Source organism: Aquibacillus saliphilus (assembly GCF_020404745.1).
Classification (GTDB): domain Bacteria; phylum Bacillota; class Bacilli; order Bacillales; family Amphibacillaceae; genus Aquibacillus; species Aquibacillus saliphilus.
The window spans coordinates 1-115,343 of record NZ_JAIZAP010000009.1; the positions used below are offsets into that span (position 1 = coordinate 1).

Here is a 115,343-nt window from a genome sequence, read left to right on the forward strand (position 1 = left end):
TCCCATCATTTTAAATGAGTAAGATCCCTCAGAGACGATGAGGTTGATAGGTTCGAGGTGGAAGCGTGGTGACACGTGTAGCTGACGAATACTAATAGATCGAGGACTTAACTAAAATTATAAAGCGTAGACGACCGGTTAAATCCGACTGGATAAGTAAGACCACGTAAAGGCTGGTTTTTAGCCTTGGAGAGGGATTGCTTATAACAGCGAGGATTTGGGAGTCGAAGCTAGAATGATAAAGCGTAAAAATTGATGTCTTGTTCTTCTTATCTAGTTTTGAAGGTGCATAGCCTTTAAATAACAGGAAGTTTCATACCTGTTGGTCTAGTGGCAATAGCGGAGAGGTCACACCTGTTCCCATGCCGAACACAGTAGTTAAGCTCTCCAGCGCCCATGGTAGTTGGGGCTTTGCCCCTGCGAGAGTAGGACGCCGCTAGGCAAGTTTTTAGCCTGTAAGGGATTTTCCCTTACAGGCTATTTTTGTAGTTAAAGTTCACTTCAGAGGTGAAAACATGAAAAACATATCATAATACACACGGAGGGAAATCAAGTCATGTTCAGCCAAAGACAAAAAATGGTATAATGTTTCTATAATTATTAACGAAAGGTGTGATGTCTTATGGTATATAAACTAAATAAAGTTGGAAAAGCAGTAAGTAGAAAAATATTTATGCTAAGGAGATGTCACATTGTAAACTGAAGAAATTGCAATCAGAGGATGTAAACATATCGTCTTTAGAACCTCACATGTTCCACCGAATCGAACCTCACATAATGTAGATAATATCCCTTCGATACAACGGAGAGTATTGGAATGAAGTGATTGTTTCATTAGAACAGTTACTTTTTCAATGAAGGATGCATGAGTGAAACATGGCGTCTGATTTCATTAAGTATAGAAAGGAAAATTTGAAATGGGAATTTTCGATGCACATTTTCATATTATTGATTTCAACTTTCCGATTATCGAAAACCATGGATATACACCACCAAGCTACGCTGTAACAGATTATCAAAATGAAACAGCTAATTTTAATGTATTAGGAGGAGCGATTGTATCTGGGTCTTTCCAAGGATTTGATCAAGCTTATTTATTGAAAGCACTTAAACAATTGGGTCCAGCATTTTGTGGAGTTACACAATTGCCGTTTACTGTGACTGATGATGAAATTATAAGCTTGCATAATAACGGAGTAAGGGGGTTACGGTTTAATATTAAACGAGGCGGTTCTGAAGATTTATCGAAGCTCGATTACTTTGCAAGAAGAGTTTATGATTTGGTTGGGTGGCATAGTGAACTTTACATTGATGCAAAAGATTTACCCGAAATTACATCAACCATTGAAAAATTGCCTGCCATATCCATTGACCATTTAGGATTATCAGAAGAGGGACTACCTCATTTATTAAAGCTTGTTGATAGAGGTATTAGAGTTAAAGCTACTGGTTTTGGCCGAATAGAATTGAATATCGAGAATGCTTTAAAATTAATTTATGCTATTAATCCAGACGCTCTTATGTTCGGAACAGACTTACCATCTACAAGGGCGAAAAGACCTTTTGAGTATGCCGACCTCGAATTATTTCAACGTCTATTTGGGGAAAAAGCCACCGACAAAATTTTGTATATAAATGCTTTAAACTGGTATTTCAAATAATTTAGTTGCAATTGAAATTTCTGGAGTTTGTGGGTGAGTACAGTAAAACTACCGGGAGCAATTACTAAAATAACAGTTTTAGTAATTATAACTATAAAGGACATAAATCTTCTAGCTTCTTCGAAGAAAGCAACGGTCGTTGACTAAGAAATTAAACGGAAACTATTTGTAATTAATAAGAAGGAGGACGAAAAGTGAAAAAGCTTTTTTGTTTAATCATTTTATTATTTACCCTTTTGTTATCTGGATGCGGTTCTGATGCTCCAGGAGACTATAGTTTTTCCTTAATAGAAGAAAAAAATGGTATCGAAGTAACACTAGATCATGTTGAAGAACATGCAAACAACCATTATGCAGTTACGGCTATTCACTACTTAATCACTAATAATACCGAGCAAAATGTCACAATCAATATTGACTTTAATAATGAAGAAATTGACGATACAGAATCCTCGAATTATTTACAAGATGGAAAAGGAAACTATTATTCAGTAATGAGCACAGGTGCTACTCTACTGGATGATAAAGAAAAGGATATAGAAGAAACTGATACAGATAGTAAACCGATAGATAGTCACTTTATAGAGATACCATCAAAGACTGAAGAATTACAAGCTAATATTGATTATCAAGTAATTGGATTAGATAGTTTTGAAACACAAGTATCAGTAGCCTTTCCAAACGGTGAAAATGTTCCATTTATATTCAGTGGAGAACTTAATGAACAAAACTTAATAGAAGAATAACGTTTAAAATTCAGATGTTTATGTGGGATTTTATTATTTTTTTTAAACCATCGCCCTTCATTTAACATCTGAATATTAGAAAGAAAAATGGCTTGGATATATTTCTCCAAGCCATTTTTTACTGTGAAAATACTGTTTAGCACGTCTCTAGTGAACCCGGTAGCAATAGTAAAGATGTTTTTTTCTTTTAAAAGCTTCCTGTTTGCTTAATAGTTCACATTGTCATACGATAGACTTATTTGATTTAATAGATTAGGAGTTGAAAGCATTGAAAGGACTGTTTGAGAATAAATGGTCGGTGATTGGGATAGCTGTATTTTGCTCTATTTTATGGGGAAGTGCATTTCCTGTACTTAAAGTGAGTTATCAAGAACTGCAGATGGCTCCAGATGATATAATTGCTAAGATTGTCTTTGCGGGCTTGCGTTTTTTACTAGCAGGCATCATTGTGTTGGCTCTTTTATTAATTATAAGTCCGAAAAGAATCTTAGTTACCCGTAGGCAGTTTTTAGTTTTAGTGATACTAGGTGTTATCCAGACGACTATTTTATATTTTTTCTTTTATAATGGATTGGCAAAAGTATCTGGCATGCAAGGGGCTATTTTGTCTTCAAGTGGAACATTCTTCACCGTCATTCTTGCTCATTATTTTTATAAAAATGATCGATTGAATTGGAAGAAAACAGTTGGTCTGGTTGCAGGATTTGCAGGAATTGCTGTTGCCAACTGGGGGGAGGGACTCCACCTGAATTTTCAATGGGACGGAGAAGGATTTATGATTATGACTGGTATCATAAATGCAGTCGCAACGATTATGGCAAAAGAGTTAGCAACAGGAATACATCCATTTGCCGTTACCGGTTGGCAACTAAGTATAGGTGCTTCGATAATGCTACTGATTGGTGTGCCACAAATAAGTGATAATGCAATCGTATTTACTCCATTTGGTTTTGGACTATTAATTTATTCTGCAATACTTTCAGCTGCTGCATTCGGGCTTTGGTATTCTTTATTAAAATATAACCATGCAGGCGAAATAAGTATGTATAAGTTTATTGTTCCCATTGCTGGTACCATATTATCATCAATCTTTATTCCAGGGGAAAATTTGAATGTATTTATTATTGCAGCTGTCGCGATGGTTGCCATTGGTATTCTTGCGGTTAATTATAAAGGAAGAAAAATAGCTTCTGACAAGAACAAGCAAGTGAAAATTGAACAGTCATGATGCAGGAACAAAGGTCAAGTGATAGTGAGTGTACTAAATGAATAATTTAGTAAAATAGGTAATGGAGGTGTTTGTTATTCATCAAGATAAACAGGAATCTACGTTACATAATCCAACAGGCAAACAGCGAATCGGATTGGTTTTTCTACTCGCCATGCTTTGCATGTTGGGTCCATTTAATATTGATATGTATTTACCAAGCTTTCCAGATATTGCTGATGATTTGGGCGCTCGTGCGTCACTCGTACAGCTCAGTTTGACTGCCTGTTTAATTGGACTTGCAATGGGGCAAATGGTTATTGGTCCAATTAGTGATGCGAAGGGGAGAAGAAAGCCTATATTGGTATTCATTAGCTTATTCGCTATAGCTTCGCTTCTCTGTGCATTTGCACCAAATATTACCATGTTAGTAATCGCACGATTTTTACAAGGATTCACTGCTTCAGCAGGTGTTGTTCTATCCCGTGCTGTTGTCCGTGATGTGTTTAGTGGAAGAGACCTTACCAAATTTTTTGCGCTTTTAATGATGATCAATGCAACTGCCCCGATGATTGCACCAATCAGTGGTGGAGCAATCTTGCTTTTGCCATTTGCAACATGGCATACGGTTTTCTTCTTTTTATTTTTTCTCGGACTGATCATTGTTTTAACCGTTTTTTTCAACTTAAAGGAAACATTACCGAAAGAAAAACGAATACCAAGCTCGATTGGAAGTTCCGTTCGAACGATGGGAAGTCTATTTTTGGACCGTTCTTTTATTGGGTATGCGATCGTAGTTGCTTTTGTTCAGGGAGGAACATTTGCGTATGTAGCTGGAACTCCATTCGTTTACCAGAATATTTATCAGGTATCCCCGCAAGTATTTAGCATTTTATTTGGGATTAATGGTCTTGCAATTATTTTAGGAAGTGGAGTAGTTGGCCGTTTAAGTGATATTATTAAAGAACGAACCTTACTTCGCGCTGGAGTGATTATTTCTCTTAGTTCGAACACATTACTTCTGATTATGACAATTATTAAAGGTCCACTAGTGATGCTTGTAATTCCAATATTCATTCACCTGTTCACGATAGGAATCATCCTAACAAGTACTTTTACGATAGCGATGAAACACCAGGGTGGTCGAGCAGGGAGTGCGAGTGCGGTATTAGGTATGCTTCCATTATTAGTCGGATCAATCATTGCTCCGCTTGTTGGAATTAACGAGACTACCGCTATACCAATGGGAGCAGCATTATTTAGTACTTCATTAATTGGTTTCATTGCTTTCTTTACACTAACAAAGGAAGAAAAGAGCGAGGAAAAACAAGAAAAGGAAGCTTTGGATGGCTAAGCAGGCATTATAGATACTATTTTTGTAATGTCTAAGAACAAAAGGGAGGAGTCCTCCTTTTTGTTCAAACATATTATTTTAAAAATGTGAGCGCTTTATTAGATGAATAGTTAAAAAGCTTAGAGCGTTACGCTTTTTTATTCGAAAGGAGTGACAAAGTGCCAATCAAATTATGGGAGGACAATGTCCCGAGCCAAATTAATGTAGAAGATTCACCAACAATTACGCCATATCTTGTTGATACAGACGGTGTTAAAACGAGCGCAGTTATTATCTGTCCAGGTGGAGCCTATGCAAGAAAAGCGGACCATGAAGGAGAGCCAGTTGCTAAATGGCTAAATTCACTGGGTATTTCCGCTTTTGTTCTGGACTACCGTGTTGCACCAAATAAATACCCGAGTTCACTTCAAGATGTAAAACGAGCGATTCGTTATGTTCGGGCACACGCGATAGATTGGGCTATCGATCAGGACCGAATCGGTATCCTTGGATTTTCTGCAGGTGGTCATTTAGCTTCAACGGCAGGTACTCAGTATGATTTTGGAGATCCAAAAGCAAAGGATCCGGTTGAAAGGATAAGTTCACGGCCAGATTTGATGATTTTGTGTTATCCCGTAATTACAATGATGAAACCTTACTGTCATCAGGGATCTGTATCAAACCTATTAGGAGAAAACCCATCTGCAGATTTAATAGAATCTTTGTCTAATCATTTACATATAAACAAAGATACACCGCCTACATTTTTATGGCATACTGCTGATGATCAATCTGTTCCGGTTGAAAATAGCTTCATGTTTGCCAGCGCACTAAGACAACATCAGATTCCATTTGATTTACATGTCTTTGAACAAGGTGTTCATGGTTTGGGGCTAGCGGATGAGAATCAGCATGTGAGGAGTTGGCAATCTCAATGTTTACTTTGGCTCCAAAAACACAATTTTGCTTAAGATATCAAGGGACCAACTTATGGAATTATTTTTAGTTATTTGTTGGTAACCCTCGTGGTTATTTGCAGGAGTATTATTCACTTTGTTGAAATCCTTATGTAACAAAGTAACAGAAAATAATAGGATGAGGAGAGATTGCATGGAAGCTAATGAAATAACTAAACCAACAACTATGTGTGATTCATCAGGAAATTTATTAGAAAGTAGTATTGGATGGGCAAGGCATCCTCATATTCAGTGTAATTTATCTGGTCATTACTTAAGAAAGAAAAAGTGGAATTATTGGTGTGTAATGACTAAAGACTTTTTATTTTCAGTAACAGTATCTGATTTGGATTATGCGGCTGTTTTGTTTGTTTATGTGTTAGATATACCAACGCTTAAATTTCAGGAGAAGACAGTGCTTGTCCCTTTTGGAAAAGGATGTCACATGCCTGAGGAAGTAAATGCTTCAATTAATTTCAAAGGTAAGCAGTTGTCCATTTCTCTAGAAGAAAAAGGAGATTCGACTCGTATTCAGGTTAACTGTCCTCACTTCGATGGGAAAAATCAATCTCTTGTAGCTGATGTCACTGTTTACCGTCCTAAGGGACATGAAACATTAAATGTTGTTGTTCCGTGGAGCAAGAAACGATTTCAGTTCACTTCTAAACAAACAGCGTTGCCTGCGACAGGAGTTGTAAATTGGAGCGGACAGGAATACACGCTAAACAGAGAAGAAGCATTTGGGTGTTTAGACTTTGGTCGTGGAGTATGGCCATATCGTTCTACATGGAATTGGGCAGCGGGATCAGGAATTGTTAATGATAGAAAGATAGGCTTAAATTTTGGTGGGCAATGGACAAATGGAACTGGCCAAAACGAAAATGGGATTGTGGTTGATGGGAAACTTAGTAAGATCCATGAAGACATCGTTTGGGAGTATGATTCAAGTAATTACATGAAGCCATGGACGTTGACAACGGAATTATCAGATCGCGTATCCCTTAGTTTTCAGCCTCTATTTGAAAGAAATGCAACTACGAATGCAATTATTATTCAGTCAACCGTTCATCAAGTAATAGGGAAATTTAATGGTCATGTCGTAACAGACGATGGAGAACGAATGGAGATTGATTCCGTGTTTGGCTGGGCTGAAGACCATAAAGCAAGCTGGTGAAGAGATTAAAATCGTGTTCCTTATCCCTAATTAGGAGAGCATATTGACTAAGGTTATCCAGTAGGTATTTCAACAAAAAAAGATGGCTAGATAAGAACATGAGGTGATTAACTTGGGCTTTACTGTAAAAGAGGTATTATCTGAAGGGAAAAAAGGTGATTCTCTGTTAAATGAGGACTTATATGTACTAACTGATCATTTTATTGCTGTGATTGATGGTGCTACTAATGTATCAGGTAAAAGGATAGCTGATAAAACACCTGGGAGGTTCGCGGCAGAAATAATTAAGGACACAATCGAAGGTTTAACAGCAGAAACTACTCTAGAAAAAATGATTTCCCATATAAATGAAAATCTGCAGATAGCTTTTCTGAAATATAATTTAATAAATGAAATAGCAGAAAAGAAGTGGATGGCGCCATCTGCTAGTTTGGTTGTCTATAGTCATTATTATAACGAAGTATGGCAAGTAGGGGACTGCCAATTAATGATTGATGGACAAGTCTATAAAAATGATAAAGAATTGGATACTATTACTGGCAATGCTAGATCACTTTATCTAGAAGGAGAAATAAAAAAAGGAAAAACAATTGAACAACTAATTGAACATGATACAGGCTGGGAATTTATTAGGCCGTTAATTCAACAACAATACTTTATGCAAAACGATAGTCAAAACCAATATGGATATGATGTCATTAATGGTTTTAATGTAGACTTGAACCGCGTGAAAATTACAAAAGTCCAGGTCAATGCATGTGAGATAATTCTTGCTTCTGATGGTTATCCATTTTTAAAAGGTACACTATTAGAATCTGAAAATGCCTTATCTAGCTTGTTAAATGATGACCCACTATGTTTTAGGGTGTATAAATCGGCCAAAGGATTAGTGAAAGGGAATAAGTCCTTTGATGATCGAACCTTTGTGAAGTTTAAAATTAATAATGCATAAAATAGACCGCCTATTTACCCGTTAAGTTAAGTCAGTTTGGTCAACTATTTAGTAAATTACAGTTCCGATATATAAGTGTTTTATGTAGTCTTCTTCTTCAACTGTCGGGTTGCGATACTTTAATAAGGCGAATGCAACCTTGTTTCACTAACCACGTAGTTTTGTTGAATACAAGTATTAAAAGGAGATATTTTGTGAGAAAAATATGGTTTCCGTTATTATCATCAGTTGGGACAATGGCTCTATTATATTGGATTGGAAGTATATTTAATTTATCTCTTTTTAAGTTTTCATTTGTTCTAAACGAACCGTTAGAAAATGGGTTGATTTTTGATGCAAATATTGCAATACTTCCTTTTGCTATCGGCTTAATAGTTGGATTTATTGTGGAACGTATAGTTAAAATCAGAAGCAAGTAATTGACTAACGAGCTACAATGAAAAGAAAGAGATAAAGTGAAGAAAAAAATGGAAATAAATAAGTTCAAATTTTGCTGAAGGTGTTACTCCACTAACGGTTGCTTATCTTGAACAGGGATATAGCCCTTCTTGTGCTAAAGCAGCAGTATAATTGATTAAAAAACATAAATGTATTAGGAGCAGTCAGATGCTTAAATTAGTATGTTTTGGGGACAGTATTACGGCTAGAAAAGAAGGATTGGATACGTCTATCCTAACAACAAAGTTAGCTAAGCAAGTGGACGGCTTTGAAGTTATAAATGCTGGTGTATCAGGAGATAACACTATCGATGCTATATCTAGAATTGAGAATGATGTAATTAAACATAATCCTGATCTAGTAACAGTATTGTTTGGTGCTAATGATGCAGCAGTTCATAAAATAGTGGATTTGGAAACTTATAAAAATAACATTTATAAAATCACTCAAATGATTAAGCCTGAAAGAACAATTTTAATTTCTCCAGCCCCAGTTGATGAAAAGGTACAATTTGCAAGAACCAATGAAGTCTTATTCGGTTATGCTTCAACGGTTAAACAAGTGGCAGTTGATACTGGAAGTCCTTTCATCGATTTTTTTTCTGAAATGAGTGCTTTGGATGACTATACTCAAATACTAAAAGGGATAAGAAACGATGGACTTCATTTTGGAGACAAGGGTTATGATTTTCTTGTTCGTTTATTAGTAGAGAAAATTAGAGAAGTTTGTTATTAACCTAACAGGCGCTTTAACAAAACAAGAGGAACGTAGGATTTATTAAGGTGACGTTCTTCTCTTTTTGGGAAAATAAAAGGAAATGACTGAATTTTATGATAGTTTTTGATAAAAGTGGTGTTTCCAAATACTTAAAAATACTAAGTTAGGACGATTATGATTGAAAAAACATGCAAAAAAGATTCGTTTAATAGGATGGATAATAGCCATTATTCTAGGGTTTCTTGTATGGCAATATCCAGAAAAAACTTCTTTCATAACGATTAATCCTGGAGGAATTATTGTCGTGTTAATTGTTTTTTACTTAGGTTTATACGGGTTACCAAGTTCAAAAAAATCTAAAGATAAGAATAATGAATAAGTAAACAGGTGCAGTTTTTCTTATTGCACTAATGGGGGGTTTTCCTTGAAAAATTTGTATAAAGGGACTATTTTATAAAACTAATTTTGAATTAATCTAGGGTGGCTAAGTATGTACATTGATATCATTTTGAACAGGGTTTTAGATAAATTGAATCTTAAAAACATAAAGCAGGACCATATAACGAGAATTGGTGAAGGTGCCTGGCATACAGTTTATAAGTTAGACAGAATAGATAACGATGACCTTGTCCTAAGAATCAAAAAGAAAAGAGCTTATGGCGAAATACAACACTTTGATGAAAATGAGTTAATTACCGAGTACGAATCTACTAGGGCTTATTACAAGCAAGCCAATAAAAGTTTTCAAAATATCTGTCCTACGTATTTTAAATATTTTATAGAACGTGACTTAGTTTTTACAGCAGAAACCTATATGGGAAATGGACAAGAATTATCGTTGCTGAAACAAATTGAAGCATTTGCTTATGGAAAAAAATTAGGTCAATCCTTTAATCAAATACACAGAAATAAGCCAGAAATAAAAGGCTTTGGAGATTTACACTGGAATGGGAAGTACTTAAGTGGAGGAAATCATCAAAAAATTCAACAAATATGGGAAAAGGATAATAACAGTTACCTTAAGGTCTTAGATTCCTTATATGTTTCTAAATTGAATTTTAATAGGGAAATAGTTAGTGAAAAAGTGAAAAACTTGATTGAGAATAGAAGGAAATACGTTCAAACAATATCATTAGTAAATCAAGATATAACACCAGAAAATTTAATAGTAAGTTTTGATAGAGTATCAATAATTGACCCTTTACCGAAGTTAGATTTTGATTTAAAATACGCAGCTTATTTTGTTTTTTGCTACCAATTTCTCTTACCTTCATACTCAAATTCACCAAGATACTTAAATAATGCCTACGAGGAAAAAAGAAGCATTCTAAATGAAATTGCTGTGGGTTTTAAACAAGGTTACTTCTACAATTGCAATAGTGATGAACATAGAGTACAACTAAAAAGATTAAAGGATGAATATATTTTATGGATGTTACTCGAAACATTTGAGCATTATGAAGTCTTAAACAAAACTCAGCAGAGCGATAAGGTGTCACAGCAAATGGGGAGTAAAGAAGTTATCAGAGACAGGTTAGATTTATGCTTAGATGAGTTAGAAATATTATGTTCTTAATTTATAATAAATTAAGGAAACTAAAGGTTTCTTTATTGATTGTGACTATTTTCACTTAAATAAAAGGGTACGAGAGTTGAATAGGGATAGAGTAATGCTTATTCAATATTAACGCAGAATTGTTTAAGAATGAAAGCTAATATATAAATGAAAGCTAATATATATAAGGAGTGTTTTTTATTAAAGCAATTATTTTTGATTTTGATGGAACCTTAGCCAATACCTTACCGATTTGTTATGTAGCGTTTCAGAGTGTTTTCAAAGAGTTTGATAACAAGGACCTTTCCTCCGATGATATTATAGCAATGTTCGGACCTTCAGAAACTGGAATTATCATAGAAAATTTAAAAAATAAAAATAAGGAAAATGCAATAGAATTATACTATGAAAAATATTTGGAAGATCACGAACAATTAGTAAAACCAAATAGTGAAATCACAGAAATGATAAGGTATTTAAAAGAAAAAGGTATTAAAATGGGAATTGTAACTGGTAAAGCGAGGAGAAGTTTAGATATTTCTTTAAAGGCACTTCATATGGATAATTTCTTTGAAATTATCATAACAGGTGATGATGTTATCCATCCAAAACCTCATCCAGAAGGAGTGGTTAAAGCATTAAATCTATTGGAAGTGGAAAGAAATGATTGTATGTTTATTGGTGACAGTGATGCTGATATTGAAGCAGGACTGAAAGCAAATGTAACGACTGCGGGAGTACAGTGGTTGCCTGACTATCAACCAAGTGAATTTTTAGTCAAACCAAATTATATTTTTGAAAGCGTTACAGGTTTTAAAAAGTATTTAGAAAAAGGTGACCAAAGTGAGTTATAAATGGTTAGAATGGGCAAAGAAGATTCAAGCACTATCACAATCAGGGCTATCATTTTCAAACGATATCTATGATATTGAAAGGTATGAAGAGCTGAGAAAAATTAGTTCTGAAATAATGGAGCAATATACAGATTTAGAAATGGAAAAAATAACGGGGTTGTTTACAAACGAAACAGGTTATCAAACTCCTAAAGTAGATATTCGTGGAGCTGTTTTTACTGACGACAAAATTTTAATGGTACGAGAAAATAGTGATGATAAGTGGTCATTACCTGGTGGCTTTTGTGATATTGGTTTGTCACCTTCTGAAAATATAATGAAAGAGGTAAAAGAGGAATCGGGTTATGATGTAACTGCCAAAAAATTAGTTGCGTTGTTAGATATGAATCAACATTCTCATCCACCTCAACCTTATCATTATTACAAAATATTTATTCAATGCGAATTAACAGGTGGACAGGCGGATACTGGTCTGGAAACCAAAGATGTAAGGTTTTTTTCTGAAAATAATCTTCCTAAACTATCAACTGGTAGAAATACAGAAGAACAAATAAATATGCTTTTTGATTATTTTCGAAATCCAAATAAAGCATCAATATTCGATTAGTTTTAAATATATTTTCACATTTTGTGAATGGATACACTTAAACCAGTGGGCTGCTATTATTTAATAAATAAATTTAAAGGAACAGGATTTTTGTTCAGAACTAACAAGATATACGGAGCGAGCATTTTTACTGTTTTACGCGTAATATTCCGATAACCATATTCAGATATTGGAATTGAGGAAAGGAAGGATAGGTAATGATTAAACCACGTGCCTTAAAAGAAGGTGATCGGGTAGCGATTATTGCACCAGCTGGACCGCCAGACAAAGAGCAGCTGATACAGGGAAAACGTGTACTTGAAAAAATGGGGCTTGATGTCGTCTTTGGACGAAACGTGTTCGATGTAGAGGAGGATCTTGTCAATTTGGATCAAAAGCGGCTTACTGATTTGCACGAGTCCTTTTTCGACCATGCTATACGCGGGGTTTTTTGTGCTAATGGAGGATTCGGAACAGCTAGAATTGCTCCCATGATTGATTATGCAAAGATACAGAGAAATCCTAAGATATTTTGGGGGTATAGCGATATTACATATCTGCTAAATGCAATTCAAAACTTCAGTGACTTGGTTACTTTCCACGGACCGATGGTGGCATCCGATCTGAATGACGAAGATAGAACAATGGAGACAGAATCCTCATTTTTTTCTTTATTCACGGGAGAAACTTCAATCTATGACTCTAGCAATTCGCCCCTCAACACGCTAGCTTGTGGCACAGGGGAAGGACGTTTAGTGGGAGGGAATCTAACTTTACTCACCAATGGTTTGGGAACACCTTATCAAGTGAATACGAACGGAGCCATCCTACTAATCGAGGATGTTGAAGAACCTGCGTTTAGGATTAACTTGATGCTTACTCACCTCGAACAAGCGGGGGTGTTCGATGCTGTCAAAGGTGTGGTCATTGGTAATTTTCAAGTGGAACCAGACGAATATGCGAGATTAGAAAAAGTGCTTCAAGATTTCTTCGCTTGTGCGTCTTTCCCTGTTGTTGCGAATTTTTACATCGGACATTGCCAACCTAATTATGGCGTGCCGCTGGGAGTAAACGCAAAACTCACAACGTCTCCGCCTCGATTGGCGATTGATTCAGGCGTAATGTGAATCTTAAGTATTGAGTATTGAAGTTCTAGATTAAAAGTATTTTTATGAATAGAGGCTATTGTTAAAGAAGAATTTGTTAAACGGAATCAGTGTTCCAACCAGCCTGAAACACGTTTATACAAGTATGGGGTGAACAGTTTAGCTAACGGGATTTATGTCTCACGGGTGCTTCGTTCTACCCCGACTACCGTAATCATAAGACCATATGAAAAAAGGTCAATCAGAAAAATCTGGCTAAGCTTTTATTACGAACGTAGCAGGTTTGTTCAATAAGAAATCACAAGAGAAAGAGCATTTACTGTAAATCAAGAATAGACGTATGAATGTCTCATAAAAATAATGCGAAAAACTGAGACGAAGTACATTAGTATGATTGCACGGTATAATATAAAAATATATGGAGGAATAGTTATGTGGGTAATATTAGGGGCTATTGCAATAGTAGTAACTTTTATAAATCTTTATATGTATGCAGCAGGAAAGGATTATAAGCTCGCTATGGCGTTAGGATTATCATTTACAGCATTAACACTTTGTGCAGAATACAGTCTTGTATCAGAGTGGGTAAAAAGGGAAGATTGGTCAGCTTTAGGGGAAGTACCTAATTTTGAAAGGGTATTATGGTTTTTGACAATTGTTTCTATCTTACTAAATATAGCACCTATACTTTTAGAACGAAAAGTTAAGAAATAATGACTTATTGTCACGCCATTTATATACTATGCAATTATTGTGTAAGTCTTTATATATAACTACAAGTTGAAGAACAGGGTTGCTACTGCAACTCCTTTTCTTATTGAACAAACAAGCAGTAGAGCTAAACAAGAATAATTAACTGAATATTGAAACATATTGGAGGATTATTTCGTATATATGCTTAAATGATTAAAATAAGGGGGAAGTATTTTGCTGAAATATATTGGTATTGGTGTATTCATAACCCTTGTTGCTTTAGTTATTGGGTCTCTTACAGGTGACTGGAACTTATTTTTGAAAATAGTAGGAGTAGCAGCACTTATTCCATTGTTAATATCAGGTTTACTAACAGGGGCTTTTGTAGATGGCGATAGAAATAGGGCTAATTATCACACTGAAAATAAAGAAGATAGACAACAAAAAAATAAATGGGTTATCAGGTTTTTACTAATCAGTACCCCAAACCTCGCTATACTAATTACTTTGGTAGTAATAGGCTTGATGCAAGGTTAAGTTATTTATTAAGGAGGAGGTTATAAATAGGAAAATAACTCCAATCATTTTATATTCTCTCATCGTTATCGCGGCGATCTTTTTTTTGAAAAAAAGTCTAATTGGAATATTATGATAAAATTATTCTAATGTATGTGAACTATGCACTTAAAGTAAAGTGGCAATAATGTTAAGAAGGATTCCAACTACGACGTCTAATATATAAACTCAACTTTTCTTTTTGATAAGGGAGTGACATGTCACTAAAGAAGCAAGTTAATTTAAGAGTGGAATTAACTTGTAAGAAAAGTTTGGAGGTTTTAATTTGAATAAAAAAAGATTGCTTAGCATTGCCTTTTGGATGGGAATACTTGTTATTAGTGTCCTTTATACTTTTTGGTCCGATATGTCTCAACAGAAGCAAAGAGAGAATTTTAAAAAGGATGTTATTTCATATTTGGAATATAATGGATTTTATGAAGAAGCGGATATAGAGGATGTAGTTGTTTTGAATCTCTACGAACAAATTGATATGGAAGACATTGAAGAGTATCAGGCTTTTGTTTTGTTTGAAGATGAAGCAAAGAAGATAAACATTTACTCTTATAAAAAGGACTCAAAGGAATTAATACAAATTAATATTAATAAACAGGTAATAAAACCATTAGAACAATTAGAATAATTGATTGTCTTCAACTATAAGGTGCGTTTTGAAGGTGATTATATAGAGGGAGGTAGTTTATGAGAAAAATTAGTTTCAGTTTTTTAATTCTGTTATTTGTACTTGTTGGTTGTAATCAACAGCCTGACTTTGACATTAGTACAATAAAAGGGAAAGCAGAAGACTACTTTAGACAATTAGATGAAATCGAAACAACAGCGGCATCATTTGATGGTAATAAAGATATTAAGTTTAGACTTATGGTTGAAGGAACACCAACAGAAGAGCAGGCAACGGTCTTGTTTAAAGAAATACTGGACAGTTTTAAGAAATACTCTAAACATCAAGAAATATGGGAATATTACAATGGTTATTTTGATATAAAGAATTACGATGATGGTGTAATTTATGATGCTTCCAAAGTTATAGATGAAGAATTAAAAGTAATATCTAAGTAAAAACAGTTCGTTTATTCGATGGCATTTTTAGGTGCTTACAATGAATTTGGAATAATAGCTTTTGAGGAATTGGACTAAATTTAAAGAGTGCAATAGTAAAACGAGCTGTTGCTGCGATTGTTGAATAAACGAGGCAGGATTGTTTCGTTTTTTTTTGAGGGTTTACCACAAATTCCGGACATATTTTTAGGTTGTTCGCTTTATAAGATGAAGCAGTTTTCGCTTGATAAAATGATGTACATATTTTCCAGTTAGAACCTGTCTTTCATATAGTGGATAGGGTTGAAAGAATTTGCAATCCAATTAATGCAATATTTTTAATTGAGAATAGTTATCAATTGCTGTATATTAAATAGTAACGATACATATAATTGAGTGAGGAGAATAGATAATGCAAATTTACTGGACTAAAATAAATAAGATTATTGAAGAAACGTCTGAGGTTAAAACGTATCTGCTCGACTGTCCGGAAGACTTTACATGGGAGGAAGGTTCCCACACCCACTTCGCACTGGAAGGCTTCAATGCCGGAGATAAACCAAATCGCAGCCTGATTCGCCATATGTCAATCTCGACGTTACCGCACGAAAATTCAATCGGTATCACAACACGCATCAGAGAGCAGTGCTCTCAGTTTAAGACGATTTTAAGAAATCTTGAGATTGGGAATGAAGTTGCACTATTTAAAACCCATTCGAATGTACCGCTTAAAAGAGAAGACAAAAATGTTTACCTGCTATCATCAGGTGTCGGCCTGGCAACTTTCAGACCGCTTGTACTTGATTATTTCGAACGTGCTGACAACGTGAATCAAATTCATTCCTTGAACATTGATTCATCAAAAGATTTCTTATTTACTAATATTTTCGAACCCGCACCTCACAAGAAGTTTACATCACAGTTCGTCGATAACCGTAAAGACTACTATGAAGAAGTGAAAAAACTTGCAGCAGACAAGGATGGACTTTTCTATATTGTCGGTAGCGATGAGTTCCTCGTTCATAACATTGAGATACTGCATGAGCAGGGTATTAAGCCAGAACAGATTATGCTCGACAAGCATGAAAACGTACTGCCTGAGTTTTTATCATCAATTTAAGCGAGACAAAATATTTTCTTGGTAAATACTATATAGATGTTACATAAACGGATGTTACAGTTCAACAACACAGATGTTTTAAAGAGCCAACATACACATTTTATTCATTAAAATGTGTATGTTGGCTCTTTGTTATTAACCTTTAGTGTATAAAATAATTTTTTAGGGAGAAATCGATTGATCCTTCTAGAAATCTCCGAATATGGAACAACACATTCAGTAGATGTAAATACACCCTAAATTAAAAAAATTGACACGTAGCTTTAATAACGAACATAAAGAATACGAATATTCCTTGTTTTACTGTAGGGTACAAAAGTTAAAGTCGATCTTTTTTTTATTTTATAGTTGAAAAATTTTCGATTACTATTTGGAATATTATGTTAACATTATACTGATGATATATGAACTTAAGTACGTAAAGTTAACTAGTTTAACAAGAATTAAGTTGTAAGTAATGAGGTGTTAGAAAAGTGGTGGAGTTGAAAGCAGAAACATCTGAAGTGATTATAGCAACGAGAAATACAAATGTATCAATAAAGAAATTATTAAAATATACTTCTGTAAGTATTGGATGTTTGTGTATATTCATTTTTATTGGATTTTGGACACTCGTACACGAAGAAAAGCTTACTAATGTTGAGGTGTTAGAGAAATTTACAGAAAAAAAGGTGAATACTGAATACTTCATAAAAATTGACGGAGTTAAATTATCAACTAACAGTAACGCTTGGGAGTTAGTTGAGGTAGGAGAAGTATATAATGTTGAATACAAATGGTCACATTCGCAATCAGCAGAAATGGAACATATTGAAAAAGCCGATTGATTTTTTTAGAAGGACAATCGTGTCTGTCTAATAGTACTCACTAGTTAGCGGAATTAAGAAAAATTTAATACGAGGGGGGAGTTAAAATGAAGTATTTATTCTTAATATTGTTAATAGGCTCATACTTATTGGCTTTTTCAATAAATTTAATACCATCAATCAAACATCCTGATTTGACTATCGGCATTTTCAACTTACTGGTAACGATATTGTTTATGGTCTTGTTACTACTGTACTCGGAAAAAGGAAGTAAGATCTTGAAGATTTTTTCAATATTCGGGGTCATATCAGGAGTAATTGTATTTGTCATCACAACATTTGAACACGATATGATTGGTAATGGTATTTTAGATGTAATAGTTTCAATACAGTATCCCTTCTATCTAATCTTTATAACACCTTTGTTTGGCGGTAATATTTTATTTGACCTAAGTTATGGGACATACTCATTGTTGATGTCACTGTTTTATGGAGTTGTAATCGGTTTAACAGTTTATTTTAAAAAGAACTAATTTTAGATTGTTTTAGATATTGTGCTAACGTGTTGAAATAATGGAACAAGCTGACGTTGCCATTGGTTGAACTAACATGGAAGTAGTTAATAAACATTGTTTGTTACTTAATTGGAGGAATAATATACCCAAATAATGAAACAAAAGATGAAGCCTCTAAGATAGTTGTTAATGAAGAATTGGTTTGGAATCTAATCGTGGAAGATAAAGATTATTTTGCAACGTATGGAGATAACTCAACTATAACAGTTTAATGAAAGAAGAGATAAATAGTTTGGGGTGTGTTATGAATATAAGAAAATCAATTCCAGATGATGCTAAAGGCGTTGCAAAAGTTCAAGTTGACAGTTGGAAAACCACATATGTGAATATTATTCCTGATGAGTATTTAAACCAAATGACGTATAAGAGCAGAGAACAAAAATGGAAAGACATAATCTCTAACCAAGCAGTATATGTTGCTGAAACTAATGATGGGGAAATTATTGGGTTCTCTAACGGCGGCACTGAAAGGTCAGGTGTATACCCTAAATACAAAGGTGAATTATATGCCATTTATATTTTAAAAACTCATCAAAGAAAGGGATTAGGTAAATTATTGCTTGAACCTATCATTGAAGAATTAAAACAAAAAAACATATTTTCTATGACGGTTTTAGTCTTAGAAGAAAACAGTTCTCGATTATTTTATGAGTCTCTTGGAGCAAAAAAGATTGATACTGTTGAGATAGAAATTTTAGGAAAAAAGCTAAATGAAATTGTTTATGGATGGGAAAATGTTAGAGCAATAATTTAATTGTGTTATTCAACTATTGAGTGGAAGAGTGAAAGGAAATCGCCAATCGCGGCGATTTTTAGGTATTTTTAAAGACCAATGGAATTTTATGTTAAAATAATTCTAATGATATGTGAACTTATGTACTTCAAGTAAAGCAACAGGTTAGTTAAAAAAGGGGGAGATTATTTGACTTCCAGATTGAAGTCTTTCTTTTCTGGTATTTTATATTGTTAGTTAAGTGAAGGAATTATCGATCATTTTGGTAAAACTACATAAGGGAAAGGGAACTTTCATTAATAAAGGAGAGCTATTATGAAAAATAACAAAAAAATAGTTACAGTAATGCTTAGCGCCTTATTGGTCATATTGGTTGCTTGTGACAACTCAACTAATGAGTTAAGTGCTAAATCGAACAACCAGTCATCAAATAACAGCTCGACTCAAAATGCAGATGATGTGCCAACTAATAAAGATTTAATAGATACTGATCAAGATACAACAGAAAACTCTTCACAAGGTCCTGACAACACCCATCTAAATGAGAAAGAAAATACTTCTAATGATACATCTACGGATTCAAAAAATGGAAAATCATTGGAGTTTAGTAATAGTGACAATGAAATTACTGAAAGTGAAAAAGAAGAATATCTCAAGAAACTTAATAAAATGGAAGAAGCAGATAGAACTTCAGAAGCTGGAACAACAATAGCAGAGTTGGAGGAGCAAGAGACGGGGAGATATAACAAATGGGATGAGGAACTGAACAAAATTTATAAAGTGTTGAAGGAACAACTTAATACAAAACAGATGGATAAATTAAGGGATGAACAACGAAACTGGATAAAACATAGAGATGAAGCAGCTAAAGAATCATCACTAAAATATAAAGGCGGTTCGACCGAATCATTAGAATATATAGCTATGCAAGCAAGTCTTACAAGAGAAAGATGCTACGTGTTAGTTGCAAAATATATGAAGTAAATTCTTAAATTAACGAGTTATACCAATTCATAAGGCGACGGTCATCTCTTTATATAAAGAATTATTGCGATTTTATGTTAAATTTAATTTGTGAATACCTGTACTTAAAAATTCGCAGTCGGAAGAAGATTTGCTTGCTTATACTAATGGTTAGGGGAATTAAATGATGAAAAAAATATTATTCACTTTATCATTGATAGTAAGTTTAATTCTGGGAGGATGTGCATCTAACATACAACCTAATTTAAAAGGTACTTATCAGAGTAATGTAGTAAACGGATATGTAGTTCAAGTAGCTTTTCAAACTGATGATAACAGCTTTGTTGAATATATTGATAATAGGGAAGTTGATAAGGGAACGTATGAAAAAAAACAAAAAAATGTATATAAACTAGAAAGTAATAAACAAAATTTTGAAATTACTTTAAATAATGAAAACTCATTTGAAATACTGATTGATAAACTTAATAATGGGAAACCAATTAAGGTGAAAAACATAGATGACATTCCAATATATTCTTCAACGAAATTTGATGATGTCAACGAATATAAAGCATTATTAAATAAAAATTAAAAATAATGTCTTTTCGGAAAGTTATGTTAAACGTTATTGTTGTTTTGCCCAAAATATAAGGAACCTTAAATTAGTAAGGTTCTCTATCTTAATTAGTAAATTATTTTTTAAGTTTTAGGATTGTTCTTTGCAATGGGACTCCTCCCATACTAACATTTCTCTCGATAAGAAGATAATTTTTTCCGTCTATCTTAAACCTGCTATTTCCTTTGTAATAGACTTCCTTACCTTCATTTTGAAGTTTGTTTTTAATAGCTTCTACATATTCTTTTTGATTGAAATAGCGTTCTTCGAAATCAATTGTTATATTTCCTTTCTTGTAACCCATTAACCAGTTAAATAAGAAAAGAGAACCGATACCTAAAATTATGAAAACAGTGATAGTTATATACATTTATATGCCCCCTTTATACGAAAATACGTATTACTCAATAAAAAGGTTTCATAAAACTCGACGGTCACTGGAAATAACAATTTGCTTATTTCTTTCGTGTAAAGTATATAAACGTCCCTGATGAACTCCTGCATGTGTCATGACAGACAGGTCATGACGATGGGATGAGTGGTGTAGAATAAAAATGCACCCTCTGAAATACGCTATACCAAACGACGGCGGTATCCAGCTCACAGGCTCTTGTAATGGGAGTGGAGGAACAGCCCCAAGACTAACGAGTCAAATGATTATTTACACAAGTTCATTGCACCGATCGGGTAGGAACGTGGGACTTCCACAGTGCGAGCTTTTGGATTAGGAAGTTGAGATACCTTTAAACGCTTACCTATAGCTATCAATAGGTAAACAAGGGATCGTCGATCACGGCGATCCTATTTTTTTATTTAAAGAGTAATTTGAATTTTATGATAAAATTAATATGTGAAAAGCTGTACTTAAATTAACTAGGCAGTTTAGTACAATAAGAATGAGATAATTTTAATCAATCTTGAATGGAAGAAAAAATGAGAAGACGTATTTGATTTTAATTATAAATCAAATGCGTTTTTTATTGCTTTTATTAAGTTGGAAAAAGAAATTAATTCAATAATAATTGGATTTTTCGTTCAATCATTATTGAATTAATTGTTTTGTTTCTGTATAATTTATTTCAACAAGAATATTTATGAGAGGTGATTTTATGGAAATTTTACAGGCGACGAGTAGAAAAAGAGAAACTTATGAAGTCCATTTTGCTTATTCTACTTTATGGGAATGTGCTCTTGGGATTGCCGCAATTACGAATTCACGATTACTTAAAACTTTAGAAAAACCAGCAAGTTATTGGAAAGAACTCAGAGGATCATTATCTGAAAATCTTAATCAGCATTTAGATTACGTTGAAAAAAATAATACTTGGAAAGCACTATTACAATTACTTCATCAACATGAAGGTAATACCCTGGATGAATTCTGCACTAGTGTCAATTTATTACAAGGTACAGAGTTTAAATTTGCTTGTTTACCTTATATCGGGGAAAAGTTTCAGCATATAAGGGAAAAAGCTGCAGCTGGAGAGGAAAGTGCTATTTTAGAATTAAAACAGACAACGAGTGACAATCCTTTTTTCCCTCAGTATATTGAGTTCATTAGTAAAACCGACACACAAAAAGTTAAAGCTCACCTAGTTGAGGTTATGACATTATGGTATGAAGCAGTGATAAGCCCAGATTTAGAACGGGTGAACCAAATTTTGAAAACCGATTACGAATCAAAAAAAATGATGAAAGAAAAGATATCTCCTGAAGAGCTTGTCCAGTGGGCAACGGGGGGAATAAACTATCTCCCTGAGCCTAGTGTTCATAAAGTTTTACTCATTCCACAGTATGTCTATCGTCCTTGGGTTATTGAAGCAGATAGTAAAGATACGAAAGTCTTCTACTACCCAGTAGCTAATGAAAGTCTCTCACCAAATGATAAATATATGCCAAATAACTTTTTAGTGCTCAAGCATAAGGCATTAGGAGAAGAGATTAGACTTCGAATAGTAAAATTGTTGTCGGAAAAAGATTATTCGTTACAGGAACTTACAGAACAGTTGAATATGGGCAAGACTACCATTCATCATCATTTGAAAATATTACGTGCAGCTAAATTGGTAGAAATAATTGAAGGAAAATATTCCTTAAAAGCAAATGTATTAGAACTCCTCTTCAAGGAACTCGAACAATATATAAAACAATCATGAAAAGAGAAGTCATGAATCCTTCTCTATTTAAAAACCGTTCGTTTGTATCTACATGGCTAGGAAATGGAATATCAGAACTTGGTGGAGCATTTGGTACCTTTTGTAATTCAATATTAATCTTTCAACTTACGGGATCGACTATGGCACTTGGAAGTATGTGGATTTTGTATTTTATACCATCACTGATTCTGCAACTTTTTATTGGTCCCTATATTGATCGTTGGAGTAGAAAATGGATAATGATACTCTCGCAATGGACAAGGGGGATCGTATTTGTCTTACCGTTAGCTGCATTACTATCAGGAAACCTTGAAGTTTGGCAAATTTATGCTGTTCAATGTGTAGTTGGGTTAATCACACCTTTTTATGTGCCTGCGAATCATTCAATCACGCCAACTATTGTAGAAAAAGACCAATTACAGTCAGCAAATGCATATATTGATGGAACAGTCCGTTTAATGACCTTTTTATCTCCACTAATAGCTGGAATAGTAATTGAGTATATTGGTGTTCATATTACCCTTATTTTTGTGAGTACTTTACTAATCATGAGTGGTTTTACATTACTTATTATTCAGGAAAACAGAAGTAACATAGAAGTAAGAAAAACATGGTTAGCCGATTTCATGGAAGGGATATCTTTTTTCTTCTCTCAAAAAATAATTGTTTGGTTAGGAGTCTTTTTAGCATTCGTTCAATTTGGAGTAGCAGTGACAATGGTTACAACTCTACCATACATTACGCAAGAATTAGCCGGGACATATGCTGAATATGGATATTTCATGGCTGGATTTCCTATTGGCTACATAGTAGGTGCTTTATTAGTAACACGAATTAAATATAAAAGCCGTAGATATCTCATGCTAGGTTCCCTTTTCATAGGGGGACTAACCTATATTGCACTATGCTTTAATTATAGTATCCCATTAGCAATAACAACAGAAACGATTGCAGGTATAGTAATGGCTATTTTTAGCATCCATAATACAACTATTATCCAAAAAATAGTCCCCAATGACCTGATGGGTAAGGTATTTTCAGTTCGTTTGCTAATTATAAGGGGCGTCATGCCGCTGGGAGTGCTTGTTGGTGGTGTATTAAGTGAAATGTTTGGTGTCAGACCATTGTATCTTTTGATTGGTTTATTAATTTGTATCGTTTCATTAGCAGGAATATGTTTACCATATTTTAAATTTATTGATGAAAAAAGCAGTCAAGAAAAAATGGTTTCTTGAGAGAGATACTTATTCAATAATAAAAATGTTTGAGAAATAATGCACTTAACAAACGGGTGTGTTAATTAAAGAAGGATTAACCACCTTTTTTGTTGAACTTAATAAGATAAAGCGACAGTTTAGTTGATCAAGAAAAGGGCATTTAGATGCTTTTGGGGTATTCGTAATTTAAAGTGGGTGGTTTTATGGATAAGCCTAAGTCTATTCCAGAACGAATACATATTATTGGCTCAATCGGAAAAACAACCATAGCGAAGGTTTTGTCTAATCAGTTAAACATTCAATATTATGAATTGGATAATGTAGTTTGGAAAAGGTTAGATACTGGAGATATTAAAAGAACTGAACAAGAAAGAGATGAGTATTTAAGTTCAATAATAACTTGTGAAAACTGGATTATTGAAGGGGTTCATCACAAATGGGTATCACCTTGCTTCGAACATGCTGATTTAATATTATTCTTAGATACTAATTTCTCTATAAGAAGGTTTAGGATAATTAAGAGATTTCTTAAGCAAAAAATAGGTATTGAAAAAGCGAACTATAAACCGACATTAAAAATTTTACAAGATTTATATAACTACAATACTGTATTTGAAAATAAGAGTAAGAAAAAAATAATTGTTATGCTTAGCCCTTATAAAAATAAATTCATAATTTTGAAAAATAATAATGAGATTACAAACTTATTCAAATAAAGGGTGCAATACTTTAAAAAGGGATCATCGATTTCGGTGAGCCTATTTTTGTATTTAAAGAGTAATTGGAATATTATGTTAAACTCAGAATGTGAACAGTTGTACTTAAATTAACACAGCAGATTAGTAGAACAAGCTGAGCAATCTTTCAATATGAGAGAGGTGATACAGTGAAAAAAATTCTATTGTTTATGTTGTTAATATCCATAATTTCTTTTTCTGGGTGTAGCTCTTCAGTCACACAAGGAGAGTTTGAGGATTTAGAATCAACAATTAGCAAAAAAATGGGTGAAGATATAGCAATCATTGAATTTGAAGACCTTGAATTATCTTTCTCAATGATTATGTATGACACAGAAGATAATATAAAAGAAGCTAGTTGGAATTATGATAAGTTCGATAATGAAAAAAAATTGTCTCTTACAGAAGAAGTAAAGAAGCAGCAAGAGAAAGAGTTTAATAGTGAGTTTTTATATGGACCATACGAGGGAGGAATTCCTCTAATTCGAACAGTTGTTATGAACAAAGAAGAAAATTTGTATAACTTTGAGGATGAAGAATTTAAGGAAGAACAAATAAATGAACAAACAGTTTACTATTATGAGCTGAAAAATAATCAAACACATCAGATAACCATTTTTGTGCCTTTAGATAGAATTGTATATGGCTCACGATTTGAATTAAGTACTGGCGACTTAAACAAAGAAACCACATTTGAATATATAGAAAAACTAATTGAAAAAACACAAGGAAAATAAACATTTTTACTAGGGTTTTCAAGGAACACGAAAAATTAACTTCAACTAAAAGGTGTTTATCTGAAATAATGAGTTGTCCCTTGTTCAGCTAAAGCAGTAGGTTTGTTGTATAAATAATGAAGGGGGAATTCGGTGGAATTTGTTAGAAAATATATCTACATTATATTTTTTGTTGCTTTATTTTTAAATTTTACTATTTGGGATTTTGTTGACAATAAGACGTTTAATTTCATAAAAAACACTCTCCAATCAGCATTTATGGTATTATTCTATATCCTTTTTAACTGGTTCATCAAATGGGCGTGGAATAGTAAAGATTATAAAAAGGGAAAGAACCCAAATAATCATTAACTTACTTAGTAAAAAATAACATTGTGATTACTTACTCTTAAAGTAACGGGGCAATAGTTAAACAAAGGATCGTCGATAACGGCGATTCTATTTTTGTATTTGAAGAAGTATTGGAATTTTATGTTAAAATTAATATGTGAACACCTGTACTTAAATTAACGCAGCAGAAATGTTGAAGAAATATTAAGTGATTTTGACAGGAGGAATAATTATGAGGTTAGAATACCCATTATTTATTTTTATCTTTTTTTTACTTAGTGGATTTGGATACTTTGAGCTTTTTGCCCCCTTGGGATGGTGGCAGTACCTAATAGGTCCCTTACCTATGATATTGGTATTTTGGTTGCTGTTTGACAAGTTAAATCTTAAGGAAAAGAGAGTCGACAATGGAGTCGGATTAATGATTGTACTTTCAGGATTAGTAATTTGGATAATCTTAGATGCTTTTATATTTAACTAGTGCTTTCGTTTAATAAGGCATTCTTGTTCAACTATACAGCAGTTTAGTGGAACTATAAAGCAATCGATAATGAAATTTTTTGGAGACATATGTGAGAAAATTAGGAACATAGGAGGTATGGGATATGAAAATACATCGAATAGATCATGTGGGTATAATCGTCAATGATCTTCCTGCCGCGAAAGCGTTTTTTCTCGACTTTGGGCTTGTACTGTTGGGGGAAGGAGAAGTACAAGGCGAGTGGGTGGAGCGGATAATTGGGCTTCAAGACGTTAAAGAGGAAGTTATAATGTTGCGAACGCCAGACGGTGATGCGAATATAGAACTAGTGAAATTTCACACGCCATCAGATGAAAATGGCATACAACGTCCTTTGGCAAATACCCTGGGTATCCGACATATTGCCTTTGCTGTTGAAGATATTGAAGCACTTGTTAACAAATTAAAAAAGAAAGACGCAGGACTTATTGGTGAGATTCAAAACTACGAAAACGCTTATAAATTATGCTATATTCGTGGTCCAGAGGGAATTATTTTAGAGTTGGCGGAGAAAATCAAATAAAACATGGGTAATTAATGGTATCCGTCCGATATTTGATGGATTTTGAATACCGCCAGTGAAAAATGGAATCACGTCAATAAAGTTGTTCCGCAAGCGGACGCTTTTCTTTAATAAGAAGGCGTCTTTTTCTAGTCCAATCAGATTCTAAAGCAACACATTTAATGGAATAGTTATATTAAGGCGTAGATTAGATTGTAAAGGATTCCATCTAAACTAACAAGGTCTTTTACTTGAATAAAAGAGTATCACTGAAATATTTTAAATAAGTTATGGGGTGTTTAACACCTATGAAATCAGTATTTATTGTATTGGTAGTATTGTTCTTGTTTTCACAAATATTTAATTATGAGCCATTACAAATTTTTTTCGTAGATGTTTTCACATTTATTAGTCAATCAGCGTTTTCTATTATTATAGGATTTGTCTTGTTTGCTTTTTTATTTTTTTGGATTTTTAAAAAGTAAAAATATCATTATATATTTTTGAGTTAAAGGGTACGATTGATTATTGAAGTAATGCAGCAGAAGAGTTGCAGAAGACGTTAATGCTTAACCAAAATTATATGGAGGGCTAGTTATTAAAAATATACTTCATTGGTTGCTGGATGATTATAACAATGATTTAGCTTTACTCTTTACAGGTATCTTGTCTTATTTCTCAACTACTTTTGTTTTGATGTTATTAGAGGTGAATTTAATAACTGAGGTATTGATAATAGTGATTGTATTTACTTTGATACTTAGAACTTTTTATCTCCCTATTAAAAAATTGTTAGGTAAATATAACAAACAACTTCGCATACACGTCCCTTGGATTATATTAGTAATTGTCATAACAGTTATATTTATTGATTTGATATTAAAAAGCTACTTCTGAGTAATGGGTGCTTTCCTTGAATTAGGAATTGTATCCTTGTTCAACTATATGGCAAGTTAGTGAAATTATTGCTGAGCTAACATGATTCCAACTATAATCTATGGAAGGGTTAATAGACCATCATCTATATTTAAGATTAGCCTTATAAGCACGTTTGATAACATATTGTGTACTATTACAAGGACGAGGTATTTGAATAGACATAATAAAAAAAGCGTTAAATTGTTTTTTGAATCTTACGGAATTGAGGGATTGTTAGAAGATTTTTTTAGAGATGGTATTGCTAAGCTTAGAAGGATTATGTAAATACATGATAAGAAAAGCCAGTGCAAGTGACATTGCTTTTCAAAAGATGATGGAACAAGGACAGCTTGAACATTATCAGAGCGAAACTAAATTCATTCGTGAACATGGAAGAGTGGATTTAAGGAAATTTAGACATTAAGCTTCTGTTAACTAATGGGAGATTTCTTTAGGAAAGCAGTGAGTAGGTTAGAGGGATTTTGCAAAAGATAGGTTAGATAAAATATAGGGAGGAAATTTTTATGCCTATCCAAAACGAGGATGAAATTCAACAACTAGCTGATGCTTCGCGGATATTAGAGGAGGCAGCTCTAAGAGCAAAAAATAATGCTGATCCTGCCGAGATGCAACAAATTCAAGATCAATTACGTGAGGTGCAGAACAAAATTCAAGACGCGCGCGGTCAAGCAATTAATGGAAGTGGTACTTCGACTGAGCCACTATTTGATGCTCAGCTGCGCGTGGAAGAAACGCAGCACCAAATGGAACGAGCGCTCATTAACCTAAATGCTCAGCAAGATAATGTTCAACCATAAGAAGTAGAGTAAAGAGCTTATTCCCTAATCATGAAGGGGATAAGCTCTCTTATAGTGAATCTTCTAGCTCCTTCTAAATTTCTATTCCTGCAATCCCCAAGCCCCCAGGTCCAGCATGAGTAGAAATCATAGCTCCGGCTTGAATCCATTTTACATTTTTGAAACCATTTTCGTTTGCGATTTCATCAACCCGTTGTTTGATGCTGTCATCAAGGCCGATGGAGTAGATTAAATAAAGTTGTTGACGGTCAATGTCGTATTGCTTTAAATAATCTCGTATCAGTTTTTCAGAAACTACACTCATTTTCCCGCGATATTTTTTAGTTGAAACAAGTTTTCCATCGATTAGTTCAATCAAAGGCTTTATTTTTAATAATGCTCCGCCGAGATATGCAACATTACTTACTCGTCCACCCGCTCTTAAAAATTCTAAGCTACCGGGAACGAAAGCCAGCCTTGATTTAGGGACGACAGATTCTATTTTTTCTATTAAGTGAGTCGGTTCCATTGTAGGTTCTTTTTCTAACAAGTTAACAGCATACATGACAATAGCTGCTAATCCACCCGTAACGTTCAAAGCATCGATTAGAAACAGGTCATCAAAATCTTTCGCTGCGATTATCGCATTTTGGAAGGAAGAAGATGCCTTTGATGTATAACCAATATGAACAATGATGCAATCAGGAAAATCGACTCTAATCTTCGTGAAAAAGTCATGATATTCATGTGGATTTGTTGATGTTGTAAAGGGTATTTTTTTGGTGCGCTCATAATAGTCATAAATATCCTTTACTGGTAGCGAACCATCTAAATAATCTTGGCCATCCATAACAACGTGCATTGGCACCACTTGAACCGCATGTTTATCAGCTAAATCTTGTGGTAAATCTGCTCCACTCTCTGTCGATAAAATAATTCTTCTCACCGTTCTACCCCCTTCACAAAACAAAGCCAATGATATTTCTATCGCTTGATTATGTTCTACTCTCACTATACATGAAAAGATATAATCATTCGAGGATCAATGCATTTGCTATTGAACGTTTATCAGTTTGTTAATTCGGAAATAAGTATTCTATGTACCAATAAGATGGTGCAAGAATACTGTAAAAACCTATTTTATATATGGGAGGCAATACAATGGTTTCTACTAAAGTTATAAATAAATCTAAACAATACTTGTTACAACAGAAGAAAGAAGTGTTGGGACATCTAAAAATTAATGAAAGTAATTCTAATGAAAAAATGACCGGAGACTTATCAAATTATGATAACCATCCTGGTGATCAAGGTACAGAGCTATATGACCAAGAAAAAGATATCGCCTTAGATGAGCATGCCAAACAAAAAAATAGAGAAATTAATCAGGCATTACATGCTATAGAAAATAAAAATTATGGAAAATGTGAGATATGTGGAAAAGATATTCAGGAAGAAAGGTTATTAGCGGTACCAACCACGTTCAGGTGTAAGAAACACGCTGCAAGTGAATTACGTGAGTATCGACCTGTCGAAGAAGAAATCATGGAACCGGATATTATCAGAAGAGATGCCAAAGCAGAAGCAACGGAATCAACCGCATTTAACGGCAAGGACGCTTGGCAGGCTGTTGAGGAATATGGTTCGTCTGAGACTCCTTCCGATTTTTATCAAAAGCAAGATAGTTATGACGACATGTATATTGATTCGGATCAACTTTCTGGTAGCTCCGAGGAAATTGAAGAATTAGCTGAAACAGATATAAATGGGGAAAATCAAGTAAATAGAAAGAAAAAATCAGAAGCTGAAAGTGAATAGACAAGCTTAATTAGAGTGCCAGGAACTTTTTGTGTGATAGGGAATGATCAACCTCGGGTCTCAGTCATACAGCAGTAAAACACGAACGTTAATTCATTTTTTAGATAGAATATACATTTTTCTATTGATTATCCGAATTATGTTTGTTATATTATCGATAGATAATCTTAAAAGAATTTCTCGTATATCCTCGGTAATATGGTCCGAGTGTCTCTACCTAGTTCCCACTTGAAAGAACTAGACTACGAGTTAAAGTAGATAGTTGTCGGCTCTTTAGTCGCTTCTATCTAATTTGGGCATGACTTTCATGCTTCATTTAATACACTTTAACTTTTGTGGTCTAGAAGGTAGAAAGTACTCTACATTTTCTAGACCTTATTCTGTTGATGGGAGAATATCTTCGTTATCAAAGTGCTTTTCTTTTAAAATAAAAAAGACAAAACTATGTGTGACTGGCGAACGCGGATAACCGCGAGGGAGCACATAGTGTCGTAGCCGTTCGCCTGGGCAGAGGTAAGGGAATATTTCCTTACCTCTTTCTGTTTTATAGGGGGGATAGCAGGTACTGCTTTTAATATGGCAAGAATTTTATAAAACAATGGCGGATGGCAAGGGCCCTTCCTTGCTTAAAATCTTTATTTAAAATTAAGGAGGAGGAAATGATATGAGCACAACTGTATTAGAAAAAGTAAAAACAATCAAAACTTTAAACGATATAGCAGAGAGCGGGCTCAATGTATTTAGCGGGAATTATTCACTTAACACTGACAATCAAAATCCTGATGCAATTATGGTGCGCAGTTATAATATGCATGACCTAGAGTTAACCGGTAATTTAAAAGCAATTGCGAGGGCCGGCGCGGGAGTCAATAATATCCCAATCGACAAGTGTACAGAGCAAGGAATTGTCGTTTTTAATACACCTGGCGCTAATGCGAATGCTGTAAAAGAACTTGTACTAACGTCATTAATGGCTTCATCCAGAAACCTGTTTGAGGGGGTCACTTGGACTAAAACGTTAGAAGGAGAAAGTGAACAATTTTCAAAGCTAGTAGAAAAAGGCAAGAAGCAATTTGTTGGTAAAGAAATTAAAGGGAAAACGCTTGGTGTTATTGGATTAGGTGCAATTGGTGCACAGGTAGCGAATGATGCACTTAATTTAGGTATGGATGTGATTGGATTTGACCCGTTCATCACCGTAAATACGGCTTGGAACTTGTCATCTGATGTACAACGTGCTAGTACGATTGAACAGTTGTTTATAAATTCTGATTACATTACCGTGCACGTTCCGTTAACAGGTGATACGGTAGGAATGTTTAACCAACAAACATTTAGCATTATGAAAGACGACGTCCATATATTAAATTTCTCACGTGGTGAGCTTGTCGATGAAAAGGATATGGCAATCGCACTTGAAGGTGGAATAGTAGGTAAGTATATTACCGACTTCCCAACTGAAAATGTCTTGAAAATGAAAAATGCAGTTCCATTCCCACACCTAGGTGCTTCAACGAAGGAATCAGAGGAAAATTGTGCAAAGATGGCTGCGCGTCAGGTGAAGGGATTTTTGGAAACAGGTAACATACAAAACTCAGTGAACTTTCCAAACGCTACTCTTCCTTATACAGGAAAGCGACGTGTCACAGCTTTTCACAAGAACATTCCGAACATGGTTGGACAGATTACATCTGTTATTTCAAGCTTTCATTTGAACATCGCGGATATGGTTAACAGAAGCCGCGGGGACTATGCTTATACGATGGTGGATATTGAAAATGATGTAAACGACGCTATTATTCCTGAATTGGAAGCGAAAATTAATCAAATCAACGGTATCGTTACCAATCGTATGATCTAAATAACTAGTAATCAAATCAAAGGGACGATTCTTCTTGCATGCAGAGAATCGTCCTTTTTTTTGATACTGCATCTATAAAATCTTACCTTTATTCCAAATTTTCTTCCGTTCTTTGTCTCTTGCAACCATTTGTTTATAAATTGCTTTGTTCGGTAATTTTTTAAATAAATCGTAATCTGGTCTGCCACTTCTATCGTTTGTATTTACCTCCAATAACCACAGGGAACCTGAATGATCAATACCAAAATCTGCTCCAATATCGATAAAAGGATAGTAGACGTCAAGAAGTTTGGTAATGGCAAAAGCAGATTTTCTTAAGTGTTCTTTTACTTCATTCACTTGATTTGAATCAAATAAGTTTTTTAAAACAAAGTCTGTTTCGACTACACCTCCACCTTTTGAAAACAAATTGGAAATAATCGCTTTTTCTCCACCAACTCGAATTAAATCTCCAGCGTAGAGCCAATATCCATTTCCATCTCGTTGTAAGTGGACACGAATGTCGAAAGCTCTAGTATCAAATGGAATCAATGGTGCCCGCTGTTGAATGATTGCATGTGTATGGGAATATTGATGGACTAATTGTTGTGTTAACGCGTCTTTATTTTGGAAAAAGTGATCAGCTCCATTTTGATGTTGTAAAATAAAACCGCTATAATTGGGTGTGACAAGCGTTATGTTTTTGCCAGACCAGGTATCTACCGGCTTAATGAAAAAAGATGCTTGATTGTAAGTGAATAAATCTAAGGATTGTTTGGTGAGATAATTTGTATAAGGAATGTGAAAGGGGAACCTATATGGAGCCAACAGCTTATACATTTCCCATTTATTAAAGTATAGACGTTCTTTGTCAAAGTGTACGTTCGTGTTTATTAAATCGCGATTATCATACAAATGATTGTCCATCATAATCCCTTCCCTTTAATCAATGCTATAGTATATGAATATGGTCGAAGTGGGCATTTGGTTACTAATCAACAAAAGGTTTAATGGGTGAATTGCTTTGGAAACACATGTGAATTTTACAACTTAAATGATAGAAAACTATAAAGCGTGTATGTAAAGTGTTAAACTATTCATTTAATAGGGATTAGCTCTGGTGATTCCATATGTATAACGTTTCATGTGTCAAAAAATAAAGAGTACACTGGCTATTATGTGAGTAGCTAGTATTGTAGGAGGATTTTTAAGATGGATATGAATAATAACGATATCTTAGTTAGACTAAGATATGCTCTAGATATCAAAGATACAGATATGGTGAAAATATTTAAACTTGGTGAGATTGAAATAACCAAAGAAGAGGTGCTAGAGCTCCTGGTAAAGTCAAAGGACAATTATGATAATGAAGCTTTCGATGATGAAATAGATGAAGATGAAGAGAACACGGAATGCAGTAATTTCATGTTGGAGTCATTTTTGAACGGTCTTATTATATTTAAAAGAGGTAAACAAGATCCAAAACCAGGGCAACCGGACAAACCTGCCATGTCGATAAATAATAATCGTAGTGTGAATAATGTATTGTTAAAGAAATTGAAAATTGCACTAACATTAACCAGTGAGGATATGCTTGATACATTAGAAGAAGCAGGAGTTATGATAACAAAAGGAGAACTAAGTGCTTTATTAAGAAAAGAAGGACATAAGAATTATAAAGCGTGCGGTGACAGATACGCCAGAAATTTCCTGAAAGGATTAGCTATAAAATATAGAAACTAATTATGGGTGGTGGGACAAGGGCTTCGTTTAACCTTGTCCTTATTATATTTTTATTCAGTCGAGGTGACGCGGGTAATCGATAGACGGTATTTCTTTCATCTGAAATGTGACGAATTTTAGAAGTAGACAACTGTTCCTGCTTGATTTGATCGATCCTGTGATAAAATAAAAAAGTATTCATATTTTTGTACTAGTTGCTATGAGTTCGAACAGAAGGGGTGGTACATGTTGAAACAGTTGTTTATCAAATACTTAATTATTGTTGCTATCTTTGTATTTTTAATTCTTATTACAAGCGCAATTTTTCCTAATTTAGATGGTATTGCAGGTAGAATGGTTTCGGGGGCTTCGCTCGTTATCAGCTGGGCCATAGGTACATGGATTACCAAGAAAATGAATCGTAAATAAATAAAAAGTTGGTTTTCCTTTATAATATTAGTTCCAACGGATTATAGAGGATTGTACTAGCATTGTATAAACTAAAAAAGGGTCAGTACCTATCTAAAAACTAGATACTAATCCTTTTTAGTTTGTACTTTATTTAGAAAGTTAAACGATTTTCGATTCCGACTCTCCTAATTTGGCTAAGTTTTCCTTGATATGATTTGCTGATATATAACCAAAAACTGTTGTTGGTCCTATGGTAGAACCTGGACCCGGGTAAACCCGACCCATCACTGAAGCAGAACAATTTCCGGTTGCATATAGTCCTTCGATCGGGATATTATTTCGTAGCGCTTGACCATACTCATTTGCTACAATACCACCTTTAGTTCCTAAATCACCAGGATAAATTTTACAAGCATAAAATGGCGCTTTTATGATCGAGCCCAAATTTGGGTTTCCATACCGAGGATCACCATAATAATTATCATAAACAGAATTTCCTCGCCCAAAGTCTTCGTCGATGCCTTTTTCTGCAAATGTATTAAAGCGCTCAATTTCTGCTTTTAATCCTGCGTAGTCAATGTGACATTTTTTAGCTAGTTCCTCAATCGTGTCTGCTTTAATTAAGAAACCGCTTTCAATCGCTTCTTTAGGTGTTCTTTTCGGCAACATGTCTCCGAACAAGTATTTATTGCGATGCCGGCTTTCCATAATGAGCCACGAATGAATTGCCTTACCGTTTTTTTCTTGTCTATCGAGAATTGCATGCCCCGCATCGGTATAAGATTGTGATTCATTGAAATAACGTGATCCGGTTTGGTCAACAATTACAGAGTGTGGCATGGAGCGTTCATAAACTAAAAACTTTCGAGATCCGGTTGCATCTAGTGTAGTTGGTCCCCACCAGGCATCATCTAATAAAGCTGTATCAAGCGTATGTTTTTGAGCAATTAATAGCATGTCTCCTGTATTATCTTGACTAGCGGATGTCCATTCAGTTCCAACATTGTGGTATTTATTTCGTAGCTCAGAATTTCGTTCAAACCCACCGCCTGCTAGGATAACACTTTTACTTTTAATATATAAGGGTTGACCATCCTTTTCAGTTTTCACACCAACAACTTTATCATTCTCGAATAGTAAATCTTTTAAAGGAGTGGAGAGTTTAATAGCTACGTTTTGTTCGAGGGCAATCTTCATCAAGTGACTTACTAGACCTGCACCAATCGACAGAGCATGGCGACCCATAATCTTATGTTTAAATCCATTGAGAAACATTCCGATTACAGTACTAAAGTCTTTCACATTTGTAAAAGCCTTCGGTAAGGATGCAACCTTGCCAGAATATAATGGTAAAGGTGCTTCAATTTCACCTTTTCTTATCGTGTGTTCAAAATCTCCAAGCAATCGGGCATCAAAAATTTCACCTTCTATGGAACGTCCAATCTTACCACCTGGCTTTTCTGGATAGTAGTCAGGATATAATGAACCAGCAACCCATTTCATTCCGATTTCTTCTAAAAATTTCACCATTTGATGCCCATTTTTCACATAGGCTTCTTTACGTTCGTAAGTGGAGGATGGGCCAATATCCTTAATAATTTCCTGCATATAAGTAAGAGCTTCTTCTTCACTATCCTGCAACCCGGCATTTTTAGATACGTGGTTATTTGGAATCCATAACCCACCACCAGAAAGAGCCGAGGAACCACCCCATACTTCACCTTTTTCGATAATAACTGTCTTTAACCCTTGACTAGCAGCAGTAATTGCTGCCACAAGACCACCAGCACCACTACCAACAACTACAACGTCATATTCTTCATGCCAATTCATAATACCCCTCCAATTATTTTTTTTTAATAAAAGATAGCTTAATCATTCTATTTTTCTATTTCATGGTAGGATATGTATATTGATACAATTAATATACTCTGGTTGGCTAGAAGAAAATAGTTAGAATTTTTAGAATGATTAGGTTAACTATATTATACAAGTGTGTAATAATTTTGTCCATTAATTGATTGCGGTTTCACAGGGAGTGATAGGACAATCTTTATAGTCTTGAGGAGGCGAGTTGTAAATGAACCTAGAAGATTTACGAGTCATTAAAACAAAGACAAATTTACAATCGACATTGATTGAATTACTTAAAGAAAAACCCCTTGAAAAAGTTACTGTCACGGAGCTTTGTAGATTGTCAGGGATTACAAGAAGAACATTTTATCTTCATTATGAAAATGTTCCAAAATACTTTGGAGAAATCATTGAACAGCTTATGGATGAACTAGAGCAATCGATGCAAAAAACGACAAATTACCGGCTTTTGAATTATCAGCAACTAGATCCAAAGATGATTCATTTGTTCGAACATATTTACAATAATAAAGAGTTCTATCAATTTATCTTTAACAACAATTCTAACTTTGCCTATTATGAGATGTTTTTTAAACGAATAAAAAGATTCGTAAAAAGTTCAATGGAATCAATGGATCTAATTAATGAAATAACTGATTTTGAAGTATCCTATCAGGCAAATGCAATATTAGGCATTATCTTAGAATGGTATTATCAAGATTTTCAAAAATCGGTAGCTGATATGAACCTTATCCTGTTGAAAGTTTTAAAATTATAACACTACTACAACTGTATTTCGAATCTTTGTATAAAAGTCAAAACTACAAATGTAAGAAAATTGTGGGTTTGGCTTTTTTGAACTTTTAATACTTATTCTACGAGATAGCAACAGCTAGAATCGTCTCGTGGATTATTAAAGCATTGGTTCCTTTTATTTTGGCTGTAGGCAATCCATGAAGGAATGATTGGTGCGGACTTTTTATTGTGAAGTGATTTAATTCACAGAATTTTTAAAAATTATAAATTAAAGTGGGGGTATGGTTCATTAAAGGCTGTTGCTTAAATGTGAATATTGATAAAAAAGTACATCAGTCAAAACAAAAATAGGAGGAGAAAGATACAATGAAAAGAACTGATTTGCCAATTGTTTATTCATGTTCAGGATGTTCCTCTGCCGCACAAACCGCTAATTCGATTGCCATTAAAATGGACCGAGAAAATGTTGCGGAGATGTCTTGTATTGCCGGTGTTGGTGGGGATGTTAAGTCACTAGTTAGAACAGCCAAATCTGGAAGAGATATTATTGCAATTGATGGTTGCGTACTATCCTGTAGCAAGCATTCGTTAGCTAGACATGATGTGGAAACTAAACATCATTTTGTTCTGTCTGACTTTGATGTGCCGAAGAAAAAAGGAGTGGACCCGGATCCTATGCTTACGTTACATGCATACAACCAGATTCTAGACCAAATCAGGGAAAATTCTACTATTTAATTTAATCGTAAGTAAAATCTCTTGAATATGGGGGATGCATTTGTCCCTAAACGACAAGTATTACCCTGCCGATTTTGCTCAATTTAAGTACGCCCCTGAGTCCGAGTAAATGAAATTTTCCTATCACTGGAGCGATGAATCATGATAAACTGTAACAAAATGAATGATCATTCATTAAAGGGGTGGGAGAAGCATGAAAGATAAAGTTGTTATTGTGACAGGTGGCTCGAGTGGTATGGGAAAGTACATGGCGGAGCGTTTTGCGCGGGCTGGCGCAAAAGTGGTAATCACAGGTAGAAACCAGGAAAGACTAGATCTTGCAGCAACTGAAATCAATAAGAAAGAACCAGAATCAGAGGTTTTAAAGATACAGATGGATGTACGAGAAATCGAACATGTTAGGCATATGGTATCTAAAACCCTAAAGCAATTTGGGCGGATTGATCATTTAGTCAATAATGCAGCCGGTAACTTTATTTGTCCAGCTGAAAAGTTAAGTGCGAATGGCTGGAATTCTGTTATTAACATTGTCTTGAATGGGACCTTTTATTGTAGCAGTGAAGTAGGAAAGTATTGGATTGAAAAAGGTATGAAAGGAAGCATCATTAATATGGTAGCAACCTACGCTTGGGGTGCTGGAGCTGGTGTGATCCACTCAGCCGCAGCAAAAGCAGGTGTATTATCGATGACAAGAACCCTTGCAGTTGAATGGGGCAAAAAATATGGAATTCGTGTCAATGCCATTGCTCCTGGACCGATAGACCGGACAGGAGGGGCTGAAAAATTATGGGAATCTGAAGACGCTGCAAAGAGAACGTTGGATAGTGTACCATTAGGTCGGTTAGGTACACCTGAGGAAATTGCTGAACTTGCCCTTTTTCTATTCTCTGGACATTCAGGCTACATAAATGGAGAATGTATTACGATGGACGGCGGACAATGGTTAAACCAGCAACCTTTTTAATTTTTAATCTAAATAGTTTTTTAGTTAAGCCAAGGGGTAAAGCCCTTGGTTTCTGTTTAGTATTCATCTTGAAAGTGCGTACGATTATTATTATCTGATCGAGAGAGAGCCAAGATAGTAACCGCCAAGAAAAATTGTCAAAATTAAAATGAAGTGAATAATTGCCCACCCTAGTTTACCAAATTTTAAAGACTCAATGGAAATAGGTTTTCTTAGATTTTCAGGAACGATGATTCCCCCAATCCATTCGAAAATCAAGAAAAATATCCACCACCAAGTATAAGAATGCCAAAAATCCCATTTGAAATTATATTCAATAATCCTTGTGTTCACTAATGCCCATGTTTCAAAGAACATACCGACATGAATGATTGCCCAATAGAATGGTATCTTCCATGGCCAGTGCTTTGGGCTATAGCGTACAGCAAGTAGAACCATTATCGGAAAGGATAATGCAATTGTAGTTACAGGCATAATTAGTAGGTTAGGGAACAACAAATATGGAAATGAGTAAAAATGTAATGTAACAAAAAGATAACAAAGGAGATTGCCAATTAATGCAGCTAATACAAATAATAAACCATATTTCTTCCAATTTAATTTTAAAAAAGGTAGAAGAATAACTATCCCAATTATGATTCCAAAAATGTAGATAAATGACTCGACATTAAAACCAGCATTTATATAATTTTTCACTATTATAGCCACTTTTCCTTATCTGAAATTGATACTTTCAGCTTGTGTAACAATAGCTACTTTTATTACTCACTAGGCTTGTATTTTGATGATTATTGTAATATGAGGATTGTTATTTAAAAAAAGAACCTTCAATCCGAAGATCGGATCAAAGGTTTTGTGCATTAATTTATCTTTGTTTGTCTTGTTAATTACTAGAGACTCGCTCTTTTTCACTTAGACCAAGCGTCTGTTTTGTTGATGTATGAATGTCGTTTAGCAGCTCTGGGTTCTCCATTAGTGACATGCCATAAGAAGGAATCATTTCTTTAATTTTTGGTTCCCACTCTTCGATATATTCAGGGAAACATTTTTCGATGATCTCAAGCATGACGTGAACGGCAGTTGAAGCACCAGGAGACGCGCCAAGTAGTGCTGCAATCGATCCATCTTCGGCAGTAATCGCTTCAGTACCAAGTTGAAGCGTTCCTTTGCCGCCATCTTCGGTATCTTTGATGACTTGTACACGTTGGCCAGCTATTACTAAATCCCATTCGTCGGTTTTGGCATCAGGGATAAACTCGCGTAACTCTTCCATCCGTTGTTCTTTCGATAACATAACTTGCTGAATAAGGTATTTTGTCAATGCCATGTTTTTAGCCCCTGCAGCCAACATAGTTAATAAATTATCCGGTTTTACGGAAGTTATCAAATCAAACATGGAACCATTTTTCAAAAACTTTGGTGAGAAGCCAGCATATGGTCCAAATAGCAATGACTTTTTATTGTCGATAAATCGTGTATCAAGATGCGGAACGGACATTGGAGGAGCACCGACTTTTGCTTTTCCGTACACTTTGGCATGATGCCTAGCTACTACGTCCGGGTTATTACACGCCATAAATAGTCCACTTACAGGGAATCCTCCAATATGTTTTCCTTCAGGAATACCCGATTTTTGTAGTAAATGTAGGCTTCCGCCACCACCACCGATAAAAACGAATTTTGCAGTATGACGTTCGACAGTACCGCTTTCGTCATTCTTCACTTTAAGTTCCCACAAGCCGTCGCTAGTACGTTTAATATCATTAACACTGTGCTTGTAGTTTATATCAACATTTTCACTTTCTAAGTGGTCAACCATCATGTTCGTTAATGCACCAAAATTGACATCAGTTCCAGAATCAATTTTGGTTGCCGCGACCGGTTCATCAGTTGTACGACCCCCGATAATAAGTGGTATCCAGTCCATCAGTTTTTCAGGATTATCGGAAAATTCCATCCCCTTGAAAAGCGGATTATCTGATAGCGCTTTAAAACGATTTTTTAAAAACGATATATTTTGTTCTCCTCGTACTAAACTCATATGAGGTAATGGCATGATAAAGTCCTGTGGATTATGTATTAGCTTGCGGTTTACAAGATAAGACCAAAATTGCATCGAAGTCTGAAATTGTTCATTAATTTTTATCGCTTTACTAATATCTACAGATCCATCTGGCTTTTCGGTCGTATAGTTAAGCTCGCACAGTGCCGCATGCCCCGTTCCAGCATTGTTCCACTCGTTAGAGCTTTCTTCTCCTGCTTTTTCGAGCTTCTCAAATACTGTAATTTTCCATTCTGGTACCAATTCTTTCAAGAGCGTCCCTAAAGTTGCACTCATGATTCCGGCACCAATTAAAATGACGTCTGTTTTCGTTTCTCTGTTGCTCATTTTTACCAACCTTTTCCCCTGAGATTTGCAGCGAAGATGTAGGTCACACCAAGTTACACACCTTTTCTGTCTTCAATTATAACTGTAACAGACTTTATTACAATTATTTATAGATTAATTGTCTACTAGTATATAATAATTATAAACTATTTATAGCTGTTAAAAAAGGTAGAAATCCGTTAACTTCGCCTGGGAATATATAAAACTAAAGATTTAAGCCAGCTTATTGCGTGACTATGGCAACTTGCCTTTTCAAGATAACCCTCATTACAGTAACTTTCTTCACAATGGTCAAACAATCTTCACTACCAGTTTTTGAATTTTTTGATATAACCAAATAGTCCAAATAAAATAGCTATAAACAACAGACATAGTTGAGATATTCAGGTAACTCGAAAAATTGAAGGATTCCAATAATAACTGATGTAATTACCATACTTTTAAAATAAATTTTGTAAGTGATTTCCATAGCAAGTAACTCCCTTTTTGTAAAAAAAATTAAAAATCACAGTTCTGAGTTTGGTCAACCATTTACAGTTAAGTGGTTTTCTATTAAAGAGGTATTCGGTATTTTATTGTCAGTTGTTGGATTGCTTTTAGTAGTAATATAGTTTGCTTTAGTGAATATAAACATATCATTAAAAATGGAGATACAGTAAATGAGTCTTGGGGGGCGCAGGAAGTACTGGAAATCAATTCGGAGCTATCAGGAGCAATGGTCACTATGACCAATAGGGGACAAGGGGAAATTTTTACTTGTCCCCTTCCTATGGAAAAAAGCTATTAGCAGTTAATGAAAGACTAATTGAAGCATCTGATTGGTTTTAACCTTATAAAGGTTATAGTGTATCCATAATAAAAATAATGGAGCAACGTTCATTCATTGCCACTTTTTATTTTGTCACACCAATTCCTAATGACCTTATACTAGACCTTGTTTCATTTGTACCGAATTCATATATCTTTTCGTACAACTGCTTTAAATTTTTTTGAAAGGTATCCCGTTCATTATCAATATTTTTTTCCGAGAGAGGTTTTGTGAATATCGATTTAGCGTTATGATCCATTGCTAAAACCTGCTTTAAAAGGTACTCTAACTCATATAACTGACTGTCATCTACCTCAACTTCAAAATATGTGTGGGTCTCGCCAAGTTTCTCTTTATCTATTCGTCCTGAGTCTATTGAAATATAGTATGTTTGTTTCATTATAAACAACTCCTTATTGAACAAGTTATTAAACAGATTCCCATCATGCAGGAAGTGTTAAACATCTAGTGAAAAGAGGCCGGTTCATTGAGCTATGGATCAGGGCTTACTCTATAAATTCTAAGAGGTGATAAAAATGGACGTTACTAGAATCATTAGTGAACTAATTCTTGAAAATAAAATACCTTTAAACACTACACAATATAAAGAACTGAGTGGTGGGACTGTAAGTGAATTATATCTCCTAAATAGCAGCGATGATACTAGTTATGTCGTTAAGTTAAATGAACCACAGGTAATTGAATCAGAAGCTTATTTTCTTGAATTTTATAAGGACGTAGAACTATTACCTAACATGTTGTTTGTTGAACAGTCATATAAGTACTTCGTATATGGATTCATGGCAGGTTCTACTAATTATCCGATAAATAATAAAAAGGAAATGCTCCAAGCACTTGTGGAAGGACTGATAAACAATTATAAGTGTGTACCAACGAATACGGGTTGGGGATGGGCAGATGATTTATCGGATTCTTGGGATAGTTTTCTTTTAAATGAAATTATTGAAGCAAACACTTTTTTAACTTCACACTTAGAAAAAGATGAATATAATTTCATTCTTGACCTTTTTAACAAGACTCATAGAGAAAATCGAGACATACAACCATACTTATTGCACGGGGATTGTGGGGTACATAATTTTATTTTCAGACATGGAAAATTAACTGGAGTGATTGATCCAACTCCCGTTATTGGAGATCCACGTTATGATTTGATCTATGCGTTTTGTTCTTCACCAGACGATTTGACGAAAGAAACAATAGATTCAGCAGTAAGTCATTTGAGGATTAACGGTGCGAAAATTAATTCCATTGTTTACGAAGATGTTGTGATAGGATTATATCTCAGACTGGCAACTTGCATTAAACATCATCCCAATGATTTTAACCGCTATTTAAAAGCCTGGTTCTATTGGAAGGACATTATTAAGAAATGAGTAGTGAGGATCTTTCGACGAAATTTTATCTCATGACTGAATTCGCGAATGATCTTTTCGTATGTATAAAATTTTCCTCGACTAAGGTTACCATGCAGTACAATTCCAGATTATTTATAACCATTTGTTTATTAATAATCTTAAGTGTGATATAGTAAACCCAGCTTAATAGTAAGCGCTTTCAAATAATTTTAATGGGGGTTTTGGAATGAAATTGAAAGATAAGGTCGCGGTAGTTACAGGGGCAGCTTCAGGAATGGGTAAGGCAATTGCTGAGCTTTATGCAAAAGAAGGGGCAAAGGTCGTTCTGGCAGATTTAAATCTTGAAGGTGTTGAAAGTGTTAAAGATGAGATTACTAGAGATGGTGGAAATGCAAAGGCGATAAAAGTAAATGTAGCAGAACTAGCAGATATAGAAAATATGATTGATACGGCAGTAAGTGAATATGGAACCCTAGATATATTAGTTAATAATGCGGGAATTATGGATGGTTTTGAACCAGTTGGAGATATTCCAGATGAGAAATGGGACTTGATCTTTGATGTCAATACGAAGGGTGTTATGCGCGCCATGCGTAAAGCCTTACCTATTTTTCTTGAGAAAGAAAGTGGTGTAATTATTAATACCGCATCAACGGGTGGTTTTAGTGGCGCTCACGCAGGCGTTGCCTATGGAGCGTCCAAGCATGCTGTGGTAGGGATGACAAAAAATACTGGCTTTATGTATGCGAAAAAAGGAATTCGCTGTAATGCTATCGCACCAGGTGCAGTCGAAACAAACATTGGTTCTAGTATGACAGGTGTGAATCAATTCGGAATGGAACGGGCAGGCCTAACGCATGGTTTGTCTCCGCGGACTGGACAACCAGAAGAAATTGCACAGGCGGCATTATTTTTAGCATCGGATGATTCAAGCTTTGTAAATGGTACAGTCATAACAGTTGATGGCGGTTGGACTTCAGCCTTTTAAATAATAAATGAAAAAAGAGGTCAGACACTAGTTCCATAGGTGTCTGGCCTTTTTTGTTTTTTATGAAAACGATTCAAACTTCGGTGGGAATTTTTCGGGCACTGTAACTTAGGACAGGCTAATCGCGACTAATACATTATAATCTTATTATTTACATAAGAATGGATGTGAGATACAGATGAAGAAAAGACTATGCATAGCTCTCTTATTCATGCTTGTCGCTTTGGCTGCCTGTGGGAATAACAATACGGGTACAGAGGGCGGCGGAGGTCAACCAACTGTAAACGGAAAAAATGAGCTCAATGTTCAGGGTGTAAATGATGTTGACGTTACTAATATGCATGGAAGAATTCAGGGGTGGGATAAGATGGAGGCCTTCTACGAAAACATGCAGAAGGGTATTGCTTCTGATTTACGTGTTGTCCACTACACGACTGAAGGGGATCCGATGGTAACAGATTTAACGTATGCTGGAGAATCACTTGAAATTATGCATGATACTAGCCGGGACGCTTTTGGAAGTGGAGGAATAAGTACGAACGACTGTGGTAATCTGATCAAGGAAACGAATTACACTAATACTTCTTATATTGCGATTGACTGTAATAATGGTTCGCATGGGATGGATGAGATTCTACAAATGAATTACAATATGAGTCAGCAAGATCGTTTTGAACTAGAGTTGAAATATGGCGTGGATCTCGAGAACGAAATTAATACCTTAACAAACACAAAGAAAAAAGCGACCGAAACCAAAATCAATAGTGAATTGGACCTTCCCGATAATGTAATGCAAGAAGTGTATAAGCGATTAGTGCTCACCAATTATTTAGCTGAAAAAGAGTTACAGTCTAGCTGTGAGGCAGAGGATGCAATGGACTATCATCTAAAGGTTCATATAAACGGAGGAGAACAGAACTTTCGCTGGGCAGCTTGTGATCAAAGTAAAGATGGTGTGAACTTGACTCAGATTGCAGCATATATCATTGAGCAATCCGAAAATACAGGTACTGAAAAGCAAGATGTTACGGTTGGAGGCTATGTGCTCGAAATAAAGGATGGCACCATGTTAATTGGTCAAGAACTAAATATGCTAGATTATCAATCATTAAAAGATGAGATAAAGGAGATTGATCTAGAAGCATTTGTTTTTGACTTCACTTCTATAACAGGTGTCAATACGGCTGAGTTCAATTTAGGTGACAAAATCCATGCAACCATTGAAGGAAAGATAACAGGCTCAAATCCCGGTATGGCTAAGGTGAAAGAAATTGAGAAACTAGAAAGTGTCGAAAGCAGTAATTAAACAATGTTTAAAAAAATTGGGTGCTTTCCCCAGATATCAACTCCAAAAGTAATTGATACAATTAGCTATGCCATTCAACAAAGAAAATGATTACAAGCGGAGGGAGGCTAATTATATTGAGGTCAAAAGTTATCTTATTTATCTCATTGTCCTTAGTATTAGTTGTATTAGTCGTTTTAACTTTATCTAGAAACTTTCCACTTAATTCTGGTAAAATAGGAAATCCGACAGCAAAGGAAATTTTAACTGGTAATCCTGATGCTGACATTCTGAAATTAGATGGGCTTGTTTATTCAAATGCCTCTGAATTAGAATGGATTAAAGATAATGAATATACTAGGGGCGATCAAATTGGTGAAATAAGGAAACAGACCACTAACACTTGGTGGTATCGAAACTTTTCTGCTTCAAAACTTCAAAAAGGAACAAAAATATACACTTCTAATGATAAAGAGTATAAAAGTGGTGATGCTCCTGTAATAGTATTAGTTGAAGGTAATAATGAACTTCTCGTTTATCATTCACTAAGAGAGGGCTAGATGTCACGGGTGAATGAGGTTAACAATGGATCGTCAGAAGTGGCGACTTTTTCTACATAAAAAAGATATGAAAGTAGGATTTAAATGCTGAAAAAAATAGCAGATAGAGTGTATTATATGCCCCATTATTCAGAAACAGATCGCCCGGCATTAGGGTTAATTTGTGGCGAGAACTTTAGCTTAATTGTTGATTCGGGGAATTCACCTGAACATGCAAAAGATTTTCTTAAGCTAGCTAAACAGATGGATATACCACCGATAAAGCTTGTTGTTATTACACATTGGCACTGGGATCATATCTTTGGTATAAAAACGATGGATTATTTAACGATAAGTCATGATGATACGAAGAAGAAAATAGATTATATGAAAACCTTGAAATGGGATGATGCTTCAATAGATAAGCGAGTTGAGACTGGAGAAGAAATTGAATTTTGTAGAGATATGATAAAGTCTGAGATGCCCACACGTGATCACTTGGAGCTAAAAGCCCCGGATGTAACATTTAAAGATAAGATTGAAATTGACTTGGGTGGAATAACCTGTGTAGTTGAACATGTTGGAGGGGTCCATGCCCACGATTCATCAATTATTTATATTCCTAAGGAAAAAGTTATCTTTCTAGGAGATTGCATCTATCAAGACTTCTATAGTGGCAATTGGAGTTATGATAAGAACGAATTAGGAAATCTATTAGATAAAATAAAAAAATACGAAGTAAATTACTATGTGTTAGGGCATCAAGATCCGAAAACACACGAGGAAATGTGGCGTTTCTTTGATGAGTTAACAACTATTGGTGAAATTGTAGGTAATGAAATTACTCTTGATAAAGCACTTACTCGATTTAACGAGGTACAAAAAAATAAACCGAACGAAGAACAACTTGAGTATATTCAAAACTTTGTAAATGGTAATCAAAAGAAATTCGGCTGAAGCTCATTCCTGGGATTTTAAAGTTTGATTCTTTAGCTAAAATAAGCAAGCTACGTTTCGGTGGAGAAACTACGAAATAGCACACTAACTAACAGACCAAATTCTCATATAATTTGGTCTGTTAGTTTTCCCGTTTATATCCATGTTTTTTGGATATAAACACTTGAATTAACATGCGAAATCACAACCCAAATAACACAATGACAATAGTTGTTATGTTTACTATGTTAATTGGTATGCTATTTGCTATGTTGATTTTCTTTTACTAAGTAGATAATTGTAATTTTCTGTTACAATAAATGTAGAGTTTGTGAATAATTTTTCTTAAACTAACAAAGCAGTACTGTTGAATAAGATTGGGTTTAATTATCCTTAAATAAAATATTTTCGAAAAATGGTAAAAGGAAGTGTGCACTATTGGATAGTGAAAGTAAGATCATTATTTCTCCATTAAATAATGAATTAATAGAGGATATCAATAAGACTAATGATTCTTTTAAGTTATATGGTAGAGTTGTCCCCAGTTTACAATCAGGAAAGTGGTCTTATAAAGAGATTCTTTTTGATGAAACTAGAGAAACAAGTTTTCCAGATGACAAACTTAATTGGAGCCAATATATAAATCGAGATGATAAAGCTTTGTTTTTAGCTTATATGAATAATACTTGCATAGGACAAATTAGAATAATTAAGGATTGGAATCGCTTCTGTTATATTGAAAACATTGCTACTAAAAAGGATTATAGAGGCAATGGAGTCGGAAAGTTACTCTTAAATAAAGCGCAAGAGTGGGCAAAACAAAGAAAACTTATCGGAATGTCCTTGGAAGCACAAGATGATAATCTTGGTGCATGCAAATTTTATGTGAAACAAGGATTCATATTAGGTGGAGTTGACACACTAAAGCATTCATATAATCCTAATATTGAAACCACTTTGTACTGGTATAAGTTATTCAAGTAAACCAGCTAATAGTTGATCAAGACAATATAACCAACAAACGCTTGGACATTAAAATGTTCAAGCGTTTGTTGTTTGTTATTTGAGTGCGCATTCCGGTACGCCGAGTGAGAATAACCCCGAGGTGAGTGCGCATTCCTGTACGCTGAGTGAGAATAACCCCGAGGTGAGTGCGCATTTCGGGACGCCGAGTGAGAATAAACCAAGGTTGAGTGCGCATTCCTGTATGCTGAGTGAGAATAACCCCGAGGTGAGTGCGCATTCCGGTATGCCGACGAGAATAGCCCCGGGGTGAGTACGCATACGGTCGCATTGGGCAGAATACTTCGCTTTCCGATAGAAAAGACTTTTCTATCTGCATAATTATCTTTATGATTAAGGGAAAAAGGTTTGGTGGGATTTTCATTGTCTAGCTTAGAAAATATAAAATATGTTTGGTATGCAAGCTATGGTTCTAATTTAAGTAGAGATAGATTTTTATGCTATATAAAAGGTGGTAAACCTATTGGCTCTGAAAAAGTGGAGGTAGGATGTAGAGATAAATCACTTCCAATCGAAGAATCAACCTATATCATGCGTTATCCTCTATATTTTGCAAAAGCATCAGAGCGTTGGCAAAAACAAGGAGTAGCTTTTATAGGGTTACAAAAGGATGAAAAGTTTCATACATACAGTCGAAAGTATTTAATAACAGTAGAGCAATTTAAGGATGTTGTGAAACAAGAGAATAACGGAGAAGTAGTAGAAATAGATTTCGATGAAGTCTTAAGTAACGGATACAAGACAATAAGAGACTCATGGTACGGAACTATCTTGTATTTAGGTGAGGTTGATGGCTATCCAATGTTAACTTTCACAGCTGATTGGGACTTAGATGTTCCCTTTAATAAACCATCTGAAGAATACCTAAGTATGATAATAAGTGGTTTGAAAACATCCGTTGAACTCGAAAATACAGAGATTGTAAATTATTTAAGTTCCAAACCAGGAATTGCGAATAATTTCACTAACACCGATCTTGAAAAACTAATTGAATCAATTTCATAATTACCTTATGCAGTAATTTTCATCTTCATATAGTTTGGGAACGGTCTATCCCAACTATATGAAGATGAAGAATACAAAAAAACAGTATTATGAAATTGATAAATAAAGGCCAGATCTTAAAGTATGGAATTTGTTCATATTTGAGGATCTGGCTTTTTTGAACTCATTATTCTATTAAGGTCCAGAATCTTTTTGAACTCCTAAATTAATTGGGGTTGTAAAAATTGCACTTTAAATTTATAATTAATAATATACCTATACGGGTATGTGTTTTTGGTTCGTTGAAAAAATATGTACTTTTTTAAAAAAGAGTGAGTATATTACGAGTGACGATAGATAACGATTTGAACTTATATTTTCTTAGATAGGGTGTTAAATTCATGCTCAGACAAAAGAAGTCAGGAGCCAAAAATAAGGATTTGATACAAGACTATGTTGATAATCCAGATAAACAACGACAATTATATAAACGGACATTAATTATAATAGTGATTGCGCAGATTCTTGGCGGAGCGGGCCTTGCTGCGGGTATAACAGTAGGGGCACTACTTGCAGAAGATATGTTGGGTACAAATAGTTTTGCAGGAATTCCAATTGCATTATTTACTCTAGGTTCAGCTGGAGCTGCCCTAATTGTTGGACATCTTTCTCAACGTTTTGGACGTCGCACAGGTCTTGCAGCAGGTTTTATTGCCGGTGGAATTGGTGCAGTGGGGGTAGTTATTGCAGCTGTAACAGGTAGTATAATTCTTTTGTTTGTATCTTTACTAGTTTATGGTGCAGGTACAGCAACGAACCTACAAGCTCGGTATGCAGGAACAGACTTAGCAAGTACAAAGCAGCGGGGAACTGCTGTAAGTGTTGCGCTAGTAGCGACAACATTTGGTGCTGTTGCAGGTCCCAACTTAGTTGATGTAATGGGACAATTTGCAATCTCGATCGGGGTACCTGCACTTGCTGGGCCATTTATCTTGGCTGCAACTGCTTTTATTCTAGCTGGTGTGGTGTTGTTACTATTACTTCATCCAGATCCACTTAAAATTGCGGAAGCACTTGCTATCAAGCAGCAGAAAATGGATGAAAGTAAAGATACTAAAGAAAACGAAACACCTCAATTAAATTCCCGGGGAGTTATGGTTGGGGCTACTGTAATGGTTTTGACCCAAATCGTTATGGTTGCGGTAATGACGATGACACCTGTGCATATGGGAGACCATGGCCATGGATTAAGTGATGTGGGATTAATAATAGGGATCCATATTGGTGCTATGTATTTGCCTTCACTTGTTACAGGAGTTCTTGTTGATAAAATTGGACGTAATGTGATGGCGGCTGCTTCTGGAATAACCCTACTATTAGCTGGTGTTATGGCTGCTTATGCGCCAACTGATTCTTTAGTCGTACTCACTATCTCATTAGCTCTACTAGGTCTAGGGTGGAATTTTGGTTTAATTAGTGGAACTGCACTTATCATCGATGCGACTACACCATTAAATCGTGCTAAGACTCAAGGGACAGTCGATGTTTTAATTGCTCTTGCTGGTGCTACTGGTGGAGCTTTATCTGGAATTGTAGTCGCTTATTCTAGTTTTACTGCATTATCACTCGGAAGTGGAATTCTTTCACTGATTTTTGTTCCGGTTGTTGTTATCGCTATACGTAACAATAGTAAAAAAGGGAAGCAATGAGATAGTAAGGGGATTAAAGCATACTAGACTGATAGTTAACGGGTTCTATTATGAGGTGGTAAACAATATAATTCATTTAAAGTCGCATGGAAATTCGCAATGAATTTCACATGCTTCTTTTTTTGTCAATCTGGGCTTATTAGAAAAAGTCATAGAAAACCTTGTATTTAATGGTAGTATCAAACAGAGTAGTTCTTTTTGAAGAAGGCTTAAAAATGTGTCATACAAACTATAACTACAGTAAACAAGGGTGTTTATCCATGATTGGAGAGATAAAATGATTAAGTTAAGTAAAGTTAATAAAGTAGAATTTGATAAGTATTTGGATTTCCTGATTTCTGACCATGCTCAAGAAATTATTAAAAATTTCAACTTAACAATGGAGCAAGCTTTGGAAGAATCTGAAATGATGATTAATGACATGTTTAAGGACGGGGTATCTACGGAAGGTCAATATTTGTACAATATCGAAGACGTTAATTCCAATCAAAAAGTTGGAATACTTTGGTACAGTATAATTCCAGAAATTAATCAAGCATACTTGTACCATATTTTAATAGATGAATCCCACAGAGGTAAAGGTTATGGGAGGAAGTCTCTAGAGAAACTTCAATCTAAGCTTAAAGAATATGGTGTGATTTCTATTGGTTTAAGTGTATTTGGAAGTAATGAAGGTGCTTATCGATTATACAAGACATTAGGATATTCAACGACAAGGATATCGATGGAGAAAGTTCTATAAGTTAAAAATTTGAATTAGATAGAAGTACTTCTTTAAGGAGCTACAGAAATCTTGAAGATTCTTCGTATCATTTAGATATTAAATTAAAAGATTTCTTAGGAGAGTTTATCATTGAAGAAGAAACTATAAGTAAAATTCCTAAAGAATGATATGACTAGCTGAAAATGTTTATTATTTAATTTACTTTCACTTTGAATGCTTACTATTTTAATAGTGAGAGGAGTCACTGGTGCGTTAATCGAAAAAATGGTAACAATCAAAATCCCCCACACAATGTGGGGGGATTGTTAATATCTATAAGCACTTTCGCATGTATTAGCTACTGGTTCATAATAACAATGTTGTTTATATTGTCCAGCAAATGGTTGACCGTACCATGTAGGAGGACATTCAGCATACGGATTAAAATACCAAAGAGCATACTTAGAAGGATGTTGTCTCCAATATTTTATAACTTGTCGTGCTAAATTTCTTTCTATTTCTCTTGCCGGGCTATAAAATAAATTGCCTTTTTGTACTGCTTCAAAAGAATAATTTCCACCTTGAACTTGAAAAATTACATCCCGTATGGACCTTACATCCTTAAAATCTAAACAATCAGCTCTTGATCGATTTACAATGACATTCCCAACCATAAGCATCCCTAGTCGTCCTTCGCCCTCGGCTTCTGCCCTTATCATCCTTGCTATTAAATCAATGTCTTTTTCGGTATATGCCACTCTTGTCACTATCATCACCTCTAAAAGAATTGTATGAAAAAATCTTTGGAAAATGTAAGTTTTTCGTAATTTTATCCGATTGAACATGTACCACTTTCACAAGATTCATATCTAAAATTAAGTAGGATTTTAGTTGTCGATACTACTTTTAGGAGTTTTTTAGATGGTGAGTTTAATATATTCCCTTAAACAATAGATAACTGGAGTGGCCGTCGTGTAAAACGATACGAATATAAATAACGAAACATGTTGGTTGTTAGTTTCTTTATGATTTTCGTTTAAGCCATGAATTATAGTCATAAACAGAAACTTGTGCCAGTTAATAGATTAAAAAATAGACCTCCCTAATTATCTAAGAGAGGTCTAAGTGTATTTCATATGAGTACCATTTTTTATTGGAACAAATCTAACAGGTGGTCCCAGAAACCTTTTTCTTCTTCGGCTTTTTCTTCGTTTGTTTCCTTGTCTTCTTCTTTTTCAATACTTTCTGTTCTGATGACAAATTGTACCGTATTTATTTTCTCATTGTTGTCAGGCGAGACAAAGGATACGGGTTCGAAGTCAGTGTTCTCAAAATCAGAAATCATATCATCAATTTCCTCTTGTAATTGATCAGGTAGTTCACTTGTTGAATCTTTTAATTTAGTTGTACCATTGTGGAGTTCACTAACACCATCTTCTAGTTCATTTGTACCGCCGGCTAACTCTGCAGTTCCAGCGTGTAAGTCACTATAAGTGTTTGATAACTGTCCAACACCGTCAGTATAGCTTATTAGACCAGTGTGGAACTCTTTATAGTTGGAAGATAATGCTGCTAATCCTTCCTGTAACTGTGTAAAAGAATCAGATATATCCATGTTTTCGAGAGATGATGAAAGCTCAGTTGCCATTGAAGACAGGTTATTCGAGATTTCTCTGACGGATCCACTAACTTCCGTGAGCGTCGGATCTACGGCAGCAAATGCTTCCTTAACATTGGAATAGGTACCCTTTGCAGTACGTGCAGCAGTATAGGTCTCAATCAATTGATTAACTACTTCTTTATTAGCTGCGTCATCTGCTTCGATTATACTATAAAGAGCATCTAGTTGTTTTTTGCTGATTTCATGATTGGGAATAGCAGTCATTGCTTGATCTAATGCACTGTAGGAAGCTGCATAGTTTTCTTTTAATTGATCCAAGCCATCTGCTGTTTGAACAAGCCCATTAGCTAGTTTCGTTAGTCCTTCTTGTAACTCTTTTAACCCACTAAGATCCATCTGTTCTGAATTTCCACTAACAGAATTGCTCATCGAAGTAAGGCCATCATTAATCGATTTTGATGCATTAACAAGTCCTGTTGATGATTCATCGATTTTAGATATTCCATTTTTGTATTCTGCAGAACCATCTCGTAGGCTTGCTACGCCATCGTTTAAGCCAGCAACACCATCCTTTAAATCAGCAACACCATCGTTGATTTCTGCGGTGGCATCAGATAAGGATTGCATGTCACCAGTCATTTCACCGGTATCAGGTGAATCGATTGACATCGATGATGGAACAGCTGAAATATCTATTGCCTTAAGTTCAAAATCAACTACATCTGCCTCAAGGCTCAGATTTCCCTCTTTCTCAGGCATAACAGTGTAGGTGATTTGTTTGTCCTTGCCCGCATTTGCAACCGTTGCATCAGGTGCTTCGATGTTGCTATAGATTGTAGGGTCAAGGGTGAGAGAAATTTGCAACAAGTAGTTTTGGTGAAAAACAGAATCTACTTGTTCATTGGCAGACGTGTTTAGTTGGATTTTTAAATGTCCATCTTTTCCCAACAGTTCATCTGGAGCAATTTCTTTCCCATCTAAGGAGTACGTTATATCAACATCCCAAGGTAGGGGTTCCTCATTCATGTTTCCTTGATAATAAAATTTCCCCTCAGGTGCAGAGAATTGCACCGTATTGTCAGTTTGTTCTAACTCTGATAAATTCGTTAAGTTTTTAAGACTTGCATACGTACCATAATCGACAACTGTTCCTGCTTTTGTAACATCAAAATTGTTAACTACATAAATTTCTTGTTGATCTCCAGTAGGGCTAAGTGTGGCATAAACTACTTCATCCTTATAAGAAATTTTTGCATCCTCATTTGATGCTGCATTTACAAGAAATGACGGCAATACAAGAACGATAGCCGTAAAAACAAGAAGTATTCTTTTTATTCTTATCATCATCATTTCCCCTTTATAATTCTTCAATCAGATTAAGGCTTTCGCTTTTTACTCAGAAGGCCTTATTAATTGGTTACTTTTTCAAAAAGTTTGCTTTCCAAGTTGTTTTATCAATAACTTTATCAAATACCAATAGCATGGCCGGTAGGAAGAAAATAACCATAATAAACGCTAGTAATGCGCCTCTTCCAAGCAATAATCCAATCGATCCCACAATCGGATTGCTCGAGGTAATCCATAAAATAAAGCCAACACTTGATAAGATGGATGCTGAAATTGCAATCGAGAATATTTTCTCATTGATTGTTTTCTTAATTGCGTCAAGTGCAGTCATTTCCTTGCGATTCTCTTTGTATGCTTCCATCAGAAGTATCGCATAATCGACAGTCGCCGCAAGCTGGACGGTGCTGACAATCAGATATCCCACATAAACAAGTGATGAATCAGTAAAGTAGGGGACAGCTAAATTAATCCAAACAGCAGATTGAATCGTAAGCAGCAATACTAATGGAATGGAAATGGATTTAAATGTCACCAAAAGAACAATCGCAATCGCAATTATTGTTAGTAAATTGACAAGCTTGTTATCGTTTTGGACTACATTTTTCATATCATATAAGGTCACACTCTCCCCGAGGGAATAAGCATCATCACCATAATAGGTAGCAGCTGTCTCTTGAACAGATTCAACAAGTGAAAAAGCCTCTGCACCCTCTGGTCCTGCATCAGTATGCAGAATTATTCGGCTGTAGTTATCTGAATAAAATTGCTCTGTGATCGATTCCTCTAAATATTCTGGCGGAATTACTGAGCTGACTGTATTAACATATGAAAGAACGCTTGTCACAGGCCCAAAGGATTCTAGCTCTTGAACTAGATTTTCTTCTTTTGCGACATCGCCTTTTGGAACAAGTAACACCATTGAAGTATATTTCCCAAACGTCTCTTCTACTTGGATTTTGTCACTACCGGCCCGAGTTTGCTCTGGTTGATCGCCGGTTCCATAAGTAAAAGTCGTGTTGCTTTGTGCTAAAAATGCGGGAACGATTAGTAGGAATACGAGTAACAACACAGGTATTCTTACTTTGACAACACTACTGCCAATGTTCTTGAAGCCTTTAAGCAATGGTTTGTGTTGTGTTTTATCAATCCATTTATAAAACATAACGGTTAGTGCTGGTAAGAATACCATGACACTTATGAAACTTAAGACAATTCCTTTAACCAGATTTAGTCCTAAATCAGAACCAATCTCGAAGTTCATGAATGTTAGTGCCATAAAACCAAAAAAGGTCGTTGCTGCACTAGCTGCAATTGCAGGGAACGATTTTTTGATTGCGAGCTGCATGGCTTCGGCTGGATTGTCTGTTTTCTTCCGATAATCAGAAAAGCTATGCAGTAGAAAAATAGCGTAATCGAGTGATACCGCGAGCTGTAAAATCGGCGCAACTGATTGAGTTACGAACGATACTTCCCCGATAAAAATATTTGTTCCTAAGTTAATCAGTACAGAAACTCCAATAGCTGTTAGGAAAAACAACGGTTCCAGCCAAGAAGTTGTAGAAACAACCAAAATTAAAATAATAATTGGTACTAACAATGCCGCGGCATACATTGACTCAGATCCAGCCATTTTTTGTGATATAGCAGTATCGAGTGCTTCTCCCGCCATCGCATTCTCTTCACCAATTAATTGATAGATAGCGTTGGTTATTGGAACTTCATCCCCGTCTCGAATGCTGAAAGAAAAAATGGCTTTGTCATCCTTGTAATAGGTTTCCACCGTATCTTTATCAGCTATTTCTAGTGGGGTTTTTATATCAATCGCATCATCTAACCATGTTACATCTTCCACACCATCAATCGCAGCAAGCTTTTCTTTTAATTGAAGTGCTTCCTGGACCGTAACATCGTTGATCATGACTCTTGTATTTGGAACAGAGCCCTCAAACTCTTGCTCCATGACGTCCATTGCCTCTGTCGAAGGAGCATCATCTGGTAGGTAATCTACCATATTGTAGTTTACAGACACAGAGAACTGTACGATTGCAGAAATGACGGCAATCACCATAAATGCAATAACTACTGATTTATTATGTTTAATAATTCGTGCTGCCATGCCAATAATAATTCATCCTTTCTGTTGCGTTAAACCTAATTCCACTTTATTATTATATAGACACAGTGTTGGTTTTACAACAAACAGTTCCGTAACATGCGTACAATTGGCAACACAAGGATAAATTGTGTTGGATTACGCTAAAAAAAGTAAGGGAGGGTCCCTGATTGTCTTCTAAATTGGACAGACGAAAAAAATATACACGGATGGTATTGAAGGATAGTCTAATCAAATTATTGAGTGAAAAGCAAATTTCTACTATTACAGTAAAAGAAATATGTAATTTAGCAGATATCAATCGTTCTACTTTCTATACCCATTATTCAGACCAATTTGATTTACTTGATAAAATTGAAGAAGAAATTATTGAGGATATGAATGAATATCTCAGTCAATATAATTTCAAAAAAGAAGAAGAATCCTTACAGATGACAGAAAAATTACTCGAATATATCGTTTCAAAGCGGGACATCTGTCAAACGCTTCTCAACGAAAATGGTGATACAACCTTTCAAAAGAGAGTGATGAACGTCGCACAACGATTTTTAATGAAAAACTGGATGGCTGTTAACAACCTTGATGAAGATATGTCTGAATATCTAAGTACGTTTATTATTAGTGGCAGTATTCACGTTATTAAAAGTTGGTTAAGTCACGGAATGGATAAATCACCAAAGCAAATGGCAGAAATCATAAACCACCTAACAAATAAAGGACTTTCTATGATAAAGAGCTAGCATAGAAAGGTGAATAACAGCTTTGATTGTTAGTGTAGTGATAGGGGCAGATAGTTGAACAAAGATTATTTGTTTAACTATTAAGTGAGGTGAACCGTATCATAAATAGTGGTAAAACAGAAAATTGAATTGTTAATTAAAAAGGAATGGTTAGAAAAGTTAAATCGTTAATAAATATAGATACTATTTTAATTTTAAGAGTTAAGACAGGGGTATACAAGTACCTCCTGTCTTTTCAATTTCAAATTGATGTTTCCTCTCAATCTTTCTTCGTTCCTTTTTGCCTTATTCTATATATAAACCCACTAATTAAGGAATTTGAAGTTCTATTTTGAATGATTAATAACTTGCCTTTAATTATCTCTACTATTTCCCTATATATTGTGTCGATATCCTTGAAGTTTTCTCTACCTTCAATGTTTGCGACTTCTTCATCCATATGCTGAATGGAAACCTGCTCTTTAAGGCAATTATCAATTCTCCTTATAATAGATTCTATAGAGGATTTAATTTCATCTTCGTTAATAGGTAAGTCATATAGTACATTGTTCAATTTGGTAATAATCTTTTCATAAGATTTTTCACTACCTCTTATATATTTTCGCTTATTCTCGCGTGTTTCCTCTGCAATATTTTTTATTCTCGAAAGAATATCGGTATATGTATATTGCATTGTTGTATTTTTAAAATATTTCACTGTCTTACTGGCAAATATAGATGAAATTACAGCCCCACCTAATGAGACTATACTTGAGATGCTCCCTAAAGTGCTTAAGTCCAATAGTTAATTACCATCCTTTTCACTGATAATATGCTTGTATTTTGGGAAATTTCCATATAGTGCAGGAAAAACATCATCCCATCTTTCATCTTCCCAAAATGCTTTTACTATATACTCGGCTAAATGGTAGTCACCTTCATTTCCAGTAATCTCATAAATTCTAGTTTCATATTCGACATTACTAACTTCTTTGTTTTGATTTATCCTGTCTCTAATTTCGTCCATTAGATTCATAATTTCGTTATACTGACTTTTGGTGATATTGTATTCATAGAGGACCCTGTTGATGTTGGAATCATGAAACATCAAATCTAACTTAAACTCTAAATGTTGAACTTTTTCTTCTAATAAATTTACTCTTTCATCGCTCATAAATATCCTCCTTTTAGTAATTCCTTAGTTAATAGTTTAGTAATATTATAGCAAAATTATCCATTAGCAGATATATATTAAATTTTATCAATATCAACCCTCTTCGGTTTTTCAGCGCAAATAAATGTGATGATTTTGACAATAACACTAATTAATAAGAATTCATTGAAAACAGAGAAATACCCCTTGAAATCGATTAAGGGGTATCTTCTGGTTCAACTGTATTAATTCAATTAGTACTAGAAAAGAGTTTTTCAATATCTGATGCTCCAAGTGCAAACCGACAGTATTTTGGAATTATGTTATTGTAAATGTATAAACAATTTGGAGGGTAATTATGTACATTTCGAAGATTTCTCTTAAAAATTATCGTAACTTTGGCAATATACCATTTGAAATGAAGTTGAAGAAATTCACAACAATAATTGGTTCGAATAATGTTGGTAAAACAAATTTACTAGAATCTATTGGATTGATATTAAGCCAAGATATTACTATGTTTAGGAAAAGAATATTGCAGGTTGAAGATATTAATTATGCAACTAGATTAAAATTTAAACAAGATATACTAAATCAATCAATACCCTTTGATAAACTTGAATTCCCAGAAGTAAAAGTCCAGTTAACATTTGAAGGGATGGATAATAAGCAATTATCTGTTGTGGGTGATTGGTTTTCAACTAAAACAATGGATAAGGCTAAATTAACCTATGTGTTTAAACCAACTAATAACTTTGATAGAGAAGCATGGGTTACAAAACAGAGGGGAAATATTAAACTACTTATGAGCGAAAGAAAGGGTATAAAACAGGAAGACCTTTTAAAATTTATTGAATTCCCAATTAAAAGTTACCAATACATAATTTACGGAGGAAATGATCGTACTAATCGTGTTGATCCATATTTTCTTAGTATGTTGAAGTTAGAACTATTAGATGCTCTTCGAGACGCAAAACGGGAGTTAATTGCTAATGGGGATTATAAGTTGCTATACCGAATTTTAAACCAAGGTGAAGAGAATGCATATGAAGATATAAAGGAAGTACTAAGCGATTTAGATGAGAAGATTAGGGGCAACGATCAACTTAGTGATATTAGAAAGACATTAATTGAGCATTTGAATAAGATTTCTTTACAAGGTACAGGAGAAAATAATATTGACTTTCACTTTTCAACACTTGAAACAGGCGATATATTAAAGAAACTGAGTTTGATTTATGGCCAAGAACCGATAACTATTGATAGAAATGGACTGGGCCGGAATAATCTTTTATACATTTCATTAATATTATCTCGTTTAGCGCCAGAAGAAAACATAGATACTTGTTTTAGGATTGTAGGCATTGAGGAACCGGAAGCACATCTTCATCCTCACTTACAAAAGCATCTTGCCACAAACATAGAACAGATAAATGCAAAAAGAGATGATTTACAAATCATTTTAACATCACATTCCACTCATATCACAAGTTCACTTAATACAGAAAATATGGCAGTTTTATATAGAGATGGGTCGGATATTAAAAAGCATTACATAACTGATGGTTTTGAAGAAACTAAAAAAGGCAAGGAACACAGACGATATCTTGAAAAGTATTTAGATGCCACCAAATCTAGTATGTTTTATGCTCGAAGGATACTGTTAGTAGAAGGAATTGCGGAACAGATTCTAGTACCGTTATTATTTAATCTATCTTATGGTAAAACACTAGATAGCATTGGCTGTAATATAATAAACGTGAACGGGGTTGCTTTTAGACACTTTTTGGAGATTATAAGAAATGGATATTTCATAAAATGCGTTGTATTAACTGATGGTGACGTGGGTAAGAAATCGGAAAATCGTGCAGTTAATCTAAAGAATGACTATGAAAAGCCCTATAGCACCATAAAAGTTGAGGTTAACAAGGAAACTTTTGAAAAAGAACTTATTGAAGCAAACAAAAGTGGCTTAGGGAAGGAGATACTACTTGAAGCACTTAACCATACGAGGCTAAATAAAGGGCCAGAGTATGCGAAGGAAATAAAAAATAATGAAATTGAAACCGATATTTTTTTTGGAATGATAGAAGATTATAAATCAGAATTTGCATTCAACTTAGGTGATGAGATTAAAAATGTAAATAAAGACGCATTTCAAGTTCCCAATTATATTAAGGAAGGTTTTGAATTTATTTTGGATTGAGATGATTAATTGACTTTCCTGTTGATACTAGTCTAGGAATAGACAGATAAGGAGCAGTGTAAATGGCAAAAAAATTAAAACCTACTTTGGTTCTTGCGGGACCCGGTGCTGGTAAAACTCATCATATTATAAAGAGAATTAGTGAAAAAATACCATTACTGGATTCAGAAAGATTTCTTGCTGTAATTACATATACAAATGCGGCTACTCTTGAGATTAAGGAACGACTATCTAAAGAAATTGAAGTGCCGCCAAACGTTTTCATTGGAACAATTCATAGTTTTTTAGTTCGCTTTTTCCTAAAGCCATTTGGAAAACTGCATGGCTATTTACCGGAAAACGTAATATACAAAGGTGTTGAAATTGTTGCTGAAGATAAAATCGAAGAAAATAAAATTAAGAGTAATATAGTTCGTAAGGGAGTAGTACCCTATGACAAAATAGTTTCACTTTCGAATAACCTAATTGAAAATAAAGTGGTAAGAAACCTTATATCTCAGAGAATTCAGTTTTTGTTTGTAGACGAGTTTCAAGATGCCGATGCAGGGCAGTATAAAACTTTTGAGCAAATTAGAATTGCGGGTTCAACGGAGATGTATTTTGTAGGGGACCCAGAGCAGAGTATAATGTCATTTCAAAACAAAGGGCGCAAAATACCTACAATGGACAAAAGAGCAATTTCAAAGGCAATTAATAGTCGTATGATAGATACTGAGTATTTATATGGGAATCACCGCTCAAGTAAGCCAATTATTGATTTTATAAATAATTTTCATACTTCTATTAATCAAAGACATTCCAATGATAGAAACAAGACTCAAACTAAAGTAGCCTTCATTTCAGTAGCCAAAGATATAGGTAAAATAATAGAACAATTTAATTTGCTTTGTAATGATAGGGCTTATTGTGAAAGTCGCCCTAAACGAAGGTTTTTCTTAGCATACGAGGGTAATACTTATAAAACCGTCGAAAGTGAATTTGGGTTAATTCAGAAAGAGGATAAAGACTCCGTTGATATAAACTTTTTAAAAGAAGGTTCTAAATTCATTTGTGAGGTGCTACATAAAGGGAAAAATACAATTATTGATGAAATGCAAATAGATAACTTAAAATATAGACAACTTTGTTTGAAGTTAATTAATAGTATAAAAGAGAATCCATTTATGAACAGCGAGGATTTAATTAATAACATTAAATCCCTTTTTAAGTATGACCCATATAGTCTTGTTCATAGCAAAGTAAAACATAGCCCAAAAGAAATTGCAGAGGATTTTCTTAAAAAAGTTAATTTTGAAATGTACTGTAACAATAATAAAGAGAGTCAGGATTTTTGTCTAACTATTCATAAAGCAAAAGGATTACAGGCTGATGCGGTCTTAATAATCGCAAAAACACAAAATGAGTTAAAAAAATGGTTGGAACAAGATGAACAAAAAAGGGCATTGGACAAAAAAGATACTTGTAGGATAGGTTATGTTGGATTTAGCCGTGCGAAAAAGTTTTTGTGTATTGCTTGTTTGGGAGGTATAGATGATATTCTAAAGAAACAATTAACTAATCTTAATGTAAATATGATACCAGTTAAGCAAAAGAATAAGACAGGAGTTGGACACTGAATTAATCTGACCAAAAAAGTTCTTAAGGGATTAATATCACTCAAAAATCAGGGGTAAACAGCCCCTCTGATCAACTTTAAATAGGATAGATATATATATATAACTATTAAACTTCATTTTCACCGTATCACATCTTCACTAATCATATTATCAGGGTGCTCTACTGATTAAGATAAGAGGTGCATATATGAACGAAATTATCTTACAAGAGTTGAAGGGTTTTAAAAGGTACGAAGAGGTTTTTTCGATTATTTGCAGAAGGTTTAAAAACTCTATTTCTTATTTTGACATAATTAATTGGTTAGGAAACTTTGAACCTAAAGAATATGAAATAGCATTAAATATACTCCAATATGTTAATTTTTTTGATGACTTAGATATTATAGAATCTCTTGATAGTTCATTCAATGCAATATTAAACGAACTAACTGTTGCTTCAAACATTTATATTATTGGGACAGGAGAACATGGGAAAAGTGGGTCAGCAATGATTTACTTCTTACATAAAACAAATTCATATAGTAGGAAGAGTGGGATTAAACATAAATTAAATACAATAAGTAGCCCGAAAAATTTAATTGGAGAAATAAATAACCATAACAATAACGTCGTTATAATGATTGATGATTTTTTTGGTACGGGAAATTCAGTTTGTGAATTTTATTTTGGGTTAAGGAATGGACAAAGAAAGAACTCACTAATTGATTTCGATAGTGAGTTTAAAAAACTTTCAAGTTATCCAGAAATCAAGTTCTTATCTGTCTCTGCAATGAACGATGCGGTTAAAAAAATTAAAGACAAGATTCCAAATAGTGAAGTATATTGTAACAATATATACGGTAAGGCTTTTCAGGTACCATCATCTCCTTTCGGGTATAGGAAAAAAATGATACCAGTTAGGGAATTATGTCATTCATATGGTAAAAAAATATATAAACGTTGGCCCTTAGGATATAAAAATTCGCAATCTTTAGTTGTATTTTCTTATGGAGCACCTAACAACTCATTACCAATTTTATGGGCGGATAATGATTGGAATCCTATATTCCCAAGGTTTTATAATCACAAAATGATTAAAGCAAGAGAATTCAGAAAAGATACTGCTTTTAGTATTAGCTACGCTAAATCTATGGGTATAGAAAATATAAATAAATTAGTTTCTGGAGAGATTGATTTAGGATGGAAAAAGTTCACCTTTATCAAGAAGACAGATTTCTTATTGTATGGATTATTAAGACTTAGAAGAAAAAATAGAAGTAGATTTGTCATTTGTCAAATTTTAGGAATTAGATCTGATGAATATGATAAACTGCTACATACAGCAATGCAAAAAGGTTTAATTGATAGAAATGAATGTTTAACAAAAATAGGTAGTATGCTATACTATGAAGTTGAAAAAGAGATAAAAAGAATTAAAAAATCCTCCAAAGTAGAGACGATTACTCCTAAGATGTATGTGCCTAATTCTTTTGATGGAAATACATAGTGGTTAGAGTTTTACCACATGTACACGGCGGCTACCGATAACTTGTGGGACCTGGTCAATTTGACTTGGTTACTAATTAACTAACTTTAATGACGAAATTTTGCATAACACGAACATTCGTTAGGTCATGCAAAGTCTCGCACGGCGAGTTCACAGAGTGTTATCTGCAATGATTGATAAAAGTAAGGAGGTAACTACTTTGTATTTCCATCGAGATATTTTTGAGGAAAAAGCCAGAGAACAAGGGAAATCAAACGCTTTTATAGAATCCTCATTAGCTTATGTTGATAAATTAAATAGTATGCAACTACCTGTGATATTTTCATTAAAACATTTGGCAGTTACTTTAGACATTTCATATAAAAAAATTTCACATATGATAAAATTCCCAAATGAATATTACAATACTTTTAGACTTAGGAAAAAGAGTGGTGGAGTGAGAATAATCCAAGCTCCAAAACCAGAGTTGAAAATCATCCAAAAGTGGATATATGTACATATTCTTAAAAATATCAAAGTAGATAGTAGTTGCACAGGTTTTACTGTAGGAAGTTCGACTTCCAAAGTTGCGAGAATGCATCAAAATAAAGAGGTAGTCCTTAAATTAGACCTGGAGAACTTCTATGACAATATTGATCGAAATCAAGTATATTATGTGTTTAAATCCATAGGTTATAAGGATCATGTAGCAATTGATTTGGCTAAACTAACTACTGTAAATCCAATCAAAACTCAAAGAAATGTATTTATTTTACCCCAAGGTGCCCCTTCAAGTCCTTCACTATCTAATTTAGTTAGTAGAAATTTAGATAGACGTTTGAGGTTGTTGTCGGAAAAAGTGAATGTTATTTATACAAGGTATGCTGATGATCTCACATTTTCGGGTGAAAAGAAAAATATGCCAAGTTTAAAATTAGTGACGAAAATAATATCAGAAGAAGGTTTTCAGGTAAATAACAAAAAAACCTCTTATCAAAAAAAAGGCAATAAACAAATTGTGCTGGGATTAACTGTATCAAATGATGTTCATGTTCCGAAGAAATTTAAAAGAGAAATTTGGACCCACATAAAGTATTGTAAAAAATATGGTCCCGTTAAGCATTTAATCAATATTAACCAAGCAAATAGAGCATCATATAAGGATTGGTTATATGGAAGAATATGTTATGTGAAATCAGTAGAATTGAAGGTTGGAGAAAAGATGATGGAAGAATTTAATTTAATTGACTGGCCATTTTAAATTAATAGGTGTAAAAATTATTTTTACCAATAAAATCTGCCTAATTAAAAAACAAAAGGCAATGTGATTATCACATTGCATCAGACTGACGAGAAAGTCTCGACAGTCTGATGACCAAATCATTTGATTTGGTCAGTTTTATCTATCAGTAGTATAAATACTGTTTAATCTATAGGAACAGTGAATGTTACAGTTGCAATGTTAACTGAACCCATATCTGATATACCTACGCCAAGACCTTCTGTAGACTCTTTCATTGATTTGAAGCTGTAGTTTTCTTTGTCTTCAGTGGTGATATCATACCCATTACTTGTAGCATACTCTATATATTTTTTGTAATGAGCCTCAATTTCGTCTGATACCGAGAAAGAAATAGCATAATTTATATGTCCAGCCATCTCATTTGTTACAACTTCTAAGTTGGCTCCATCCGGGAATGGAAAGTCTGAAGGAACCTCATCTGGTAATGTAGATTCATCCTCATTTACGTCTTCTTCCTGTTCATCTTCAGCTTCATTATTGGTACTAACATCAACATCAATTTTTCCATCTGAGTCTTCATTTGTTTGTTCTTCATCCGATCCACACGCCATTAAGAGTGTACCTAAAGCAAAGTATAGTAAAAAAATGAGTGAAAATTTTCTCATCCATTTAATCCCCTTTCTCTTTATTATTAAGGTAACATCTAACGATTAAGTAATAAATTATACCTAAGTATAAATAGAGGTTCAAAAGACAGAAAATCTTTTATGTCTTTTGAATTTTGCTTTTCAGCTGATTACAGTTTTCTATTAGGTGAATGGTAGCGAACGAACCGTATCACAAGTAATTGTAATAGGTAGAAAAGGGGCCTTCCTTCATGGTTATTTTTTGATATTTGAGGGACTAGCTTTAGGTTCGATATTATTTGGAAGAGTAAATGGAAGAGGTAGCTCGAGCTACCTCTTTTCACCATTTCATCTTAATTATTCTCAGTCTTAGGTGGAACAGCGCAACTGTCATCTGTGCAAACAGCACCATTTCCGTTGTCTATTGAAAGCTCTTCGAATTTTACTTTTGGTTTCTCTTCTTCCCATACTTTTTCAAGTGCGCTAGTAAACGTTTCTAGTGGCTGTGCACCTGAAATAGCATATTTCTGGTTTACGACAAAGTAAGGAACGCCTGTTGCGCCAATTTGTTGAGCCATTCTCTCATCACTTCGTACTTCATTTGCAAATGAGGTGTCGTCTTTTAATACTTCTAACGCCTTGTTTCGATTAATTCCTGAAGCCTCCGCAACATCGGCTAGTGTCTCGATGTCACCTACATTTTTGGAGTCAGTAAAATAACTTTTCAGTAAATTTTCTGTGAGCTCATTTTCTTTGCCTAAAGTCTTAGCAAGTTTTGCTAGGCGGTGAGCATCAAATGTATTGGTGGTCTTCATATCATCAAAATTGTAGGTTAATCCTATATCAGCTGCTTGCCTGATTATTCCTTTGTTCATTTCTCTTACTTGTTCTTCGCTTGTTCCCATTTTAGCGGCTAAGGATTGATAAATTCCTTGTTCTGTGTATTTGGGTGCGTTTGGATCTAGTTCAAAGCTTTTAAATTCAACTTCTACTTGATCTTTATCAGGAAATTGGTCAAGCGCCATTTCTAAGCGTCGCTTTCCAATATAACAAAAAGGACAGACAAAATCAGACCATACTTCTATTTTCAAATCTAACACCTCACATAAGTTTTTCTCATTGTAGCATTAACACTATGAAAGATAAAAAGAGTTGCTTCTAATCAGGTTTTACCCTAGTCTTTAATAGAATAGTGAACTAGTCTATTTAGAGAGCTCATTTTTTTCTCTAGTTTTCACTAAATAATAGGCAGTAATCGAGGACGTAATAGGTATAACAAGGGCAATACCTATGCCTGCACAAAGAATTGTTATCATTTCAGCACTAAATACTTTTGAATTCACAATTTCTCCAACAGAATATGATAAATCTTTAAACCAGAAAAGCAGTGCTAAATAACCTCCAAAGAACGCGAAAAATAATGTATTTGTATTTGTTCCTAAGATATCTCTTCCGATACTTAATCCAGCTCTAAATAAATCTTTCCTACTAATAGTAGGGTGATGATGAAATATTTCACGCATGGGAGAGGCAATCGAAATGGCAATATCCGTAATCGCCCCGATCGTGCTCATAATTATCACAGATGCCGCAATTTTTACAAAATCGACTCCAATATAGAATGAAAAAATGTAAAGTTCTCCGACTTCTTCTTCACCAAATCCCTGAATCATAGTAGTGTTTGTTACAATGACAATAAAAAAGATTAAAATAACAATCGTGATCATCGTAGAGATGAATGCTGTTTTTGTTGTACTAGTTACTTCATTAATATAAAAGAGTGTGATACAACTAATTACTGTACTTGCGATAATAGTTAGGATTACCGGATCAGCATTTGGATCTGTCATAACAAGTATCGTAGTAAACAGGACCCCGAAGTTTAGGAATAACGCAATAAAAGACCGTGCACCTTTTTTTCCACCCACAAGTACCATCAGCAAAAATAAAATAGCTGCTAACCATACTAATACATTCATAATTTCGCCCTCTTCCGGTTAACGAAAAATAACGCAGTATATAGTCCGATTGGAATCGTTAGTACGATACCGATGCCACCGGAGAGAGCTCGAGCGATTTCTAGTGAAAGGTTCATCGAAAGGGTGGACGATAATGGGTAAGCATTCTTCAAATACAAAATAAGTGCGGGAATCGAACCACTTATATAGGCAAAGAACAGAATATTTGTCATCGTCCCCATAATATCCTTTCCAATCTCCAATCCTGAGGTTTTAAGTGCTTTAATTGGTATATTGTTGTTTTTTTCATATAACCCAAAAATCGAAGAAGACATGGTTATTGCAACATCCATGACAGCTCCTAAGGATCCGATTAATAATCCCGCCATAAAAATCATTTGTGGGGGGCGTGTTAGAAACCCCATTTCCTCATAGCGAAGTCCATTTTCTGAAGTTAGCACCATAACAAGGTAGGTAATCAATAGCGAAATAAAAGTGCCTAGCAGTGTTGCCACAATGGCTGAATAGGTTTTCTCATTAAAACCGTTGACAAGTAACAACGAAATAGCAGTAAATAGTAGAACACTTATCGCGCATATAAGTAACAAGCTTATGTTTGATGTGTGGAGATAAATATCTAGTGCATAAGATAATAAAGCAGCATTGACAGCTAAACTTATAACAGAATACAGTCCTTGCTTTTTTCCTATGATAAGTAGGGTGAAGATAAAAATCCAGGCGATCATCAAAACATATTTATCACGCTTCACATCAGTGATGGTTCCAGTTAATTCTGTATTTTCTGTGTTGTTATCAATCGAGACAAAGAGCTCATTACCAACTTTATATTCTTGATCATAAGCTCCGGACGCGGAATACTCGTTTGTTAAATGGATGAGTTGTCCTTTGTCTTCACTATTTTTTAACTCTGCTTTAATCTGCTGCGTAAAAAGAAGGTCTTTATTATCATTCTTATCAATCACTTCTGTGGAATCTTCCAAATTCGTTTCAATCACCTTTACGATTGGTCGTTCATAGAAGGAATAATTATGATTAACAAAAAAGACAGAGGCTACAAAACAAAGGGTTATGATCGAGTATAAAAGAATTTGTTTGTACGTTAGTTTTTTGAATTTATTTACAAAACCGGTCAAAAGTACGCCTCCATGTATTGGGATGAATTATGGTGCAAGTCATTTAAACCGCCTGCCATGCCAGTATGATTGCTCTATTATTTCATATTAATTTTTTTTGTTCAAAGGTTTTATGCATTTAAAGGAGTAGTCTTGAGTGGCCTTAACTGGTTCAAGCTCAGTTCTCTATTGTGGACATCGGACTTCGTTTCAGTTTAGGATAAAAAGAAGAGGGACCAACAACAGGTTTGTAATTTGTGTGTCCTATTAAAATAGCTAGAAAGGGTGGAGAAATTGAAGGTACTTGTAGTTGGCGCAAATGGTCAAATTGGAAAACATCTTGTTTCATTCATTCAGGATAGTGATAGCCTTGAAGCAAAAGCAATGATCCGTAACAAGGAGCAAGCTTCATTTTTTGAAAGTTTAGGTGCAGAAACAGCAGTTGTTGATCTAGAAGATGATATTGAAACGATTGCAAAAGCGGCTGACGGAGTAGATGCAATCGTATTTACAGCTGGTTCGGGACCACATACTGGAAAAGATAAAACGATTATGATTGATCTAGATGGTGCTGTTAAAACAATCGAGGCAGCAAAAGCTGCTGGTGTGAAGCGATTTGTCATGATTAGTTCGTTTGACACGAGACGTGAAGCAATCCAAGCTGCACCTGAATCGTTTGCTCCATATGTGGCAGCAAAGCATTATGCTGATGAGTGGTTAAAATCAACGGATTTGGATTATACGATTATCCATCCTGGGGGACTTACCAACGATAAAGGAACAGGTCAAGTGCAAGCTGCTCCTGAAGTGGAAAGAGGAAAAATCCCACGAGATGATGTAGCGAGCGTTATCGTTAATTGTTTAGAAAATCAGTCGACGGTCGGCAAAGAATTTCAAATAGTGACCGGAAACACACCCATAAAAGAAGCAGTAAAATCAATCTAGACACAAGAGGGACAGGGATCTTCACCCTGTCTCATTTATTTGTCGTGTGCCATATAAATGTAATCCGGTTCACCGCGCTCGACAGGAACTTTTAATTCGGTAACGTGTTTAAATAGTTGCTTTAATTTTGCTGCAAAGCTTGGTGATGAAGATGCACTCCAAAAGGAAATAACGCCTTTTTCGGTTAAAAGGGAAGCTAACGTACGAAGGCTGTCCTCCTGGTAGAGTGCACCATTAGAGTCAACGACAGTCCAATCAGGGCCGTTATCAATATCTAAGCAGATGACGTCAAATTTGTCTTGGGTTCGATACATCCATTCGGTAAAATCAGCGTGAACAATCTTTGTACGCGGATCTATTAAACTGTTTGAAGAATATTTTGATAGATAGGTTTTATTCCATTCGATGATACTCTCTTCAATTTCGATAACAGTGGCTTCCTTAATACTAGAAAAAGACAGTGCTTCAGCTAGAGACAGTCCAACACCTAGGCCACCAATTAACACACTTTCAGCTTCCGCTTTTTCTTCAATAGCAGCTTTGACAAGTAGCCTTTCGGAATCGCCGTTATACGTTGCCATTAAAAAGGTACCATTACTAATTACCTCGTATTCATTGCCTCGTTGTTGTAATTGAATTTCTCCTCTAGGTGTGGTTGTACAATCAATCACTGTCGGAGAAACATACATAGTAGCACTCCTCCCCATCGTTAATGTGAAAAACACGAAATTGTTTGTATATTGTGATAATTTTATCATAGATTGCAATTTTCATGGAGTAAAGTGCACCTGATTTTTCTCTTTTTTTAGAATTTAGGTATCAAACTAATATGGTTGTAGCACTAAATATTTTAATTCCAATGCCTGCCGTTGACCTTTTCGTATGATATATTAAGAGTAATAATTATTTTGGTGGGGGATCTAATGTATCGTCATACGTATTGGTTATGCTTGGCTCTATTAATTGGGATATGGGGCTTTGGTTTAAGTCATCAGTTTGGGGGAATATCAGAGGTTTCTTCATTATATTGGTTAGGCAGTGCGATGTTTTTCTCCTTGTATTTCATTTTGCCACTTTTTCATAAACAGTTGATTGTTCAGATATTCGTATTGGTTAGCGCCACGTTGATCATAATGGGCGTCTTTTGGCCGATTGAGGAAACGCTAGCAAACTATTATGTTTTGTTGCTATATGCCTATCTAGCAGGAGAGGCAACGTTTCGATTACCACATCATTATGCCCTTTTTGTTGGGATTGTTATCCTAGCTAGTTTGTTACTGCCTACGATAGTAGGAAATAGCGCCTTTACAATCGCATTTTTATTCTTTTACATAAGTATTTTGGCATTTGCTCTTTATAAATTTCATAGCTATTATCATCAATTAACAGAATTAAAAATCCAATATCGTACGCTATTACATGAATATCGAACTGTGAAACGGAAGTCAATTTCAGGTGAAAAACTAGCAAGACAAGAGGAGCGGACACAAATTGGTCGGGAAATTCATGATAGTGTCGGGCATAAGCTAACAAACTTGTTAATGCAATTGGAGGTAGCAAGGATACAAGCAGATGATATTTCCAAACACCAAATAGAATTGCTGAAACAGTTGACTACAGAAAGTCTGGAAGAAACCCGTAGAGCAGTAAAAGCGCTGAAACAAGAGGAAATTGGCGGTATTCCTGCTATTATTAGCTTAATCCGAAAGCTGGAAGCAGAAAGGTTTATTCGAATCCATTTTTCAGTAAAAAATCGTGCTTTTTCTGTTCAACTTCCTTCTGAACAAATTATTGCGGTTTATCGTGCTATTCAAGAGGCCTTAACAAATGTGATGCGCCATAGCACCTCTAAAGAAGCATCTATATTATTCGAATCTCCTGGAGAGAGCATCTTTCGGTTTGAAGTGTCCAACTCAATCGAATCTGACTTTACCTATAGAGAAGGTTACGGATTAAGTTCTATGAAGGAACGGGTCATACAAGCAGGTGGTACGTTAGAAATTTTAGTATATAAAAATGCATTTATTTTACGTGGTACATTCCCAGTAGTTCAAAAGGAAGGGGCTTAGGCATGATACGAATATTAGTAGCGGAAGATCAAGCGCTTGTTGCACAAGGTCTGAAAATGATGATGGAGACGGACAAGGAGCTGCAAGTAACAGGTGAGGCGAAAAATGGAAAAGTTGCTATTGCTTTATGTGAAAAACAAGCCTTTGATATTGCTGTTTTAGATATCCGTATGCCAGAAGTCAATGGGTTAGAAGCAGCAAGAGTTATTCGAAACAGATGGCCGCACATAAAGATTCTCATGTTAACAACGTTTAATGATGACGAATATGCGATGGAAGCGTTACGGATTGGAGCTCATGGTTATATGCTAAAGGATGCCAATGCACAGACGTTAATACAGTCAATTAAAAGCTGTTTGGCTGGGGGTATTCAACTACAAGGAGAAGTAGCTGCGAAAGTTGTTCCACGATTACTAAATGCTGTTAAAGACCAACCGCAAATCGATTATCGTCTAACTCCGAGAGAGCTCGATATTTTAAAGCGAATTGGTGAAGGAAGAAGTAATAAAGAAATTTCAGTAGAGTTGGCGCTATCAGTAGGGACAGTGAAAAATCATATTAGTCAATTACTCGATAAACTAAATCTCCGTGATCGCACACAACTCGCCATATTTGCAATCAGAAAACATTTTGTTTAACAAGCGAGTCAATTTCATAATTGCAATACCAAGCCATTTTTCAACAACATATCATTGAAAAAAGGTTCAATCCAACTATATGTTTGTTAAGATATGGCGGTAAATGGGTATTTTTGAAATGTAAAGTGAAAATTAAATGACTAAAGTCATGGTTTTTATCTTTTTATATGACGGGAGACAGTATTCAGACTGTCTCCTTTTTCTTATACTGATAAGGAAGAAAAAATTTAGTGTCCTTATAATCAAGTTTTAAAAAAAAATTCTATAAAACTATTATTCAATCGAATGGGAGGAAAGTACAGTGCTGGAAACGACAAATTTAAGAAAAACGTTTAAAAAGCAAGTAGCTGTTGACGATGTTAATTTGTATTTGGAAAAAGGAGAAGCAGTTGGATTACTCGGTCCAAACGGGGCTGGTAAATCAACAACGATTTCGATGATGTCTTCACTTATTAAGCCAACAATGGGTGATGTAACTTGGCACGGCAAAAGTATTGTTGAAGATCCAAGCGTAATACGGTTACACCTAGGTGTTGTCCCGCAAGAAATAGCATTATATAAAGAGCTTACTGCCCATGAAAATTTAAAGTTTTTCGGGAAAATATATGGTCTTAAAGGGAAAAAATTAGAGAATGAAATTGCTCATGTGCTGGAAATGGTAGGATTAACGGAACGAAAAAACGACCTTGTTAAAAATTATTCCGGTGGTATGCAACGTCGCATCAATATTGCTGTTGCCCTTTTACATGAACCTGAGGTTATTATTATGGATGAACCAACGGTAGGGATTGATCCACAATCTCGCAACTATATTTTGGAAATGGTTCGAAGGTTAAATCATGAAAAAGGTATGACGGTTTTATATACAAGTCATTACATGGAAGAGGTCGAACGCCTCTGTGATCGAATTTATATCATGGACAACGGAAGAATAATTGCATCAGGAACAAAGCAGGAGCTAACAAGTATCCTCTCAAGTGAGGAAACAATCCTAATCGAACTAGACCGCCCGTATCCAGAGCTTACATTAGAATTAGAAAAAATCGAAGAGGTATTACGCGTGGTTGAAACCGATAAAGGAATGAAGCTGATTGTTCCTAAAAATAGTAGATTATTAGGAAAGGTTTTTCGAGTTGCAGACAAACATAAGGCACAAATGGTCAGTGTAAATGTGCAAGTGCCAACACTGGAAGATGTCTTTTTACATTTAACGGGTCGTAAATTGAGAGATTAGGAGGTGACCTTGGGATGTTATCTTTTTTGAAAAAGGATGTACTCGTTCTTTTGCGAGATCGAACAGAGTTAATAGTCTTATTGTTAATGCCTATTATACTAACAATTATTTTAGGATTTGCTTTAAAGGGTATGTTTGGTGGGGGATATTCAGAATCAGCTATCGAGGTTGCTATCGTTGACGAAAATAATGCGGAGCAAGGTGTGGAGCAGTTCCTCGAAGATGTTAGTCAATTGCCAATCCCAGATCAAGCAAAAACGGAACTAAATGAAGCAGTAATGTCAATCGAACCAAGTACAATGTTAAAAGAGGTTTTTCAGAGTGAAGACGTCAGTGAATTGTTTCAGATGCATGATTTAGACCAGGCAGCAGCAGAAGACGCGTTGGAACAAGAAGATATTGTTGCGTTCCTAATCGTCTCAGAAGACTTTACTTACCAATCACTAACTAACATGTTACTAGAACAGGGAGAGAAAGCGGAACTTAAAGTTGTAGAAGGCACACATGAATCGTTATCAGCGGGTGTCTTTCACGATATCATAGATAACTTTGTAAAAACGTTAAATCTGGAAACAGCAATTGCTCAAGCAGCAAAAAGAACAGATGTGTCCGCTATGACCGAGTCTGAAGTCAACAGATCTGAACTTGGTGGACAAATATCTGCAACAAACCAAGCGCCAGTTACATCAATGGAATACTACACAATTGGTATCGCAGTTATGTTTGCTCTATTTGTAGCGTCAACAATCGCCTCAAAAGCCTATGTTGAAACTTACCAACATGTATTCGACCGAATTTTGTTATCTGGAAAACACCCATTTCTATATTTATCAGGCAAAGCACTTTCAACTGCCATCATTGTATTTGTTCAAGGAATGATTATGTTTTTGATCGCTCGATTCGTATTGCAAGCTTTTTCCGAAAAGTCATTAGATTTTTGGTTTGGAATGCTAGTAATTTTCTTCTTTTATTCCATTTGTGTTGGAGCTTTAGCTGCATTGTTAACTTCAATCACCTTAAAGTTCAAAAGCGCTGCAGTTCCTGGTATCTTTGCAGGTGGAATTGTCATGATTCTATCGTTAGTTGGCGGTAGTTTTTTCCCAGTATCAACTATGCCCGATTTGTTTGACACACTAGGAAGCTGGACACCAAACGGGATGACACTTAATGCTATTTTGCAATGGTCGCAAGGGTTAGGGACCGAATACCTTAAGCCATTAATAGGGCGGATGTTGGCGATGACGGTCATTATATTTGTAGTTAGCCTGTTATTCTTTTCAAAAAGGAAGGCGATTTAAATGAGAACAATTATTTTACTTCAACTACAAAGGCTACGACGGGAACCGGGCTTAATTCTATCGATGTTCGCGATGACATTTGGATTTGTCTTCTTAATTGGTGGGTTCGGTGGTGGAGAACGGATTGACGTACCAATCTACTTTGATGCATCGGTAAATGTTGAGAAACAAGCATTATTGCTAGACGAACTAAATGAATCTGACTCCTTTTCGTTTACAGAAACCGAACCATCAACAGCAAAGAAACAGGTTGCACTCGGAGATATCCCTTATGCAGTCAAAGCAATGGATTCTAATTACCAAATGTTAATTGCAACGGATAACCTAAATCAAATGCTCGTTGATAACTATGTTCATCAAATCTATGCTAATGAATTACGGATTCAAGAGGTAGAAGCTGGTGTTAATGACCCGGATTTTCGAGATAAGGTGGATCGTTATCTAGCAAATGGACCGATTGCGTTAACTAGTGTCACATCAGAAGGAGGATCTGGTGGTTTTGACCTACAAAAGCAATCTTTATTTGGAATGACTCTATTTTTCTCCATCTACACGATTATTTTCAGCTTGGGAAAATTAGCTGAAGAAAAACGAACAGGTACATGGAATCGAGTCATTTTATCACCGGTTAGTAAATGGCAAGTGTATCTTGGCCACTTATCCTATGCATTTATGATTGGTTTTTTACAGATTTTAGTTGTTTTTATATTTTTTAATTACGTCTTTAATTACGATATAGGAAGCAATTTTCCAGCAGTTATCGTGACGGTGGCATGTTTTACATTTTCAATCGTTGCACTAGGGATGCTGATGCTTGGCCTTGTCAAAAGTTTGGAACAACTAAATGCATTAGTACCAATTGTATCTGTCAGTATGGCAATGCTAGGCGGAGCATACTGGCCAATGGAGGCTGTTAGCAACCAGGTCATTCTAGCTATCTCAAAATTACTCCCAATCACCTACGGAATGGAAGCATTGAAAGATATCGCTATTTACGACCAAGGCATTCTATCGTTGGCGGAACCGTTGTCGATTATGATTTTGTTCGGTGTACTATGTATGGGAATTGGAATTAACTTAATAGAAAGAAAGGTTTAGGGAGCAGTTCCTGGAATGCGCATTCTTCAGGGATTTATTCTCATTCAGCCGGAGCAATGCGCATTCGTTAGGGATTTATTCTCATTCAGCCGAAGGAATGCGCATTCGTCAGGTATTTATTCTCATTCAGCCGAAGGAATGCGCATTTCTCAGGGATTTATTCTCATTCAGCCGGAGTAATGCGCATTTCTCAGGGATTTATTCCCATTCAGCCGAAGGAATGCGCATTTCTCAGGGATTTATTCTCATTCAACCGAAGTAATGCGCATTTCTCAGGGATTTATTCTCATTCAGCCGGAGCAATGCGCATTTCTCAGGGATTTATTCCCATTCAGCCGAAGTAATGCGCATTCGTCAGGTATTTATTCTCATTCAGCCGGAGTAATGCGCATTTCTCAGGGATTTATTCTCATCCAGCCGAAGGAATGCGCATTCGTCAGGGATTTATTCTCATTCAGCCGGAGTAATGCGCATTCTTCAGGTATTTATTCTCATTCAGCCGGAGCAATGCGCATTCGTCAGGTATTTATTCTCATCCAGCCGAAGGAATGCCCATTCGTCAGGTATTTATTCTCATTCAGCCGGAGTAATGCGTGCCATTTGCTTCGAAAGAATTCAAATATAAATATAGAGTTACGTTTTGAACTTACATAGGTAATAAAGGATGAAACGTTTCAAAGGGGTATTTCGTATTAAAGTATAGATTGGACTTGGAAAGAAACAAAAGTCTATAAGATACTAGTACTTTGTTCTGTATAAATTGGAAGTTTGAAGTGAAGGTGGTGCTTAGATTTTGAGGTTGTTGATTGATATATTATTTTTAATCGTTATTTGCTATTATCTTTACAAGTTTGTTCAAGTTTTGATTCAAATGAATAGAAAAATTATATTACCGACAACAGTAGAAGAAATTGCGGTGATTAGAAAACATCCAGAAAAACCAGTTGATTTCCCTACATATTCAAAACAAAAAGTGGGAATTATTATTTACTCGCTAATGCTTTTATTTGCATTGGGAATGCTCTTCGTTGGCTTTTTTTCAAATGAACTAGATTGGTCATTATACCTACTAATATTCCTGCCCTTAACTTATGTGTATGATCTCCTATATCAATTTGCATTTACAGAAGACGGTGTACTGTGCGGAGGTCGCTTTATACCTTGGGGCAAAATAAAATCATATTCATTTATAGCTATTGATCTCACACATAAATATTATGGCTTTTCAAAAGAGGCTAATAATGGCTATGAATTAAAAATTAAGTCAAAATTAAACACAGTTAGTTGTGTTATAACAACGGATGATATGAAAGATAGACTAGATGAAATTTTACAGGAGCATATCAAAAAATAAATTCATTTACCTAACAAAACCATTAAACATGTCATGTAAAATAACTAACAATTAAACAGCCGTAGCAGAAGAGTTAACAAGGAGAGTCACTCAGTAGAAATGTTTTACACGAAAATGGCGCAACCTGACATGTTCTTAACAAACAGCCCATTTTTAGAAAGGCATAAACTTTTAAGGGGGAAGTAATAAATTGGAATACACGCTCATAAGCATATCTTTTCTTATAGTAATCTATTTATTAGTTAAGGTGGATTCATTAGAAGGTCGTATAAAAGGTATGCAATATACATTAGCCCAATTAGTAAAACAATCGGGGATGTCTGAAAACCCAATAAATGACGATTTACGTATGCTAATAAGGGACGATAAAGATGTAAAAGCAGTTAAAAAAGCAAGAGAAACGTTAGGTCTTTCATTAATAGAAGGAAAGCAATATATTGATAAGTTAAAATTAGATAATGCTAACTTAACTCATAAAAATATAAAATGATTGTGAGGGACAAATTTCAAAGGGATATGTCCTTTTCCTAAGTATTTAAATCAATGTAATAGTAAATAAATTTGCAGGAAACTAACAACTTTTTTTGAATAAATGTTCCGGCATTAGCACTTACGATCTTAAATTAGCACGTATGATCATCTACAATTAAATAATCGTTATTATTTGAAAATAGCCTTACTCTGCTTATAAAACATAGCGGAGTAAGGCTATACAGTATTCCTTAATTTTAATCGAAGTATAACAAGTATACTTTTGCCTTCTATTTAATTGCACCCATTGTAATACCTTGGGTAAATGACTTTTGGAATAGTAAGAAGATCACAATCATTGGAACCGAAGCTAATGTTGCACCCGCCATCATAACACCATAATCTGTCTTATATTCGCCCTGCATTGTTGCAACACCAAGAGGAAGTGTCATCATTTCAGTGGAACGAGTAATGACAAGCTGACTGAAATAATCATTCCAGCTTAACATAAACGTGAAAATTGCCAAAGCACCGATAGCCGGTTTAAGTAAAGGTAAAACGATGTGAATAAATGTGCGTATTTCACTACTACCATCAATTCTCGCAGCTTCTAGCAGTTCGGTTGGTATCGTTTGAGAGAATTGTTTCATTAAAAACACACCAAACGGCCAACCAATTGCAGGAAGAATTAAGCCTTTGTAAGTATCTATCCAACCAAAATCAGCTAGCATTGTAAACAAAGGAACAAGAATTACTTGTTTTGGTAATGCCATCGCTGCCACAAACATAACAAAAATAAATTTACGGCCAGGGAATCTCTTTTTAGCAAGTACAAACCCGGCTAGTGAGCTAACTAAACATACACCAATCATCTCACTACTTGCGATAAAGAAACTGTTAAAGGTCCAGCGTAAAACCGGATTATTTAACAATGTAATCCAGTTATCAATGATAGGTTCAAGTGGAAACCATGTAGGCGGTATTGCTGTTGCAACTACTTGTGCTTTAAATGCGCCTGTAACAATCCAATAAAATGGAAAAATAAAAAATAAAGCAGCCAAAGCCAAAATCACATTTGTTATTATTTTCGTAGGCGTTATTTTCTTTTTTTTCCTTTGTCTACTAATTTTTACTTGTGTATTAATTTTAGGACTTGTTTTCAAGACTTTTCCCCTCTTCCCTAGTACTCGACATCACTACCAAAGTATTTAAATTGAACGATAGAAATAACTCCAATGATAATAGCAAGAACGACACCCATCGAAGAAGCTAATCCAAAGTCACCTAGAAGAAAAGCTTGCTCATAGACTCGATACATGACGGTCGATGTAGCATAATTTGGACCACCAGAGGTAAGGAGTTGAATCAATGCAAAAATTTGGAATGAATTAATAGTCGTAATTACAATTACATATAAGTTTGTAGGCATTAGTAATGGCCAAATGATCTTTCTGAAAATTTGACCTGGTGTTGCTCGATCTAGCTGTGCTGCTTCAATATAAGTTGTGGGAATATTACCTAATGAGGCGACATAAAGGATAATCGGTTGTCCCACTGAAGTTGTAATTAATATAACAGTAATTGCCATTAATGCCGTTCTAGGATCTCCTAGCCAAGAAATAGGCTCCGCTCCAACTGCACCGGTAAGGTAGTTAAGTATTCCGTAATTTGGGTGATAGATCCAACCCCAAACAACTGTAACACTTACGACAGAAGTAACCGCAGGTAAGTAGAACACGCCTCTATAAAATGACCGAGAAAACTCGCTTTTTTTATAGATTGCCATTGCTACAAAAATTGAAAAAGCGATAACTATTGGCACGGCAACGATTACTATTAAAAGTGTATTCAACATTGCTTTATGGAAGGTTTCATCATGAAGTAATGTTGAGTAGTTTTCCAATCCATTAAACGTAAAACTAGAAATATCGTAATCATAAAGGCTTATATATATCCCCTTCAACATTGGAAATAGAACAAAAATAAGGAAAAATGTTAGTGCTGGCAATAAAAACAGGTAGCTCATTAACCAGTCTTTATTGATATATCTCTTAGTCTTCACTGGCAGTGTAGACATTTTCCCCCTCCTTTCGCTTATAGAAGGGAGTAGCGAATAATCAAGCTACTCCCAAATAATTCATTATTTAGTCTTCTTGGCCATCTTTTATTGCTTGATTTGCTTTCTCGGCAAATTCGTCTAAAGCTTCTTGAGGAGTTTTAGATCCTAGAACAGCTTGTTGTAATGCCGGGAACCAATACGTACGAATTTCTGCGTAACCATCTGCAATGGTTGGAGGATCGGTAATAAATTTACGAGCTAGCTCTGAATATTCATATTCAGATCCTTCATAGATACCAGTTATTGAGTTTCTTGCAGATAAACCACCAGTTTGTTTTAGGTTTTTCTCGCCCCATTCAGGATCGTTGATCACAAAATCTACAAATGTTTTAGATGCTTCAATTCTAGCTTCATCTCCATTATTGAACACTGCCAATCCGCCAATAAATGGTTCAAGCTGAGGATCTGAGCCGTCTGGAGTTGGATATGGTAATAGTACATCTTCAAAATCTTCTGTTTTGTCTGGAGCAAATAATTGTTTTAGAACTACAGAATAGTTAATCGCAAATGCCGATTTACCCTGTAAGAATAAGTCATTATGATCTCCGGCATCAAGTGAAGCAGAGCCTGGTGCAATCAGTTCTTCTTCAGACGCTTGTACGATCCATTCAAGTGCCTCAACTCCACCTTCTGAGTTAATAGCAACTTCACTATAATCTTCTGACAAAAATCTACTAGCACCTAGATTAGTAACGTAACCTCGTGTTCCTTGGTCACCTGCAGTACTTTTTGCATAGAAACCAGTTGGAATAACATCTTGTGCTTTCTCTTTGACTGCACGTAAAGCGGTTTCATATTCTTCAACAGTCCAAGTTCTGTCTTCACGATCTAATGGTAATAAATCTAACGCACCAATTTCTTCAAACAATGTCTTGTTTACCGCCATCATGAACGGTCCTGTATTAAAAGGATACATATAGATTTGATCGCCAACCATGGATTGTTTCATTAATGCGGGTGAAATGTCATTTACTACTTCTTCCGGCATCATATCATTTAATGGAGCGAGTAAATCCTTTTTACCCCAGTCAATAATTCTTCCAGGTGCATCATAAATTATGTCTGGTGCTGTATCAGAAGCAATTGCCAAATTCAGCTTTTCTGGTCCACCTTCAAAACTTATCATTTCAAGATTGACTTTAATGTTCGGGTGCTTTTCATTAAACGCAGTAATTATTTGTTCCTCATATTTCCCAAGTTCTCCATCTAGTGCTTGGAAGTTCGGGAAGGTCCACCATGTAACTTCCACCTCTTCTTCCTCATTCTCTTCTTTCTCGCTTGGTGTATCACTTGATGGCGAATCATCAGAGGAAGCATTCCCCTCAGTTTCCTCTGCTCCATCGCTACATGCACTAAATAATAGTGAAAAAGCAATAAGAATAACAAACAATAAAAACCCTTTCTTCTTAAATAAGTCCATCATTTCACCCCCGTGTTATTGGAAACAAAAATTAAAGCGTTTTCATCTCCTGATTAAAGAATATATTTTTAATAGTGACATTACAATCCAGTATACTTTACATTTGGGGTGCATTTCTTACCTTTATAAAAAGTAGTAACTAACTATTAATCCATCAGTCTATGAATTTATTGTTTTTATGGTATATAATGTAAAAAAAGAAGTAGTAATTTAGGAGAGAATTAAATGTATAAGTTGATGATTGCTGAAGATGAACCTATCGTAAGGGAAGGGTTAAAACAGTATTTCAATTGGGAGGAGCTAGGGATAAAGCAAATCTTTGATGCTGAAAATGGGAAAATCGGAATTCAGATAGCTCTCCAGGAACAACCTGATATAATTATTACTGATATTCGTATGCCTGAATTAGATGGGCTTGAGATGATAAAACAGCTTAGACCAAAACTCCCTAATACGATTTTCGTTATATTAACTGGATACAACGAATTTAGTTATGCTCAAAAAGCTATTGGTTATGGTGGCGTATATGATTATCTACTTAAACCTTTACAATATGATGAGGGATATAAAACTATTGTAAATTGTATTAAAAAAATTGATGATCAACGTCACGACTTAAAAAATCGATCGAAACTAGAGCTAGAATCGAAACAAAATTTAGATTACAGAGCGAGTCAATTAATAAAGGTCTTAGTAGAAGAAGACAGTGTTGATGAACAATCAATTGTAAGCCTTTACAATTTAAGGGGTAGTGACTACTTATATCGAACGTTCGTACTAACGTGTATCCCATCTGATTTCTCTTCACCCAATCAAATAAGAGTTTGGTGGAGACAAAATGCGAAAAACATTATTTCAGACTCAATTGAGTTCATGTTTCAGACAAAAACTAAGCCGATCATACTTACTTATTTTCACAAACGAAAGCTTTATGCCTGTGTTGTTTATCCTGCTAACAATCAGGTAGTAGCCGATAGAGCTATTGAACAAGAGTTAAACAACATGCTAAAGCGTATAAGCAATCAACATCACTCTACCTTATTTTTGGCTGTGGGGGACCCAGTAGCCACCCTTTTGAAAGTTAAAAACTCATTTCAAACAACAAAACAAGCCTTATATCGACGATTCTTTGAAAAGCACCGACATGTTTTCTTTAAGTCATTAACAGAAAAAAACAATGATATCGGAAATGAAATGATGGTTCAACTAGAAAACAGAGACAAAAATTTAATTCGTACCTATTTGCAAAATGGTGATTTTCAGCAAATGAATCAATTGATGAAAGACTTAACCAAAAAACTTCCCTATCAATCTTCTGAAAAATTGTTCGCTTATTTACATGAGATCATCACCATCGTTTTACAGTTTGCTAATCAAAACAACATGGCAATAGATGGAGTGTACCATGACAAGTTACTTACGCTAGAGTGTGTGGATGACTTTGTATTTATTGAGGATCTTTTTGATTGGTTTGCTTCTTGGATGGGCCAACTGAGTCTACAATATTTAAATAAAGCGAACGATGATGACTCTCAAGAAAATAAACTCTTTGATGAAATTAGATCATTTATTATACAGAATATAGACCAGTATTTAACGCTTAATATAGTAGCGGAACACTTTTTTTACAATCCATCTTATTTAAGTCGACTTTTCAAAACTAAACTAGATAAAAACTATCTGACTTTTGTTACTGAGGTTAGAATCGATTATGCACAACAATGCTTAGAAGATCCTAACCATTCAATTAGTGAGGTTTGTGAAATGTCTGGCTACAAAAATTATAAGCATTTTGTGAAATTATTTAAAAGTGTCACGCATTTAACTCCAACGGAATACAGAAAACAATTAAGGATGTAATTAAATGAGTAAAATAGGGTGGCCGAAAAAAATATTTCCATTCAAACGCTTAAATCACCAGATATTTTTTCTTACAATTATCTGCATTACAATTCCACTTTTGGTGATATCTATAATCATTTATATTTACTCGGTGCAAACGGTAAAAAATGAATATCAAAATAGCTCACAACTTCTTCTTAATAATTTATCGTTTAATATCGACCAGTACCTTCAAAGCATAGAAATGGGGACACTTACTGCACAAATGGATGGTCAGCTTCATACAGCCTTGGAGAATTGGTCTGGAAATGAGAAGGAACCAGTACTTTATGAGAGTATTTTATATGAGAAAGCGATTGAAAATTTCATTAGTACAATTGAAGTAACTATAAAAAATGTAGATAGTGTACAAATCTACGTGGGAAATCGTGTCTTTTATTCTACTATTTCTGATAGGGAAACAAATGATATTACGGATGTCATTCATGAAAAGTGGTACCAACAAACACTCAAGGAACAAGGTAGCATTTCCATAATTGGTACGCATCAACCATTTCATCGAGCTAGTTCTAGTCAACCAGTTATTTCAATTGCAAGAGTTATTAATAAAAGTGGAACTAAAGAATCCTTAGGTGTCTTGCTTATTGATATTCGGTTAGATTCTTTGCGAGAGATATTAACTTTTTCAGAGAATAGCAACCGAAACTTTGTTATTCTTGATAAAAATGGGAATGTCATTTACGCAACTAGTTCTAGCCATCTTAATGAATCGATGTCGTTGAAACCTCATAATCAATCGCTTTTAGCGTCCTTAGAAAATGAATCAGGAAGCTATTTTGGACCAATAGACGGTGTGAACTCTTTTATAAATTATGTGACATCACCATATTCAGATTGGACAGTTGTTCAATACATAGATGAAAAAGAAATGACGAAACAAGCAGATATATTGAGAGAAATAATATTAGGATTTGCTTTTATATCATTAGGTATAGCAGTCTTATTTATGTATATTTTATATTCTCGGGTGACCAAGCCAGTTATTTCTTTAAGTAAGCAAGTAGAGTTAATAGGAAAAGGAAAATTCAATGTAAATTTAACTAGTAATCGACAAGATGAATTCGGCTTACTTTATACCGGAATTCAAGAAATGGTTGCCGATATCCAAAATTATATTGAGAGGTCATCCGATTTGAAAGCAAAACAAAAAGTAGCACATTACCGTGCGCTTAAAAGCCAAATTAACCCGCACTTTTTAGCAAATTCACTTTCAACGATTCAAATGAAGGCTGTAATTAATAAACAACACGACATTGGTGAAATGATTGGTTTACTGGGACTGTTGTTTCGAAGTTATATTCAAAGTGGTAAGGAGATTGTCTCTTTAAAGGAAGAGCTTTCTCATACCCGTCTTTATGTTCAAGTTCAACAAATGAGATTTGGAAATAAGATTAAGTACGAGGAGAATCTAGCACCGGGTAGTGAAGATATCGAAGTCATACACTTCTCACTTCAGCCTATTGTTGAAAATGCCATCGTCCATGGACTAGAAATTAAGAGTGGGCCTGGGATCATTACGGTTTCTACAGAAATCAAGAATAAGGATATGATTATTTCCATTAGAGATAATGGGATTGGAATGAATGAAGAACAATTGCAAGAAATACACAGACATCTGTCTCAATCAATGGATACATTTAATGATGAGCATATCGGAATTAAGAATATACATGATCAAATCAAATTCTATTTTGGTAATCAATATGGAATTGAAATAAGAAGTACCATAGGCAAAGGAACTACTGTAACACTCAGAATCCCTGTAAAGAAAGGGTAGCTTGAGACAAGGGGCAAAAACCTGTTCCTCTGTCCTGTATTTTGTAGTAGAGGGAGTATCGCTTTATGAGAAATATGATCACTTTTGTAATCGTTATCATTTGTGCTGTTCTTTTTTATTTTACGATTGACTCAGCACTTGATGCATATAGAACGAATTGGCAACTACCGAAAGAATCGGAACAAGAACTAACTAATCGTCTGGTTCTCATTACTCAGGAACTCGATACTCCTTTTTGGGACAAGGTTAGTGCCGGGGCGAGAGAACAAGCAGAAAAAGAAGGTGCAACCCTTGAAGTATGGGGGAGCTATGAGAATAACCAGGAAAATTTTTTAAAGCAAATTGAAATAGCTATTTATTCAAAAGTTGACGGCATTATCATACAAGGGTTGGATACAGGTGAGTTCAAGGAAATATTGAAGGTGAAAGCAGCGTCTTACGGAATTCCTATAATCACCGTCGCGAATGATGTTCCCTCGTCAGAAAGTCTTCGTAAAACCTATGTTGGTTCTAACCAATATTTAGCAGGGGAATTAATCGCAAAGCAAATCGTAACTGATATGGGAACAACCGGAGAAGTTATTCTTATGCTCGACAGCAGGCAGGAATTCTATCAGAACCAACGATTGCAGGGTATTCAAGATTATCTAAAGGACTATCCGAACATCCAGTTGATAGAAGCGAAAACAGAAGATAGTAGAGAGCAAGGTATTGCTCTAACAAAGGATTTATTGAACCGATATCCAAATGTTGAAGCTTTTATTGCGGTTAATGCTAATTTTACAGAGGATATAATCGAGGAGATAGAGAGACGCTCGAAAGTAGAACCATTTCATCTTTATTCTTTTGATGACAGTCGTGCATCATTAGCTCTTCTAAAACAAGGAAAGCTTGATGGAATGATAGAGCAATCCCCAAATGAAATGGGACAAAAAAGTGTGAATTTAATGATGAAATGGCTGAATAATGATACTGTTCCACTAGATTTAGATGGTTATCTTACAGATATTCGGATGGTAAAGGCGTTGGACGTGCAATGAATACGATACAGAAGAAAATATGGTTGCTTGCGATCGTTGTCTTACTAATTATGGCAACGATATGGATGTCACTTACCTTTTACAATCAAAAAATGCAAGATCAATATAATAACATTCTCGAGCGGTATTTAGTGATGAACGAATTAACGATTTCAAGCCAGCAAATGGTAACATCATTAAACAATTACTTGCTGATTCCTACAGCCGAAGATTTAGAACAAATGAACAGTAGTAAGGAACAAATTCAGAAAATGAAAGAGGAGGTTTCTAATTTTAAAAACGCAGAGAATGAATTAGCGTTGACTAACTATATTAATTTAATTGATAGTTTGATCGAAACAGTTAATCGTTCCATTATCTTTCAAACAGAATCAGGAACAGAGAATGCAAGAAAAGCACTCAATGAAGCGACGCATATTTCTGACTATATATCTGAAATGACACTTACTTTAATTGATACAGAGCTAAAGACATATGACAGGTTTTACCGGGGGATCATTAACCAATCAGAAGACTTGAATCAGCTTGGAATATGGCTGCTATTGTTAATCACATTTCTGTTATTACTGTATACCTACTGGTTTTCGTTAAAAATTACTAGGCCAGTCGAAAAGCTGACACGGGCAGCAAGTGAATTGTCAAAGGGACGATTTGATTTAAAAATTGAGGTCGATTCCAAAGACGAAATAGCATTTTTGGCGAGAATGTTTGAACATATGAGAAATAATATTAATAATCTGATTTCAGAAATTAAACAGAAAGCACAGCTTGAAAAAGAACTGCAGCAGAGTAAGCTTCTTTTAAAAGAAAGCCAGCTCATCAGTTTGCAAAGCCAAATTAATCCACATTTTTTGTTCAATACACTTAATACCCTTTCGAAAAAAGCTTATATGGAAGGATCTGAAGAAACAAGTGATTTACTTGTCAGTGTTGCCGGCCTGTTGCGATATAACTTAAAGCATTTAGACAAGTCTATGACGCTTCATGATGAAGTCAACGTTTTGAATCAATATATTGATATTCAAAAAGCAAGATTTACAGATAGGTTAGCCTTTTATACAGAGATTGACGAATCTTGTCTCGGTATAGAAATACCTGGACTAACGTTACAACCGATTGTAGAAAATGCTGTGATACATGCAGTTGAGCCAAATGAAGATGGTGGTACGATCTGGTTCCGAGTTAAAGACCGAGGAGACCGCGTTACAGTTGAGGTCGAGGATAACGGTCCTGGAATGTCAGCAGACACGATTAGACAAATCATGGACGAGGAACAACAACATGACACAATGAAAGGGCATGCGTCAGGAATTGGGTTAAGCAATGTAGTGAAGCGTCTTCGACTTTTCAATGGGTGCGAGGATGTGATTGAGATTGAAGGTAACGTAGGAAGTGGGACAAAAGTAATTATACATATCTTCAAGGAGAGGAGAGTCGATCAAGATGATAAAGCTACTAATCGTTGATGATGAACAAGTCGAACGAGATGCACTGCAAGCAATTTTGGAGAAAAACTTCTCTGATCTCGTAGTCAAACAAGCGAGGAATGGAAGAATTGCGATTGAAGCAGCAGCAGAGTTTCAACCAGATTTAGTGTTAATGGACATCAAAATGCCTGGTATTAGTGGTCTTGAAGCAATAAAAAAAATCAATCTCGACTATCCTACTATTAAATTTATTATGGTTACTGCTTATGCAACGTTTGACTATGCACATTCAGCAATGAAGCTAGGTGTTGTTGATTATATGGTGAAACCGAGTAAGGTTTCAGACATCGTTGATACAATGGATAAGGTTCTCAATCAGATTGAACAAGAACAAAAATCACTGGAGGAAGATAAGCACCAACAGCATACAATGCAAAAAGCGATGTCCGTTTTTGAAACGGATGTCGTTACTCAGCTGTTGTTCGATCATGTCCATGAAGTGCATTTAAATGAGTTGGTCGAGATGTTGGACATGCAGATAACCAAAGAAAAATTCATCATGAACCTTTTGCTTCCACTAGGTTCAGAAGTCTATTATTCTGCAATCAGAGAAAAGGTTAGAAAAGCTGGAAGCGGGTGGGTTGGTGCTTTATACGGACGCCAGCTACCAATCATTGTTTTCCGGAAAAAGGACCAATCGTATCGAGCCCAAGCTACCTTTTTAGCTAGAGAAATTCTGACACTAGCAAAACCGGATGGCGATGCTGGCTGGTTTATTGGGATAGGTAATGTTTATAGTTCGTTAAATCAAATACGGCAATCCTATCAAGAGTCGTTAATAGCAACTCGGGACATGTTGCTGCCGGTTAAATACCGATTTTACGACGATTTGCCTTCACTTGTTCCAGGCTTCGATGAACAAACGTCAAAGCAATATCAACAACAATTTTTTGACCTTATCCGTAATGGACAATGGAAAGAAATGAATACAAGCATAACTACCTTGATCAATCATTATGAGCAGGATGGCACCAATATACTGCAAACACAGCAACATCTGATGGAACTCCTATTTCTTGTCTCTCAAGTACTAAGTGAAATGGGTGTAGAACTTGATTCACCGATCTATTCCTTTCAATCTACTGATTATAGGCAACTACGTGCAGAAACAAGTCACTTGCTAGAAAGGTTACAGCTGTCATATCAGGATCGCCATGCAAACCTAGAAGAAGATACAATCGAACACATTAAACAATATATCATTGAACATGCTCACCAAAATATTTCACTGGATGCAATAGGTAAGGAAGTAGGTTTGAGTCCTATCTATATCAGTAAAATCTTTAAAGAGCAACTAGGAATTAATTATATAAATTTTTTAACTGAGTGCCGGATTGAAAAAGCAAAAAAGTTGATGCGAGACCCAGATAAAAGCTTAAAGGCAATCACTTTTGAGGTAGGCTACCACGATCCAAATTACTTCAGTAAGGTGTTCAAAAAATTGTGTCACGTGTCGCCAACAGAATATCGTAAGAACATTCATGGTTAGAAGGGCTTGGTGGGGGAGGAATGGAGACAAATGAAGCGGTTTTTCTTTCGAGCTAGTTTCGTGCTACTTCTATTCGTACTAGCACAAATTATCTCTGCCTGTGAGCAAAACGAGGCTGATAGTAGTAATGAACCATTGAGACATAATACCTATACGCCAGCTGACAATGGAACTGACGAGAAGACAATTAAAATCGGCTTTTCGATGGATACGTTACTCGAGGAACGCTGGTTGAAGGATCGGGATCTATTCAAAAAAGCGGTGGAAAAGCTTGGTGCAGAAGTGGAAATACTAGCAGCAAATGGGGATGATGCCAAGCAAATTTGGCAAGCAGAAACGTTAATTAGTAATGGAATTGACCTGCTTGTTGTTACCCCACATAACGCTGAGTCAACGGCAGCAATCGTGAAAAAAGCGCACTCAGCAGGGATTAAGGTATTGTCTTATGATCGTTTAGTTAAAAATGCTGAAGTTGATATGTACGTTTCCTATGACAATGAGAAAGTCGGAGAGCTACAAGCAAGGGCGATTACGAGCATAGTTCCAAGAGGTAACTATGTATATATTGGAGGCGCAGAAACCGATAATAATGCACATTTGTTAAAAAAAGGTGTGTTTAAGGTGCTGCAGCCACTGATTGATAAAGAGGCTATTACTGTTGTATTTGACCAGTGGACAAAGGACTGGATGCCGGCAAATGCAAAAGCCAATATGGAAATGGCACTAAAAGCAAATAATAATCAAATTGATGCAGTTATTGCCGCCAATGATGCGACGGCAGGTGCTATTATTCAGGTGCTTGAAGAACAAGGACTTGCCGGTAAAATCCCAGTTGCCGGGCAGGACGCTGAACTTGCAGCAGCCCAAAGAATTGTCGCCGGATTTCAGACGATGACGGTTTATAAGCCAATTAATTTGTTAGCCGAAACAGCGGCAGAACTTGCTGTCAAACTTGCCAATGGGGAAGTTGTTACAAGCGACCAGAAAGTGAATAACGGTATGATTGAAGTACCATCGATTCTCCTTACGCCAATTGCTGTTGATCAAACAAATTTAGACAAGACTATTATTCGAGACGGGTTCCATACCAAAGAAGAAGTCTATCAATCGAAAAAACACTAGAGGGTTTTTTATTACGATCAATCGAGACAAAACTTTCTAGTGACTTTCTTCGATTGTTTGTAAGATGAGCGGTAAATCATCGCTAATTATAAAATGCTCGCTTTCTGCGGGGAACAGTCTAAGCCTCCAGAAATGAATTCAGACAATAGGACATTGAATCAATATCGATACATTCACATACACGAATGAAAATCGGTTTATATTCAAGAACTCGCATTTTCCCGATCTGGAAGGATTCTTTCCACTTTTTTAATACTTTTATTAAAATGAAATACTCCCAAGGCCAAGGTCATCATACCCAGCGTTAAAAACAGAGTCCCTTTCATTCCTCGCTCCAGCTCACTTACTTCTGTTATTGATGATGAAATAGCACCTATTCCTTTTAATCGTAATGATCGTATAACTCGTAACGTTTCTTTAGCTTAAACTTTTCAAGTTATTTTCAATGTTAAAAAATTACAGATGAATAATAAAATATTACTATAAGAAAGCGTTTTCATTACTTGGAATCGATGATATATTTGGCGTGGAAGTAAATAAAAAGATAATTTTGAAAGGGGTTAAGAAATTGAGAAAAAGAATAAAATTTATTCCTGTTTTATTAGTTGCAATTATGGTTCTTATTGCTGCAGGTTGTAGTAGTGAAAGTGGAGGAAGTAACGATCTTAGTGTTGGTATCGTATTACCAACAAAAGATGAACAAAGATGGGTACAAGATGAAGAAAGATTTAAAGAGGCTATCGGAGAAACAGATTATACTACTGAAATTTTATTCAGCCAAGGATCTTCAGCTAAAGAAAAAGAGAATGTTGAAACCTTAATTAGTAAAGGAATTGATGTATTAATTATAACTCCTCAGGATGGTGACTCAGCAGCGGCAGCAGCAGATGCTGCTAAAGAAGAGGGTATTACTGTCATTTCTTACGACCGCTTAATTACTAATACAGATTCTGTTGATTACTATGTAACATTTGACAGTGTAGCAGTAGGTGCAGCTCAAGCACAATATTTAGTCGATAATTCAGAAGGATCTGGAATTCCATTATACTTATATGCTGGTGCAGCATCTGACAACAATGCTTACTTGTTCTTTGAAGGAGCATGGAATGTACTTCAGCCTAAAATTGCAGATGGCACATTTACCATTGCTAATTCAAGCGAAGCTGAAGCTCTACAAGATAAAGCAGAATTAACGCGTGAAGAAATGAGTGCAATCGTTAGTCAGCTTACTACTAGCTGGGATCCGAACGAAGCTAAGAATAAAGCTGAAACACACTTAACTGCAGCTGGGGATGACATGAAAGGTGATATAGCGATACTTGGACCAAATGATGACACGGCTCGTGCTATTGCCGATGTATTCTCACAAGACAGTTCGGTTACAAGCTATGTTATCTCAGGACAAGATGCAACGAAAGCTTCTATCCAGTACATCATCGATGGTAAACAATCGATGACAGTCTTTAAAGATGTTCGTACGTTAGTAAAAGATGCTATGGGAATGGCAATCACAATCTTAGATGGAGATACACCTGATACAACTGGTTCTTACGACAACGGAGAAATTGATGTACCAGCAATGCAATCAGATGTTATTAGTGTTGATAAGGACAACGTACAATCGGAAATTATTGACTCTGGATACTATGAAGCTAGTGAATTTACTGGATTAGAATAATAATTAATTTTAGGAACGGAATAGTGATAATAATTTATCACTATTCCGTAATTGTTAAGTTGTCTGGTTAAGGAGGCATAACATGAGCGATTATATTTTAGAGATGAACCAGATATCAAAAGAATTTACAGGTGTAAAGGCGCTCTCTAATGTCAATTTCAAAGTGGAAAGAGGAGAAATTCACTGTCTAGTAGGAGAAAATGGTGCCGGAAAGTCTACACTGATGAAGGTCCTTAGCGGCGTTTATCCTTATGGAAATTATGAAGGCGATATCGTATTTAATGGTAATGTACAACAGTTTAACAAAATAAGTGATAGCGTCGATGCTGGTATCGCAATTATTTATCAAGAACTAGCGTTATTTCCAGATCTTGCAGTTTATGAAAATATATTCATAGGTAACGAAATACAAAGTAATGGAATTTTAGACTGGAACGAAGCAATTGTTAAATCAAAGCAATTGCTCGAAAAAGTTAAACTAAAAGTAAATCCTGAAACATTAATCAATACTTTAGGAGTAGGTAAACAGCAATTAATTGAAATTGCCAAGGCATTGAGTAAAGAGGTAAAGCTACTCATTTTGGACGAGCCGACAGCTGCACTAAACGAAAATGATAGTGAGAATCTCTTGGAGTTGTTACGCGACTTAAAAGACCAAGGAATTACTTGCATTATGATTTCCCACAAGCTAAAAGAAGTAATTGCAATCGCAGATAAGGCGACGGTACTCCGAGATGGGGAAACGATTTGTACATTGGATGCATCTAAAGGAGAAATTAACGAAGCTGCAATTATTAAAAATATGGTTGGACGGGAAATTGACGATGTTTATCCGAAAAGAGCTAAGAAAGAATTAGGTGAAACAATACTAGAAGTAAGTAACTGGTCCGCTTATGACCCAAATTTAGGGCGTCATGTAGCTAAAGATGTCAATCTTCACGTCAAGCAGGGAGAAATCGTCGGCTTAGCCGGCCTGATGGGTGCGGGGAGAACAGAGCTTTCACAAAGTATTTTTGGAAATGCAAAAAATTATAAGTTACAAGGTGATTTGTTTGTGGATGGCATGCCTGCCAATTTTAAGCACACAAGTGATGCCATTAAAGCTGGAATAGCCTACGTGACCGAAGACAGAAAAGGCAATGGTTTGTTTTTATTACAGGATATAAAAAATAATATTTCTGCTGGCAATTTAAAGGGTATTTCCTCCAAAGGAATAGTTAATGAAAACGAGGAGATTAAAGTCGCAGAAGAATATAGAACATCATTAGGTATTAAAACACCATCGATACAACAACTGGTTGGTAATCTGAGTGGTGGTAATCAACAGAAGGTTTCATTAGGAAAATGGCTGTTTGTAAGTCCAAAGCTATTAATATTAGATGAACCAACTCGCGGTATTGATGTTGGTGCTAAATTCGAAATTTATAATGTCATGAATGAACTAATCGATAAAGGGATGAGCATTATTATGATTTCATCAGAACTTGGTGAGATTTTAGGAATGTGTGACCGCATTTATGTAATGGCAGAAAGTCAGATTAAAGGTGAGTTGTCAAAAGAGGAAGCCAATCAAGAAAATATTATGCAGCTTGCGACGCAATAGGAGGTAGAATAAATGAATTTGTTAAATGAAGCGAAGAACGTAATTAAAACTAATATTCGTGATTATGGAATGTATATTGCCTTACTAATCATCATGGTCACTTTTTCAATCCTGACAGATGGATTATTCATGTCTTCACGAAATATAAGTAATTTACTAGACTCAGCTGGTTATATTGCAGTACTCGCTGTCGGTGTTATGCTAGTTATTGTTATACGCCATATTGACTTATCGATTGGATTTCTGGCTGGTTTTCTTGGTGCGATTGCAGCAATCCTACTTATGCAACTTGGATTACCAATCTATATTGTCATTCCAATTATTCTCATACTAGGGATCTTTGCCGGTTCCATCACAGGTTTTCTTGTAGCCAAAGTTGGAATCCCTGCCTTTGTTGCAACATTAGCAGGATGGCTTATCTACCGGGGAGCAATCCTATTAGCAACTGAAAAAACAGGAACAATAATTGTGGATAATGATGCTTTTAATGCGATAGGTAACGGATATATTCCTTCGATCATGGAAGTCGGCGGATTACATTTGTTTTCTTTGATTGTCGGAGCGGTAGGAATTTTATTTTACGTTTATAGTGCAATATCTACCAGAAAAAATAAAATCAAATATAACTTTGATGTAGTTTCAAAACAGATGTTTACTATTCAGTTAGTTTTTGTCTCAGCAATAATAGCCTATATTACTTGGCTATTAGCAGGTTATAATGGCATCTCTTGGACAGTTGTTATTATTCTTCTAGTTGTCATTGTTTATCATTTCGTTACAACAAAGACAGTAATAGGAAGACATATTTATGCCGTCGGTAGTAACCCAGAAGCTGCGCACCTTAGTGGTATTAATGTCAGTAAAATAACGTTCCTTGTATTCGGTTCGATGGGTATGCTATCTGCCTTGTCGGGGATTTTGTTTACAGCTCGTTTACAATCAGCCACCACAACTGCAGGTACCTTATTTGAGCTTGATGCTATCGCAGCTGCTTTTGTTGGTGGTGTATCCGCTGCAGGTGGAGTCGGTAAAGTAACAGGTGCTGTCATCGGTGCGATTGTTATGGCCACTCTAACAAACGGTATGAACTTGATGGGGGTAGGAATTGCTCCTCAATATGTGATTCGTGGGGGCGTACTTGCTCTCGCAGTTATTTTTGATGTAATGACACGAAGACAAAGAGGATAAGAATAAACAAAGCCGGTTGGTCTATTTGAACTCAAATGGATCAGCCGGCTTATTTACTAGTTGCTTGTTTTGGTCGGTATCCTATATCATATAGGAAGCATCTCTTCTGTAGGTAATGTAATTCTTGTCTATACGAAAGATGGAATGTTTTTTCATGCCTATATTTCTTGTCAATGACAATACTCCAATCTACAGGCATTACAGCTAATTAAGTAAAATAGGTGCGAAAGCTAATAATAAAATGATAGAAAGATGATGGAGGGATAGAATTTGTTTGAGAAGTTTAGAAATAAAAAGAAGAATAATCTTGACCTAAATCAAGAAGAATTAGATATAGAAGAATTTGATATAGATGATTCAAAGGTAGAGGAGCTAAAATTTGAAGCTGAAAACATGGATGATTCTAGAATTCAAGAACATGAAAAGTATTATTCTGAAGATGGGTTATGGAAAAAGATTCAAAAAATTTCTAAGAAGGCAGGATCAACAGCTGTATATACCATTCTAATCCTTTATTACACAATGCTAAAGCCTGAGGTTCCATATAAGTTGAAAGCTACTATTGCCGGAGCTCTTGGTTATTTTATTCTACCTTTAGATTTAATTCCAGATGTTGCTTTGGGTGCTGGCTTTATTGATGATTTAGCTGTACTTTCCGCAGCATTATATCAAATAGCAATGTATGTCGATGATGATATAAAAAAACAGGCGAAAGATAAGCTTATTGATTTGTTTGGTGAAGGTATAGATACATCTGGAATAGATGATACATTATAGTTTTAGAAAAGTATTGATTAATCAGCCTGAAGAATAAATTTCTCAGGCTGATTTTCATCTTTATCTTCCTAAAGTTTAATTTGTCTCTTAAAAGCAGGGAATTGTGCCTTGTCCTCAGTATCTAAAAAGACAATTTCCGATTAGATTAAGAAACAATTAAAGTACCAATCATTTTGTCATGACCTACCCCGCATACTAAGTTGCAATAGTACTGGAATTCACCTGATTCATCAACAACAAACTCAACGGTATTCCCACCGCTAACGTCTACATTAAACTCGTCAATACCTATACCATGTCCACCAGAACCATCCTCAAGTGTTAAAAGAATAGTATCTCCAACATTAGCTTTAATTTCTTTTATATCGAATTCAAAATTAGTGGCAGTTATTGTCACTTCTACCACTTCCCCTGTTGGTTCGACTTCTTCTGAAACTACAGGTTCTTCACTTTCCTCTGGATTTTCTGGCTCTTCAGTTTCAGCTGAGGCTGGTTCATTTTCTACTTCTTCTTTTTCTGTACAAGCAGTTAAAACAAAAAACAGAAATGATAATGTTAACAATATGAAAAGTTTATTCTTCAAATTAATCTCCCCTTATAAGTAAATATAATATATATATGTAATCAACTAGTTATTTAATTCTTTTATTGTAGTAAAAAATATATTAATTATTGTATAGTGTTCTATCATTAATAGTTGTTTGAAATAATATATATAAACGGAAAACAAAAATATATAAGGGAGGATTTTAATAATGGGGGTTAAGTTAAAAATTGCTTTAATTCTTTTACTTAGTATTTTTTTCATAACAGCTTGTCAAAGTGATGAGCCGGAAACTAAACAGGAAGAAGCGGAAAACAAAGTCGAAGAAACCGAGACCGATACTGAAACTGAAATCGAAGAGACTGAACCAAAAACGGAAGAACCAGCTGAACCAACATATACTAACTGGACAACATTTGGATATGATTTAGGTTTAAATCGTCACGTTCCATTTGAGGAAATAACAGCAGAAAACGTAAGTGAACTTGGTTTAGTTTGGAGTAAAAATTTTAAAGAGATAAATGAGAACATTCCAAACGGTAACCAGAACTTTCCACTTGTTGTAGATGGAACCGCTTACGTTACGACGAGCGGGAACTTTGTCTACGCATTTGATGCGCTGACAGGTGACGTTATTTGGGAATGGGAGCCACCAGCCGAAATTACTGAAACAACGGAGCGAATGGGTATGCCAACATCTAATCGAGGCGTTGCTATAGGAGAGGGAAAAGTATTCATGTTGACAGGTGATGTTGGCCTTGTTTCGATTGATCAAGAAACAGGAGAAACTGTTGATTTCATTCACTTAAGCGACTATTACCCTAGCCTAACACCTGAAAATGGGTATTATGAAACAACTGCACCGATTTACTATGATGGCAAAGTGTTTGTTGGGTCATCAGGTGGAGATAATGGTGTGCGTGGTTTTGAAATGGCATTTAAATCAAGTGATTTAACACCTGCATGGGATGAGCCATTTTGGACAGTACCTCCAAAAGGAGAAAGTTGGTTAGCGAATGGTTTGTTCGGCGGAGGCGGCGCAGTATGGATGCCACCAAGTGTTGATGAAGAAACTGGTATTGTTTATTTTTCAGCCGGTAATCCTGCACCTGATTTTTATGGGGAAAAGCGACCAGGAGCAAACCCAAATACAAATTCAGTTATAGCTGTTGAAGCAGATACTGGTAAGTTAGTGTGGGTGAAACAACAAATGGCGCACGACTTATGGGATTACGATACAGCCGATAGTCCATCAATTGTTAAGGCTACAGTTGACGGTGAAGAAAGAAAATTAGTTATCGTAGGAACGAAGGCTTCGGAATGGTTTGCTTATGACGCGGCTACTGGAGAAGAAGTATATGGAAATGTATTGTTTGGTAAGAGTGATCATCCAACCCCAACAACAGAAGGCGTGCTTGTTTATCCTGGTATTTTGGGTGGGCAAAATTATGCACCGGATACATTTGATCCAGAATTAAACTTAGTGTTAATTCCTGGTATCGAAGAGCCTAGTATCATAAAAGTAGCGGAGAATGAGGAAGAAGCACAAAATAACGATTTTTCTGAATTTTTCGGAGCAATGGCGTTTGGAACATCATATGCACCAGCTCCTGAAGGTATTGAGGGATATGGAACAGTTACGGCAATCGATTTAAATGATGGAACAATTAAATATCAAATCGAAACAAACGAAATAATGCGCGGTGGTTTAACAAGTACAACAACAGGTCTTACCTTCTTCGGAGAACTAAGCGGGAAAATAAAAGCAATTGAAACGGAGACTGGTGAGGTTGTTTGGGATTTTCAAACAACTGGTGACACTATTTCAGCAGCGCCATCGTTCTTTGAAAAAGATGGCAAGTCTTATATGATGATCACGTCAGCTGGAAGTCAGCCGCAAATCTTCTTGTTCGCATTAGGTGGAGATAAATCACAAGGTGAATCTGCTGAAGCCGACTCAGAAGACGCACACACTGGTGAATAATTAAAAATTGAATAGGGCGAAGGAATCTTCGTCCTATTTTTAAATTGAAAAGGAGATTATATATGAAAAATAAGATGTCTTTTCTCTTATTATCCTTAATAGCTCTCACACTTGTTGCGTGTACGGAAAAAGAAAAGGAAGCAGAATTAACACCGGAAAAAGAAATGGAAACAGAATTAACACTCGAAAAGGAAATAGAGGCAGAATTATCATTAGAAAAAGATACATTTCAAGTTGTGGAGTGGAAACCGGATAATTCTAACCATGAAGAAAACGTTGGGAAATTAACAGCTAATGGTCAAGCGGTTGTTGGTGCAGTCGTTCAAATTTCTGACAAAAGAACAACGGAAACAGATGAAAAAGGGGAATTCACCTTAACTCTCGATGCTAATATGGTTGAGAAAAATACAATCCGTGTGGTGGACCTTGATGATGCAACGATTGACGGAGAGGCGTTGAGCCAAGAAGAAAAGGAAAAAATCGGGCAATTAGAAACTGTAATGTCGGTTCATCACCCAATCGTTATCGATGAGGTCGTAACAAATGAAGAAAATAGTGACTTGGTGAATGTACATGCACAGGCGATAACAGTAGAAGGAGAAAAATACCCTAAATTTGGCGTGGAAAAATTTTCGGTTGCGGGTGTTATTAAAAATGAGGATGGGACACCGGTAGAAGGTGGTACTGTAAATTTAAGGCGAGACGGCGTAGAAGGCTTTACGATGAGTGATCCAAGTAACGAAAAAGGTGAATTTGCCATGTATTATATCCCTGAAGATGACGAAAATCACTATTTCTATGTTTATCATGAAGGGATAACCTACACGTTGCCGCCGAGAAAGACATTTTTATTTCCAGACGAAAATGGAATAGAACTTAGCATAATATTACCAAGCGAAGGAACAGTAATTAAAGACGAACCACCAACATTGGTTGCCCAAACGGCTCCTGGTGCCTTATTTAAAGGGAATTTGTTTGGTTTAAATACAGATGCTGACTATTTAATCTCGATTCCAAAGAGAGATGGAACGTTCACGGTCACGCTTCCGAAAACAGCTTGGGAGAAAAATCCGAGCTTCTATCAAATTATGTACCGTAAATTTCATGAAGAAGCAATTCAACCGGGGGATATTTTAAAGTCCAGCATTATTCCAGATCCTGTTGTATCAGAGCCGGATGAAATAATTCCAATGCAAAATAGCTAATATGTATATATTTATGGTGAAAGATTTATATGTGCTGCGGAAATAGAAGGCAAAATAACAAGAGAGCTAATTTAGCGAAAGGAAAAACCAATTCTAATTTTAAAAATTACTCTTTTCATTTCGCGAAACTAAAGTTTGTAATGCTCTCTTGTTGTTATAATCTAAATTTGCATCTTGTTTGTAATACTAGCTATGTTAGTAACTTCATTTGTTTTACACCAAGGATGTCAAAGGTGTGAACCTAACCCTGAAGAATTTTAGGTTCCGTTGATGCTCGACATGAAGTAGTGTACTTCTTTGAGGCGTTAGTAGGATAAGATGCATCATGGAGCAGTCGAATCTAAAAACAAATAAAATAAGTTTATTAAAAATTCATAATTTTTAGATAAATTATTGCGTTTCAAAAATTTGTGAAATATAATGTTAGCAAGCAGTTTAGTAAACAGCGTTCATTAAAAGTCATTAGTTTATAGATGATGACATTTGTTGTAGTTTTGCAGAAAACGCAGGCTGACTTACTCTTCTATTTTCATTTATCTTTACCATCCCCACGGCATTTAACAAGTATAGGTAAAATATTAATGACCTATAGTGTTCAGATATTGTTTGAAAACCATTTTTCTACTCAATGCTTATTACTCCATAAACACAACAGTAGACTCGAACAAAATACAAAAAATTAGAAAGATAGGACAAGCTGGATATTTCGAGAAAGTGAAGTCTCATGTATAGCAACTCCGATTTTTTTACGAGATAGTAGGATAGATTCTGCTGTGAGTAGTAGCACTCAACAGTCAGGATTAATAAAAGAGAAGACAGCGACTGCAATTTATTAGAATCAACGGTTAAAATAGCTCGAACTTAGGATATTCCTATCAATGAACTAATAGAAATGAGTGCATCAGTATATTTTGTAAACGCTTACCAATAAGTGAAAATGAAGGGAGTGTTAGATCAATTGACACACCTCAGCAATTGTTAGTAACCGATTTTGTCTATTTAATGTGATTTTAAAAAGGTCCTATGAAATACAGTGATAAAAAATGGGGTGTTCCGTATGGAGGAGAAAGTAAGAAGAAAAGATGTACCAACAACATGTTTTTCAGATGCTTTGAATGGCTTATGTAATTTAGAACAATCAATTAAACCAGTTAAAAATAATATGAAAGTATATGGGGAAGCTTATACGGTTAAAGTACGAGCTGGAGATAACAAGTTGGTTTTAAAAGCAATTGGAGAAGCAAAGAAAGGTGATGTTTTAGTTATTGATTCAAAAGGCTATCCTGAATATGCTTCCGGAGGAGAATTTGTTATTGGTTTAGCAAAAACGTTAGGGCTGAGTGGCGTTATCATCGATGGAGTTGTCCGAGATATAGAGGGAATTTGTGCATTGAATTTTCCAGTGTTTTGTAAAGGTACTACAGTTGCCGCTAGTGAAAAAAGAAGCTCAGGAGAAACAAATATAGCTATTTCTTGTGGGGGGCAGGTAGTGAGACCTGGAGATTTAATAGTAGGTGATGTCGATGGTGTTGTAGTTATACCACAGCAAAAAGAAGAAGAAATAATTAAGAAAGCAACTAAAAAAATGCAAAGTGATGAAAAGCGAGCCAATAAAATACTAGGTAATCCTGAAGAATGTAGAAAATACATAAATGATTTATTGACTAAGTGACAGTTGCCAATTAGCTTTCTGTAAATAAGAAGGTTGTCTCTTTAGAAATACATTAAGTCTTTCATTTTATCAATTGAATTTCTTTCATAGATTTTTTTTATGTATTTTGATAAAACATTGGTATTTTCCATATGAGTGAACTTGTTTTATGCTAGCTTTAACGAAAATAATTTGAATAGTCAAAAAATTAACTAAAACACTAATTTAGAGGTGAAGAGAGAATGTCAGAAGCTTTTAATTATGATGTGGTAGTGGTTGGTGCTGGTAATGCAGCTCTTTGCGCGGCGATTGCTTCCAGGGAGAATGGTGCCAGTGTCCTTGTTCTAGAAAAGGGTCCCAAGATAAAACGTGGAGGGAACTCCTATTTTACCGATGGTGCAATCCGGTTTGCATTTAACGGACTTGATGATTTGAGGGTAGTGATTCCAAATATCACTGATGAGGAGGCAGCAAAAATTGTGATGCCTTCTTATACCAAAGAAAAATACTACAATGATTTAATGGAAGCAACAAAAAAACAATCAGACCCTGAACTAGCAAATCATTTAGTAAATAAATCTTATGAAACAATTAAGTGGATGCAGAGTCATAAAATTAGTTTTGATTTAATTTATGATAATCAGTCGTTTGAAAAAAACGGAAAATTTCACTTTTGGGGTGGCTTACCTGTTAAAACTAGCAGAAAAGGAGTTGGTTTAATACAACAATTGAATGACCGCGCAGAAGAACTTGGAATAGATGTTTGGTATGAATCACCTGCTGTAAAAATTAATATGAAGGATGGCGAAGTTAATTCAATTTTGGTGGATAAACAAAGTGAAGAAACACTTGTTGAAACTAAATCTATTATTCTAGCATGTGGTAGCTTTGAAGCTAATAAAAAACTACGTGCCAAATATATGGGAAGTGAATGGGAACACGCGATTCTGCGTGGCACTGAATTTAACACTGGTGATGGTTTATCAATGGCTATGGAGGTAGGTGTTCAGCCCTTTGGTCAGTGGAGCATGGGCCATGCAATAGGAACTGACGCAAATGCACCAAAAGTAGGAGATTTCACAAAACCGGGCGATATCTTTAAAAAGCACTCTTATCCGTTAGGAATTATGATTAATAAAGACGGAAAGCGTTTTGTCAATGAGGGAGCAGATTTTCGTAACTATACTTATGCAAAATATGGTCGGGAAATATTGAAGCAACCTAGCAACATTGCCTACCAAATATACGATCAACAAGTCCGGCCAATGCTTCGTGCTGAATATGATCGAGAGGAAGCAACATTTTACCAAGAGGATTCGATTGAAGAGCTTGCTGCTAAGCTTGATGTGGAGCAACAACAATTTATCAAGACTATTAAAAAATATAATAACTCAGTTCAAGACGGAGACTATGACCCAACCGTGAAAGATGGAAAGGGAACTAAAGGAATTACTCCTCCTAAGTCTAATTGGGCTTTAAAGATAGAAAAAGGACCATTTTACGCTTTCCCTGTAACTTGTGGTATGACCTTTTGCTTTGGAGGTATAAAAGCAAACACAAATGCAGAGGTACTTAATGAAGATGGCATGCCTATTAAAGGATTATATGCTGCAGGAGAAATGATTGGTGGTATCTTTTATGAAAACTACCCGGGTGGTTCTGGACTAATGTCCGGTGCGGTATTTGGAAAAACAGCAGGGACATCTTCTGTAGCTTATATAAAAGATAAAGTAAAAAATAATATAGTCAATTAAATGTAATGAATAAATATTTTTTATACTACATTATAAATTATCGGTATTTTCTAAATATTAAAATGTACATTAAAATACAAATATACCATCACTAGTTAAATAGAAAACTAAATGGTAATGCTTACTTAAAGCGTGAATGAAATTTCATTGAATGGATAGCTTTTTCGAACAATCTTTGTATTAAACAAAGTAAAGGGGAGGTAAAATGATGAAAAATTATCAAATGCTAATAGATGGAGAATGGGTGAACAGTTCAAATAATGAAACCTTTCCAACTGTTAATCCCTTTAATCAAAAAATGTGGGCTACGATTCCACAAGCCTCCGATGAAGATGTGCAATTGGCAGTAAAAGCAGCTAAAAGAGCATTTGAGAACGTTTGGAGTAAAATGAATGGTTTGAAAAGAGCTAGCTTAATGTTTAAATTGGCAGATCTAATTGATAAGAATGCAACGTATTTATCTAAACTTGAAACAACGGACAATGGCAAAGTGATTAGAGAAACAAAGACACAAATGCATTTTGCTGCCCGTAATTATCGTTTTTTTGCGGGATATGCTGACAAGTTAAATGGAGAGGTAATTCCTTTAGATAATGACGAGCTATTGGATTATACACTTAGAGAACCATTGGGTGTTGCGGTTCTGATCACTTCTTGGAATTCTCCAGTATCACTTCTTGCCAATAAGTTAGCTCCGGCACTTGCCTCAGGTAATACAGTTGTTATCAAACCTTCTGAGCATACAAGTGCAACAACATTAGAAATTGGAAAGTTAGTTCAAGAAGCCGGGTTTCCGGACGGTGTTGTAAATATTGTTACAGGTGATGGAAAAGTAGGTGATACGTTAACTAAAATTAAAGAAGTAAACAAAATCAGTTTCACTGGCGGAGTGAAAACAGGTGTAATTATTAGTAGAAATGCTAGTGAAAATCTAATTCCTGTAACAATGGAGTTAGGTGGAAAGTCACCGAATATTATTTTTGAAGACGCAGATTTGGAGGCTGCAATCATAGGTGCTGTTGCAGGAATCTATGCAGCGGGGGGACAAACGTGTATTGCAGGTTCTCGCTTATTGGTACACCAATCGATTTACGAGGAAGCTATCGAAAAGATTACTGACAAAGCGAAAGGAATTATCCTTGGCAACCCTTTAGATAAAGCTACAGAGATGGGACCTGTTGCGAATGAGCAACAGTTCAAGCACATACTTTCAATGATAAAGAAGGGAAAGGAAGAAAAAGCTGAATTAGTTTGCGGCGGTGAGAGGGTTATTAATGAACAGTTACGTTCTGGTTTTTTCATTTCTCCAACAGTCTTTGCAAACGTTCATAATGATATGTCGATTGCTCGAGAGGAAATATTCGGTCCTGTTTTAAGTGTAATCCCATTTGCTGATGAAGAGGAAGCGCTTACTATTGCGAATGATTCTGAATATGGTTTGGCTGCTGGAATATGGTCCAAAGATGTAAAAAGGATTCATCGTTTTGCAAAAAAACTACAATCTGGGGTAGTTTGGGCGAACACATACCGTGTCACTGCTGCACAAGCCCCATTTGGAGGCATGAAAAGGAGTGGTCATGGTAGAGAAAGAGGTTATCACGCCTTACTAGACTATACTCAGGTGAAGAATGTAATGGTTAACCTTTCTAATGATATTAGAGATCCATTTTCCATACAAGTTTAAAAAGAGGTGTTAAAATCGATAATTCAGTTGGAGTTATAGGGCTGGGGAATATTGGTGGGGCTGTTGCAAGAAGATTAATAAATCAAAAATTAAATGTCGTTGTTTATGATGTGGATTTTGCTAAGAGAGAATCCTTGAGTAAACTTGGTGCAACTTTTGCCGATAGTATTGAAGATTTAATGAGTACAGTTAAATTTATAGTAACAAGTCTTCCAAATGATCAAGTTTTAAATAACGTTATCTTTGGTGATGGAGGTTTCATAGAGAACGCGAAAGATGGTCAGGTGTTGATTGAATTAAGTACAGTATTGCCAGATACAATTGTCACCATCGCTAACAAACTGCAAGCAAAAAATGTAAGCGTTTTAGATAGCCCTATCAGTGGTGGACCAAGAGAGGCGGAGAAAGGAGAGCTAACTCTAATCATTGCTGGGAATGATGATACGAAGTCATTATGTAAAGATATTCTTAATAAGATTGGAAATAAATTATTGCTAGTAGGGGAAAAGGTTGGCGAGGGAAAAGCAGTTAAATTGATTAATAACATGATGACAATGGGGAATGTTCTTATTGCATCTGAGGCTTTTGCTGTTGGAATGAAATATGGTCTTGATCCACAAAAGTTATACGATATTTTAAGTCAAACTGGTGGAAAATCACATCATTTTATCAAAAGATTTCCAAAAGTTGTTGCGGAAGATTATTCTTCTTTGTTTTCCATTGAATTAGGACAAAAAGATCTTGACTTGGCATTAAAGTGGGCTGGTAATCAAAATTTAAAGTTGTTAGTAGCGTCATTTGTAGAACAGAATTATCAAGAGGCAAAAGATAGCGGATTAGCAAATGAAGACATTGTGGCAATTATTAAATTATGCCAACAGCGTCTATTAATTTAAATAACTAATAAAATGGGGAGGAATTTATATGAGAGGTAAACTGTCAATATATCTTTTTATGTTAATGGGGATTTTGGTCTTATTTCTTTCAGCATGTAATGGTGGGGAAGCGGAGGAAAGTGGCACAAATTCGGATTCCGAAACAGAGGCAGGAACTATTAACATTGGGTTTGTTGGGCCATTATCTGGTGGTTCAGCCACAATGGGAATACCGGCACAAAACGGAATGGAACTAGCTGTTGAAGAAATAAATGACGCTGGTGGTATTAACGGTAAGATGATTGAACTTATGGCACGTGATGATGAAGCAGATCCTGCAAAATCTACGACAATAGCACAACAGTTATCTACAGAGGAAGAAATAGTCGCAGTATTGGGTGGTCCAAATTCAGGGCCAGCCTTAGCAAATAGTGAAGTATTTGCTAAATACGAAATTCCAAATATGATCTCGATTGCCCAAAATGACAATTTATTGGACCCTGAAAAATCCTCTTTTGCCACTACGTTTGCCATGTCTGAGAATAATACTTATGACGTAAGAGCGATCGTTGAATTCATGAAGTCGCAAGGATATGAAAATATTGGCGTTATAGTAGATGACTCAGCCTATGGTCAAGGTGCTTTAGAATCCATTGAGACCGTTTTAGATGAGGAAGGAATTGGAATCATAGAGAAAGTTGAACACCCAGTAGGGGCACAAAGTTTGAGTTCACAAGCGTTAAAGTTAAAAAACGCAGAGGGTATTGATGCGGTTTATGTTGTTACTTTAGGAAATGATGCAGCTTTATTTGTAAAAACTGCTGACCAAGTAGGGTTAGATCTTCCGATTCTTGGAGGTCGTGGTTTAAATATGAGTTCCTTTATAGATTTAGCAGGAGATGCTACAGAGGGAGTAATTCTACCCACTATTATGGATCCGGATAAACCAGAAGCACAAGCATATATTCAAGCTTATGATGCAAAGTATGGCGAAGATAACGACCCTGCTCATGTTTTTTCGGTGTTAGGCTATGATGCGGTCAAACTATTAGCAGAAGGTCTCAAGATTACAGAAGGTAAAGGTGGAGTCGAGTTAGCTGAAGCGTTAGAAACAATTACAGATTTCGAAACTGTCTCTGGTGGTATCGATCACACTGCATCCTATAGTCCTGACAAACATGTTGCGCCAAATGAAAACTTTATTATTTTTAATACAGTTAAAGATGGTGAGTTTGTAAAAGTTGAATAAAAACCTTACTTATTAAAAATAACGAATAAGTTAATAGTTAGAGTGGGAGACCGCTCTAACTTTTAAAATTATGTAGAAGAGGTGATGGAATGGATACATTTTTACAACTAATTATTGCGGGGGTTTCCACAGGTAGTATTTATGGTCTCGTTGCTTTGGCATTTTTGATTATTTACAATACCACAAGCATTGTGAATTTCGCGCAAGGTGAATTTGTAATGGTTGGGGCAATGATGGCTTTTTTCGGTGTAGCATTAAGTGAATTTGGTTATATATCGACGTTTTTAATTATCGTTGGGTCCATGTTTGTATTGGCTCAGCTATTTAAATTCATTCTGGTTTCTCCCTTACAGAAACGTGGTTCATCTATTTTTCATATCATTATAGGTACCATTGCGTTCGGAACGGTTTTAACAGAAGGAATGGGACTATTACTAGGAAAACAAATATACGGAGTACGTCCCTTGATGGGGCGTGAACCCCTTTATTTTGGAAATTTAAGTATTTTACCAGAAAATTTAACAACAATTGTTGTTTCATTCGTATTGGTTCTTGTCGTTTGGTATTTCTTTCATTACACGATGACAGGTAAATCGTTACGAGCAGTAGGGATCAATCCAGAAGGTGCGCAAGTTAGTGGGATTAATGTTGCACGTATGACGATAATAGGTTTCACTCTAAGTGCACTTGTAAGTGGTATTGGGGGAATGATGATTGCTCCTATTAGTGGGGCTTCACCATATATTGGTCTTCCAATTGCCGTTAAAGGATTTGCAGCAGCAATTTTAGGAGGTATGGGAAATATTTATGCCGGAATGATTGGTGGACTTATTATAGGTGTTGCAGAATCGTTTGCGAACTATTATATATCAAGTTATGCACAAGCAATAGCCTACGGAATTATGCTCCTAATGTTATTTGTAAAACCAACGGGTTTATTTCCAGAAAAATCATAGAAAGTGAGGTGATAAATTTGAAAGTTGCAATTAGTAAACAACCTGTGCGGTGGATTACGGTGATCATTGTTTTAATGATCTTTTTGTTACCTACTTATATGGATAATCCATATTATTTACGTTTAATTCAGATGATTGCAATTTTTTCCCTTTTAGGATTAGGACTAAATTTTTTGTTTGGATATACCGGGCAAATTTCTCTTGGGCATGCCGCTTTCTATGCAATGGGGGCCTATGTTTCTGTTATTTTGGAAACGATAGTTGGTATGCACTTCTTATTAGCTTGGATTGTAACGATACTGTTTACAATTGTAGTTGCGGTAATCGTGAGTTTACCAATCTTAAAGTTAAAAGGACATTATTTGGCGATGGCCACAATAGCTTTTGGGTTAATTATTGAAACTTTTTTAGTTCAATGGAGATCGTTAACCGGTGGGCATGATGGTACCTTTATTATGCCAGAAACAATTTTAGGTCCATGGCTTGCTGAAAATATTTACTACTTAATTGTAGGCTCTGTTATTATATCTTTTATGCTCCTCCGTAATTTAACTCGATCCTCGATTGGAAGGGTTCACATGGCACTTAGAGATGATGAAGATGCCGCTGAAGCATTGGGTGTGAATGTTTTGAAACATAAAGTGTTCGCTTTCGCACTTAGTGCAGCATTAGCTGCAATTGCAGGGATCTGGTATGCACACTATTCCATGGTTATAACACCTGAAGTATTTGGAGTTCATACTTCTATTCAGATTTTGATGCTCATTGTCATCGGAGGTCTAGCAAGTAACTTAGGATCGATTCTAGGTGCTGCTTTTCTCATATTAGTTCCTGAATTACTTCAAGAATTTCAAGATGCTACAGTATTTATTTACGGGCTTATCGTACTTGCTGTTTTAATTTTCTTCCCAAAAGGGCTTGCTGGGATAGTCCAGTTAGTCATCCGATTTTTCAAAAAGTTTCTATTTAGTCATGATAAAGATTCAGAAAAGGGGAGTTTTAAGGATGTTTCTTGAGGTGGAAAACGTAACTAAAAAATTTGGAGGTCTGACTGCACTAAGTGATATTAATTTTACCATGGAGGAGGGGAAGACTACAGCTCTCGTTGGTCCAAATGGTGCTGGTAAAACAACTATGTTTAATTGTATTGCTGGGTTTTATCAAGTTAGTGAAGGTGATATTAAACTACGTGGCAAATCTATTAAAGGATTAAAGCCATATAACATATTACAAAAAGGGATAGCTCGAACGTTTCAACAAGTTCGTAATTTTGAAGGATTGACAATATTGGATATCATTATGACAGCTGCTCATACTCGTTCCGGACAAGGGTTTCTAAATAGTATGCTGTTTTTACCATCCGTAAGAAAAAGTGAAGAAAAATTAAGAGAAGAAGCATTGGATATACTCAACTTTTTTCAAATCTCTGATATTGCAGAGAAATACCCCAATGAAATACCTTATGGTCAAAAAAGGTTGGTAGAAGTTGCAAAGGTGATGGCAACTGGGGCAGATTTAATTCTACTTGATGAGCCAGCAGCAGGACTTAATGATTATGAAACGGATACTTTATCAAAAATGATTGGAAGTATTCAAGAAAAAGGAAAAACAATTTTAATCATTGAACATAATATGAAATTCGTTATGAACTTAGCAGAAAAAATTGTAGTACTAAATTTCGGACAGAAAATTGCTGAAGGTAAGCCTGAAGAAATTAGGAAGGATCCTAAGGTAATAAGTGCTTATCTAGGGAGGGAATATTCTAATGCTTGAGGTTAAAGAATTGAGTTCTGGTTATAATGGCGTCGAAGTATTGCACGGGGTATCTGTAGATGTTCATAAAGGTGAGATTGTCTCACTTGTTGGATTAAATGGTGCAGGTAAATCGACATTACTAAAAACGATCTCTAGTATTGTGAAAGCAACGGATGGAAGTATTATGTTGAATAGTACAGAAATTAATCGCCAATCTACCGATCAATTATTGAAAAAAGGGATGGTGCTTGTACCAGAAAATCGCATGTTATTTCCTATCCTAAGTGTTGAAGAAAATTTATTACTTGGGACGGCTGCTAAATCAAAGAAATATAGACGTGAGCATTTTCAAGAAAAGTTAGAAAATGTTTTCGAGTTATTTCCTATCCTTAAAGAACGTATTAAACAACAGGTTGGCACGATGAGTGGTGGAGAGCAGCAAATGTTAGCTATTGCAAGAGGGCTAATGTCAGATCCTAATTTGCTATTACTAGATGAGCCTTCTTTAGGAATTGCACCTATTCTTGTTGAAAAAATATATGACGTTTTAACACAATTAAATAAGGATGGTATGACTATTTTTCTAGTGGAGCAAAATGTTTCAATGGCTTTAGAAATTTCTGATAGAGGTTATGTTCTGGATTTAGGCAAAATCATTATGAGTGGAACGGGTAGTGAATTAATGTCTGACTCAAGAATCAAAGAAGCATATTTAGGAAGTTAATTTTATAATACATTTTAAAATTGGTACGTGAGAAATATAATCTCCAACGCTATTCTTTTATTTCTGAATATTTAAACTATTAATACGAGGTGATTATAATGAGTGATTTTCCAATTATTAAACCGTTACTTGTTGGTGTATTTCCGAACTTCGAAACATCTACTTTCTTGTACGGAAAAAGACAAGGGCAAAAAGAGGATTTTCCATGTATTATGTTTCTAATTGAAGTGAATGGAAAGAAGATTGTAGTTGATACAGGACCCTGTGATTCAGAGAAAGCTAGTAAATACCACACACCAATTATCCAGACCGATGAAATGCAACCTTATAATGCGTTAACAAACATAGGAATTAATCCTGAAGAAGTAGACTATGTTGTTTTAAGCCATCTACATTGGGACCATTGTAGTAATTGTAAAATGTTTAAAAATGCTCGTTTCTTTGTACAAAAAGCTGAGCTTTCCTATGCAATTGCACCAAGTCCACTCCAAAAAAGACCATATGAAATAGGATTTGACCGATTGCCTTCTTGGATGGATGTATTCCAGCAGATGGAACCAATAGAAGGCGATCTATATGATTTAGTGAAGGGCGTACATCTTGTTACTTTACCAGGACATACACCCGGACTAATGGGAGTTCTAGCAGAAACAAAGGATGGAGTCTACGCTATAGCGAGTGATTGTGTACCACTAAATGAAAATTGGGAAGGAGATGGTAAACTAAAGCACATTCCAAATGGTATTCATATTAATTTAGAGGAGTATGAACATTCATTTGATAAGTTAGATAAGTTAGCAAAAGTGGTTTTAGCTGCACATGATTTTAAAACACTAAATAAAAATCAATATCCATAAGCAATTTTTATTTATAGAAAAGTTCACTAACTAAGGGAGGTATTATTGGTGCCCATTCAAGAATTTTTATTTCCTGAAACAAAGCTTTGTGTTGGCGTAGATGCCTTAAATGAAGTTCCAACTATTTTAAGTAGCCGTGGATTATCAAACGTATTTGTAGTAGTAGATGCTGCTTTGAAAGATTCAGAGATGCTACAGACACTAAGTAAACTTCTTAAAGATAATTCTGTAGATGTTTTTAGTGAAGTAAGAGGGGATCCTACTGTTTCAAGTGTTTATAAGAGCTATGAACAAATGAAGAATTTCAAATCAGATGTCGTAATTGCGCTTGGTGGAGGTAGTTCGATTGATACGGCAAAGGCTACAGCTATTCTTGCAACGAATCCGGGTAATTTAGTTGAAATGAATGGTATTGACAAATTTTCCAATCCACCTTTAGATGTGATTGCTATTCCAACAACTGCTGGAACTGGAAGTGAAGTATCACCAGGAGCTGTGATTACAAATGAGGAAACACGACAAAAGTTTACGATTCGAAGTAGAAAGATTATACCAATTGCCGCGATTCTTGATCCTAACATGGTGAAATCATTACCAAAAGAAATTGCTGCGGCAACAGGTATGGATGCATTATGTCATAACCTTGAATATTACTTATCTACGTCTGCCAATTATTTATCACAAGGATTAAACTTACAAGCGATAAAGATGATATCCAATAATATACGCGATTTTGTGGAGGACCGTAGTAATTCCAAAGCAGCTGAACAAATGTTAGTTGCATCTATGATTGGAGAAATATCTTTTTCACTATTACGGCTAAGTGTTAACCATGCTATAGCACATCCCCTTGGTGCCCATTATAAGATGCATCATGGATTAGCGTGTGGAATTATGTTGCCTTATTCCTTACGTTTCAATATGGACTATTGTTCGGATAAGTTGTCGGTAGTCGGCCAAACTATGGGTTTAATGGTGGATGAATTAAGTGAAAAATCTGCAGCACTAAAAACTATTGTAGCAATTGAAAATATGATTGAAGATATTGGTTTGCAAAAAGGGCTAAAGGAGTTCAACATTTTACAGGAAGATATTCCAAATCTAGCAGAAGATGCCCTATTAAGTGCTCAATTAAAAGTTAATCCAAGACCAGTCACAAAAGAAGATATTGAAGGAATTATTTCAGAAGCTATTTTATATTAAAATAGGTTGTTTTAAATAAATTGATTACTAGTAAGTAAAAAACCTTTACATCGAGGGTACCTCTTGTAAAGGTTTTTTACTTACTAGTTTTTCGTGTGAATATCGATCAACTTTTCAAGTTAATAGATAGATCGTTTTTTTAATAATAAAATAATTTTATATATCTATATAAATTATGAGTATTTTATTAATAGTAAGACTTATTATACAATTTTATTAAACCATGAATCTACACTTATAAATACCAGCTGGAGGTGAGGGATCGTTCGTTTTTAATAGAAATGAAAATTTAGTGTATTGTATTGCACTAATTTCAGGAGAATACTATCAAAGTAAAAGGAGATGTGTATAGTTATGAGTAAAAATTACGATGTAGTGATTGTGGGTGCAGGGAATGCAGCGTTAACAGCTGCAATAGCTGCTAAAGAAAATGGAGCTAGTGTACTAGTCTTAGAGAAAGCTACAAAAGAAATGCGAGGAGGAAATACTCGTTTTTCTGGAGGGATATTCCGTTGTGCGTACAATGGGATCGATGATTTAGTAGAGGTTGTAGATGATAAACATTTAAAAGATCAAGTAACAAGTGCACCATACACTGAAGATGATTTTACTAGTGATATCCAACGTACTGCCGGTGGGAGAGCAGATGAAGAGTTAACTGAGACGCTTGTAAGTCGTTCGTATGACACCGTTTTATGGATGTCTAAATTAGGTATCCCGTGGGAATTCAACCGAGCAGTTGGTACTGTTCAAACGGACGATAAAAAGACTGTCTTGCCATTTGGTGCGGCGGTACGAACTATTCATGAAGGAGTGGGTTTGTCACAAAGCTTGTTCGATATTTCGGAAAGGGCTGGTGTTGATATTGTCTATGAAATAGAAGCGAAACGATTAACAACATCTGAGGATGGCACTATTAGTGGTGTTGAGGTTCGTACTCCGGATGGTTGGGAACATATCACGAGTAAAGCAGTCATCTTAGCAAGTGGTGGATTCCAAGCTAGTCCTGAAATGAGAACGGCTTATTTGGGGCCAGATTGGTCACTCGTTAAAGTGCGTGGAACACGCTATAACACTGGTGAGATGATCCGTGCAGCTATGGACATAGGAGCACAACCTTATGGTGAGTTTTCAGGGAAGCACGCAACACCAATTAATGCTGAAGCTCCAGATTATGGGGATCTAGCCCTAACGGACAAAACAAATCGACTATCTTATCATTACGGCATTATGATTAATCTTGATGGCAAACGGTTTGTTGATGAAGGAGAGGACTTTAACACATATACCTACGCTAAATTTGGAGAACAGATTTTAAAACAAAAAAATGCAATCGCTTTTCAATTGTTTGATAGAAAATCATTTGATCTATTGGAACCTCGTTACAGTACGAGTGACCCGATTGAAGGCGATACAATCGATGAGATAGCTGAGCAATTAAAGTCGAAATATCAACTAATGGGTTTTAATGAAGAGGAATTTATGAATACAGTGAACGAATATAATGGAGCAGTAAAAGAGGGCGAATTCAACCCAACTATTTTAGATGGATCAACAACAGAAGAACTAGCACTTAATAAAACAAACTGGGCGCGTAAAATAACAGACGGTCCGTTTCGTGTTTATCCTGTAACAGGAGGTATTACCTTTACATTTGGTGGTGTACGAATTAACACAGATTCAAAAGTAGTTGATTCTTTAGATCGTCCAATCCCAGGTTTATTTTCAACTGGTGAAATGACAGGTGGTTTTTTCTATCAAAACTATCCGTTAGGAAGTGGTCTTACTCGCGGAGCTGTTTTTGGTAAGCTATCTGGAGAAAATGCTGCTAGTTTTGCGAGAGAGAGAAGTAAAGTCCAAAGCTAAGTTAGTTAGGAAGATAAAATTAGGAGATGGTTTTTGATGAGCCAGTACACACTACCATGTGTTGTTTATCGCGGAGGTACGAGTAGAGGAATATTTTTCCATGAAAAAGACTTGCCAAATGATCCAGAAAAACAAAGACAAATCTTTTTACAAAGTATAGATGCATATAATAATCTCCAGGTTAATGGATTAGGAGGAGGAAATTCACACACAAGTAAAGTAGTTGTTATATCTCCTTCTTTAAAAGAAAACATTGATGTCAACTATACGTTTTATCAAGTGGGGATTGGTGTGGAGGTTGTCGATGATAGAGGAACATGTGGAAATTTAATGGCAGCAGTAGGAGCATTCGCTGTCGACGAAGGACTTGTTGAAGCGGAATATGATGCAGAATTTATTGAAGTTTCTGTATATAACACAAATATAAATAAAAAACTTTTTCTTACTGTACCGCTAGAAAATGGTGAAGCCAAAGTTGCCGGAGACTATTATATTCAAGGATTATCGAAACCAGGGGCTAGATTCAGATTAGATATCTTTAACCCAGGTGGAGGCAAGACAGGAAAGACCCAACCATTAGGAGCGGTGCAAACAGTAAAAACGAAAAATGGCACATATGCCGTTTCTTTTGTAGATGTCGTCAATCCGTGTGTCTATGTTGCAAGTGAAGCACTTGGAATTAATGGAACGGAGTTAAATAGCGAGCTTTCTACACGAGACGATTTACTAGAAGAGCTAGAAGAAATCCGTTGTGATATATCTGTACAGACAGGTATCGCTGACAGTTTAGAAGCTGCACGAAAGGCACCATCAATACCGAAAATTGCTATTGTGGCTAAAGCTCAAGGCTATAAAACCTCAGATGGTAGAGTGATCAATGGAGAAGAAGTAGATATAGTTACGAAAATGCTATCGATGGGAAATTTTCATCGTACATTTGCAGCGAGCTGTTTACATAACGTTGCCTCTGCAGCGTTATTGAAGGAAACAGTTCCGAATCTACTTTCAGAATTAACTGATTGCAGCGAGGAACAAATGATTCGTATTGGTCATCCTGAAGGAATCGTTGAAGTTCGGGTCCGCTTAACAGATAACCAAGACGATGTGGCATTTGTAGGACTTGACCGTACAGCTCGAAAGATTATGAAAGGAGATTTGTTTATCGAGTCAATATCTTAGGAATTTAATAATTATCTGAATGTTTTGATTGATTTTACCAATTACATCCAAATAGGGACTAGAAAGGAGGAACAAGTATTGAGCACAGATAGGATACGGTGCGTTATTATGCGTGGGGGGACGAGTAAAGCACTTTTTTTAAGAGAAAGTGATTTACCAGTCGACCAAAAAAAGAAAGATCAGCTTATTCTTTCTTTATTTGGCTCACCAGATAAGCGGCAAATTGATGGACTTGGAGGAGCTGATCCATTGACGAGTAAATTAGCGATAATTGGACCATCGAATCGTTTAGAAGCAGATATTTCTTATACCTTTGCGCAAGTAGGTATAGAAGAATCGGTTGTTGATTATCGGAGTCTATGTGGAAATATATCAGCTGCTGTTGGTCATTATGCTGTCTTTGAAGGACTTGTTCCAATTATGACTCCTATTACAACTGTATGTGTTTTCAATAAAAATTTAAATAGGATTCTTCGGATCGAAGTCCCGGTTAATGACCAAAAACCACTTGAAGAGGGGGATTACATCACTCCTGGAGTACCCGGATCAGGCGCTAAAATCACTTTGGACTTACGTCATACAGCTGGTGGAACTACAGGTCGTTTGCTTCCAACGGGGTCACCAATTGATATGTTGAATGTATCTGGTGTTGGTGAAATAGAAGCTTCTATTGTTGATGTTGGTAATGCTCATGTGTTTGTAAGAGCAGAGGATTTAGGACTAACAGGAATTGAAACTCCTTCAGAAATTGATCAGAATTCAAAATTAACAGAATACTTA

General features: G+C 35.4%; 106 protein-coding genes, 2 rRNA genes, 2 pseudogenes and 2 riboswitches (1 of these 112 running past the window's edge). Of the genes and pseudogenes, 89 read left to right on the forward strand and 21 right to left on the reverse strand.

Annotated features, from left to right (window positions below; translation table 11 throughout):
* From LD272_RS10410 to LD272_RS10535, 26 genes are all read left to right on the forward strand, one after another.
* Positions 1–115 (forward strand): 23S ribosomal RNA (locus LD272_RS10410); the annotation flags it as partial.
* Positions 116–326: 211 nt separating this feature from the next.
* Positions 327–442: ribosomal RNA gene (gene rrf / locus LD272_RS10415) — 5S ribosomal RNA — on the forward strand.
* A 475-nt stretch (positions 443–917) separates the two neighbouring features.
* A complete protein-coding gene (locus tag LD272_RS10420; RefSeq protein ID WP_226036554.1) occupies positions 918–1,661 on the forward strand; it encodes an amidohydrolase family protein in 744 nt (247 codons plus the stop codon).
* A 194-nt stretch (positions 1,662–1,855) separates the two neighbouring features.
* Entirely contained in the window at positions 1,856–2,407 is a 552-nt protein-coding gene (locus tag LD272_RS10425; protein WP_226036555.1) for a hypothetical protein, read from the forward strand.
* Positions 2,408–2,675: 268 nt separating this feature from the next.
* Positions 2,676–3,635: a DMT family transporter gene (locus LD272_RS10430; RefSeq protein ID WP_226036556.1), complete on the forward strand. Its 960-nt coding sequence runs from the start codon at positions 2,676–2,678 to the stop codon at positions 3,633–3,635.
* 67 nt (positions 3,636–3,702) lie between these two features.
* Positions 3,703–4,968, forward strand: a complete 1,266-nt coding sequence (locus tag LD272_RS10435; RefSeq protein WP_226036557.1) for a Bcr/CflA family efflux MFS transporter — start codon at positions 3,703–3,705, stop codon at positions 4,966–4,968.
* A 158-nt stretch (positions 4,969–5,126) separates the two neighbouring features.
* On the forward strand, positions 5,127–5,918 hold the full coding sequence (locus LD272_RS10440) for an alpha/beta hydrolase (RefSeq protein ID WP_226036558.1): 792 nt from the start codon (positions 5,127–5,129) through the stop codon (positions 5,916–5,918).
* Positions 5,919–6,057: 139 nt separating this feature from the next.
* Positions 6,058–7,077, forward strand: coding sequence for a DUF2804 domain-containing protein (locus tag LD272_RS10445; protein ID WP_226036559.1), 1,020 nt, complete (start codon positions 6,058–6,060; stop codon positions 7,075–7,077).
* A gap of 112 nt (positions 7,078–7,189) precedes the next feature.
* Complete coding sequence (locus tag LD272_RS10450) at positions 7,190–8,029, forward strand: hypothetical protein (protein WP_226036560.1); 840 nt, start codon at positions 7,190–7,192, stop codon at positions 8,027–8,029.
* A gap of 194 nt (positions 8,030–8,223) precedes the next feature.
* Entirely contained in the window at positions 8,224–8,448 is a 225-nt protein-coding gene (locus LD272_RS10455) for a hypothetical protein (protein ID WP_226036561.1), read from the forward strand.
* A gap of 187 nt (positions 8,449–8,635) precedes the next feature.
* Positions 8,636–9,202 carry an SGNH/GDSL hydrolase family protein gene (locus LD272_RS10460; RefSeq protein WP_226036562.1) on the forward strand — a complete coding sequence of 189 codons (567 nt, stop codon included), beginning with the start codon at positions 8,636–8,638 and terminating at the stop codon, positions 9,200–9,202.
* Between the two features lie 160 nt (positions 9,203–9,362).
* Positions 9,363–9,563 carry a hypothetical protein gene (locus LD272_RS10465; RefSeq protein ID WP_226036563.1) on the forward strand — a complete coding sequence of 67 codons (201 nt, stop codon included), beginning with the start codon at positions 9,363–9,365 and terminating at the stop codon, positions 9,561–9,563.
* A gap of 111 nt (positions 9,564–9,674) precedes the next feature.
* Complete coding sequence (locus LD272_RS10470) at positions 9,675–10,760, forward strand: hypothetical protein (protein WP_226036564.1); 1,086 nt, start codon at positions 9,675–9,677, stop codon at positions 10,758–10,760.
* A 179-nt stretch (positions 10,761–10,939) separates the two neighbouring features.
* Positions 10,940–11,593: an HAD family hydrolase gene (locus LD272_RS10475; RefSeq protein WP_226036726.1), complete on the forward strand. Its 654-nt coding sequence runs from the start codon at positions 10,940–10,942 to the stop codon at positions 11,591–11,593.
* Positions 11,583–12,200 carry an NUDIX hydrolase gene (locus LD272_RS10480; protein WP_226036565.1) on the forward strand — a complete coding sequence of 206 codons (618 nt, stop codon included), beginning with the start codon at positions 11,583–11,585 and terminating at the stop codon, positions 12,198–12,200. The genes LD272_RS10475 and LD272_RS10480 overlap by 11 nt, the downstream gene beginning before the upstream one ends.
* A gap of 197 nt (positions 12,201–12,397) precedes the next feature.
* Entirely contained in the window at positions 12,398–13,306 is a 909-nt protein-coding gene (locus LD272_RS10485) for a S66 peptidase family protein (protein WP_226036566.1), read from the forward strand.
* Between the two features lie 411 nt (positions 13,307–13,717).
* Positions 13,718–13,999 (forward strand): hypothetical protein, encoded by a 282-nt coding sequence (locus tag LD272_RS10490; RefSeq protein ID WP_226036567.1) that lies wholly within the window; start codon positions 13,718–13,720, stop codon positions 13,997–13,999.
* Positions 14,000–14,212: 213 nt separating this feature from the next.
* On the forward strand, positions 14,213–14,515 hold the full coding sequence (locus LD272_RS10495; RefSeq protein WP_226036568.1) for a DUF5316 domain-containing protein: 303 nt from the start codon (positions 14,213–14,215) through the stop codon (positions 14,513–14,515).
* 304 nt (positions 14,516–14,819) lie between these two features.
* Entirely contained in the window at positions 14,820–15,176 is a 357-nt protein-coding gene (locus LD272_RS10500; RefSeq protein WP_226036569.1) for a hypothetical protein, read from the forward strand.
* Positions 15,177–15,235: 59 nt separating this feature from the next.
* Positions 15,236–15,613, forward strand: a complete 378-nt coding sequence (locus tag LD272_RS10505; protein ID WP_226036570.1) for an IolE/MocC family protein — start codon at positions 15,236–15,238, stop codon at positions 15,611–15,613.
* Positions 15,614–16,004: 391 nt separating this feature from the next.
* Complete coding sequence (locus LD272_RS10510; protein WP_226036571.1) at positions 16,005–16,712, forward strand: dihydropteridine reductase; 708 nt, start codon at positions 16,005–16,007, stop codon at positions 16,710–16,712.
* A gap of 473 nt (positions 16,713–17,185) precedes the next feature.
* A complete protein-coding gene (locus tag LD272_RS10515; protein ID WP_226036572.1) occupies positions 17,186–17,539 on the forward strand; it encodes a hypothetical protein in 354 nt (117 codons plus the stop codon).
* 86 nt (positions 17,540–17,625) lie between these two features.
* Positions 17,626–18,051, forward strand: a complete 426-nt coding sequence (locus LD272_RS10520; protein WP_226036573.1) for a hypothetical protein — start codon at positions 17,626–17,628, stop codon at positions 18,049–18,051.
* 286 nt (positions 18,052–18,337) lie between these two features.
* Positions 18,338–18,847, forward strand: coding sequence for a GNAT family N-acetyltransferase (locus LD272_RS10525; RefSeq protein ID WP_226036574.1), 510 nt, complete (start codon positions 18,338–18,340; stop codon positions 18,845–18,847).
* Between the two features lie 294 nt (positions 18,848–19,141).
* Complete coding sequence (locus LD272_RS10530) at positions 19,142–19,810, forward strand: lysozyme inhibitor LprI family protein (protein WP_226036575.1); 669 nt, start codon at positions 19,142–19,144, stop codon at positions 19,808–19,810.
* Between the two features lie 166 nt (positions 19,811–19,976).
* A complete protein-coding gene (locus LD272_RS10535) occupies positions 19,977–20,384 on the forward strand; it encodes a hypothetical protein (protein ID WP_226036576.1) in 408 nt (135 codons plus the stop codon).
* A gap of 100 nt (positions 20,385–20,484) precedes the next feature.
* On the opposite strand, the gene LD272_RS10540 is transcribed toward LD272_RS10535, so the two are convergent.
* Positions 20,485–20,778 (reverse strand): hypothetical protein, encoded by a 294-nt coding sequence (locus tag LD272_RS10540; RefSeq protein ID WP_226036577.1) that lies wholly within the window; start codon positions 20,776–20,778, stop codon positions 20,485–20,487.
* 739 nt (positions 20,779–21,517) lie between these two features.
* On the opposite strand from LD272_RS10540, the gene LD272_RS10545 reads away from it, so the two are divergent.
* The 8 genes and pseudogenes from LD272_RS10545 to LD272_RS10580 all read left to right on the forward strand — a co-directional run bounded on the left by LD272_RS10545 (position 21,518) and on the right by LD272_RS10580 (position 28,343).
* A complete protein-coding gene (locus LD272_RS10545; protein WP_226036578.1) occupies positions 21,518–22,564 on the forward strand; it encodes an ArsR/SmtB family transcription factor in 1,047 nt (348 codons plus the stop codon).
* Positions 22,565–22,575: 11 nt separating this feature from the next.
* Positions 22,576–23,799 (forward strand): MFS transporter, encoded by a 1,224-nt coding sequence (locus LD272_RS10550; protein ID WP_226036579.1) that lies wholly within the window; start codon positions 22,576–22,578, stop codon positions 23,797–23,799.
* A 185-nt stretch (positions 23,800–23,984) separates the two neighbouring features.
* Complete coding sequence (locus LD272_RS10555) at positions 23,985–24,497, forward strand: P-loop NTPase family protein (RefSeq protein WP_226036580.1); 513 nt, start codon at positions 23,985–23,987, stop codon at positions 24,495–24,497.
* A gap of 170 nt (positions 24,498–24,667) precedes the next feature.
* Positions 24,668–25,255 carry a hypothetical protein gene (locus tag LD272_RS10560; protein ID WP_226036581.1) on the forward strand — a complete coding sequence of 196 codons (588 nt, stop codon included), beginning with the start codon at positions 24,668–24,670 and terminating at the stop codon, positions 25,253–25,255.
* Between the two features lie 562 nt (positions 25,256–25,817).
* On the forward strand, positions 25,818–26,066 hold the full coding sequence (locus LD272_RS10565) for a hypothetical protein (protein ID WP_226036582.1): 249 nt from the start codon (positions 25,818–25,820) through the stop codon (positions 26,064–26,066).
* Between the two features lie 124 nt (positions 26,067–26,190).
* Positions 26,191–26,628 (forward strand): VOC family protein, encoded by a 438-nt coding sequence (locus tag LD272_RS10570; protein WP_226036583.1) that lies wholly within the window; start codon positions 26,191–26,193, stop codon positions 26,626–26,628.
* A gap of 1,083 nt (positions 26,629–27,711) precedes the next feature.
* Positions 27,712–27,949: pseudogene (locus tag LD272_RS10575) on the forward strand (hypothetical protein); the annotation flags it as partial.
* 100 nt (positions 27,950–28,049) lie between these two features.
* On the forward strand, positions 28,050–28,343 hold the full coding sequence (locus LD272_RS10580) for a hypothetical protein (RefSeq protein ID WP_226036584.1): 294 nt from the start codon (positions 28,050–28,052) through the stop codon (positions 28,341–28,343).
* Between the two features lie 73 nt (positions 28,344–28,416).
* On the opposite strand, the gene LD272_RS10585 is transcribed toward LD272_RS10580, so the two are convergent.
* The gene (locus LD272_RS10585) at positions 28,417–29,268 is read right to left on the reverse strand and encodes a DegV family protein (protein ID WP_226036585.1); all 852 of its coding nucleotides are present in this window, start codon (positions 29,266–29,268) and stop codon (positions 28,417–28,419) included.
* A gap of 215 nt (positions 29,269–29,483) precedes the next feature.
* Here LD272_RS10585 and LD272_RS10590 point away from each other — a divergent pair, with 215 nt between their 5' ends.
* Complete coding sequence (locus LD272_RS10590; protein WP_226036586.1) at positions 29,484–30,140, forward strand: TraR/DksA C4-type zinc finger protein; 657 nt, start codon at positions 29,484–29,486, stop codon at positions 30,138–30,140.
* Positions 30,141–30,300: 160 nt separating this feature from the next.
* Positions 30,301–30,405: riboswitch (purine riboswitch) on the forward strand.
* A 173-nt stretch (positions 30,406–30,578) separates the two neighbouring features.
* A riboswitch (ZMP/ZTP riboswitch) is annotated at positions 30,579–30,656 on the forward strand.
* Positions 30,657–30,804: 148 nt separating this feature from the next.
* Positions 30,805–32,001, forward strand: a complete 1,197-nt coding sequence (locus LD272_RS10595) for a phosphoglycerate dehydrogenase (protein ID WP_226036587.1) — start codon at positions 30,805–30,807, stop codon at positions 31,999–32,001.
* A 72-nt stretch (positions 32,002–32,073) separates the two neighbouring features.
* On the opposite strand, the gene LD272_RS10600 is transcribed toward LD272_RS10595, so the two are convergent.
* Positions 32,074–32,907 carry a YheC/YheD family protein gene (locus tag LD272_RS10600; protein ID WP_226036588.1) on the reverse strand — a complete coding sequence of 278 codons (834 nt, stop codon included), beginning with the start codon at positions 32,905–32,907 and terminating at the stop codon, positions 32,074–32,076.
* A 285-nt stretch (positions 32,908–33,192) separates the two neighbouring features.
* Between LD272_RS10600 and LD272_RS10605 the strand changes: the two genes are divergently transcribed.
* On the forward strand, positions 33,193–33,723 hold the full coding sequence (locus LD272_RS10605) for a YehS family protein (protein ID WP_226036589.1): 531 nt from the start codon (positions 33,193–33,195) through the stop codon (positions 33,721–33,723).
* A gap of 225 nt (positions 33,724–33,948) precedes the next feature.
* Positions 33,949–34,131, forward strand: coding sequence for a hypothetical protein (locus LD272_RS10610; protein WP_226036590.1), 183 nt, complete (start codon positions 33,949–33,951; stop codon positions 34,129–34,131).
* A 141-nt stretch (positions 34,132–34,272) separates the two neighbouring features.
* On the opposite strand, the gene LD272_RS10615 is transcribed toward LD272_RS10610, so the two are convergent.
* On the reverse strand, positions 34,273–35,946 hold the full coding sequence (locus tag LD272_RS10615) for an FAD-dependent oxidoreductase (protein WP_226036591.1): 1,674 nt from the start codon (positions 35,944–35,946) through the stop codon (positions 34,273–34,275).
* Positions 35,947–36,193: 247 nt separating this feature from the next.
* Here LD272_RS10615 and LD272_RS10620 point away from each other — a divergent pair, with 247 nt between their 5' ends.
* The 3 genes from LD272_RS10620 to fadH all read left to right on the forward strand — a co-directional run bounded on the left by LD272_RS10620 (position 36,194) and on the right by fadH (position 38,425).
* Positions 36,194–36,745, forward strand: coding sequence for a TetR/AcrR family transcriptional regulator (locus LD272_RS10620; RefSeq protein ID WP_226036592.1), 552 nt, complete (start codon positions 36,194–36,196; stop codon positions 36,743–36,745).
* Between the two features lie 344 nt (positions 36,746–37,089).
* Positions 37,090–37,461, forward strand: a complete 372-nt coding sequence (locus tag LD272_RS10625; protein WP_226036593.1) for a putative zinc-binding protein — start codon at positions 37,090–37,092, stop codon at positions 37,459–37,461.
* A gap of 193 nt (positions 37,462–37,654) precedes the next feature.
* Entirely contained in the window at positions 37,655–38,425 is a 771-nt protein-coding gene (gene fadH / locus LD272_RS10630; protein ID WP_226036594.1) for a 2,4-dienoyl-CoA reductase, read from the forward strand.
* A gap of 90 nt (positions 38,426–38,515) precedes the next feature.
* Here fadH and LD272_RS10635 read toward each other — a convergent pair whose 3' ends face one another.
* From LD272_RS10635 to LD272_RS10645, 3 genes and pseudogenes are all read right to left on the reverse strand, one after another.
* Positions 38,516–39,121: a CBO0543 family protein gene (locus LD272_RS10635; RefSeq protein ID WP_226036595.1), complete on the reverse strand. Its 606-nt coding sequence runs from the start codon at positions 39,119–39,121 to the stop codon at positions 38,516–38,518.
* 187 nt (positions 39,122–39,308) lie between these two features.
* Positions 39,309–40,826, reverse strand: a pseudogene (locus tag LD272_RS10640) (malate:quinone oxidoreductase); the annotation flags it as partial.
* 881 nt (positions 40,827–41,707) lie between these two features.
* Positions 41,708–42,022, reverse strand: coding sequence for a hypothetical protein (locus LD272_RS10645; protein ID WP_226036597.1), 315 nt, complete (start codon positions 42,020–42,022; stop codon positions 41,708–41,710).
* Positions 42,023–42,158: 136 nt separating this feature from the next.
* Here LD272_RS10645 and LD272_RS10650 point away from each other — a divergent pair, with 136 nt between their 5' ends.
* The 9 genes from LD272_RS10650 (at position 42,159) to LD272_RS10690 (ending at position 51,207) form a co-directional block, all read left to right on the forward strand.
* On the forward strand, positions 42,159–43,019 hold the full coding sequence (locus tag LD272_RS10650; RefSeq protein ID WP_226036598.1) for a phosphotransferase: 861 nt from the start codon (positions 42,159–42,161) through the stop codon (positions 43,017–43,019).
* Between the two features lie 208 nt (positions 43,020–43,227).
* Positions 43,228–43,989, forward strand: coding sequence for an SDR family oxidoreductase (locus tag LD272_RS10655; protein WP_226036599.1), 762 nt, complete (start codon positions 43,228–43,230; stop codon positions 43,987–43,989).
* Positions 43,990–44,167: 178 nt separating this feature from the next.
* On the forward strand, positions 44,168–45,295 hold the full coding sequence (locus LD272_RS10660) for a DUF4362 domain-containing protein (protein ID WP_226036600.1): 1,128 nt from the start codon (positions 44,168–44,170) through the stop codon (positions 45,293–45,295).
* A gap of 116 nt (positions 45,296–45,411) precedes the next feature.
* Positions 45,412–45,834, forward strand: coding sequence for a hypothetical protein (locus LD272_RS10665; protein ID WP_226036601.1), 423 nt, complete (start codon positions 45,412–45,414; stop codon positions 45,832–45,834).
* 84 nt (positions 45,835–45,918) lie between these two features.
* The gene (locus tag LD272_RS10670; protein WP_226036602.1) at positions 45,919–46,770 is read left to right on the forward strand and encodes an MBL fold metallo-hydrolase; all 852 of its coding nucleotides are present in this window, start codon (positions 45,919–45,921) and stop codon (positions 46,768–46,770) included.
* Positions 46,771–47,187: 417 nt separating this feature from the next.
* Complete coding sequence (locus tag LD272_RS10675; RefSeq protein WP_226036603.1) at positions 47,188–47,733, forward strand: GNAT family N-acetyltransferase; 546 nt, start codon at positions 47,188–47,190, stop codon at positions 47,731–47,733.
* Between the two features lie 402 nt (positions 47,734–48,135).
* A complete protein-coding gene (locus LD272_RS10680; protein ID WP_226036604.1) occupies positions 48,136–48,777 on the forward strand; it encodes a hypothetical protein in 642 nt (213 codons plus the stop codon).
* Between the two features lie 380 nt (positions 48,778–49,157).
* Positions 49,158–50,465 (forward strand): MFS transporter, encoded by a 1,308-nt coding sequence (locus LD272_RS10685; protein WP_226036605.1) that lies wholly within the window; start codon positions 49,158–49,160, stop codon positions 50,463–50,465.
* Positions 50,466–50,742: 277 nt separating this feature from the next.
* The gene (locus LD272_RS10690) at positions 50,743–51,207 is read left to right on the forward strand and encodes a GNAT family N-acetyltransferase (protein ID WP_226036606.1); all 465 of its coding nucleotides are present in this window, start codon (positions 50,743–50,745) and stop codon (positions 51,205–51,207) included.
* A gap of 287 nt (positions 51,208–51,494) precedes the next feature.
* Here the strand turns inward: LD272_RS10690 and LD272_RS10695 are convergent, their stop codons facing one another.
* The 3 genes from LD272_RS10695 to LD272_RS10705 all read right to left on the reverse strand — a co-directional run bounded on the left by LD272_RS10695 (position 51,495) and on the right by LD272_RS10705 (position 56,252).
* Positions 51,495–51,935: a cell wall hydrolase gene (locus LD272_RS10695; RefSeq protein WP_226036607.1), complete on the reverse strand. Its 441-nt coding sequence runs from the start codon at positions 51,933–51,935 to the stop codon at positions 51,495–51,497.
* A 383-nt stretch (positions 51,936–52,318) separates the two neighbouring features.
* Positions 52,319–54,133: a YhgE/Pip domain-containing protein gene (locus tag LD272_RS10700; RefSeq protein ID WP_369413966.1), complete on the reverse strand. Its 1,815-nt coding sequence runs from the start codon at positions 54,131–54,133 to the stop codon at positions 52,319–52,321.
* Between the two features lie 73 nt (positions 54,134–54,206).
* Positions 54,207–56,252, reverse strand: coding sequence for an efflux RND transporter permease subunit (locus LD272_RS10705; RefSeq protein WP_226036609.1), 2,046 nt, complete (start codon positions 56,250–56,252; stop codon positions 54,207–54,209).
* 167 nt (positions 56,253–56,419) lie between these two features.
* Here LD272_RS10705 and LD272_RS10710 point away from each other — a divergent pair, with 167 nt between their 5' ends.
* On the forward strand, positions 56,420–56,989 hold the full coding sequence (locus LD272_RS10710; protein ID WP_226036610.1) for a TetR/AcrR family transcriptional regulator: 570 nt from the start codon (positions 56,420–56,422) through the stop codon (positions 56,987–56,989).
* 259 nt (positions 56,990–57,248) lie between these two features.
* Here the strand turns inward: LD272_RS10710 and LD272_RS10715 are convergent, their stop codons facing one another.
* Both LD272_RS10715 and LD272_RS10720 read right to left on the reverse strand, forming a co-directional pair.
* Positions 57,249–57,770: a hypothetical protein gene (locus LD272_RS10715; RefSeq protein ID WP_226036611.1), complete on the reverse strand. Its 522-nt coding sequence runs from the start codon at positions 57,768–57,770 to the stop codon at positions 57,249–57,251.
* A gap of 3 nt (positions 57,771–57,773) precedes the next feature.
* A complete protein-coding gene (locus LD272_RS10720) occupies positions 57,774–58,142 on the reverse strand; it encodes a DUF1878 domain-containing protein (RefSeq protein WP_226036612.1) in 369 nt (122 codons plus the stop codon).
* Between the two features lie 337 nt (positions 58,143–58,479).
* Here LD272_RS10720 and LD272_RS10725 point away from each other — a divergent pair, with 337 nt between their 5' ends.
* The 4 genes from LD272_RS10725 to LD272_RS10740 all read left to right on the forward strand — a co-directional run bounded on the left by LD272_RS10725 (position 58,480) and on the right by LD272_RS10740 (position 64,669).
* The gene (locus LD272_RS10725; RefSeq protein WP_226036613.1) at positions 58,480–60,327 is read left to right on the forward strand and encodes an ATP-dependent nuclease; all 1,848 of its coding nucleotides are present in this window, start codon (positions 58,480–58,482) and stop codon (positions 60,325–60,327) included.
* Positions 60,328–60,389: 62 nt separating this feature from the next.
* Complete coding sequence (locus LD272_RS10730) at positions 60,390–61,943, forward strand: UvrD-helicase domain-containing protein (RefSeq protein ID WP_226036614.1); 1,554 nt, start codon at positions 60,390–60,392, stop codon at positions 61,941–61,943.
* 187 nt (positions 61,944–62,130) lie between these two features.
* A complete protein-coding gene (locus LD272_RS10735) occupies positions 62,131–63,429 on the forward strand; it encodes a phosphoribosyltransferase-like protein (protein WP_226036615.1) in 1,299 nt (432 codons plus the stop codon).
* A gap of 199 nt (positions 63,430–63,628) precedes the next feature.
* Positions 63,629–64,669, forward strand: coding sequence for a reverse transcriptase family protein (locus LD272_RS10740; RefSeq protein WP_226036616.1), 1,041 nt, complete (start codon positions 63,629–63,631; stop codon positions 64,667–64,669).
* Between the two features lie 164 nt (positions 64,670–64,833).
* On the opposite strand, the gene LD272_RS10745 is transcribed toward LD272_RS10740, so the two are convergent.
* The 4 genes from LD272_RS10745 to LD272_RS10760 form a co-directional block, all read right to left on the reverse strand.
* Positions 64,834–65,316 (reverse strand): hypothetical protein, encoded by a 483-nt coding sequence (locus tag LD272_RS10745; protein ID WP_226036617.1) that lies wholly within the window; start codon positions 65,314–65,316, stop codon positions 64,834–64,836.
* Between the two features lie 314 nt (positions 65,317–65,630).
* Positions 65,631–66,368: a DsbA family oxidoreductase gene (locus LD272_RS10750; protein WP_226036618.1), complete on the reverse strand. Its 738-nt coding sequence runs from the start codon at positions 66,366–66,368 to the stop codon at positions 65,631–65,633.
* Between the two features lie 111 nt (positions 66,369–66,479).
* Positions 66,480–67,256 (reverse strand): YibE/F family protein, encoded by a 777-nt coding sequence (locus LD272_RS10755; RefSeq protein ID WP_226036619.1) that lies wholly within the window; start codon positions 67,254–67,256, stop codon positions 66,480–66,482.
* Positions 67,253–68,389 carry a YibE/F family protein gene (locus LD272_RS10760; RefSeq protein ID WP_226036620.1) on the reverse strand — a complete coding sequence of 379 codons (1,137 nt, stop codon included), beginning with the start codon at positions 68,387–68,389 and terminating at the stop codon, positions 67,253–67,255. Before LD272_RS10760 ends, LD272_RS10755 begins: the two co-directional genes overlap by 4 nt.
* Before the next feature lie 273 nt (positions 68,390–68,662).
* Between LD272_RS10760 and LD272_RS10765 the strand changes: the two genes are divergently transcribed.
* Positions 68,663–69,313 (forward strand): SDR family oxidoreductase, encoded by a 651-nt coding sequence (locus LD272_RS10765; protein WP_226036621.1) that lies wholly within the window; start codon positions 68,663–68,665, stop codon positions 69,311–69,313.
* Between the two features lie 35 nt (positions 69,314–69,348).
* Here the strand turns inward: LD272_RS10765 and LD272_RS10770 are convergent, their stop codons facing one another.
* Entirely contained in the window at positions 69,349–70,002 is a 654-nt protein-coding gene (locus LD272_RS10770; protein ID WP_226036622.1) for a spermine/spermidine synthase domain-containing protein, read from the reverse strand.
* A gap of 234 nt (positions 70,003–70,236) precedes the next feature.
* Between LD272_RS10770 and LD272_RS10775 the strand changes: the two genes are divergently transcribed.
* The 7 genes from LD272_RS10775 to LD272_RS10805 all read left to right on the forward strand — a co-directional run bounded on the left by LD272_RS10775 (position 70,237) and on the right by LD272_RS10805 (position 77,494).
* Entirely contained in the window at positions 70,237–71,382 is a 1,146-nt protein-coding gene (locus LD272_RS10775) for a sensor histidine kinase (protein WP_226036623.1), read from the forward strand.
* Positions 71,383–71,384: 2 nt separating this feature from the next.
* Entirely contained in the window at positions 71,385–72,020 is a 636-nt protein-coding gene (locus LD272_RS10780; protein WP_226036624.1) for a response regulator, read from the forward strand.
* Positions 72,021–72,321: 301 nt separating this feature from the next.
* Entirely contained in the window at positions 72,322–73,254 is a 933-nt protein-coding gene (locus LD272_RS10785) for an ABC transporter ATP-binding protein (RefSeq protein ID WP_226036625.1), read from the forward strand.
* A 14-nt stretch (positions 73,255–73,268) separates the two neighbouring features.
* The gene (locus tag LD272_RS10790) at positions 73,269–74,552 is read left to right on the forward strand and encodes an ABC transporter permease (RefSeq protein WP_226036626.1); all 1,284 of its coding nucleotides are present in this window, start codon (positions 73,269–73,271) and stop codon (positions 74,550–74,552) included.
* Entirely contained in the window at positions 74,553–75,650 is a 1,098-nt protein-coding gene (locus LD272_RS10795; RefSeq protein ID WP_226036627.1) for an ABC transporter permease, read from the forward strand. It begins immediately after the preceding gene.
* A 793-nt stretch (positions 75,651–76,443) separates the two neighbouring features.
* Complete coding sequence (locus tag LD272_RS10800; protein ID WP_226036628.1) at positions 76,444–77,004, forward strand: DUF5673 domain-containing protein; 561 nt, start codon at positions 76,444–76,446, stop codon at positions 77,002–77,004.
* A gap of 190 nt (positions 77,005–77,194) precedes the next feature.
* Positions 77,195–77,494 (forward strand): hypothetical protein, encoded by a 300-nt coding sequence (locus LD272_RS10805; protein WP_226036629.1) that lies wholly within the window; start codon positions 77,195–77,197, stop codon positions 77,492–77,494.
* 271 nt (positions 77,495–77,765) lie between these two features.
* On the opposite strand, the gene LD272_RS10810 is transcribed toward LD272_RS10805, so the two are convergent.
* From LD272_RS10810 to LD272_RS10820, 3 genes are all read right to left on the reverse strand, one after another.
* Positions 77,766–78,638 carry a carbohydrate ABC transporter permease gene (locus LD272_RS10810; protein ID WP_226036630.1) on the reverse strand — a complete coding sequence of 291 codons (873 nt, stop codon included), beginning with the start codon at positions 78,636–78,638 and terminating at the stop codon, positions 77,766–77,768.
* Positions 78,639–78,655: 17 nt separating this feature from the next.
* A complete protein-coding gene (locus tag LD272_RS10815; RefSeq protein ID WP_226036631.1) occupies positions 78,656–79,552 on the reverse strand; it encodes a carbohydrate ABC transporter permease in 897 nt (298 codons plus the stop codon).
* 67 nt (positions 79,553–79,619) lie between these two features.
* Positions 79,620–81,014, reverse strand: coding sequence for an ABC transporter substrate-binding protein (locus tag LD272_RS10820; protein ID WP_226036632.1), 1,395 nt, complete (start codon positions 81,012–81,014; stop codon positions 79,620–79,622).
* Between the two features lie 225 nt (positions 81,015–81,239).
* Here LD272_RS10820 and LD272_RS10825 point away from each other — a divergent pair, with 225 nt between their 5' ends.
* The 10 genes from LD272_RS10825 to LD272_RS10870 all read left to right on the forward strand — a co-directional run bounded on the left by LD272_RS10825 (position 81,240) and on the right by LD272_RS10870 (position 95,077).
* Entirely contained in the window at positions 81,240–82,874 is a 1,635-nt protein-coding gene (locus LD272_RS10825) for a response regulator (RefSeq protein ID WP_226036633.1), read from the forward strand.
* Positions 82,875–82,878: 4 nt separating this feature from the next.
* A complete protein-coding gene (locus tag LD272_RS10830; RefSeq protein WP_226036634.1) occupies positions 82,879–84,693 on the forward strand; it encodes a cache domain-containing sensor histidine kinase in 1,815 nt (604 codons plus the stop codon).
* Positions 84,694–84,758: 65 nt separating this feature from the next.
* The gene (locus LD272_RS10835; protein WP_226036635.1) at positions 84,759–85,733 is read left to right on the forward strand and encodes a substrate-binding domain-containing protein; all 975 of its coding nucleotides are present in this window, start codon (positions 84,759–84,761) and stop codon (positions 85,731–85,733) included.
* Positions 85,730–87,199 (forward strand): sensor histidine kinase, encoded by a 1,470-nt coding sequence (locus LD272_RS10840; protein ID WP_226036636.1) that lies wholly within the window; start codon positions 85,730–85,732, stop codon positions 87,197–87,199. The genes LD272_RS10835 and LD272_RS10840 overlap by 4 nt, the downstream gene beginning before the upstream one ends.
* Complete coding sequence (locus LD272_RS10845; protein WP_226036637.1) at positions 87,177–88,709, forward strand: response regulator; 1,533 nt, start codon at positions 87,177–87,179, stop codon at positions 88,707–88,709. The genes LD272_RS10840 and LD272_RS10845 overlap by 23 nt, the downstream gene beginning before the upstream one ends.
* A 30-nt stretch (positions 88,710–88,739) precedes the next feature.
* The gene (gene xylF, locus LD272_RS10850; RefSeq protein WP_226036638.1) at positions 88,740–89,831 is read left to right on the forward strand and encodes a D-xylose ABC transporter substrate-binding protein; all 1,092 of its coding nucleotides are present in this window, start codon (positions 88,740–88,742) and stop codon (positions 89,829–89,831) included.
* Between the two features lie 613 nt (positions 89,832–90,444).
* A complete protein-coding gene (locus LD272_RS10855) occupies positions 90,445–91,509 on the forward strand; it encodes a sugar ABC transporter substrate-binding protein (RefSeq protein WP_439647392.1) in 1,065 nt (354 codons plus the stop codon).
* 82 nt (positions 91,510–91,591) lie between these two features.
* The gene (locus LD272_RS10860; protein ID WP_226036640.1) at positions 91,592–93,112 is read left to right on the forward strand and encodes an ATP-binding cassette domain-containing protein; all 1,521 of its coding nucleotides are present in this window, start codon (positions 91,592–91,594) and stop codon (positions 93,110–93,112) included.
* A 12-nt stretch (positions 93,113–93,124) separates the two neighbouring features.
* Entirely contained in the window at positions 93,125–94,300 is a 1,176-nt protein-coding gene (locus LD272_RS10865; RefSeq protein ID WP_226036641.1) for a sugar ABC transporter permease, read from the forward strand.
* A gap of 270 nt (positions 94,301–94,570) precedes the next feature.
* Positions 94,571–95,077 (forward strand): YkvA family protein, encoded by a 507-nt coding sequence (locus LD272_RS10870; RefSeq protein ID WP_226036642.1) that lies wholly within the window; start codon positions 94,571–94,573, stop codon positions 95,075–95,077.
* A 145-nt stretch (positions 95,078–95,222) separates the two neighbouring features.
* On the opposite strand, the gene LD272_RS10875 is transcribed toward LD272_RS10870, so the two are convergent.
* Positions 95,223–95,660 carry a cupredoxin domain-containing protein gene (locus LD272_RS10875; protein WP_226036643.1) on the reverse strand — a complete coding sequence of 146 codons (438 nt, stop codon included), beginning with the start codon at positions 95,658–95,660 and terminating at the stop codon, positions 95,223–95,225.
* Between the two features lie 172 nt (positions 95,661–95,832).
* Here LD272_RS10875 and LD272_RS10880 point away from each other — a divergent pair, with 172 nt between their 5' ends.
* The 16 genes from LD272_RS10880 to LD272_RS10955 form a co-directional block, all read left to right on the forward strand.
* Positions 95,833–97,605: a pyrroloquinoline quinone-dependent dehydrogenase gene (locus LD272_RS10880; RefSeq protein WP_226036644.1), complete on the forward strand. Its 1,773-nt coding sequence runs from the start codon at positions 95,833–95,835 to the stop codon at positions 97,603–97,605.
* A gap of 62 nt (positions 97,606–97,667) precedes the next feature.
* A complete protein-coding gene (locus LD272_RS10885; RefSeq protein WP_226036645.1) occupies positions 97,668–98,810 on the forward strand; it encodes a hypothetical protein in 1,143 nt (380 codons plus the stop codon).
* A gap of 1,057 nt (positions 98,811–99,867) precedes the next feature.
* The gene (locus LD272_RS10890) at positions 99,868–100,482 is read left to right on the forward strand and encodes an RraA family protein (RefSeq protein ID WP_226036646.1); all 615 of its coding nucleotides are present in this window, start codon (positions 99,868–99,870) and stop codon (positions 100,480–100,482) included.
* A gap of 221 nt (positions 100,483–100,703) precedes the next feature.
* Positions 100,704–102,215: an FAD-dependent tricarballylate dehydrogenase TcuA gene (gene tcuA, locus LD272_RS10895; RefSeq protein ID WP_226036647.1), complete on the forward strand. Its 1,512-nt coding sequence runs from the start codon at positions 100,704–100,706 to the stop codon at positions 102,213–102,215.
* 208 nt (positions 102,216–102,423) lie between these two features.
* Positions 102,424–103,899 (forward strand): aldehyde dehydrogenase, encoded by a 1,476-nt coding sequence (locus LD272_RS10900; RefSeq protein ID WP_226036648.1) that lies wholly within the window; start codon positions 102,424–102,426, stop codon positions 103,897–103,899.
* A 14-nt stretch (positions 103,900–103,913) separates the two neighbouring features.
* Complete coding sequence (locus LD272_RS21630; protein WP_369413971.1) at positions 103,914–104,795, forward strand: NAD(P)-dependent oxidoreductase; 882 nt, start codon at positions 103,914–103,916, stop codon at positions 104,793–104,795.
* Positions 104,796–104,823: 28 nt separating this feature from the next.
* The gene (locus LD272_RS10910) at positions 104,824–106,023 is read left to right on the forward strand and encodes an ABC transporter substrate-binding protein (RefSeq protein ID WP_226036649.1); all 1,200 of its coding nucleotides are present in this window, start codon (positions 104,824–104,826) and stop codon (positions 106,021–106,023) included.
* A gap of 89 nt (positions 106,024–106,112) precedes the next feature.
* The gene (locus LD272_RS10915; protein WP_226036650.1) at positions 106,113–106,979 is read left to right on the forward strand and encodes a branched-chain amino acid ABC transporter permease; all 867 of its coding nucleotides are present in this window, start codon (positions 106,113–106,115) and stop codon (positions 106,977–106,979) included.
* Between the two features lie 17 nt (positions 106,980–106,996).
* Positions 106,997–107,995: a branched-chain amino acid ABC transporter permease gene (locus LD272_RS10920; protein ID WP_226036651.1), complete on the forward strand. Its 999-nt coding sequence runs from the start codon at positions 106,997–106,999 to the stop codon at positions 107,993–107,995.
* Positions 107,985–108,752: an ABC transporter ATP-binding protein gene (locus tag LD272_RS10925; RefSeq protein ID WP_226036652.1), complete on the forward strand. Its 768-nt coding sequence runs from the start codon at positions 107,985–107,987 to the stop codon at positions 108,750–108,752. Before LD272_RS10920 ends, LD272_RS10925 begins: the two co-directional genes overlap by 11 nt.
* On the forward strand, positions 108,745–109,458 hold the full coding sequence (locus tag LD272_RS10930; RefSeq protein WP_226036653.1) for an ABC transporter ATP-binding protein: 714 nt from the start codon (positions 108,745–108,747) through the stop codon (positions 109,456–109,458). Before LD272_RS10925 ends, LD272_RS10930 begins: the two co-directional genes overlap by 8 nt.
* A gap of 98 nt (positions 109,459–109,556) precedes the next feature.
* A complete protein-coding gene (locus tag LD272_RS10935) occupies positions 109,557–110,315 on the forward strand; it encodes an N-acyl homoserine lactonase family protein (RefSeq protein WP_226036654.1) in 759 nt (252 codons plus the stop codon).
* A 48-nt stretch (positions 110,316–110,363) separates the two neighbouring features.
* Complete coding sequence (locus tag LD272_RS10940) at positions 110,364–111,518, forward strand: iron-containing alcohol dehydrogenase (protein ID WP_226036655.1); 1,155 nt, start codon at positions 110,364–110,366, stop codon at positions 111,516–111,518.
* Between the two features lie 354 nt (positions 111,519–111,872).
* Complete coding sequence (gene tcuA / locus LD272_RS10945; protein ID WP_226036656.1) at positions 111,873–113,384, forward strand: FAD-dependent tricarballylate dehydrogenase TcuA; 1,512 nt, start codon at positions 111,873–111,875, stop codon at positions 113,382–113,384.
* Between the two features lie 36 nt (positions 113,385–113,420).
* Positions 113,421–114,563, forward strand: a complete 1,143-nt coding sequence (locus LD272_RS10950; protein ID WP_226036657.1) for a PrpF domain-containing protein — start codon at positions 113,421–113,423, stop codon at positions 114,561–114,563.
* Positions 114,564–114,641: 78 nt separating this feature from the next.
* Positions 114,642–115,343: the 5' portion of a 2-methylaconitate cis-trans isomerase PrpF family protein gene (locus LD272_RS10955; protein WP_226036658.1), read on the forward strand. Its footprint extends 444 nt past the window's final position; only the first 702 of its 1,146 coding nucleotides appear in the window; the start codon lies at positions 114,642–114,644; its stop codon lies off the right edge, out of view.

Bases quoted from the DNA above. Each gene is read 5' to 3' on its own strand.
- LD272_RS10420 (WP_226036554.1), top strand. From the start codon at position 918: ATGGGAATTTTCGATGCACATTTTCATATTATTGATTTCAACTTTCCG.
- LD272_RS10445 (WP_226036559.1), top strand. From the start codon at position 6,058: ATGGAAGCTAATGAAATAACTAAACCAACAACTATGTGTGATTCATCA.
- LD272_RS10460 (WP_226036562.1), top strand. From the start codon at position 8,636: ATGCTTAAATTAGTATGTTTTGGGGACAGTATTACGGCTAGAAAAGAA.
- LD272_RS10470 (WP_226036564.1), top strand. From the start codon at position 9,675: ATGTACATTGATATCATTTTGAACAGGGTTTTAGATAAATTGAATCTT.
- LD272_RS10485 (WP_226036566.1), top strand. From the start codon at position 12,398: ATGATTAAACCACGTGCCTTAAAAGAAGGTGATCGGGTAGCGATTATT.
- LD272_RS10490 (WP_226036567.1), top strand. From the start codon at position 13,718: ATGTGGGTAATATTAGGGGCTATTGCAATAGTAGTAACTTTTATAAAT.
- LD272_RS10505 (WP_226036570.1), top strand. From the start codon at position 15,236: ATGAGAAAAATTAGTTTCAGTTTTTTAATTCTGTTATTTGTACTTGTT.
- LD272_RS10510 (WP_226036571.1), top strand. From the start codon at position 16,005: ATGCAAATTTACTGGACTAAAATAAATAAGATTATTGAAGAAACGTCT.
- LD272_RS10520 (WP_226036573.1), top strand. From the start codon at position 17,626: ATGAAGTATTTATTCTTAATATTGTTAATAGGCTCATACTTATTGGCT.
- LD272_RS10525 (WP_226036574.1), top strand. From the start codon at position 18,338: ATGAATATAAGAAAATCAATTCCAGATGATGCTAAAGGCGTTGCAAAA.
- LD272_RS10530 (WP_226036575.1), top strand. From the start codon at position 19,142: ATGAAAAATAACAAAAAAATAGTTACAGTAATGCTTAGCGCCTTATTG.
- LD272_RS10535 (WP_226036576.1), top strand. From the start codon at position 19,977: ATGAAAAAAATATTATTCACTTTATCATTGATAGTAAGTTTAATTCTG.
- LD272_RS10540 (WP_226036577.1), bottom strand. From the start codon at position 20,778: ATGTATATAACTATCACTGTTTTCATAATTTTAGGTATCGGTTCTCTT.
- LD272_RS10545 (WP_226036578.1), top strand. From the start codon at position 21,518: ATGGAAATTTTACAGGCGACGAGTAGAAAAAGAGAAACTTATGAAGTC.
- LD272_RS10550 (WP_226036579.1), top strand. From the start codon at position 22,576: ATGAATCCTTCTCTATTTAAAAACCGTTCGTTTGTATCTACATGGCTA.
- LD272_RS10555 (WP_226036580.1), top strand. From the start codon at position 23,985: ATGGATAAGCCTAAGTCTATTCCAGAACGAATACATATTATTGGCTCA.
- LD272_RS10565 (WP_226036582.1), top strand. From the start codon at position 25,818: ATGAGGTTAGAATACCCATTATTTATTTTTATCTTTTTTTTACTTAGT.
- LD272_RS10570 (WP_226036583.1), top strand. From the start codon at position 26,191: ATGAAAATACATCGAATAGATCATGTGGGTATAATCGTCAATGATCTT.
- LD272_RS10580 (WP_226036584.1), top strand. From the start codon at position 28,050: ATGCCTATCCAAAACGAGGATGAAATTCAACAACTAGCTGATGCTTCG.
- LD272_RS10590 (WP_226036586.1), top strand. From the start codon at position 29,484: ATGGTTTCTACTAAAGTTATAAATAAATCTAAACAATACTTGTTACAA.
- LD272_RS10595 (WP_226036587.1), top strand. From the start codon at position 30,805: ATGAGCACAACTGTATTAGAAAAAGTAAAAACAATCAAAACTTTAAAC.
- LD272_RS10600 (WP_226036588.1), bottom strand. From the start codon at position 32,907: ATGGACAATCATTTGTATGATAATCGCGATTTAATAAACACGAACGTA.
- LD272_RS10605 (WP_226036589.1), top strand. From the start codon at position 33,193: ATGGATATGAATAATAACGATATCTTAGTTAGACTAAGATATGCTCTA.
- LD272_RS10610 (WP_226036590.1), top strand. From the start codon at position 33,949: ATGTTGAAACAGTTGTTTATCAAATACTTAATTATTGTTGCTATCTTT.
- LD272_RS10615 (WP_226036591.1), bottom strand. From the start codon at position 35,946: ATGAATTGGCATGAAGAATATGACGTTGTAGTTGTTGGTAGTGGTGCT.
- LD272_RS10620 (WP_226036592.1), top strand. From the start codon at position 36,194: ATGAACCTAGAAGATTTACGAGTCATTAAAACAAAGACAAATTTACAA.
- LD272_RS10625 (WP_226036593.1), top strand. From the start codon at position 37,090: ATGAAAAGAACTGATTTGCCAATTGTTTATTCATGTTCAGGATGTTCC.
- fadH (WP_226036594.1), top strand. From the start codon at position 37,655: ATGAAAGATAAAGTTGTTATTGTGACAGGTGGCTCGAGTGGTATGGGA.
- LD272_RS10645 (WP_226036597.1), bottom strand. From the start codon at position 42,022: ATGAAACAAACATACTATATTTCAATAGACTCAGGACGAATAGATAAA.
- LD272_RS10650 (WP_226036598.1), top strand. From the start codon at position 42,159: ATGGACGTTACTAGAATCATTAGTGAACTAATTCTTGAAAATAAAATA.
- LD272_RS10655 (WP_226036599.1), top strand. From the start codon at position 43,228: ATGAAATTGAAAGATAAGGTCGCGGTAGTTACAGGGGCAGCTTCAGGA.
- LD272_RS10660 (WP_226036600.1), top strand. From the start codon at position 44,168: ATGAAGAAAAGACTATGCATAGCTCTCTTATTCATGCTTGTCGCTTTG.
- LD272_RS10670 (WP_226036602.1), top strand. From the start codon at position 45,919: ATGCTGAAAAAAATAGCAGATAGAGTGTATTATATGCCCCATTATTCA.
- LD272_RS10685 (WP_226036605.1), top strand. From the start codon at position 49,158: ATGCTCAGACAAAAGAAGTCAGGAGCCAAAAATAAGGATTTGATACAA.
- LD272_RS10690 (WP_226036606.1), top strand. From the start codon at position 50,743: ATGATTAAGTTAAGTAAAGTTAATAAAGTAGAATTTGATAAGTATTTG.
- LD272_RS10700 (WP_369413966.1), bottom strand. From the start codon at position 54,133: ATGATAAGAATAAAAAGAATACTTCTTGTTTTTACGGCTATCGTTCTT.
- LD272_RS10705 (WP_226036609.1), bottom strand. From the start codon at position 56,252: ATGGCAGCACGAATTATTAAACATAATAAATCAGTAGTTATTGCATTT.
- LD272_RS10720 (WP_226036612.1), bottom strand. From the start codon at position 58,142: ATGAGCGATGAAAGAGTAAATTTATTAGAAGAAAAAGTTCAACATTTA.
- LD272_RS10725 (WP_226036613.1), top strand. From the start codon at position 58,480: ATGTACATTTCGAAGATTTCTCTTAAAAATTATCGTAACTTTGGCAAT.
- LD272_RS10730 (WP_226036614.1), top strand. From the start codon at position 60,390: ATGGCAAAAAAATTAAAACCTACTTTGGTTCTTGCGGGACCCGGTGCT.
- LD272_RS10735 (WP_226036615.1), top strand. From the start codon at position 62,131: ATGAACGAAATTATCTTACAAGAGTTGAAGGGTTTTAAAAGGTACGAA.
- LD272_RS10745 (WP_226036617.1), bottom strand. From the start codon at position 65,316: ATGAGAAAATTTTCACTCATTTTTTTACTATACTTTGCTTTAGGTACA.
- LD272_RS10755 (WP_226036619.1), bottom strand. From the start codon at position 67,256: ATGAATGTATTAGTATGGTTAGCAGCTATTTTATTTTTGCTGATGGTA.
- LD272_RS10770 (WP_226036622.1), bottom strand. From the start codon at position 70,002: ATGTATGTTTCTCCGACAGTGATTGATTGTACAACCACACCTAGAGGA.
- LD272_RS10775 (WP_226036623.1), top strand. From the start codon at position 70,237: ATGTATCGTCATACGTATTGGTTATGCTTGGCTCTATTAATTGGGATA.
- LD272_RS10780 (WP_226036624.1), top strand. From the start codon at position 71,385: ATGATACGAATATTAGTAGCGGAAGATCAAGCGCTTGTTGCACAAGGT.
- LD272_RS10790 (WP_226036626.1), top strand. From the start codon at position 73,269: ATGTTATCTTTTTTGAAAAAGGATGTACTCGTTCTTTTGCGAGATCGA.
- LD272_RS10795 (WP_226036627.1), top strand. From the start codon at position 74,553: ATGAGAACAATTATTTTACTTCAACTACAAAGGCTACGACGGGAACCG.
- LD272_RS10815 (WP_226036631.1), bottom strand. From the start codon at position 79,552: ATGTCTACACTGCCAGTGAAGACTAAGAGATATATCAATAAAGACTGG.
- LD272_RS10820 (WP_226036632.1), bottom strand. From the start codon at position 81,014: ATGGACTTATTTAAGAAGAAAGGGTTTTTATTGTTTGTTATTCTTATT.
- LD272_RS10825 (WP_226036633.1), top strand. From the start codon at position 81,240: ATGTATAAGTTGATGATTGCTGAAGATGAACCTATCGTAAGGGAAGGG.
- LD272_RS10830 (WP_226036634.1), top strand. From the start codon at position 82,879: ATGAGTAAAATAGGGTGGCCGAAAAAAATATTTCCATTCAAACGCTTA.
- LD272_RS10835 (WP_226036635.1), top strand. From the start codon at position 84,759: ATGAGAAATATGATCACTTTTGTAATCGTTATCATTTGTGCTGTTCTT.
- LD272_RS10840 (WP_226036636.1), top strand. From the start codon at position 85,730: ATGAATACGATACAGAAGAAAATATGGTTGCTTGCGATCGTTGTCTTA.
- LD272_RS10845 (WP_226036637.1), top strand. From the start codon at position 87,177: ATGATAAAGCTACTAATCGTTGATGATGAACAAGTCGAACGAGATGCA.
- xylF (WP_226036638.1), top strand. From the start codon at position 88,740: ATGAAGCGGTTTTTCTTTCGAGCTAGTTTCGTGCTACTTCTATTCGTA.
- LD272_RS10855 (WP_439647392.1), top strand. From the start codon at position 90,445: ATGGTTCTTATTGCTGCAGGTTGTAGTAGTGAAAGTGGAGGAAGTAAC.
- LD272_RS10860 (WP_226036640.1), top strand. From the start codon at position 91,592: ATGAGCGATTATATTTTAGAGATGAACCAGATATCAAAAGAATTTACA.
- LD272_RS10865 (WP_226036641.1), top strand. From the start codon at position 93,125: ATGAATTTGTTAAATGAAGCGAAGAACGTAATTAAAACTAATATTCGT.
- LD272_RS10880 (WP_226036644.1), top strand. From the start codon at position 95,833: ATGGGGGTTAAGTTAAAAATTGCTTTAATTCTTTTACTTAGTATTTTT.
- LD272_RS10885 (WP_226036645.1), top strand. From the start codon at position 97,668: ATGAAAAATAAGATGTCTTTTCTCTTATTATCCTTAATAGCTCTCACA.
- LD272_RS10890 (WP_226036646.1), top strand. From the start codon at position 99,868: ATGGAGGAGAAAGTAAGAAGAAAAGATGTACCAACAACATGTTTTTCA.
- tcuA (WP_226036647.1), top strand. From the start codon at position 100,704: ATGTCAGAAGCTTTTAATTATGATGTGGTAGTGGTTGGTGCTGGTAAT.
- LD272_RS10900 (WP_226036648.1), top strand. From the start codon at position 102,424: ATGAAAAATTATCAAATGCTAATAGATGGAGAATGGGTGAACAGTTCA.
- LD272_RS10910 (WP_226036649.1), top strand. From the start codon at position 104,824: ATGAGAGGTAAACTGTCAATATATCTTTTTATGTTAATGGGGATTTTG.
- LD272_RS10915 (WP_226036650.1), top strand. From the start codon at position 106,113: ATGGATACATTTTTACAACTAATTATTGCGGGGGTTTCCACAGGTAGT.
- LD272_RS10925 (WP_226036652.1), top strand. From the start codon at position 107,985: ATGTTTCTTGAGGTGGAAAACGTAACTAAAAAATTTGGAGGTCTGACT.
- LD272_RS10930 (WP_226036653.1), top strand. From the start codon at position 108,745: ATGCTTGAGGTTAAAGAATTGAGTTCTGGTTATAATGGCGTCGAAGTA.
- LD272_RS10935 (WP_226036654.1), top strand. From the start codon at position 109,557: ATGAGTGATTTTCCAATTATTAAACCGTTACTTGTTGGTGTATTTCCG.
- tcuA (WP_226036656.1), top strand. From the start codon at position 111,873: ATGAGTAAAAATTACGATGTAGTGATTGTGGGTGCAGGGAATGCAGCG.
- LD272_RS10950 (WP_226036657.1), top strand. From the start codon at position 113,421: ATGAGCCAGTACACACTACCATGTGTTGTTTATCGCGGAGGTACGAGT.